Annotated in this window: 96 protein-coding genes and 1 other RNA gene (1 of these 97 running past the window's edge); 73 read left to right on the top strand and 24 right to left on the bottom strand. The window is 43.0% G+C overall.

Annotated elements, in window-relative coordinates; all coding sequences use genetic code 11:
* The 9 genes from hisG to EHO59_RS08155 form a co-directional block, all read left to right on the top strand.
* On the top strand, window positions 1–483 hold the 3' portion of the coding sequence (gene hisG / locus EHO59_RS08195) for an ATP phosphoribosyltransferase (protein ID WP_135586737.1). Its footprint begins 147 nt before the window's first position; the window shows 483 of its 630 coding nt (coding positions 148–630); its start codon lies beyond the left edge, outside the window; it ends in the stop codon at window positions 481–483.
* A 56-nt stretch (window positions 484–539) separates the two neighbouring features.
* Window positions 540–740, top strand: a complete 201-nt coding sequence (gene rpmF, locus EHO59_RS08190; protein ID WP_008593555.1) for a 50S ribosomal protein L32 — start codon at window positions 540–542, stop codon at window positions 738–740.
* A gap of 5 nt (window positions 741–745) precedes the next feature.
* A complete protein-coding gene (gene plsX / locus EHO59_RS08185) occupies window positions 746–1,750 on the top strand; it encodes a phosphate acyltransferase PlsX (RefSeq protein ID WP_135586735.1) in 1,005 nt (334 codons plus the stop codon).
* A gap of 69 nt (window positions 1,751–1,819) precedes the next feature.
* Window positions 1,820–2,584, top strand: coding sequence for a 3-oxoacyl-[acyl-carrier-protein] reductase (gene fabG / locus EHO59_RS08180; RefSeq protein WP_135586733.1), 765 nt, complete (start codon window positions 1,820–1,822; stop codon window positions 2,582–2,584).
* Window positions 2,585–3,099: 515 nt separating this feature from the next.
* A complete protein-coding gene (acpP, locus tag EHO59_RS08175) occupies window positions 3,100–3,333 on the top strand; it encodes an acyl carrier protein (protein WP_008594933.1) in 234 nt (77 codons plus the stop codon).
* Window positions 3,334–3,398: 65 nt separating this feature from the next.
* Window positions 3,399–4,136 (top strand): ribonuclease III, encoded by a 738-nt coding sequence (rnc, locus tag EHO59_RS08170; protein ID WP_167882086.1) that lies wholly within the window; start codon window positions 3,399–3,401, stop codon window positions 4,134–4,136.
* A gap of 13 nt (window positions 4,137–4,149) precedes the next feature.
* Window positions 4,150–4,611, top strand: coding sequence for an NUDIX domain-containing protein (locus tag EHO59_RS08165; protein WP_135586731.1), 462 nt, complete (start codon window positions 4,150–4,152; stop codon window positions 4,609–4,611).
* Window positions 4,608–5,702 carry a 3-dehydroquinate synthase gene (gene aroB / locus EHO59_RS08160; RefSeq protein ID WP_135586728.1) on the top strand — a complete coding sequence of 365 codons (1,095 nt, stop codon included), beginning with the start codon at window positions 4,608–4,610 and terminating at the stop codon, window positions 5,700–5,702. Before EHO59_RS08165 ends, aroB begins: the two co-directional genes overlap by 4 nt.
* A gap of 58 nt (window positions 5,703–5,760) precedes the next feature.
* A complete protein-coding gene (locus EHO59_RS08155; protein ID WP_135586726.1) occupies window positions 5,761–6,630 on the top strand; it encodes a mechanosensitive ion channel family protein in 870 nt (289 codons plus the stop codon).
* 33 nt (window positions 6,631–6,663) lie between these two features.
* On the opposite strand, the gene EHO59_RS08150 is transcribed toward EHO59_RS08155, so the two are convergent.
* Together EHO59_RS08150 and pyk are read right to left on the bottom strand one after the other, a co-directional pair.
* Window positions 6,664–7,095 (bottom strand): hypothetical protein, encoded by a 432-nt coding sequence (locus EHO59_RS08150; protein WP_135586724.1) that lies wholly within the window; start codon window positions 7,093–7,095, stop codon window positions 6,664–6,666.
* A gap of 32 nt (window positions 7,096–7,127) precedes the next feature.
* Window positions 7,128–8,552, bottom strand: coding sequence for a pyruvate kinase (gene pyk, locus EHO59_RS08145; protein WP_135586722.1), 1,425 nt, complete (start codon window positions 8,550–8,552; stop codon window positions 7,128–7,130).
* 101 nt (window positions 8,553–8,653) lie between these two features.
* Here pyk and EHO59_RS08140 point away from each other — a divergent pair, with 101 nt between their 5' ends.
* The 3 genes from EHO59_RS08140 to EHO59_RS08130 are packed head-to-tail and all read left to right on the top strand — an operon-like array spanning window position 8,654 to window position 11,484.
* Window positions 8,654–9,562 (top strand): histone deacetylase family protein, encoded by a 909-nt coding sequence (locus tag EHO59_RS08140; RefSeq protein ID WP_210413050.1) that lies wholly within the window; start codon window positions 8,654–8,656, stop codon window positions 9,560–9,562.
* A 2-nt stretch (window positions 9,563–9,564) separates the two neighbouring features.
* On the top strand, window positions 9,565–10,380 hold the full coding sequence (locus EHO59_RS08135; protein WP_135586718.1) for a hypothetical protein: 816 nt from the start codon (window positions 9,565–9,567) through the stop codon (window positions 10,378–10,380).
* On the top strand, window positions 10,381–11,484 hold the full coding sequence (locus EHO59_RS08130; RefSeq protein WP_135586716.1) for a SpoIIE family protein phosphatase: 1,104 nt from the start codon (window positions 10,381–10,383) through the stop codon (window positions 11,482–11,484). It begins immediately after the preceding gene.
* On the opposite strand, the gene EHO59_RS08125 is transcribed toward EHO59_RS08130, so the two are convergent.
* From EHO59_RS08125 to EHO59_RS08115, 3 genes are all read right to left on the bottom strand, one after another.
* Window positions 11,467–13,335, bottom strand: coding sequence for a hypothetical protein (locus tag EHO59_RS08125; RefSeq protein ID WP_135586714.1), 1,869 nt, complete (start codon window positions 13,333–13,335; stop codon window positions 11,467–11,469). The two genes, EHO59_RS08130 and EHO59_RS08125, sit on opposite strands and share 18 nt — an antisense overlap.
* Window position 13,336: 1 nt before the next feature.
* On the bottom strand, window positions 13,337–13,807 hold the full coding sequence (locus EHO59_RS08120) for a putative lipoprotein (protein WP_135586712.1): 471 nt from the start codon (window positions 13,805–13,807) through the stop codon (window positions 13,337–13,339).
* Between the two features lie 91 nt (window positions 13,808–13,898).
* On the bottom strand, window positions 13,899–15,824 hold the full coding sequence (locus tag EHO59_RS08115; protein ID WP_135586710.1) for a glycoside hydrolase family 36 protein: 1,926 nt from the start codon (window positions 15,822–15,824) through the stop codon (window positions 13,899–13,901).
* A 107-nt stretch (window positions 15,825–15,931) separates the two neighbouring features.
* On the opposite strand from EHO59_RS08115, the gene EHO59_RS08110 reads away from it, so the two are divergent.
* The 8 genes from EHO59_RS08110 (at window position 15,932) to greA (ending at window position 25,188) form a co-directional block, all read left to right on the top strand.
* A complete protein-coding gene (locus EHO59_RS08110) occupies window positions 15,932–16,570 on the top strand; it encodes a ribonuclease D (protein WP_135586708.1) in 639 nt (212 codons plus the stop codon).
* Window positions 16,567–17,937 carry a DNA repair protein RadA gene (gene radA / locus EHO59_RS08105; RefSeq protein WP_135586706.1) on the top strand — a complete coding sequence of 457 codons (1,371 nt, stop codon included), beginning with the start codon at window positions 16,567–16,569 and terminating at the stop codon, window positions 17,935–17,937. Before EHO59_RS08110 ends, radA begins: the two co-directional genes overlap by 4 nt.
* A gap of 10 nt (window positions 17,938–17,947) precedes the next feature.
* A complete protein-coding gene (locus EHO59_RS08100; protein WP_135586704.1) occupies window positions 17,948–19,048 on the top strand; it encodes an LIC10775 family protein in 1,101 nt (366 codons plus the stop codon).
* A 79-nt stretch (window positions 19,049–19,127) separates the two neighbouring features.
* Window positions 19,128–19,946 (top strand): hypothetical protein, encoded by an 819-nt coding sequence (locus tag EHO59_RS08095; protein ID WP_135586702.1) that lies wholly within the window; start codon window positions 19,128–19,130, stop codon window positions 19,944–19,946.
* A gap of 280 nt (window positions 19,947–20,226) precedes the next feature.
* A complete protein-coding gene (locus EHO59_RS08090; RefSeq protein ID WP_135586700.1) occupies window positions 20,227–20,466 on the top strand; it encodes a DNA-binding protein in 240 nt (79 codons plus the stop codon).
* Between the two features lie 35 nt (window positions 20,467–20,501).
* Complete coding sequence (gene flaA2, locus EHO59_RS08085) at window positions 20,502–21,218, top strand: flagellar filament outer layer protein FlaA2 (protein WP_135586698.1); 717 nt, start codon at window positions 20,502–20,504, stop codon at window positions 21,216–21,218.
* 21 nt (window positions 21,219–21,239) lie between these two features.
* Window positions 21,240–22,184 (top strand): flagellar filament outer layer protein FlaA1, encoded by a 945-nt coding sequence (gene flaA1 / locus EHO59_RS08080; RefSeq protein ID WP_135586696.1) that lies wholly within the window; start codon window positions 21,240–21,242, stop codon window positions 22,182–22,184.
* A gap of 226 nt (window positions 22,185–22,410) precedes the next feature.
* On the top strand, window positions 22,411–25,188 hold the full coding sequence (gene greA / locus EHO59_RS08075) for a transcription elongation factor GreA (protein ID WP_135586694.1): 2,778 nt from the start codon (window positions 22,411–22,413) through the stop codon (window positions 25,186–25,188).
* Between the two features lie 59 nt (window positions 25,189–25,247).
* Here the strand turns inward: greA and EHO59_RS08070 are convergent, their stop codons facing one another.
* The gene (locus tag EHO59_RS08070) at window positions 25,248–25,889 is read right to left on the bottom strand and encodes a TMEM175 family protein (RefSeq protein WP_135586692.1); all 642 of its coding nucleotides are present in this window, start codon (window positions 25,887–25,889) and stop codon (window positions 25,248–25,250) included.
* A 5-nt stretch (window positions 25,890–25,894) separates the two neighbouring features.
* Window positions 25,895–27,706 carry a M23 family metallopeptidase gene (locus EHO59_RS08065; RefSeq protein ID WP_167882084.1) on the bottom strand — a complete coding sequence of 604 codons (1,812 nt, stop codon included), beginning with the start codon at window positions 27,704–27,706 and terminating at the stop codon, window positions 25,895–25,897.
* A gap of 90 nt (window positions 27,707–27,796) precedes the next feature.
* On the opposite strand from EHO59_RS08065, the gene lptE reads away from it, so the two are divergent.
* The 13 genes from lptE to EHO59_RS08000 all read left to right on the top strand — a co-directional run bounded on the left by lptE (window position 27,797) and on the right by EHO59_RS08000 (window position 42,421).
* On the top strand, window positions 27,797–28,357 hold the full coding sequence (gene lptE, locus EHO59_RS08060) for an LPS assembly lipoprotein LptE (RefSeq protein WP_135586690.1): 561 nt from the start codon (window positions 27,797–27,799) through the stop codon (window positions 28,355–28,357).
* An 80-nt stretch (window positions 28,358–28,437) separates the two neighbouring features.
* Window positions 28,438–28,926, top strand: a complete 489-nt coding sequence (locus tag EHO59_RS08055; protein ID WP_135586688.1) for a Fur family transcriptional regulator — start codon at window positions 28,438–28,440, stop codon at window positions 28,924–28,926.
* The gene (tgt, locus tag EHO59_RS08050) at window positions 28,923–30,047 is read left to right on the top strand and encodes a tRNA guanosine(34) transglycosylase Tgt (protein WP_167882083.1); all 1,125 of its coding nucleotides are present in this window, start codon (window positions 28,923–28,925) and stop codon (window positions 30,045–30,047) included. The genes EHO59_RS08055 and tgt overlap by 4 nt, the downstream gene beginning before the upstream one ends.
* 69 nt (window positions 30,048–30,116) lie before the next feature.
* Entirely contained in the window at window positions 30,117–30,452 is a 336-nt protein-coding gene (locus tag EHO59_RS08045; protein WP_016544043.1) for an STAS domain-containing protein, read from the top strand.
* Between the two features lie 40 nt (window positions 30,453–30,492).
* The gene (locus tag EHO59_RS08040; RefSeq protein ID WP_135586684.1) at window positions 30,493–32,205 is read left to right on the top strand and encodes a lipoprotein LipL71; all 1,713 of its coding nucleotides are present in this window, start codon (window positions 30,493–30,495) and stop codon (window positions 32,203–32,205) included.
* Window positions 32,206–32,339: 134 nt separating this feature from the next.
* Entirely contained in the window at window positions 32,340–33,224 is an 885-nt protein-coding gene (nadC, locus tag EHO59_RS08035) for a carboxylating nicotinate-nucleotide diphosphorylase (protein WP_210413049.1), read from the top strand.
* On the top strand, window positions 33,224–35,257 hold the full coding sequence (locus tag EHO59_RS08030; protein WP_135586680.1) for a RelA/SpoT family protein: 2,034 nt from the start codon (window positions 33,224–33,226) through the stop codon (window positions 35,255–35,257). Before nadC ends, EHO59_RS08030 begins: the two co-directional genes overlap by 1 nt.
* Window positions 35,258–35,385: 128 nt before the next feature.
* Window positions 35,386–37,197 carry an extracellular solute-binding protein gene (locus tag EHO59_RS08025; RefSeq protein WP_167882094.1) on the top strand — a complete coding sequence of 604 codons (1,812 nt, stop codon included), beginning with the start codon at window positions 35,386–35,388 and terminating at the stop codon, window positions 37,195–37,197.
* An 8-nt stretch (window positions 37,198–37,205) separates the two neighbouring features.
* Window positions 37,206–38,273 carry a hypothetical protein gene (locus EHO59_RS08020; RefSeq protein WP_135586676.1) on the top strand — a complete coding sequence of 356 codons (1,068 nt, stop codon included), beginning with the start codon at window positions 37,206–37,208 and terminating at the stop codon, window positions 38,271–38,273.
* A gap of 77 nt (window positions 38,274–38,350) precedes the next feature.
* The gene (purB, locus tag EHO59_RS08015) at window positions 38,351–39,652 is read left to right on the top strand and encodes an adenylosuccinate lyase (protein ID WP_135586674.1); all 1,302 of its coding nucleotides are present in this window, start codon (window positions 38,351–38,353) and stop codon (window positions 39,650–39,652) included.
* Entirely contained in the window at window positions 39,652–40,416 is a 765-nt protein-coding gene (locus EHO59_RS08010) for a Rossmann-fold NAD(P)-binding domain-containing protein (RefSeq protein ID WP_135586672.1), read from the top strand. Before purB ends, EHO59_RS08010 begins: the two co-directional genes overlap by 1 nt.
* Window positions 40,413–41,516: a helix-turn-helix transcriptional regulator gene (locus EHO59_RS08005; RefSeq protein WP_135586670.1), complete on the top strand. Its 1,104-nt coding sequence runs from the start codon at window positions 40,413–40,415 to the stop codon at window positions 41,514–41,516. Before EHO59_RS08010 ends, EHO59_RS08005 begins: the two co-directional genes overlap by 4 nt.
* Window positions 41,517–41,590: 74 nt before the next feature.
* Window positions 41,591–42,421: a sterol desaturase family protein gene (locus EHO59_RS08000; protein WP_135586668.1), complete on the top strand. Its 831-nt coding sequence runs from the start codon at window positions 41,591–41,593 to the stop codon at window positions 42,419–42,421.
* A 21-nt stretch (window positions 42,422–42,442) separates the two neighbouring features.
* Here the strand turns inward: EHO59_RS08000 and EHO59_RS07995 are convergent, their stop codons facing one another.
* The 3 genes from EHO59_RS07995 to EHO59_RS07985 are packed head-to-tail and all read right to left on the bottom strand — an operon-like array spanning window position 42,443 to window position 47,424.
* Window positions 42,443–44,455 carry a PAS domain S-box protein gene (locus EHO59_RS07995; RefSeq protein WP_135586666.1) on the bottom strand — a complete coding sequence of 671 codons (2,013 nt, stop codon included), beginning with the start codon at window positions 44,453–44,455 and terminating at the stop codon, window positions 42,443–42,445.
* Window positions 44,456–44,506: 51 nt separating this feature from the next.
* Window positions 44,507–46,450, bottom strand: a complete 1,944-nt coding sequence (locus EHO59_RS07990; protein WP_135586664.1) for a hypothetical protein — start codon at window positions 46,448–46,450, stop codon at window positions 44,507–44,509.
* Window positions 46,447–47,424 (bottom strand): glycosyltransferase family 2 protein, encoded by a 978-nt coding sequence (locus EHO59_RS07985; RefSeq protein ID WP_135586662.1) that lies wholly within the window; start codon window positions 47,422–47,424, stop codon window positions 46,447–46,449. Before EHO59_RS07985 ends, EHO59_RS07990 begins: the two co-directional genes overlap by 4 nt.
* A 198-nt stretch (window positions 47,425–47,622) precedes the next feature.
* On the opposite strand from EHO59_RS07985, the gene EHO59_RS07980 reads away from it, so the two are divergent.
* From EHO59_RS07980 to EHO59_RS07965, 4 genes are read left to right on the top strand one after another with little or no spacing between them, the layout of a single operon-like run.
* Window positions 47,623–47,964: an STAS domain-containing protein gene (locus tag EHO59_RS07980; RefSeq protein ID WP_008594836.1), complete on the top strand. Its 342-nt coding sequence runs from the start codon at window positions 47,623–47,625 to the stop codon at window positions 47,962–47,964.
* A 15-nt stretch (window positions 47,965–47,979) separates the two neighbouring features.
* Complete coding sequence (locus EHO59_RS07975) at window positions 47,980–51,012, top strand: LIC_11026 family protein (RefSeq protein ID WP_135586660.1); 3,033 nt, start codon at window positions 47,980–47,982, stop codon at window positions 51,010–51,012.
* A gap of 3 nt (window positions 51,013–51,015) precedes the next feature.
* Window positions 51,016–51,633, top strand: a complete 618-nt coding sequence (locus EHO59_RS07970; protein WP_135586658.1) for a DUF1318 domain-containing protein — start codon at window positions 51,016–51,018, stop codon at window positions 51,631–51,633.
* Between the two features lie 6 nt (window positions 51,634–51,639).
* Window positions 51,640–59,259 (top strand): tetratricopeptide repeat protein, encoded by a 7,620-nt coding sequence (locus EHO59_RS07965; RefSeq protein ID WP_135586656.1) that lies wholly within the window; start codon window positions 51,640–51,642, stop codon window positions 59,257–59,259.
* A gap of 236 nt (window positions 59,260–59,495) precedes the next feature.
* Here the strand turns inward: EHO59_RS07965 and EHO59_RS07960 are convergent, their stop codons facing one another.
* Complete coding sequence (locus EHO59_RS07960; RefSeq protein WP_135586654.1) at window positions 59,496–60,578, bottom strand: aminopeptidase; 1,083 nt, start codon at window positions 60,576–60,578, stop codon at window positions 59,496–59,498.
* Here EHO59_RS07960 and EHO59_RS07955 point away from each other — a divergent pair.
* The 13 genes from EHO59_RS07955 (at window position 60,577) to EHO59_RS07895 (ending at window position 73,918) form a co-directional block, all read left to right on the top strand.
* A complete protein-coding gene (locus EHO59_RS07955) occupies window positions 60,577–61,677 on the top strand; it encodes a S1C family serine protease (protein ID WP_135586652.1) in 1,101 nt (366 codons plus the stop codon). The two genes, EHO59_RS07960 and EHO59_RS07955, sit on opposite strands and share 2 nt — an antisense overlap.
* Before the next feature lie 23 nt (window positions 61,678–61,700).
* Window positions 61,701–63,005: a pyridoxal phosphate-dependent aminotransferase gene (locus EHO59_RS07950; protein WP_135586650.1), complete on the top strand. Its 1,305-nt coding sequence runs from the start codon at window positions 61,701–61,703 to the stop codon at window positions 63,003–63,005.
* Between the two features lie 3 nt (window positions 63,006–63,008).
* Window positions 63,009–63,779, top strand: coding sequence for a glutamate racemase (gene murI / locus EHO59_RS07945; RefSeq protein ID WP_135586648.1), 771 nt, complete (start codon window positions 63,009–63,011; stop codon window positions 63,777–63,779).
* A gap of 91 nt (window positions 63,780–63,870) precedes the next feature.
* Complete coding sequence (lsa19, locus tag EHO59_RS07940) at window positions 63,871–64,482, top strand: adhesin Lsa19 (RefSeq protein WP_135586646.1); 612 nt, start codon at window positions 63,871–63,873, stop codon at window positions 64,480–64,482.
* 56 nt (window positions 64,483–64,538) lie between these two features.
* A complete protein-coding gene (purM, locus tag EHO59_RS07935; protein WP_135586644.1) occupies window positions 64,539–65,576 on the top strand; it encodes a phosphoribosylformylglycinamidine cyclo-ligase in 1,038 nt (345 codons plus the stop codon).
* Between the two features lie 20 nt (window positions 65,577–65,596).
* A complete protein-coding gene (locus EHO59_RS07930) occupies window positions 65,597–66,853 on the top strand; it encodes a chloride channel protein (RefSeq protein WP_135586642.1) in 1,257 nt (418 codons plus the stop codon).
* A gap of 62 nt (window positions 66,854–66,915) precedes the next feature.
* Window positions 66,916–68,964 (top strand): sensor histidine kinase, encoded by a 2,049-nt coding sequence (locus tag EHO59_RS07925; protein ID WP_246052753.1) that lies wholly within the window; start codon window positions 66,916–66,918, stop codon window positions 68,962–68,964.
* Between the two features lie 35 nt (window positions 68,965–68,999).
* Window positions 69,000–70,781, top strand: coding sequence for a DNA mismatch repair endonuclease MutL (gene mutL, locus EHO59_RS07920; RefSeq protein WP_135586640.1), 1,782 nt, complete (start codon window positions 69,000–69,002; stop codon window positions 70,779–70,781).
* Between the two features lie 47 nt (window positions 70,782–70,828).
* The gene (locus EHO59_RS07915) at window positions 70,829–71,383 is read left to right on the top strand and encodes a YqaA family protein (RefSeq protein ID WP_210413055.1); all 555 of its coding nucleotides are present in this window, start codon (window positions 70,829–70,831) and stop codon (window positions 71,381–71,383) included.
* 45 nt (window positions 71,384–71,428) lie between these two features.
* Entirely contained in the window at window positions 71,429–71,668 is a 240-nt protein-coding gene (locus EHO59_RS07910) for a hypothetical protein (protein WP_135586636.1), read from the top strand.
* Window positions 71,652–72,914 (top strand): replication-associated recombination protein A, encoded by a 1,263-nt coding sequence (locus EHO59_RS07905; RefSeq protein ID WP_135586634.1) that lies wholly within the window; start codon window positions 71,652–71,654, stop codon window positions 72,912–72,914. Before EHO59_RS07910 ends, EHO59_RS07905 begins: the two co-directional genes overlap by 17 nt.
* Window positions 72,915–73,049: 135 nt before the next feature.
* Entirely contained in the window at window positions 73,050–73,490 is a 441-nt protein-coding gene (locus EHO59_RS07900; protein WP_135586632.1) for an OsmC family protein, read from the top strand.
* A gap of 248 nt (window positions 73,491–73,738) precedes the next feature.
* Window positions 73,739–73,918 carry a hypothetical protein gene (locus EHO59_RS07895; protein ID WP_135586630.1) on the top strand — a complete coding sequence of 60 codons (180 nt, stop codon included), beginning with the start codon at window positions 73,739–73,741 and terminating at the stop codon, window positions 73,916–73,918.
* 57 nt (window positions 73,919–73,975) lie between these two features.
* On the opposite strand, the gene hisC is transcribed toward EHO59_RS07895, so the two are convergent.
* Together hisC and EHO59_RS07885 are read right to left on the bottom strand one after the other, a co-directional pair.
* Complete coding sequence (hisC, locus tag EHO59_RS07890; RefSeq protein ID WP_135586628.1) at window positions 73,976–75,073, bottom strand: histidinol-phosphate transaminase; 1,098 nt, start codon at window positions 75,071–75,073, stop codon at window positions 73,976–73,978.
* A 44-nt stretch (window positions 75,074–75,117) separates the two neighbouring features.
* Entirely contained in the window at window positions 75,118–76,725 is a 1,608-nt protein-coding gene (locus EHO59_RS07885) for a peroxidase family protein (protein WP_135586626.1), read from the bottom strand.
* A 184-nt stretch (window positions 76,726–76,909) separates the two neighbouring features.
* On the opposite strand from EHO59_RS07885, the gene EHO59_RS07880 reads away from it, so the two are divergent.
* The 4 genes from EHO59_RS07880 to EHO59_RS07865 all read left to right on the top strand — a co-directional run bounded on the left by EHO59_RS07880 (window position 76,910) and on the right by EHO59_RS07865 (window position 83,624).
* Window positions 76,910–78,634 (top strand): EAL domain-containing protein, encoded by a 1,725-nt coding sequence (locus tag EHO59_RS07880; protein WP_135586624.1) that lies wholly within the window; start codon window positions 76,910–76,912, stop codon window positions 78,632–78,634.
* Between the two features lie 256 nt (window positions 78,635–78,890).
* The gene (locus EHO59_RS07875) at window positions 78,891–79,277 is read left to right on the top strand and encodes a response regulator (RefSeq protein ID WP_008597002.1); all 387 of its coding nucleotides are present in this window, start codon (window positions 78,891–78,893) and stop codon (window positions 79,275–79,277) included.
* Window positions 79,278–79,292: 15 nt separating this feature from the next.
* Window positions 79,293–81,545 (top strand): ATP-binding protein, encoded by a 2,253-nt coding sequence (locus EHO59_RS07870; protein WP_135586622.1) that lies wholly within the window; start codon window positions 79,293–79,295, stop codon window positions 81,543–81,545.
* Between the two features lie 12 nt (window positions 81,546–81,557).
* Window positions 81,558–83,624, top strand: a complete 2,067-nt coding sequence (locus EHO59_RS07865) for a methyl-accepting chemotaxis protein (protein ID WP_135586620.1) — start codon at window positions 81,558–81,560, stop codon at window positions 83,622–83,624.
* Window positions 83,625–83,682: 58 nt separating this feature from the next.
* On the opposite strand, the gene EHO59_RS07860 is transcribed toward EHO59_RS07865, so the two are convergent.
* A complete protein-coding gene (locus EHO59_RS07860; protein WP_135586618.1) occupies window positions 83,683–88,518 on the bottom strand; it encodes a PAS domain-containing protein in 4,836 nt (1,611 codons plus the stop codon).
* Window positions 88,519–88,887: 369 nt separating this feature from the next.
* On the opposite strand from EHO59_RS07860, the gene EHO59_RS07855 reads away from it, so the two are divergent.
* Entirely contained in the window at window positions 88,888–90,465 is a 1,578-nt protein-coding gene (locus tag EHO59_RS07855) for an LA_0442/LA_0875 N-terminal domain-containing protein (RefSeq protein WP_135586616.1), read from the top strand.
* Between the two features lie 17 nt (window positions 90,466–90,482).
* Complete coding sequence (locus EHO59_RS07850; protein WP_135586614.1) at window positions 90,483–92,549, top strand: methyl-accepting chemotaxis protein; 2,067 nt, start codon at window positions 90,483–90,485, stop codon at window positions 92,547–92,549.
* Here EHO59_RS07850 and EHO59_RS07845 read toward each other — a convergent pair.
* Window positions 92,544–93,551, bottom strand: a complete 1,008-nt coding sequence (locus EHO59_RS07845; protein WP_246052751.1) for a hypothetical protein — start codon at window positions 93,549–93,551, stop codon at window positions 92,544–92,546. The genes EHO59_RS07850 and EHO59_RS07845 overlap by 6 nt on opposite strands.
* 169 nt (window positions 93,552–93,720) lie before the next feature.
* On the opposite strand from EHO59_RS07845, the gene EHO59_RS07840 reads away from it, so the two are divergent.
* Genes EHO59_RS07840 through EHO59_RS07825 form a run of 4 tightly spaced genes read left to right on the top strand, consistent with a single transcriptional unit; the run spans window position 93,721 to window position 96,744 of the window.
* A complete protein-coding gene (locus tag EHO59_RS07840) occupies window positions 93,721–94,137 on the top strand; it encodes a hypothetical protein (RefSeq protein ID WP_246052750.1) in 417 nt (138 codons plus the stop codon).
* The gene (locus EHO59_RS07835; RefSeq protein WP_135586610.1) at window positions 94,121–95,494 is read left to right on the top strand and encodes a PP2C family protein-serine/threonine phosphatase; all 1,374 of its coding nucleotides are present in this window, start codon (window positions 94,121–94,123) and stop codon (window positions 95,492–95,494) included. The genes EHO59_RS07840 and EHO59_RS07835 overlap by 17 nt, the downstream gene beginning before the upstream one ends.
* Before the next feature lie 9 nt (window positions 95,495–95,503).
* On the top strand, window positions 95,504–96,277 hold the full coding sequence (locus tag EHO59_RS07830) for an enoyl-CoA hydratase/isomerase family protein (RefSeq protein ID WP_135586608.1): 774 nt from the start codon (window positions 95,504–95,506) through the stop codon (window positions 96,275–96,277).
* Between the two features lie 8 nt (window positions 96,278–96,285).
* Window positions 96,286–96,744: a DUF192 domain-containing protein gene (locus EHO59_RS07825; protein WP_135586606.1), complete on the top strand. Its 459-nt coding sequence runs from the start codon at window positions 96,286–96,288 to the stop codon at window positions 96,742–96,744.
* 40 nt (window positions 96,745–96,784) lie between these two features.
* On the opposite strand, the gene EHO59_RS07820 is transcribed toward EHO59_RS07825, so the two are convergent.
* On the bottom strand, window positions 96,785–97,390 hold the full coding sequence (locus EHO59_RS07820) for a DUF3332 family protein (RefSeq protein ID WP_135586604.1): 606 nt from the start codon (window positions 97,388–97,390) through the stop codon (window positions 96,785–96,787).
* Between the two features lie 240 nt (window positions 97,391–97,630).
* On the opposite strand from EHO59_RS07820, the gene EHO59_RS07815 reads away from it, so the two are divergent.
* From EHO59_RS07815 to EHO59_RS07800, 4 genes are all read left to right on the top strand, one after another.
* Window positions 97,631–99,091: an MBOAT family O-acyltransferase gene (locus EHO59_RS07815; RefSeq protein WP_135586602.1), complete on the top strand. Its 1,461-nt coding sequence runs from the start codon at window positions 97,631–97,633 to the stop codon at window positions 99,089–99,091.
* A gap of 56 nt (window positions 99,092–99,147) precedes the next feature.
* Window positions 99,148–99,501: a PilZ domain-containing protein gene (locus EHO59_RS07810; RefSeq protein ID WP_135586600.1), complete on the top strand. Its 354-nt coding sequence runs from the start codon at window positions 99,148–99,150 to the stop codon at window positions 99,499–99,501.
* Between the two features lie 139 nt (window positions 99,502–99,640).
* Window positions 99,641–100,243: an RNA polymerase sigma factor gene (locus EHO59_RS07805; protein ID WP_135586598.1), complete on the top strand. Its 603-nt coding sequence runs from the start codon at window positions 99,641–99,643 to the stop codon at window positions 100,241–100,243.
* 7 nt (window positions 100,244–100,250) lie between these two features.
* A complete protein-coding gene (locus EHO59_RS07800; protein WP_135586596.1) occupies window positions 100,251–100,823 on the top strand; it encodes an LIMLP_12425 family protein in 573 nt (190 codons plus the stop codon).
* A 140-nt stretch (window positions 100,824–100,963) separates the two neighbouring features.
* On the opposite strand, the gene EHO59_RS07795 is transcribed toward EHO59_RS07800, so the two are convergent.
* From EHO59_RS07795 to EHO59_RS07780, 4 genes are all read right to left on the bottom strand, one after another.
* Window positions 100,964–101,896 (bottom strand): tetratricopeptide repeat protein, encoded by a 933-nt coding sequence (locus tag EHO59_RS07795; RefSeq protein WP_135586594.1) that lies wholly within the window; start codon window positions 101,894–101,896, stop codon window positions 100,964–100,966.
* Complete coding sequence (hpf, locus tag EHO59_RS07790) at window positions 101,896–102,183, bottom strand: ribosome hibernation-promoting factor, HPF/YfiA family (protein WP_135586592.1); 288 nt, start codon at window positions 102,181–102,183, stop codon at window positions 101,896–101,898. The genes EHO59_RS07795 and hpf overlap by 1 nt, the downstream gene beginning before the upstream one ends.
* Window positions 102,184–102,425: 242 nt before the next feature.
* Complete coding sequence (locus EHO59_RS07785) at window positions 102,426–102,887, bottom strand: tetratricopeptide repeat protein (protein ID WP_135586590.1); 462 nt, start codon at window positions 102,885–102,887, stop codon at window positions 102,426–102,428.
* Between the two features lie 257 nt (window positions 102,888–103,144).
* A complete protein-coding gene (locus EHO59_RS07780) occupies window positions 103,145–103,840 on the bottom strand; it encodes a lysophospholipid acyltransferase family protein (RefSeq protein WP_135586588.1) in 696 nt (231 codons plus the stop codon).
* Window positions 103,841–103,981: 141 nt separating this feature from the next.
* Here EHO59_RS07780 and rnpB point away from each other — a divergent pair.
* From rnpB to EHO59_RS07745, 7 genes are all read left to right on the top strand, one after another.
* Window positions 103,982–104,373: RNase P RNA component class A (rnpB, locus tag EHO59_RS07775), an RNA gene on the top strand.
* 89 nt (window positions 104,374–104,462) lie between these two features.
* Window positions 104,463–105,044, top strand: coding sequence for a hypothetical protein (locus EHO59_RS07770; RefSeq protein ID WP_135586586.1), 582 nt, complete (start codon window positions 104,463–104,465; stop codon window positions 105,042–105,044).
* A gap of 52 nt (window positions 105,045–105,096) precedes the next feature.
* Window positions 105,097–105,684, top strand: coding sequence for a hypothetical protein (locus EHO59_RS07765; protein ID WP_135586584.1), 588 nt, complete (start codon window positions 105,097–105,099; stop codon window positions 105,682–105,684).
* 125 nt (window positions 105,685–105,809) lie between these two features.
* Entirely contained in the window at window positions 105,810–106,241 is a 432-nt protein-coding gene (locus tag EHO59_RS07760) for an acyl-CoA thioesterase (RefSeq protein ID WP_135586582.1), read from the top strand.
* Window positions 106,195–107,526: a PP2C family protein-serine/threonine phosphatase gene (locus EHO59_RS07755; protein ID WP_135586580.1), complete on the top strand. Its 1,332-nt coding sequence runs from the start codon at window positions 106,195–106,197 to the stop codon at window positions 107,524–107,526. The genes EHO59_RS07760 and EHO59_RS07755 overlap by 47 nt, the downstream gene beginning before the upstream one ends.
* Window positions 107,527–107,574: 48 nt before the next feature.
* Window positions 107,575–109,023, top strand: a complete 1,449-nt coding sequence (locus EHO59_RS07750) for a peptidase C69 family protein (protein WP_135586578.1) — start codon at window positions 107,575–107,577, stop codon at window positions 109,021–109,023.
* Between the two features lie 107 nt (window positions 109,024–109,130).
* Entirely contained in the window at window positions 109,131–109,694 is a 564-nt protein-coding gene (locus tag EHO59_RS07745; RefSeq protein ID WP_135586576.1) for a SelL-related redox protein, read from the top strand.
* Between the two features lie 71 nt (window positions 109,695–109,765).
* Here EHO59_RS07745 and EHO59_RS07740 read toward each other — a convergent pair whose 3' ends face one another.
* The gene (locus EHO59_RS07740) at window positions 109,766–110,149 is read right to left on the bottom strand and encodes a hypothetical protein (RefSeq protein WP_135586573.1); all 384 of its coding nucleotides are present in this window, start codon (window positions 110,147–110,149) and stop codon (window positions 109,766–109,768) included.
* 254 nt (window positions 110,150–110,403) lie between these two features.
* Here EHO59_RS07740 and EHO59_RS07735 point away from each other — a divergent pair, with 254 nt between their 5' ends.
* Both EHO59_RS07735 and EHO59_RS07730 read left to right on the top strand, forming a co-directional pair.
* A complete protein-coding gene (locus tag EHO59_RS07735) occupies window positions 110,404–111,183 on the top strand; it encodes an intradiol ring-cleavage dioxygenase (RefSeq protein ID WP_167882082.1) in 780 nt (259 codons plus the stop codon).
* Between the two features lie 108 nt (window positions 111,184–111,291).
* Complete coding sequence (locus tag EHO59_RS07730) at window positions 111,292–112,134, top strand: RNA polymerase subunit sigma-70 (protein WP_135586569.1); 843 nt, start codon at window positions 111,292–111,294, stop codon at window positions 112,132–112,134.
* A gap of 9 nt (window positions 112,135–112,143) precedes the next feature.
* Here EHO59_RS07730 and EHO59_RS07725 read toward each other — a convergent pair whose 3' ends face one another.
* The 3 genes from EHO59_RS07725 to EHO59_RS07715 form a co-directional block, all read right to left on the bottom strand.
* On the bottom strand, window positions 112,144–113,148 hold the full coding sequence (locus tag EHO59_RS07725; protein ID WP_135586567.1) for a patatin-like phospholipase family protein: 1,005 nt from the start codon (window positions 113,146–113,148) through the stop codon (window positions 112,144–112,146).
* A 144-nt stretch (window positions 113,149–113,292) separates the two neighbouring features.
* Complete coding sequence (locus EHO59_RS07720; protein WP_135586565.1) at window positions 113,293–114,204, bottom strand: LLM class oxidoreductase; 912 nt, start codon at window positions 114,202–114,204, stop codon at window positions 113,293–113,295.
* A gap of 185 nt (window positions 114,205–114,389) precedes the next feature.
* Entirely contained in the window at window positions 114,390–114,695 is a 306-nt protein-coding gene (locus tag EHO59_RS07715; protein ID WP_135586563.1) for an ArsR/SmtB family transcription factor, read from the bottom strand.
* Window positions 114,696–115,343: the final 648 nt, after the last annotated feature.

The following is a 115,343-nucleotide window of genomic DNA, read 5'->3' as shown; positions in this document are numbered from 1 at the left end:
GTCCGTTCTCAAGATGTGGCGACTTACGTGGAACAGAATTCCGCAGACGCAGGCATTGTGGGATGGGACGTATTATTGGAAGGTGGATATGACCTTCTTCTTCCCTTGGACCTGGGAATCGGAAAATGCAGACTTTCTGTTGCCGCACCCAAGGGCTGGAGCCTGAGCTCAGGCGAAAGAAAGGTTCGTGTAGCGACAAAATATCCGAATATAGCCAAGGAATTCTTCCTAAAAAAAGGGATCAATTGCGAGGTGATCAAGCTCTACGGTAGTATAGAACTCGCTCCTTTGGTTGGATTATCCGATTGCATCGTGGATTTAGTCTCTACAGGAGCTACCTTAAAGGCAAATAATCTGGAAGAGATCGAGATTATCATGGAATCTACGGCTAGGCTGATCTTTAATCGTTCTTCCTTATATACCAAGAGAAAAGAAATCGGGGAGTTTCTGGATTCCTTCTCTGCACTTGAAAAACAGTTGTGAATTCCCCCTATAAAAAAAACATAGTCGTAAATCGACCTTATCTATAGAGAAAGACAATGGCAGTTCCTAAGAGACGAAAATCCAAATCCAAAGTAAGGATGAAACGGGCCCACCACGCGATCGGCAAACCCAATCTAGTCCCATGTCCGAACTGCAACTCCTTCAGACCTCCTCACAGGATTTGCCCAGTATGCGGTTTCTACAAAGACCGTGTGGTAGTTGAGCCGAAAGTCAGGAAGACTAGCGAAGAGAACTAAGCAATATGTGGGTCGCCGTCGATGCAATGAGCGGCGACTACGGTCCTGACAGGATCGTAGAAGGTGCAGTTACCGCAGTCAACCAAGACGGCAGAAACGTAATTCTCGTAGGCAAAGAAGAAGACCTAAGCGAGATCCTCCTCAAATACGAATATGATCCCGAAAAAATAAGGATAGTTCATGCCAGTGAGATCATAGGCATGAACGACTCTCCTTCCATCGCAGTTCGTGCCATGGAAGATTCTTCTATCGTGCAAGCGGCTCAGCTTGTGGCGAACAAAACCTGTGTCGGAATGTTCTCTCCCGGAAATACCGGAGCCACTATGGCAGCTGCCTTGTTGTATCTTGGTAGAATACCAGGAGTGCTTCGTCCTCCGATTGCGGCTCCCATTCCTAGAGAGAAGGGGGCACCTACTTTGCTTTTGGATGCAGGAGCGAATGTGGACTGTAAGCCTGAATATCTGGCACAGTTCGCGATCATGGGTTCTATCTATTCTAAATATATATTTAATATTCCTAAACCTAAAGTAGGAATCCTTTCTAACGGAGAAGAGGATAAGAAGGGAAACTCCGTCACATTAAAAGCATTCGAATACATTCGAAAACTTCCTGTCGACTTTGTAGGAAATGTGGAAGGTCGGGATCTATATGGAGGCGGAAGGAATGTGGATGTAGTAGTTTGCGACGGCTTCGTAGGAAATATAGTTCTTAAAGCGACAGAAGGCCTTTCTAAATCCATCTTCAGTGTCTTGAGAGAGAGCATTGCTCAGTCTAGCTTAGCCCAGACAGGTGCATTGCTCTTGAAGCCTACCTTTACTGCCATTAAGAAGAGACTCGATTATGCAGAATATGGTGGAGCTCTTCTATTAGGTGTGGATGGAACTTGTTTGATCGGTCATGGTTCTTCTAATTCTCATGCTGTGCGTAGTGCGATCCGTGTCTTGGTCGAGTGTGCCGAAAGAGATGTGAATCGTAGGATCAAAGAAGAGATAGAGAAAGCAAAGATCTGATTCCTAAACCACTTGACCCTGTGGAGAGCGAAAATACGCTAACCGCAGAATCTGGTAAGGAAAGAACCAATGATCGATTTGAAAGGCAAAAACGCCATTGTAACCGGGGCTGCCCGTGGAATCGGTAAAGCAACCGCATTAAAACTCGCACAAGCAGGTGCAAATGTTGTCATCGCCGACTTAAACGAAGAGGCAAGTAAGGCAACCGCAGACGAAATCGCAAAAGCAACCGGTGTAAAGACTCTAGGAGTCTCTGCGAACGTAGCAAATTCAGAGTCAGCTCATGCAGCTATCCAAGCGGTAGTAGATACATTCGGCTCTATCGATATTCTTGTGAACAACGCAGGTATCACTAAAGACACTCTCATGCTTAGAATGAAACAAGAGCAGTGGGATGCGGTAATCGCAGTGAACCTAACTGGAACTTTTAACTGTATCCAAGGAGCCATAAAATTTATGGCAAAGAATCCTAATGGTGGATCCATCATTAACCTTTCCTCTATCGCTGGAGTGAACGGAAATATCGGACAAACTAACTATTCAGCTTCTAAGGCTGGTGTGATCGGTTTGACCAAAGCAGTCGCTCTTGAAATGGCAGGTCGTAAGATCCGTTGTAATGCAATCGCTCCAGGATTCATCGCTACTGAGATGACAGACGCAATTCCTGAAAAGATCCGCACTGCAATGGTTGCGGCTATCCCTCTTAAGAGAGCTGGACAGCCAGAAGATATCGCGAATACGATCGCGTTCCTTGCTTCTGATATTTCTTCTTTCATTACAGGACAGATAATCGAAGTGAACGGCGGGGGCTTCCTTCCAGGAGCACAAGCTTAAGTTTCCGAGTCTCATTCGAGAATGGAATCCAAGAAAGCCCGGTTTTGCCGGGCTTTTTTATTACTTTGGAAAAAGGACTATCATTCATGGAATAGATTGTCTCTTATTCAAGGGACAAGGGGAATAAGAAGGAACTAAATTACAAAACCCGAACGCCGTTCGAAGCGAATCTTCTTTTATAATTTTAATTTCACATAACTAAAAAGGACGAACCTGCGTTCCGTATTCCGTAATACTCTAAAATTCGAATGTGACTTTTTGATTATTCATGTGCGGCAAACGAACGTTCTCGTATTTTTATCGCCTATTAAAATCCTGAATTTATAGAACGGCTTCTTTAGGAAAAACTTAGCAACATTCGATGTTGAAATATTCGGTTTTTTTCCTGTTTCTTTTCCGTTATCGCTTGCCAAAACTTTTCAGATAAAAATGTTTAAAAATCGGTGGATGAATTAATCCCCGATTCTAAACCTAACTAAAACTTACATACCACTCCTGTGGTACGGAGGAAACAAATGGCAGATTTCGAAAAGATTAAGTCTATTATCGTTGAGCAACTTGGAGTGGATGAGTCAGAAGTGACTCCTGAAGCACACTTTATTGATGACCTCGGTGCAGACTCTCTTGATACAGTTGAACTCGTTATGGCTCTTGAAGAAGAGTTTGGCGTTGAAATTTCCGATGAGGATGCTGAAAAGATCCAAACCGTCGGAGACGTAATTAAGTTCATCGACACTCTTAAGTCCTAATTGACTAGACCTCCGGGTTCTTACGGGAACTCGGAAGTCTCTTTCCTTCCTTTTATCAAAATCCTTTGATAAAAAAAAACCAAAAACCAGCTCAAACTCCGCCGGATCCCGAAAGATGGGATAGGCTCAATCATTTGATCTCAGATCTGGGCATCAAATTTCGGAATAAATCTTATTTAGAGATCGCATTCATTCATAGTTCTTTCAAGAACGAGAACCCAGAGTATAAAGAGCATAACGAAAGATTGGAATTCTTAGGTGATTCCGTTCTAGGTTTGGTGATCGCGAAGTATTTATTTAGAACGAACCCGAGTGCTTCCGAAGGGGAATTATCCAGACAAAAAGCCAAATTGGTTTCTACCACTGTTCTGAATGGACTGAGCGACAAACTCGGATTAATCGAATTCGTATTATTAGGCAGGGGAGAAGGCAAGGGTGATTCCCAAAAAAAACTAGGAGCGAATCTATTCGAGTCCTTGGTAGGTGCGATCTATTTAGATCAAGGAATGGAAACTGCCGAAGAATTCATTATAAAACATCTTGTCGGCTTCATTAAGGATTCGGACACCATTCGAGAGGCTACGGATTTCAAATCCATTCTGCAGGAGACCTGCCAGAAAAAATTTAAGCTTCTTCCTACCTATAGATTGATCAAAGAAACCGGTCCGGATCATGAAAAAACGTTTTATGTAAATGTATCGATCCGAGATAAATACTCCGCAGAAGGCCAAGGCCGAAATAAAAAGTTTGCGGAACAGGATGCGGCTAAACAAATGCTAAAGATCCTGAAAATTAAGTTTTAACGATATTATCCAAATGGAATTCTTTTTTAAAAAGAAAGGCTTAAGAGTGAGAGTTGCGGCTCTTATTCGGAATCGTAAGGGAGAGATCCTTCTTTTGCAGCAAAAGAAGAAGGACTCTTATTATTGGCTATTGCCCGGAGGGGGAATAGAATTCGGCGAGAATGCCGAATACGCTCTAAAGAGAGAATTGAAAGAGGAACTTTCTTTGGATGTTACGAGTGCGAATTTTCTTTTTCTAAATGAATCCATTGACCCGAAGGGAAATCGTCATCTTATTCAATTGGTTTTTTTGACTACCGTGAAGAAGCAAGACCCGACTGTGAACTTGAAAGAGAAGGCGATCACTGGCTTCGGATATTTTCCTTTGGGCGCAGTTTTGGAGATGGATATTCGTCCAGATATCAAGGAATATCTTTCTGCGGGAAAGTATAAGCCTTCTCCTTTTATTCGAAGCCAATGGGTATATGATAAATGAATCCGATCCAAGAAGTTAAGATACATGCGTTCTCTAAAGAATATAAGGTCAGCATTTATTCCGATTTTAGAGGATTGGGAGAAACGATTCGCAGGTTCTATCCGGTTTCTTCTATCTTCATTTTAACTGAGAGAAAGCTCTCTGGTCTCTTTTCAAAATTTTATAGTATGGAATTAGGTGGGCTGGGTGTTCCGGTTCATGAGATCTATATTAAAGGCGGAGAAAAGAACAAGCACATCAATCGAACTGCGGACGTATACAATCGGCTTATAGAACTGGGTGCCGATCGCAAGAGTTTGATCCTCGCTCTTGGAGGCGGAGTGGTCGGTGATTTTGCTGGTTTTATTGCTTCTACATTTCTGAGGGGAATTCGCTTTGCTCAGATCCCGACGAGCCTTCTTGCTTGTGTGGATTCTTCTGTGGGAGGAAAGGTGGCCGTGAATGCGGATCTTGGTAAGAACATGATCGGCTCCTTCTACCAACCTGAATTCGTATATGTGCCATTGATCGCGTTATCCACCTTACCGAAGAAGGAATGGAGATGCGGTATGGCGGAGATTGTGAAGCACGGTCTTCTTTCCGGCGGTGAATATTTAGAGAAAGTCCGCGCCAATAACAAAGAAGTGTATGATCATTCTTCTCCTGCTCTTTTGGAATTGATCGTCGGTTCTATTTTATATAAAGCGAATATAGTGAGTCAGGACGAAAGAGAGACCGGACTCAGAAAGGTATTGAACTTAGGGCATACGACTGCACATGCCATCGAGTCTCTTACGAATTATAAAAAATATTCACATGGAGAAGCTGTTGCAATAGGACTATTGACTGCGATCATTCTTTCTGTGCAGAAGCAAGGCTTGGATCAGAATTGGATCGAAGACTTAAGAAAGATACTGGCTCAATACGATCTTCCGTATCAGGATTCGAGCAAGTCCTCGCAAGTGGCCAAGCACACTCTTCACGATAAAAAGAATGTGGGGAGCTCTGTTCGGTTCGTTTTATTGCAATCTGCCGGTTCTCCGGTTTGGGACATTCCGGTCGAGTTGCCGGAGATCGTCCAGGCGTTTCGTTCTCAGAAGAAGATGAAGTAAAATCTAAGAATTGCCTTGATCTAGTTGAAATCAATCGCTAGTCTGGCTTCTCGCTAGTATGGAAGATATTATCCGATTACTGAATCCATTCTTCCTCCTTGGCTTAAAGGAGAGAACGATTTCTCAGGAACTGATCCTGGTCGTTTACTTCATTATAAGTTTAGTTATAGTCTACAAAACCTTTGTATTAGGCTTCGATCGCATTCGTCCTCCTGCGGACAATTCCGTTCGTTACAATAGAAGGAGAGTAACGCGTATCTTGTTCGTGCTCGTCGGAGCAGTTTCTCTTCTTCCGATCATATTCTCCGGTTTGTCTTACCTGCCTACTGTGATGGGTCTTGCCGGTGCCGGTATCGTGATCTCTCTGAAGGATATCACTTTGAATTATGTTGGCTGGCTCATGATACATGGGAGCAACGGTTTCGAAGTGGGTGATCGGATCGAGATCGATGGCATCCGAGGGGACGTGGTGAATATAGGTATTAACCGTTTCACTCTTCTGGAGATCAGCCAAGATCCTAAATCGGAACAGTCTACGAATCGTCTTGTGCATATTCCAAATCATTCAGTGATCCTTCATAAGGTTTATGTGGTGAAGGAAAAGTTCGGTTTTATTTGGGACGAGTTCAGATTGAAGCTTCCTCATGGCACCGATTGGGAGAGGGCAGAGCAATTATTAAACGGGATCCTACAAAATGGATCTATTATAGACCAACACAAGATCGATTCTACTGTGAGAGAGCTTTCTAAAAACTACTTGGTGCGTTTAGGAAAGATCACACCAATCGTCTATGTGAATGTAGAAGAAGGTGGGATCCTCTTCTCCTTACGTTATCTGACTCATATCAAGGAGAAGAGAAATCAGAGAGCCAGGATCTCCCGAGAAGTGTTGAAAGAGTTTGCAGAAGCAAATATCAGGATTTTGTAGGAACTTATAGGACGGAAAGAAATTCGGGGAATATTAATTATTCTCCGCTATTTTTCTCATGTCATGTGGTCCACCTATATTTTGGCGGATGAATTTTTGATTCCATTCTTCTTGAGAAAGCAAAGTTATATTAAAGTTTCGAGCGTCGGAGTTTAAGACTTTTATAATTTCCGAAATTAGATCCGGATGAATATCCGTTTCCGAACTTTCTAGGCAGATCGCAAATGCTTTATTGTCGCTGTGGATTACGGCGAGATATAATATATATTTAATATTCATATATATTATATCGATAACATATCCCCAATCAGTGGCCGAATCGGTTGTTGCACGAATTCCTATTTTGTATAGATTATCCCCAAGTTCCTTTCCCATCTCTTCTTCTTGGTCGCAATATCCATTCGTTATTTCGACTTGAATGAATCGGTTGGTTTGAAAGATTAAATATCGATAATACTTCTTCATAAATCATCCTCATATGTATTCAATATGAGGATCTACTTGATTTTATAAATCTGCAAGAAGTCCACGGATTTTGCCTCGCCTCCCGGCGCACCGGAAAGAATGACCACTATATCTCCTTGGACTAGCATCCCGTCTTCTGGAAGCTTGGTTTCCATATAACGGATCATGTCAAAGAAGGTTTCCATAAAGGGCATAACGTAAGGTTGCACTCCTCTATACAATTTCATCTTTCTGGCTGTCGCTAGGTATGGAGTGAAGGAAAGGATTGGAACCTTAGGCCTCATCTCGGACGTGACTAATGCAGAATAACCGCTTCGGGTGAAGTTGACGATTGCCTTGGCCTGGATGCTATGAGCAATCTCTCTTGCTGCGGAACCAAGGGCCGCTCTTTCGATCTCTAATTCGGATTTTTTAATATTCCAATGGATCTCATAGATGCGATCCAGGTTTTCCGTTTCCCTTAAGATCTTTGCCATCATCTCTGCGGATTCTACAGGATATTTTCCACTGGCGGACTCTCCCGAAAGCATGACTGCGTCGGTTCCATCCATAACTGCATTTGCTACATCGCTTGCTTCTGCTCTTGTAGGTCTCGGATTGTCCACCATGGACTCCAACATTTGAGTCGCTGTGATCACTGGCTTGCCAGCGCGATTCGCCTTGTATATAAGCTCTTTTTGAAGTACCGGAACTCTTTCCGTTTCTATTTCGACTCCCAAGTCGCCTCTTGCGATCATGATCCCATCTGCGGCATCTAAAATTTCGTCGATATTCCGGATCGCCTCCGGTCTTTCTATCTTGGCAATCAATCCTGTCTGATGCCCTCTCATGATCTCTCTGGCCATTTCTAGATCGGAGGCTCTTCGTACAAAACTCAATGCGACGTAATCTACTCCCAGGCTGAGAGCGAATTTCAGATCGAGAAGATCCTTTTCAGAAAGGGCAGGAGCGGAGATCGGGGTGCCCGGCAAATTAATTCCTTTGTTGCTTTTTAGAATTCCCCCGATTATAACTTTTAATACGGCTTCTTTGCTTGATTTGGATTCAACTTCTAGTACGAGTTTACCGTCATCGACTAAAAGTTTGTCTCCGGGACGAAGATCTTCGATCATAGCGGGATAGGTGGTTCCGATCGCTTCTGAATCACCTAAATATTCCGTGTCCGCTAAGAGTCTGATCTTATTCCCCTTTTCCAATTCGACTTGGGGAACTCGGAGTTTTCCTGTTCGGATCTTCGGACCTTGTAGATCCGCCATGATCCCTAAAGGGACTCCAGATTCGGATTCGCATTTGCGGAGTTTTTGGAAGACTTGCTTATGATCTTCGTGAGTTCCGTGGGAGAAATTCATCCTCGCGATGTCCATCCCGGCGCGGAGAAGTGCGGTGAGAATATTTTCATCTGAGGATGAGGGACCTATGGTACAGACCATTTTCGTTTTCTTTTCCGGGCTAAACATGTATGGGAACCTCCGAAAATTTGGACGTATTTAAGAATGCGATTTCGTTCTTTACGGGGCGAAACGGAAGGGTAAGCTTGGGAAAAAAAAGGCAATCGCCCTTGCGACAACAGTTAGAACGGCTCGCATTAATTTATCATCCGGAATACAATATGGATTTGGGTCCTCACGTATTCCCCGCACGTAAATACGCAATGATATACAATCAAGTCAAGGAAGATCCTAAACTTTCTTCTTTGCCTGCGCTTCAACCGGCTCCGGTTGGAGAAGAAGAACTGAGTCTAGTGCATACTCCCGAATTTATTTCGGATTTTATGAATCTCAGATACACGGACAGGACCATGTATTCGGAGCTTCCTCTCAACCAAGCCATCGTAAGAAGTTTTTGTTTGGGAGTAGGTGGAACCATTCTCGCGGCAGAAACGACTGAGAATTATAAATATGTGTATCATATTGGCGGTGGCTTCCATCATAGCATGCCGGACAGAGCGGAAGGCTTCTGCTATTTGAATGATGCTGCGATTGCGACGAAACTTTATCTGAAAAAATATCCGGAGAAGAAGGTTTTGTTCATAGATCTGGACCTTCACCAAGGAAACGGGAACGCTAGAATTTTCCAAGATGATGACTCCGTTTGGACTTTTTCGATGCACCAAGAGGATTTATATCCGAAGAAAGAAAAGTCGAATTTAGATATCCCCTTAGACAACGGCACTGGGGATAAACAATATATGTCCTATTTGGCGGAAGGTTTGGAGAAGATCCGAGCGGAATTTAAACCAGATCTGATCTTCTATTTTGCCGGGGCAGATCCTTTCGAAGACGATTCGTTAGGCGATCTGAAACTGACTTTCGAAGGATTAAAGAACAGAGACAAGATGGTGAAAGCATTTGCCGATTCCTTGGATGTTCCCGTGGTGATCATGCCGGCAGGCGGATACGCTCGCAACTTCCATGATACGGTCAGGATCCATTTCAATACGATCCGGGTTTTCGCCTCTTTAATTTAGTGATGAGTATATTTTCCGGTTCAGACAAGGCCCCCGCAGGCCAGAGCTATATCGATCCAGAGGCATTGGGTTTGATCGATGTAAATCGAGAATTCAAGACTCATTTAGGTATCGAGGATACTCTATTCAATCGCTTCTCCTCAAAAGAAGTGGAGGAGCTCCTACAAGAATCCGGCATGTTCGAGATGCTTTCTATGAGAGGGTTCCAAAAGACCCAAGTAGAGATCCATGGCATTTCGGAAGTGGACAATCGGATCTTTATCAAAACGGAAGAGAAAGAGATCCTGGTCCACATGCGTTTGAAATTCTCCGATTTTCTTTTTAAAAAGATCGGACAGTCTTTTCCGATGATCTATATAGATTGGCTTTTGAGCCAAAACGTTCGCTTGGGCAAGTTAGGCGATAAGAAGAAGTTATTCGAAGGCCAAGAATACCCTGGGCTGAACATTATGAATGAGATCACCCATTTCATTCGATTGCTTTCCGGAAAGATGGGAGCCGCAGGAGCCTTCAATATTCCGGAATATTTCCACGATGCAGTATTATTTCACAAAAATTTCAGATTCTTATCGGAAGAGAAAGAGGGAGAATTTAGAGCGATGCTCAGATGTTTTAAAAAAGAAAACCTTCGCTCTCTTTCCGGAGCGATCCACTCTGGAAAAATTCTAGATCGGGATTCTTCTCAGCCGTACACTTGGACCTACGGGGAAATGGTTTCCTGTACAAATTCGTACCTCGAAAAATCCTTGTTTGACGAACACTATGATTCTATGGTTGCCAGAATTTCCAAAACCAGGGAATTTTCTAGGATCGAGTAGATGACATCAATTACGATTAAGCCTGAAATTTTGATCATAGATGACGATCGGGATGTGGGAGAAGCTCTTGAAGTTTTGCTCTCTAAATTAGGTTATAATTCTACTTTTTTCGATTCAGTAGACAAGGGTAAGGAATATTTCGAAAAGGAATCCAATCCGATCGTATTTCTGGACATCCACATGCCTAGGACAAGCGGTCTGGATGTACTTCCTTATTTCAAAAATCTGAATCCAGCTACTCAGGTCATTATGATGACCGGAGAAAGGGATATCAATAATGTGGTGACCTCTCTCACTCATAAGGCTTCCGATTTCTTGCTTAAGCCGTTTTCATTGCAAACCGTTCGGATTGCAGTCCAGAGAGCCTTGGACTATTATACTTTGTTAAAAGAGAAAGAGGCGAGGGACGAAAGTATCCTAAGAGATCTAAGACTTGCCTCTAAGATCCAGAGAAAGATCCTCTCTGTTCCAGATCTTTCTCCTTTGGAAGTAGCCGTGGACAATATTCCTGCCTCCTTCGTGAGCGGGGATTTCTATGTTCTTTCCCGCGTTGGTGACAATTTGCTAGTGCTATTAGGAGATATAGAGGATCATGGCGTTACTTCCGGATTGATCGGACTCTTGATGACTAGCATTGCAAGAGAGGCTTATAAGGAACAAGCGGATCCTTCTCATATATTAAAAAGAATGAATATAGAATTGTCCCAGGAGATCGGAACCCATAGTTTGACTGCTGCTGTCGCAATCGTTCACTTGGACAAAAAAACTCTCACCTACGCAAGGGGAGGGCACCCATTCCCTGTGCTGTATCAATCTTCCGGCCAGTTGCTATTGAATGAAAAGTCGGGACAACTTTTAGGTATTATGGACTCCCTTGAATTTGAATCTCATGAGATCCCATACCAAGAAGGAGATATTCTTTTCCTATACAGCGACGGGTTATTGAATAATCTTTCCAGTCCACTCTTCGGAGAATTAGAAGAGATCCGAAAAAAAGGCCAGGGGATCCCGGAATTCCAAGATGCGATCCGTTCTTTTACGAAGGTGAGTCTACCTACTCGCGAATTCAGGGACGATTCCAGTTATCTATTGATCCGTCTTTAAATCTTTTTGAGCCTTTCGACTAGGTGCGTTCGGAAAGGAACCTTTTCGAATATTAAAAAATACTAATTCAGGCAAGGAGAAGAAGGCGGACTGAAGGCCGTTTTGGATCCTTTTGCCCTTGTCAAAGGGGAGAGTAAAGATACCTAAGATAGAATTTCCGAGACCCCATCCTAGATTCGCTACTCCATAAATAGGCCGCAGTAAGAAAAGATCATCCGTAAAAAATAGAAAAGAGGGATCATCCTCATTAGATCTATAAACGCTAGACGTAAGAGTATTGGATTCTCTAAAATAAACATACCACATATCGGAATTCGTACTATACATCTTTTTCAGTTCCGACTTCCGATAAGAAAACTCGGTCTCTAAATGTTTTACATGCCAATTTGTGAGAATAGTATCATAAGCTACAAAAGGAATGAAGGAAAAAGAACGATGAGGATTGATCCTTTCTCCTAAACTTTCTCTATATTCTTTTTCGTTTAGGGAGAAGTTGAGCACATCGAAAATCTCCGATGTGCAATTTCTACTAACCAATTTAAAGTTATAGAATAACTTCAAGGTATCGTAATATTCTCCTTCTTTTTTTTCTGCCTGAGAGATGAGCAGGTCTATATTCTCTTTTTCAGGAATTGGAAAAGAATACAGGAATGTTCCGCTCAGATCGGGGGATAATTTTTCAAAGGTATTTCGGATAGAAATTCCTCTTTGCATTCCCGTTCTGAGTTCCCAATCTCGATTCTCTAAGTCCTCCAGGATCTGATAATCCTCTTCGGAGATGGATTCGTTCTTGAAAATATCGTCCCTGAAATTCTTAGCAGCTTCCAAAAGGACCTTTTGACTTTGTTTTACAAATTCTTTATGTTCTTTGAATACTTCTGGAGAGATAGAGTCTGAAGTATCCGGAAAAGAAATGAGATAGTGAAGTTTTCCGGATTCTATACTCTTTTCTAAGACGAGCAACCTGGCAAGATTTACGATTGCAGGATGTCCCCAATCAGGCGCATCTTCTTCGAGTAGATCTACAACAGAGGCGAAAATAGAATCTTTTAAAACGGTTAATTTCAGTTTCTCTTCGGGAGATAGAGGATAAGATGCAGAGCTAAACACTGTATCTTGGTTTAATCGGAATTCTCCGTCCAAGATCTCTAATACGGAAAGTTTTTCCAATTTTGGGATGAACCAGGATGAAATTCCTCCCTTGTAAAAAGGATAGGTTCCTACTTCCACTTTGGGAAGAAGAGAAGAGATCTCGAATTTTTTCTCCAAAACGGAATTGGATAATTCCGATTTGAGTTCCGATCTGATCTTTCCTAACCATCCCTTTCCCTTTTTGCGATCCAATTCCTCTCTTAGTTTTAGTAAGATATCGGAGCGGTTTCCTTCTTGAAAGTAGCCGAGACTTTTGATGCGGATGCTTTTATTCGGTTCGGAGATCTCTTTTAAAAAGGAAAGATCTCTTCGAATAGATTCTAAATTTTTTAAGTGTTTGAATTGGATTACGGATACTTTTTCAAATCCGTCTCGGATTTTTTCCAATTCCGCTTCCGACATTTGGATCTTTGCGATCTTACTCGTTCGATTGGAATAAATATTATAAGAATAAGAAAATCGATCGTAGGATTCTTTTACGATTCTAAAAATCCCGTCCGGATAAAATTGAAAATGAAATACTGTATCTTCCATCCGGACTGCGGAATGTCCTCCGCTAGATTGTCCTGTATTCGCATCCACATAGATGAAATCGAAACTGGGATCTTGGGATAAAAGAGAAGAAAAAGGAAGAATGAAAGAGAATAGAATGCATACACGGCTTGGGAATCCAAGCCGTGAAAAAAAAGAACGTTTCAAATTAGAGAGAAAGATAACCTTTCTCTAATGCCTTTGCAAAAGAAGGGCGGGAATTTGCGATTGGTGCCGCGAAATTCTTGAACTGCTCGTCGCTGATCCCTGCTTTCTTAAGTCCTCTTCCGATAGAAACGTATGTGTCTTCGGAACTTCTCCAGTTGATGACTCCATTCTTAGCAGCGATTTCTGCTAGATCGGATCTGAATTCAGAAGAAGGTCCATTTTGAAGATGGAATAGTGTCAGAGTCTCCACTTCTTTTTGGTAAACTTTCTTCTGAGCCGCCTTGTCTGCCGAAGAAGAAGATACAGAAGATAGGACCGAAATAATGGATTTGGAAATGCTATCCAAGGAATCCGAAGATTTAGAAATCGATTGAGAAGTGGAAGTGATGATGTCTAAGATGAAACAGTTTTGAAACCCGACAAGGCCGAGTAAAAGCACGCTCACTCCTAGGACTTTTTGGAAATACTTCATTGATATACCTCTTGGCGGCCCTTTCTCGTTTTAAACAGAGAAGAATGTTTCAGGCACGCCGGGCCAATTTTGAAGTTAAATTCAAAGAGAGTCAACTTTGTTTTCCGGAATGAAGGGTCACCGTAGACCAAGGCTCTAGGGTAATTTGTAATAATTTTTTTCTAGAATCTATTTCCAGAGACTTCGGAGTTTCTCCAGTCCAGTAATCCACCGTATTTTTTTTATCCCAAGGAAAGAAGAGAGAAAGTTGGATCTCCTTCTTCTCATCGCTTGGATTCCAAATACCTAGGAATCCTGCAGGATTGTACATCGCATTCGGAAAAAACTCTGGACCCAAACCGATAGGAAGAGGGGTCTTAGTACGGCATTTTGCCTGCAAGTTCAAGGCCTTCTGCAGAAGGGCCTGTCTCTCCTTGCTCAGAAGTGCAAGCTCGTCGGATACGAATAGCATTCCTCCAGAAACGGACATGATATTCGCCATGATCTTGGTCTGGCCTTCGGTCATCTTATTCTTCTTTTGGCGGACCAATAAACAGTCCGGATCATTCAGCCAGAGAGTTCTGTGCATCGAAGAACGAGTGATATCGTTGATCAGTGCTCTTTCCGTGCAGAGTCCGTTCCTATCCTTGGCAAGGATCCTTACTTTTTCTCTATACCAGAAAGGCGCTACATCGCAGGAAATTCTCATCGCATCGAAGAGCCCGATAGAGGGAAGCATCGGCGCTCCGCAGCCAAGCAAAAATACATCCTTACCTGCCGCCTTTCGGATGAGACGAATTGCCTCCATGTAACGAGTATGAGGAGAAAGATCTCTATCGTAGGTCCAACCGGGAAGAAGAGCAGAATACAAGAAGTCCAATTTCAAATATTTGTATCCGTATTCTTTTACAAAGGTGCGGATCACATTCGTGAGAAATTCCTTAGAGGCAGGATGGGTCACATCTAAAGTGTAGGTATAGTCTGCTCCCCAAAGTGGATTCCAGAGTGCTGGGACTGGATTGCCATCTCTATCTTTCAAGACTGCTTCCGGGAATTTCTGAAAGAATTTGGATTTTTTGCGGACTAAGAAAGGAGCAAGCCAGATCCCAGGGATCAACTTTTCGGATTGGATCGCATCGGATAATAATCCCATCCCACCAGGAAAACGATCGTTTGTTTCCAACCAATCCCCGATCTCTTTTTGGTATCCGTCGTCGATCTGAAATACTTTCAGGCCGAGATTCTTGCTCCTAAGTTCTTTCAAATTTTGTAATATAATCTTTTCGGAAATCTTAGTATAATAGTGATACCAAGAGCACCAACCCGTGGGCACAGGTGTCTCCGGAAGTTTCACTTTTAGGTTTTTGCCTAGTTCAGCAAAATAGCTCTTTAAGAAGACAGCTTCTTCTCCAGTGAATCTGGAAACGCGGATTTGAGTGAGTGCGAGTTTATTTCCTTTAAAATCTTCAAAGCGAAAGAAATCATAAACTACTCTGATATCTCCCGTCAGAATTTCTGAGTTCGTTTTCTTGGAAGAAGGATTGGTGATAATCTTGAATTTGACTCCTTCTTCTCCTTTAGAGATCGCTCCCGCGAAATATTTGCTTCCTTCTTCTTTTGGAAGAAGTAGAACATAAGCCTCCGAGATCCAGTTGCCAGGTTCTGCTGCATGTTCCGAATAAATGTTTTCTTGGGAATATTGTAAGAAGGAAAGCTTAGGAGAAAAGTCCGGATCCTTCAGATCTTCGGAAGCGGAGAGACTCCAGGATTGGTATCCATGGCGAAAGATCCTTCCTTCCTTGATCTCGTGAGAGGGAAGTTCCCACTCTAAGGTCAAGAGTTCCAAGCCTGCTTGTGGTCTGCGCTCAGCGATCCATTCTAATACGGGAGAATACGTGGATTTTCCGGCAGATTTTACTAATTTAAAATAAAACTTATAGTTCCCACAATCGCTTAGGCTTTCGGATTTCCCGGGAGCAAATTGGAATTGTGATTTTCGTTCTTCTTCGTAGATACGAGTGCGGAGAATAGCTTTCATTTTATGACGATGGTTTCCATCTTCCAAAGATAGAAAAGGAAAAAAACCAGGAAGGAAAACGGACTTTTCTTGCGGACCGTAGATCCGATTCTCATTATTTTGGCTTTATGGCATCCAACAGACCGACTACAAAACCCGATCTATTTCCGGGAGATCTTTCTGAAGAAAGATTCAAGGAATATCTTGCAGACGATCATTTATCTGTGGATTGCGAAATGATGGGTTTGAATCCTAGAAGGGACCGTCTTTGCGTGGTCCAGATCTGTGATTCTAAGAATCGAGTGAGTCTTGTGCAGATCCTGCCTGACCAAAAGGATGCTCCTCGTCTCAAGCAATTATTCGAAAATCCGGAGATCGTGAAAGTATTCCATTTTGCTAGGATGGATACATTATTTTTACGTTATCGACTTGGAATTGCTACTAAGGGAGTCTTCTGTACAAAGATCGCTTCTAAATTGGCACGCACATATACTGATAGGCACGGACTCAAGGATCTGATCCGAGAATTCTTTGACGAAGTTTTGGATAAGAAAAACCAATCCTCGGATTGGGGAGCAAAGACTCTAACCAAGGATCAGGTTGATTATGCTTCCGGCGATGTTCTCTTTTTGATCTCCTTATCCCAGAAACTGACTCAGATCTTGATCCGAGAAGGAAGATACGAACTGGCTCAGGAGGCCTTCCTTTGCCTTCCCGTTTTCAACCAAATCGATTGGTTGGAAATGGAGACTCTCTTCGAGCATTGAAGAAGAAGCTCACAAAAGTTTTTCTGTGCCAGTCCTGCGGGCAGGAATATTCCCGTTGGGCAGGCAAATGCGATTCTTGCGGCAAGTGGAACACGATTGTAGAAGAATCGGGAGGGGATCGTTTCTCTTCCAGTTCCGCTTCTTCTTTTAAAAAGACTGCAAGCTATAAGGATCCTCTTCCTATAGATTCCATTCCTGCGGACAATACCAAGCGGCTATTAACGGGCCTATCCGAAATGGATCTGGTCTTAGGCGGAGGACTAGTCCCCGGAAGTTTGATCCTGATCGGAGGAGAACCAGGAGTAGGTAAGTCCACCTTGGTCTTAGAGATCAGCCGAAGTCTGATCTCTAACGGTTGCAAAATTCTTTATATATCTGGAGAGGAATCCTCCGCCCAAGTGGGACTTCGGGCGGCGAGAATGGGAGTCCTTTCTTCGGATCTGCTTCTTTCCTCCGAGACATACGCGGAGAATATTTCAGCGATGATCGAGGATGTTTCTCCCGATCTAGTCTTTGTGGATTCCATCCAAACCCTTACAAGAGAAGCTCTTCCGAACCAAGCAGGAACTGTTACTCAGTTGAGAGAATGCACCCAAGTTCTTTTAGAGACTGCAAAGCGTACTGGAATTCCAATCATCATGACCGGCCATATCACAAAGGATGGCGCTATTGCTGGTCCTAAGGTATTGGAACATTTGGTGGATACAGTTCTTTATTTCGAAGGGGACAAGCTAAATTATTTTCGCTTATTAAGAGCTGTTAAAAACAGATTTGGCGCCGTCGGAGATCTGGCTGTTTTTGAAATGCTGGAGTCCGGACTGAAGGAAGTAAAGGACAGGCAAAGAGTCTTTATCAGTTCACTGACTGAGGGAAAAAGCGGTTCAGTCATCAGTTCCGTTTTAGAAGGAAGCAGAGCTCTTAGTGTAGAAGTGCAAGCCTTAGTCAGCAGAACAAATTATTCCCAGGCTCGCAGAATGGCAGAAGGTCCGGACACCAGAAGATTGATCCTTCTTGCTGCAGTGATTGAAAAGTATCTAGGACATACATTATCAGAATGTGATATATTCGGAAATCTTGCAGGAGGACTGCAGATCGATGAACCCGCCTTGGATCTTGCGATCTGTGCCTCCATTCTTTCTAGTTATACGGAGAAACCGGTAAAGTCGGGATCTGCAGTTATTGGAGAAGTCGGTCTTTCTGGAGAAGTTCGATCTGTCGGGCAGGTTTCCATTCGTTTGAAGGAATTGAAAGGAGTCGGGATCGAAAGAGTGTTCCTTCCTAAAGGAAATCTTTCCGAACTCGAAAAGATCCCAGGACTGGAGATCATAGGCATCAGTTCTTTGCGGGAATTGGAAGGTCTTTTTTAAGATCCTATCTATGTGGCTTCTCCGATTTCTTTCTTCTCTTGAAAAACACCGGGCGATTCTATTTTCATTTTTTATCTTTCTATTGATTTCTAATGAGGCGATGGCTCAGGAGAAGGAAATTGATCCTCTTTTGCGCCAGCCTTGGTTTGCAGATCAGGATAAAAAAGAAGAACTGTTGCACAACAGGTTGCAAGGTGCATTCCGTCTGAGCGAACACTATGTTTGGAAGACAGACTCTCGTTCTCGAAATTACAGATTCTATAAAGACGGTCATGTGGAAATGATCCTAGATCGGCAATACAAGGAAGTGTTTCCGAGTAGATCCGAATTAGATCTACACTATAGTGAGGCGGAAGGTCTTCAGAAACATGGCAATCCTTACTCAGCAATCCGATTGCTCAAAGGTTCCATGTATTGTTACCGTCTTAGATATGGAAAGCTTGTGCCGGAAGCGTTTGAAAAAACTGCAAAGCTTCTTGGAAAATTTCTAAGTCAATACTCACACAAGGAAAAGGAACTCCAAAGACTGACAGATCCATTCGGTTGTTGGGATCCTTCCGTGTTAAAGATCAAGAGCAATGATTTCGCTTATTCATTCGATCTGAGTTCAGATTTTGCGTATTTATTTCCTGACCAGGACAAAGAATACTCTGGAGAAGATCCTGATTTTCTTTGGCAGGTCCATAGATTTCACAAAAGTTTTCCTGTAGAGAACGAACCGGATACTTGGGAAAAAGAATATAGAAAGAGTAGCGAAGGATTATTGTTCTTTCGACCGGATCGTATTGTGTTTACGATCGGAACCACATTGCATTATCATCCGCAAGCATTCGATGCACAAAGTTATTATAAGATCTGGGATTCTCTAAGAGGAATTAACCAAAGAACGATGAGGGAATTGAATTATCTGCGAAAGAAGGAAGGTGATTCCTATCGTACGGACTTTGATTATGTTTCCCCAGACGGAAGAAAGAGTAAAATCGTGGTCTTGGAAAGATTTTATTTAAGAGGCGGAAGAGGGATGCTTTTTTCTTTGGCCTATCCGCTTAGATTAGAATCCGAGGCTGCAAAAATCTGGAGTAGATTTTCTTCTTCAGTCGTCGTAGAATAAGAAAAACGACGAGGTCTTATCTGGGAATATTTTCGGTGAATGCCGACTCTCTGTAAGATCTTAGGTCGAGTGATAGAACATGCTCGCGTTAGTAAAAAATTGGGAAAACCAAAAGCCAAGGAGACCGGATCCTCCCTGGAAACTATTAGGGCTTGGCCTTCTATTTGTTAATGGAATGGCGGCTTTATTCCTTCCTGTAGGTTTATTCGGAACCGTGTTCTCGACGATTTCGTTTTTAGGACTTTTGTTTTTACCCTTATTCTTTCTGACTCTGAAGCTTACTAAGTTTTACGGAAATACGATCTTCTTCGCATTATTCTTGGGATTCTTATCCGGACCATTGTCTGCACTCTATTTAAGCCATGCATTCGGATTCTTCTTAGGATTGCAAACCCCGGAACAGACTATCTTGCAGGCAGATTCGGGGATCTTAAGTTCAAGGATCTTTCGATTCACAAATTCCAAGTTCTTATATAAGTATCAGCTTCTGAAGACGGCCATCCTGAAAACCAAGGCTCCCGGTTCTATTACGAAACCTTTATATTTTCATGTGGCTCCTTGGGTGGCGAATGACTGGAAAGAAGGAGAGCAAGTGCATGTCTGGGCTGCCTGTCCCCAGCTCTCAGAGAAAGTTTGCGATTGGGAGAAGCAGAATCCCAGGGTAGGAGAGTCTCTGTCCGCATCCGGATTGTATTCCTATTATTCGGAGGCGGTCCAGGATGCCGGGAAGAAATACGGATTTGCAGTTCCCCAGAGCCCAAAGATCCTACTTCCGATTTCAAATCCGGAAGGAGTTTTGGTAAATATGGGAATTTTAGGAATTTCCGGACTTCTCGTTCTGAATTATCTCTGGATCATCGGGGTGATTATCTGGAGAAGAAGACTGTCCAATTCCTAAATTCCTAGTTTTCCCCCGATTTATGTCCCAATTCGATTGTACAAGAGTTCCCACATTGAAGGTTGGGCCGAAAAAGACCTTGTCCAGAAGGGAATTTTGTGTTGGGTGAGTGAATTGCGCCCCGGAGCGGGGTACCACCACTCCGGCCCCCACCCAAAGCAGGGTGGGGAGAACAAAACTCGCGATTTTTTCTTTAACCGCGCAAAAAACTTTTTACTTGGCTAATTTTGGAACTTCGACTACCGATATTTAAACACAGAGACGGGAAGGAGAGATCTATTTGGACCCCGAGATCCTAACGGAGAAGGTCGCTACTCAGAACAAAAAATTTCTGGTCGATCTGAAACGGAACGAAAACGGATACTATTTAAAAGTTTCCGAATGGTCCAATAGCAAAAAATCCTCTATATTCATTCCAGCCGAAGGTGTTGGCAGAATGATTGAGGTTCTTCGCAAGTTCCAAGACCTGATTCAGGACGGAGAACTTACCGAGGCAGACTTTCCAACCTCTCGGAATTAGATAGGATTGCACTAAATCTTTTAGGAGATATTCTCATGGGGAAAAAGAAGTACTTTTTAGCTACCGTTCTCTTTTTCTTGGCTTTAGCCGGTACTTCTGGCCAGCAACAGCCTGCTGGAGGGAACCAAGGCGGCCAAGCGGGCCAAACTCAGGATCCCCTGGAGAAAATAATACTCGAGAACTTCGAAGAGTCTGAGGACTGGAGAGCCAGGTCTACGACTCCTCTGGGCGAGACAAAGACCCTCAAGATGGTCCAAAGAGGACTGATCAGAGACGTATTCGACGAGAATACTGTTCCTGATAACGGGGGAGATCAATTGGAGAAGAACCATATACTTGGTATCAAGACCTACTACACTGATAGAGGTTTTGACAGAGTAGAAGTTTTCCCTCCTCATGAATATGTGATCAAAGGAAAAGCTCGCCAAGTTTCCGTTTGGGCCTTGGGAAGAAAGTTCCGTCACACTCTTTTCGTGAAATTGAGAGACTATAGAGGAAAGACCCACAATATCAGAATGGGTCGCTTGGACTATTTCGGTTGGAGAAAACTGACTGCGACTGTTCCAGGATTCGTTCCTCAAAGCACTCGATTCGCATTATTAGACAAGAACCTTAGATTCGTATCCATGTTCGTAACGAGCGATGTTCACGAAGTGGGAGGAAGCTTCTACTTTTATGTGGATGATTTGGAAGTTCGCGCCGATAAATCTGATACGAAGTATCCTGGTTCTGAAATCAAGGACAACTGGTGATCTTTCGGTAGGGATTGACGTATGAAAAACCTCAGCAAAAAAATTAGAATTACCGCAGCACTAGCCTTGGGTGTTTCCACGATCCTTCTCTTGGGAACCGTTAGCGCTCAATTTATCAAAAAGAAAAAAGGCGGGATCGAATCTCCTACCGGTATCGACGTGAGTGGAATGGAGCTTCGTTCCATCACTGTCGAATCTTGGGACAATCCTCCTTCTTCTGCTCCTTACGGTTGGGAAATGACCACCGACAAGGATACTCTTGTTCCACAAGGACAGACTGCACAATACCAACCTGCCGCAGCTAACGCTCAGGCATTGAGAGAAGTGAAACTGATCCCTGGAAAACCGGGAGATATCAAGAACGTAGACGCAGGCACAGGAAAAGTATTAGGAGTGAAGTTTGCCTTCACCTTCCCAGGAGATAACTCTGTATCTCTTCGCCCTCCTCGCACTACTGAATACGAGATCACTCGTAAAATGGCGTACCTGGACGCGAATAACAAACGCAAAGAGTTCAAGATCTACGGGGTAGAATTCCCAGGGATCGTGAAAGCAGTATCTGTATGGGTTTGCGGACGCGGAAACGAGTACAACTTAGAAGGTTGGCTAGAAGACTGGAAAGGCGATTCTCATATCTTCCAATTCGGAGATCTGGACTTTATCGGATGGAGACCTCTGACTTTCGAGATCCCTCCTGGAGTTCCTCAGGACGTAAATTCCTTCCCGCAAGTGAAGACTCTCGTGTTCAAACAGTTCAAGATTCGTTCTCGTCCAGATACAAGTGGAGAGACCGTATACTTGTTCTTCGATGAGTTAAGAGTTCTTTCTGACGTATTTGAAGTTCACTTTGACGGAGCTTCCATCGATTTCGATGCGGATGACTGCCGTTCTAAACGTAAGCTTGACAAAATGTTAAAAGTCAAGGCTGAGAAAGAATGTGAGGGAGCAGGAAACGGTAACAAGTAATACCGAACATTCCCTTACTTTCGCTCTCAAAAACGCGGGTTTTCGCCCGCGTTTTTTATTTCTACCCTAAGTAATAAGAGAAATAACCCCTGGCTGAGTAAGCCCAAATTCTGGTTTACGGATAAGCCTACGCTGCTATAATTGATTTAGAAAGGGCTCCAAAAGACAAAAAACCGCCCATCCGAACCTATTTTTGAATGCCGAGCTCATCGGCGGAGTAATTCCTATGTCTAACGAAACTGCGACAACCGCGGAAACAAAGCCTGCCAGCGAACTGGACAAGCTGACTTCTCTTTTTAACGAGGAGATCTATGTACGCTCCGACGCAAATTCCATCCCCGCCTCAAAATTTAAAATATACGACGATCTCATCGATTCATTCAATTCCGCAGGACTTTCTGATTCGGCAAAAACTAAAATAGAAGAGCATCTAGCCGATCATCCGGAGAGCATTTCCGCTCGTTATATGTTAGGACTTCTCGGACTGCAGAAGGGAAGTATAGATGCAGCAAGTTATTTTAAAACTCTTTTGGATTCATTCAAGCAAGCTGCTAAATGGGTCATTATAGAACATATCACCGACAATATTCTTAAGTTCGGTGAAGATCGTTATGCTCTTCGTTTCAAGGCAGAAGCTCTTGAAAAACTCAAGAAAAACAAAGAACTCAAACCTATTCTCGAGAAACTTGCAAAGCAAGACAGAAAGAATCCTGAGATCGCAAAGAAATATGCGTTAGCTATCCTTGATGAGAACAAGGAAAAGGCAGTTACTTATCTTAAGCAAGCGCTAGAGACTTTTGCTAAGACCAAAGATTATGATCAGTTCGAAGAGATCTGGTCTATTTTCGTAACCAATAGCTATGACGATATTCAGTTCGTCGAAAAGATCGAACGTATTCTTCTAGGACATAGAGAAAAGACTCGTTTAGCTGGATATCTTTATCCGTTAGTCGAGCCTTTCAAGATCACAGAAGATTGGGACAGAGTGATCTATCTTCTGAAAAAAATCTTAGATCACGAGCCTGTTTCCAATAAGGCACGTAACGAACTCATCCGAGTTTATAAACTCAAGTATGCAAATCACAGCTTGCTTGAGGACTTCCTCAAGATGTCCGAGCTTGGAAATAACAGAAAGCCTGTTAAGGTCTGTATTTCCAACTTCGAAAGAAATATCGTATTCGATACAGGTAACTACGTTCTTCATAGAAATTGGGGAGTAGGTAAGATCGTATCTATTTCGCCTAACGGAGATTCTATCTTTGTAGACTTCAAAGATAAGAAGAACCATAAACTCTCTATCCAAATGGCTATCACCAGCCTTAAGCCTTTAAAAGGCGATCATATCTGGGTAAGATTCTACGAAGACAAAGGCTCCGTAGTGAGTCTCTTTGAAAATGATCTACCTGGCTTCTTTAAAGAATTATTAACTTCTTTCGAAAACCACATGCTGGTCGCAGAGATGAAGGCTGAGATCGCCGGCAAATTCATCCCTGCTGCTGACTGGTCCAAGTGGTGGAATAAAGCCAAGAATGTGATCAAGAAAGAGGACAACTTAGGCTTCAATCCTAAGAAGAAGGACGAACTCTGGTACAGAGAGAAGCCGATCACTTACGCAGAAGAATTAACTGAGAAATTCAACGCGAATACCGATCCTTCTAAACGTCTGGATATCGCTATCGAAGCGCTTCGCAACAAAGAAGAAGCAGAAAGTGCAATCGATACATTCGCTCATCATTATTTCGAAGAAGAGCAAACTCACGATTCTTTCCGTAAGATCGTTGCGTATCTGTATTTAGAAGAAGTCGCTTCCACTATGGAAGGAGAGGACGGAAGTCCTTACGATTTCCAAAGATTCCAGAAGCAAGACGATGTTTCTAAAATCGTAAAATCTCTGAAGAGAGAAGAGGTTTTGGAAGCTTCTGCAAAGATCACCAACTTGGATATCAAGAAGTCCTTCGTGGATCTGGTAAAAAAATCTCACTCAGATTGGGTGAATATCCTGGTTGGACTTCTCTTCGAGGTTCCTGTTAAGAATAACAAGTATGTCGTTTCCGTTCTGGAAGCTGACGGAAAATTTGCCGAACTGAACTTGTTCATTGAAACAGCTTCTACCCGCGCAAAAGAGAATCCTGAAGTGTTCCTCTGGGTCGCAAAATCCATTCTATCCAAAGCTTGGGAAGAAGAGTGGATGCACGTTTCTAGACAAGATATGATCTTGAGAGTGCTTCGTCTTCTCAAACCTCTAAACAAGATAGAGGAGAAGGGAACTAAACTGAAAAATACCTGCCAAGAGATCCTTTTCGGAAATGAGGCAGCGGTGATCAGCGAGGCGATCCAAAACGGAGACTCCGAATACATTCGCAAAGTATACGCTCTTTATAGAGAAGTACCTTATATCGAAGAAACCGAGAAGGACAAACTTCTCTCTTTGATCCAATCCTTGAAACCGGACCTTATCTGGGAAGAAGAGGATGATGATGAAGAAGAAGAGGATGTTCTTTCTAGAATTCCTGAGAACGCTGTGCTCGTTACTCGTCGTGCTCTGAACTCGAAAAAAGCCGAGTTCGATCATCTTGTAAACGTAGAGATGCTCGAAAACTCCAGAGATATCGGAGAGGCCCAAGAAAGAGGGGACTTAAGAGAGAACGCGGAATACAAGGCTGCAATGGAGCGTCAGGTTCAATTGCAGGCTCAGATCAAAAAACTCGAAGCGGAACTGAAAGCTGCCGTAGTTTTAGATCTTTCCAACGTGAAGACAGACCGAATCAATATCGGAACAACTATCAAGCTCAAGAACGAGACTAGCGGAGAGGAATTGACCTACTCCGTTCTCGGAGCTTGGGACGCCGATACGGAAAGAAATATCATTTCTTACCAGTCTCCTTTGGCAAAATCCCTTTTAGGAAAGAAAGTGGGAGAAACCGCTGCGTTGAATTTGGGAGGAGCAGAAACCAAGTTCAAGGTATTGCAGATTTCCCGTTACTCTTTGCAAAACCAAGACTAAGCTTAACTCGCTTAAGATACTTGAGAAAAAATCCCCGCTTTTCGCGGGGATTTTTTTGCCTATAGTTTCTTATTCTTAAATCTGGGAGCGATCGCATAATTTAATTGGATCGCAAAGGTAACCAAGACACTTAAATAATTATTAATAAAGCAGAGAGCTGCTGCAATCGCATACATTGTCTGTGCAGTAAGGATTCGACGGGTTTGGGCATGATTGACTTCTGCCTTGTTCGGGATTTCCGGATCGAGAAAATCCTTTTTATAAGCATATCTCCAATGCAGATAAACCGTAGCTCCTAACGCAAAAATATTTAGCCAATAGATCCCGATCGCCATTTTATAATGCATGTATTCGCTTAATAGAGAAGTGGAGAAGGGCAGCAAGGAAACGAATAATAAATACAGAATGGAAAGCCAGGTGAGATGCCGATCGCTTCTTACAATAAACGTGTACTGCACGGTATGAGCCATCCAGAAGATCCCAAGAGTCACGAAACTTAAGAGATAGGACAAAAATTTAGGTGCTAATGCAATCAGAGCAAAACATAGATCCGCTTCGGAGTGGATTGCTTCCTTTAATGGAACCCGTATGTCCAAGACCAAGAGAGTCAATGCAACTGCAAAGATTCCGTCGGCGATCGCTTCGCTTCTTTGGATCTTTTGTCCTGCGAGTTGGTTATAGTGAGTATGTTTTTGAAGCATTCTTCTTAAAAACGGATCAGGTCCGTAAACCAATCCGAAATATTTCCGGCTCTATCCTTGATCCTAATTTGTAGTAAAAGATTTCTTTTCCAAGAAGAGAACGTTTTAGGGATCTTTACGATAAGCATTTTTCTATCTGAATCAAATTCGCCAGGATAAGCTTCTCCTTCGAGCAATACTTCAGCTCCTCCTGCGTATCCCGAGCCGACATCAGTAAGAGAATATAATCTTTCTTCCCAACCTTCTTCTTCTGCGCCTTTGACTCTTCTATGTCTGGTGATTAGATACGGATGAGTGATCGTAGGACGAGCATCGTCTGTGAGTACTGCCAAGGCTCCCAGTCTAGTCAACATGGCTGACTGTCCCTTTTGCTTAAGTGCAGACCACCGTTTCGCAGCTCTGTCGTAAATATAGATCCCATCCTTTCTTCCCAAATTGATCCCTTTCCAAGTCAGTTCCGCTTCTCCCACCCAGGAAAGATCGGAGGATTCTAATTCGTAAATAGAGGACTTGGACTGCAACCCTTGTGGAAGCTTCAATTCTTCGGTTAATGCAGGAATCTTTTTGAAACTGAGGGCTCCTTGTCCGTAGGTAGTTTTTGCTGGAGTCTTGATCTTGAGAAGTCCATCCGGAGAAGTAAATTCAGTTTTTGTAATGGAGGATTTCTTTGTTCCCGGAGCTCCCACTTCTATCTCCAAGGGAAGAATGGACTGATTTCCTGCGTGATCGGATGCCTTGAGGGTTAGAGAGACTGTTGCCCCAACCGGATGTAATTTTAGATCTACGCTCGGTCCTTTGGGTGGAAAGAGATTGTAAACATAAACAGGAGGATTTAAAGAAGAGCGATTGGAATCGAATATATCTTGATGAGCTCTTGCTTCTTCGTAACTCATTCCTTGGAAAGACCTTTCATACAAAGAAGTATCTCCTTGGTAGAGTCCTGCAAAGAATAGATTATTTTTATTGCGGGACGTCATCTGGTCATAGGCACCGATCCTGAATCGAACTCCTCCTCCCAAATTCAGTTTCTGTCCTTCCGGAAGTCTATATTGACCTTCTGCCTTCTTCTCCAAAGGTAATCTAAGTTGGGTTCCGTCTTCAGAATCTACATAGAGCAGTAGTAACTCAGGCGGATACTGATCCTTCCCCCGTAAAGGAAGATAGGAAAGAGGATTCAAGGTCCCACTGGGAAGATGCAATTCGAAATGAAGATGGCTGACCCCAGTTCCTGATTCTCCTAATCTTGCAACAGCTTCTCCCTTAGGAATAGGATACTGGCTTCCTGCAAGTTTTACTTGAAATTCCCCGCCGCTCAAAAGAGCCAAGGCCTCTCTCAGTAATTCCAGATCCTTTCTATATCCTTTGAAGTCGAGCAGGTGAGCAAACTTTGCTTTCAGATTAGAAGAAGAAGACTTTAAAACGATATTTGTGCCGTAGCCTTTTGTGGACTGCCCGATAGAATCTACAAATCCACTTACGGGAGAGATCGCAGAGATCCCGTTTGCATGAAAAGTCTTGAAATCACAGCCCATATGCAAGTGATGCACTCTGTATTCCGCATAAGAACCGGAGATAGGAGTTTCTAATTCCATAGGAAATCCCAACTGATTCAGATCGTTCAGAACTTCCGGATTCAGATCATCCCATACATTCTTCTTGTTTGTAGGAACTCCAGTAGCGGAAGGAGGAGAGAGCGAGGAGAGTTTTGCTCCCGTTTCTCCTGTTCTTGCTTCCCTCAAAGGAAAGAAGATCGAAAGACCAAAGATCGAGAGGAGGAAAATTGAATGCCTGCCTTTCTGTTGGAAAGATTTTCCCATTTGCGAATTCAGATTCGGTTCCTCGAAAATGTAAAGCCCGAATCCTAGAAATTTTCTTGCAGCCGGGTCCTCTTGGAAGAGCCTGAAGATATGCGGTTTTTTTCCTGCCTTTTACTCGTCTTTTTCTTCGGCTGCACTTATTTTACCAGAGAGCCCGGGAACCCTCCTAAGATAAACGGGATCCCCATCCCTGACGAAAAGCGTACCGTTTATATTCAGAACTTTCGGAATAATTCCTACGGGATCGCTATGCATACCCAACTTTCGGATCTAGTAAAGCAAGAGATCAATTATCGGGGAAGATTCATCCAAACCAGGGAAAAGTCCCAGGCAGCATATCGCATTTATGGAGAGATCAGTCATTACCAACAAGTCGGTGCTCTTTTGGACCAAGGGGGGCAGCAGTTGAGTAGAGAAATGACTGTGATCTGCCGGGTTGAATTGCAGAAGGCTGGGGGAGAAAAAATTCCCTTAGAAAGAACTGAGATCCCTGCCAGAATCATCTATTCTGATCAGGTCGGTTATATAGAAACAGAAGGCCAGGCCCAGACCCGACTTCTTAAGATTTTAGCAGTTCGGGTCGCGGAAGAATTGGAAAGAGCCTGGTATTATTCCATTGCCGGTAAGGTAGATGGAGACGATGAGGACTGATCTCTATTTCAGTTTCTGAAATGTAAATTCCACTTGATAATTCTCACAACAGGATCTTAAATTGCGGAAAGACTTGGCGCATGAACAGAGATAGAGAAGCTGAAATTCTGAATACCGTAGACGATTCCATTCGAATGGAAATGAAGACTTTTTCGGATTATCTTCAGAAGAAGGGTCTGAAAATTACCAGCCAGAGGATGCTTGTCGCTGAGCGCATCTTTTCTCTTCACAATCACTTCACTGCAGAAGGTTTGCTCGAAGAATTTAAGGACCAAAGAGATAAGATCTCTAAGGCAACGATCTATCGGATCCTTTCTATCATGGTTGAGGCCAAGCTATTGCAAGAGCATAACTTCGGCCAAGATTATAAATACTACGAACATATCATAGGCCATACTCATCACGACCATATTATCTGCAGAGACTGCGGAAGGATTGTAGAATTTGTGGATGAGAGGATCGAACAATTGCAAGAGCAAGCTGCTGCGAGCAACGGTTTCAAGATCACCGGGCATAGCCTGAATATTTATGGCACCTGTTTGGATCCGAATTGTCCCAACAGAAAATGATTTTCCGTCCTGGAATTTCTGATCCAAATTCTCACGCAAGAACCGGAAGCTTAGATCTAAACGGAATCGAAATCCCGACACCGGTCTTTATGCCGGTAGGAACAAGAGGCGCTGTTAAGTCCCTGGATTCGGACGATCTGGACGAGTTAGGCTTCGAACTTATTCTCGGAAACACATACCATCTCTATCTTCGCCCCGGAATGGACGTGCTCCAAAAATTCGGCGGGCTCAAGAATTTCGTTTCTTACAACAAGGCTCTTCTCACAGACAGCGGAGGCTTTCAGGTATTCAGTCTGAATTCTCTCGTGAAATTCAAGAAGGAAGGTGTCGAGTTCAGATCCCATATTGATGGCAGTCCTCATTTTTTCACACCGGAGAAGGTGATCGATATCCAAAGAGCGATCGGTTCCGACATTATGATGGTGTTAGATGATTGCCCTCCGGGTGACGCGGACACCGCTCGGATCAAAGAATCTCTGGATCGCACTCATCGATGGGCGGAGGCGGCTGTTTCTTATTGGGAGAAGGATAAGGGAAAACAAAACTTATTCGGTATCTTCCAAGGTGGAACGAATTTGGATCTAAGATTGGAGAGTCTTTCTAAGATTGCCTCTCTTCCTTTTTCGGGAATTGCGATCGGTGGACTCTCAGTGGGAGAGCCTCGCCCTGATTTCATCCGCACCATGGAAGGAATTGCTCCTCACACCGACAAATCCAGACCACTTTATCTCATGGGAGTGGGAACCGTTCCTGATATTTTAGAAGGAGTTCGCAACGGAGTCGACATGTTTGACTGTGTTCTTCCGACGCGCAACGCTAGAAACGGTCAAGTCTTCACCTCGAGAGGAAAAATGAATCTCAGAAATGAGAAATGGAAGTTTTCCGACGAGCCGATGGACCCGGAATGCGAGTGCAGAGTGTGCAAAAGATACAGTGTTGGATATATTCGTCACCTGCATCATGTGAAAGAACTGAGTGCTTTCTCCTTGAGTACGTACCACAATCTGAGTTTTATGAAAAAGTTCATGAAAGAGTTAAGGCTTTCGATCGAAGTTGGAAAATTCAGCGAGTTTTTCTTTAAATGGAAAAATTTGTACGAAAGACCGGAAATTTCTCGTTGACTATATAGAGAATGACCCCCCTATTGTAGGATGGTTCAAATAGAGATATAAAGGAGTTGCTGATTTTTTATGGAAATCACCAGAAGGGAAAGCGGTAACATCGTAATTCTGGACATTAACGGGGAGATCGATTTATATAACGCCCCTGAAATTAAGGATGTGATCGCAAAGCTCATTGAAGAGCAGAAATATTACACGATTATTAACCTGGAAAAGGTTTCATACATTGACTCTTCCGGAATCGGAGCTTTGATTTCCAGCCTCTCTAATTTAAAGAAATATCAGGGTGGCCTTAAAATCATAAACGTTGCTGGTTCCGTAAGAAAGGTATTTGAATTAACCAAATTAACATCCTTCTTCGAGATCTTTGATAACGAGCCGGATGCTGTCGCTGCCTTTAAATAAAAGGCATTTCTAAACGATTCCTCATACTGGTGCAAAATAAATGAAAACTTTTCGAGCCTTATCGTTCTCTTCCGCCTTATTGGGAGTAGTCGGATTCCTCGTTGCTTGTGGATCCGAACTCCCCGTAAAAGAATTGGCGGAAGCTAAAACCGCTATCACTCGCGCTAAGGACGCAGGAGCAGAAAGATATGCTTCCGGCGAATTTGAGGAAGCTCGTAAGAGTCTATTGACGGCTCATGAAAAAGCCTCCAATGAAGACTTAGGCGAAACTAAAAAAAGCGCCGAGTACGCAAAAAGCAAAGCGTATGATGCATTAGAGAAATCTTATCCATCTTTGACGGATGATTCTAAGAAGCAGGCTGGTGCGGCAATCGACGAGGCTGACGAAGCGTATGCTTCTCAGTTAGCTGCCGAGCCATACAACAATGCTGTCGAGTTGAGAAAGGAAGGGGACACTCTTCGCGATAACGCGGATCGCACCTTGGAATCTTATCCAAAAGAATCCAATGACGATGCCAAACTCAAGACTCGCCTGGCTGCTTTTGATCAGTATGAGCAAAGCAATAAGAAATATTTAGATTCTAAGAAAGCGGCAACGGATGCTAAGGCACTTGCCCTTTCCCAAAAACAGCAATTACTCGATTCACTCGCTGATATCGATAAGAACCTGGACGACGCGGACAGATACGCTGGCGGACAGGATCCTGAGGTTGGCCAAACTAGAGATCGTTTGAATGCTGCTAAGGCAAAAATCGACGAAGGAAAGATCAAAGAAGGTTATTCCGAAGTTGATGATATCCGTAAAAAATCGGCAGAACTCGTAGCAAAAAACATCCAGTCTTATGCACTTAAGAAGAAGGCAGAAGCAAAGGATTCTATTGGAAAAGCTAAGGATAAGTTAGCTGGGATAGACCAGTCCAAGCTGAAATCCAGCAAAGACCTACAGACTTCTTACCAAAGAGCTGACGAAAATCTGAAGGCAGCAGATGAATCTTTGGTTGCTGCAGAGGATTTATTCTCTTCTGAAAAATACGAAGATTCTATCGGTAGATCCGAAGAAGCGATTCGCCTTTCCAGGATTGTTGTAGATCAGTCGGATGATATCGCTGAAAGAATTAAGAGCGGATCTTCCGTTGCAGGTCGTAGCGGAAAGGATTCTGATTCTGCAGATTCCAGCACCAGAAAGTCTAAAGATTCTGATTCTTCTGCATCTTCTTCTCACGGTTCCGGAGAATTGCCTGAAGGCTGGAAACGTTATGTAGTTCGCAAGAAAGTTCCTGCGGATTGCCTCTGGAGAATCTCCGCTTACAAGCAGCATTACGGTACTTCTAAACTGTGGAAACGTATCTATGATGCGAACCGCGGAAAGATCAAAAATCCTAATCTAATCTATCCTAAACAAGTTCTCTTGATTCCTCCTGCAAAAGGACCGACTAAATTCGATCCTAAAAAAGCAGGTAAGAAGAAGACAGGAAGCGAGAAGGTAGAAGCTACTACTGAGCCTAAGAAAGAGGAGCAGCCAGCTCCTCAGTCTTCCGAAAATGACGAAGAGGAAGAGCAACCTTCTCAGCCACAACCTGAGAATACTCAGCCTCCAGCGCAGGAGCAACAACAACCGGCGCCGTCTACTGAGGAGCACACTCAGCCTTCTACGGAAAACCAACCATCAACAGAAGAGCAACAACAAGCTCCTGCTGAGAACCAAACTCCTTCTGATTCCAATGAACAAGAATCGGAAGAGCAACCTAGATAATCGTTCTAAAGTTTTAGCAACTCAAACAATGAAAGGCCTGGGAGATCCGGGCCTTTCTTTTTTTGTAAAAACAAAAAAGGTGAATTCCGCTTGATCCCATTTTCTGATCAGAAACAGTTTTACTTAGCGGTGAAATGCAAGTGAAACGGGCTTATACTAAGCCTATCTCAGAAGTGAGTGAGGCGGATTATTTTCCTCTGGCAAAAATGGCCTGGGAAGAGGACTGCCCGGACCAAGATATAACTTCTGTATCTTTATTTTCTTCTAACCAAAAAGCGAGCGCCTTCTTAAACGCAAGAGAAGAAGGAATTCTCTGTGGCAGCGGAGTCGCTTCCGTTCTTTCCAAACTTTCCGGAGGAGATCTGCAGTTTACCTTCTTCTTTGAAGATGGACAAAGATTTGTTTCCGGTGATACACTCGCAAAAATAGAAGGAAGCCTTCTTTCTCTCTTGAGAGTGGAGAGGATCCTTTTGAATTTTCTGCAATATCTTTCCGGTATCTCCACTTCTACTCGCAAGATCGTAGATCAGTACGGGCCCAAGGGCATAATGATCTTGGATACTCGTAAGACTATACCTGGTTATCGCAAGCTCGCAAAATACGCAGTCTACTGTGGAGGAGGTTCTAATCATAGATTGGATCTTTCTGAAATGGGACTGATCAAGGATAATCATTTAGCTCTTTTCGATTCTGCGAAGATCCCTGTGGGAAAGATCCGTAGCAATTTTCCCGGTAGGCTCGTTGAATTGGAAATAGATTCCTTGGATCAATTGGATGATGCGCTCGAAGCGGAACCGGATGTTCTTATGTTAGATAATTTTAATATTCCGGACACTAAGATCGCGTATCAAAAGGCGAAATCCAAGAACCCGAATATTATGATTGAATGTTCCGGACGATTTACTCCGGAGAAATTGGAAGCTCTCAGCGAGTTTCCAGGCGTAGGAGTGAGCATGGGGTACGTAACTCATACGACTCGCTTCTTAGATTTGGGTCTGGATATACGGACTGATAGCTGATGGGATTTGTAAAGGCCCCCGCAACTAGGGAAATGCTGATCGAAGGAGTTCGAGAGACCATGGGTCCCGAGGCTCTAGAGATGATTGAGAGGGCGTATAAGGTTTCGGAAGATTCTCACCAGGGACAATTTCGTCTATCGGGTGAGCCTTATATCGTTCATCCTCTGCAGGTCGGTTTCATCTTATATGAATTAGGCCTGGATGAAAAGGTGATCGCCGCAGGCATTCTTCATGATGTGATCGAGGACACCAAATACACTCGCGAAGATATGGTCCGAGATTTCGGAACTGAGATCACCCAGCTCGTAGAAGGTGTGACCAAGATCTCTGAGATCAAGAGCCAATCCAGAGAGACAGAGGCTGCGGAGAATATCCGTAAGATCATCATTGCTACTATACAAGATATCCGTGTTATTCTGATCAAACTCGCGGATAAGACTCATAATATGAGGACTCTTTCCTTTCAACCTCCGGACAAACAGAGAAGGATCGCAAACGAAACTCTTTCTCTGTATGCTCCTATTGCGGGCCGCTTGGGTATCTATTCAGTCAAATCCGAACTGGAAGATCTCGCATTTCAGGTGATCTTTCCGGAAGAATACCAAGATATCAAAAAGAGGATCAGCGCTAAGAAGTCCGAGAGAGAAGAGTATATCGAAAAACTCCAGCTCATCTTGAAGCAGAGACTTGCGGAGATCCAGATCAACGCGGATGTCGAAGGTAGGGCCAAGCATTTCTTCTCTATTTATAGAAAGATGAAAACTAAGGAGAAAACCTTCGACGAGATTTTCGATTTGAGGGCGATCCGTATCGTAACGGACGAGATCAAAGACTGTTACGGTGTATTAGGAATTGTGCATACACTTTGGTCTCCTGTTCCCGGCCGATTTAAGGATTATATCGCTACTCCTAAGACCAATATGTATCAGTCCCTGCATACTACTGTGATCGGTCCGGATGGTAAACCCTTAGAAGTTCAGATCCGTACTGCGGAGATGAATGCGATTGCAGAATTCGGGATCGCAGCTCACTGGTTGTACAAAGAAGGTAAGACCCACGCAAATGAAAGACATCTAACCGTAAAATGGTTGGAGGTTCTTCAGACATGGCAGGACTCCGCTCTCGATCCGAAAGAATTCTTAGAAGAATTGAAGTATGATCTTCATGAGGATGAGGTATTCGTTTTCACTCCTAAAGGAGAGATCATTCAGCTTCCTAAGGGAGCAACCGTTCTCGATTTTGCATTCAGGATTCATACGGATGTAGGTCTTCATTGCAAAGGCGCAAAGATCAACGGAAGAATGATCCCTCTGCGAACAGAACTTAGAAGTGGAGATCAGGTAGAAGTTGTCGTAGATAAAAGATCTAAGCCTTCTCCTATTTGGCTTAGGATCGTTAAGACTCCTTCTGCTCGTCAAAAGTTAAGAGCGTATTTTAGAAAACTCAGAGAAGAAACGAGTAAGGATTTGGCTCAGGGTGCGGAAAGCGCTGCAGAACTTACCTTGAACGCAGAAGTTTTGGAAGAGCTCAAACGCAAACCTTCCGAAAAGACAAACAAACATTCCCAACAGCATGGACAGCCTGTAGGGGGAAAGATATTGGTTGCCGGTCTAAGAGATATTCCTGTTCGTCTTTCCGGTTGTTGTTCTCCTTTGCCTGGTGATCAGATCATAGGTTTCGTTACTAGAGGCCGAGGCGTTTCGGTTCATAAGAAAAATTGCAATGTTGCTCTGAAGCAAAGAGAAGAAGAACAACTTCGTCAGATCAGTGTGGATTGGGATTACGGACAGACAGAGCCTGTCCCGGTTCGGGTTGAGGTGAAAGCGAAGGATCGCCAAGGAATTTATCTGGAAATGGTGAAGAGTCTTTCAGGCACTCAGACCAATATTTTGGAAGCAGGGGCTTCTACAGTGCAGAAGGATACCTTGATGGCGAGATTCATGATAGAGGTAGAGCATTTGGATCAATTGAAGGAGATCCTTGGCAACTTGAAACGAATCCCGGATGTGGTGTTTGCGCACAGAGTAAAATAAAGATCCGCTTTCTCTTTTGGAGAAGATGCGTTTTAATCGAAAGATTTCAGATTCGGTTTGCCTGAATTCAGCCCTTCGGGAATGCTTTCGAACACAAGCCCATCGAGAGGTGTCCATTGAAAGATCCGATCCGAACGAATCGACCAACCTATTTTATATTTTTATTATTCGTAACTATACTATTTTCCTCTGTCTCTTGTGGAGATAAAGAAGAGGCAGATAACTCTCCTGCAGTAGTGGACCAACCTTGGACGGGGGATCCGAATAGTATTCCGGAAGCGATGAGAAAGCTGAACCCGGCAGCTTCTTCTCATGCGAAGAAAGGAGGCACCTTTCGTATTTATAGCAGCCAGTATCCTAAGTCTTTGAACGGATACTTGGAAAATTTCACTACGGTCTCCGAGATCTTCCAGCTTATGTTCGAACCTTTGATGAGAAGAAATCCGATCACATTAGATCCTCTTCCTAGGCTTGCAAGTTCTTGGAAGATCTCTCCTGATAAGAAACGTTTTACTTTTTCTCTCGATCGGAACGCGAAGTGGAGCGATGGACAGCCAGTTACCGCAAAAGACGTTTTATTTACCTACCAGACTTTAATGGATACGAAAAACAATACTGCGATCCACAGGATCTCTCTCTCCAGGTTCGAAGTTCCTAAGATCATTAATGAGTATGAGATTGAATTCACTCAGAAGAATATTCACTGGAGTAATTTCGAAGATATAGCTTACGGTCTTTTGATCTTACCGGAGCATCATTTCAAGAATAAGGATTTTAATAAGGAAAATTTCGAGTTTCCTGTGACCTCCGGTCCTTATGAATTGCAGTCCGCTAAGAAGGGACGCTATATCAAGATGAAGAGAAGAGCGGATTATTGGATGAGGGCCTATCCTTTTTATAAAGGAACGGACAATTTCGATACTCTACTGTTCAAAGTTTTTAGCGATGAGTCTCTCGCTTTCCAAGCATTCAAAAAAGGTGATATAGATCTTTTTCCGGTTTATAAGGCCTACACTTGGATCAAGGAAGCATTGGGCGAGCCATTCGATAAGAATTATATCATCAAGCAGAAGATCTATAATGAAAAGCCTATGGGTTTCCAAGGCTGGGCCTTCAATATGAGAAGAAAGCCTTTCGACGATGTGAAGGTCAGAAAGGCGATTGCTCACTTAGTGGATCGCAAGCTCATGGTAGAAAAACTCGCATTCAACGAATATGAACTTACGAATACGTATTTTTCTTCCGTTTGGGAAGGTTCTGCTCTTCCAAATCCTCCAATCGATTATGATCCTGTCGCTTCTCGTAAGCTTTTATCCGAAGCAGGATGGAAACCGAATGCAAAAGGTTTCTTAGAGAAGGACGGCAAACCCTTTGTGATCCACATCTTGGACCGGGACAAGAGTTCTGAAAAATATTTTACAGTCTTTATAGAAAGAGCAAAGGAAGTAGGGATCCAAGTCCAATTGGAGAGCACGGATCTTGCCAACTGGTCCGAGAGAATCGACAAGTATGATTTCGATCTTACTTGGGCCGCTTGGGGAGGAGGACTCTTCCCAGATCCGGAAGAACAATGGTTCTCCAAATATGCGGATGAGAACGGTCAGAATAATATCACCGGTTTCAAAAATGCAGAAGTGGATAAGCTCGTAGAACAACAAAGAACTGAGTTCGACGAGAAGAAGAGAGCAGAGATCGCACGTAAGATCGATAAGATCCTGACTAGAGAAGTTCCTTACGTTCTACTTTGGAATTTGAAACCTACTCGTCTTCTGTATTGGAATCGTTTCGGTTTTCCAGAAAATTCCTTAGCGAAGTATTGGGGAGAACAAGCTGCCAAAAATCTTTGGTGGGTTGATGAGGAAAAGACAAAGTCTTTAGAAGCGAATCGTAAGGCAAAGACTGCTCTTCCTGTATATTCGAAAGAAGTCCATTATAAATGATCTAAGTCATGGCTAAGAAGGGAAGATTCACCGAGTTCGGAGAAGCGATCCGAAATTTTTGGAACTCTCCTGGCATTCCTAGTTTTATTGAGATCCTGGAAAAGGGTCTCGATAAGGAATTATTCTTTGATCCGGACAAAACGGATTCTCAGATCCCGAAAGAGGATCTGCCTATCGACTTTCGTCTTAGGCAATCCGGCTTTCTCAGAAGATCTTATGAGAGAGTCTTTCCCGTATCCCATCTGTTTCGGATAACGCATCGATACGGAAGGGAATTCCTGGACAATTTCATGCCTCTCTCCGCCGAGAACTATATCGGAAGAGGTTCGTATAAATTCGTATACACTCTTCCTTGGAATCAGGTGGTTAAGATAGGTAAGTCAAAGCTTCCTTCCGATCCAATCTTCGGTTCCTTGTTTAAGGAAGTGCAGAATAATTTAGAGAGATATTTAAAGCCGGAAGAGATCGGCTTAATGCACCTTCTTCAGAAATCCTCTTGGACAGAATCCAAGAGAGATGAGATCCGATTCAAGTTTGCGCGTTTGGGTTTGGAGAGGCTACATTATTGGAAGCTGAAAAGCCTGATTCCTGATCTGGTTTTACCCACTCGATTCTTTATGGGTCTTCGTTTCAGAAGGAGTCCTTTCGGTATTCCAGTCATGACACTCACTCCTTGCGATAACCAGAACCTTCTTCCTGGAAAGCACTTGAAGGAGTTTATTCGTTTGAATGAGAAAGTCAGGCAGAACCCGATCCAAGATGCTCTCTTTCCCAAATGGAAACTGAACTTTGATACACATAGATTCGGGATCGTGAGCAAATCCAAGCTCAAGAAGATTGCATTGGATTTTCATAGAGTGATCGAGGTTACGAAATATTTGGCTGCCGAAGAGAAACTCATCTTCGATATCCATTCGGAAAACATTATTATTACGATACCTGATTTCGAACTTAAGATATTCGATTACCACGTATTCGATGAGCATCTCTATGAGCCAAGCAAGGAGAATCCTTCTCCTGAGGTAGATCATATCAATCTGATCCGGGAATTTGTGAGTTCCTTCGAACTGGGTTAAGCTCGGACAAAAACCGTTTACGGATCGGACCTGGGTAAAAATCCTATCTAAGGGGGATATTTCCCCGAGGACTTGGAATGATAGATCGTTATTCAAATCCGGAGATCGCAAAGATCTGGGAATTAGAGAACAAATTCGATATCTGGAAGGAGATCGAGATTCTCGCAACCGAAGCCAGAATGAAGAAGGGAGAAGTTCCCAAAGAGGATTTCGAAGAGATTCGTTCCAAGGCAAGGTTCAAAGTAGATGAGATCTTAGAGATCGAATCCAAGGTCCATCATGATGTGATCGCATTCCTCACCAACATGAATTCATATATCGGACCTGCGGGACGTCATGTGCATTACGGTCTGACTTCTTCCGACATTGGCGATACTGCTCTTTGTGTGCAGATGGTCCAGGCAATGGAGTTGATCCTGAAGAAGACGGATCAACTAATAGAAGCGATTAAAGAGAAGGCGATCGAATACAGAAACCTTCCTTGCATAGGAAGATCGCACGGGATCCACGCGGAGCCTATGACTCTCGGTTTGAAATTCGCATTATTTTATGAAGAAATGAAACGCAATCGAGTCAGAATGGCTCTTGCGAAAGAAGAGATCGCAGTAGGAAAACTTTCCGGCGCTGTGGGAACTTATTCCAATATAGAACCGGACATAGAAGAATACGTCTGCGAGAAGTTGGGGTTGAAGCCTGATCCGATCGCTACCCAAGTCGTTTCCAGAGATAGACACGCTTCTTATATGTCTGCGTTAGGCGTAACTGCAGCGAGTTTGGATAGGTTCGCAACTGAAGTCCGTCTCTTGCAAAAGACAGAAGGAAGAGAGGTAGAAGAGCCATTCTCCGCGGGACAAAAAGGATCTTCTGCAATGCCTCATAAGCGAAACCCGGTAATTTGCGAGAGGATCTCCGGGATTTCTAGAGTGATCCGTTCTAATGTTTCTACCGCTTTGCAAAACGTAGCTCTATGGCATGAGAGAGATATCTCTCATTCTTCTGCAGAACGTATCGTGGTTCCTGATTCTACAATCGCTTTGGAATACATTCTGGATAAGATGTTATTCGTAGTGAAAAATCTGCATGTGTATCCTGATGCGATCGAAAGAACATTGGGAGTGACTCGAGGATTGATCTTTTCTCAAAAGGTGCTTTTGTATCTGATCGAGAAAGGCGGGATCACTCGAGAAGACGCATATTCTATCGTACAAGGTCATGCAATGAATGTTTGGGCGGATCAATCCCAAAACTTAAAGCAAAGACTCTCCGAAGATCCAAAAGTGCAAAAAGTATTAAAACCGCAAGACTTGGATGAGATCTTTCAGATCTCTCCCTATCTGGAAAAGGTAGGATTGATCTATAAACGTCTCGGTCTGGAATAATGTCTAAGATCGCAGTTCTTGGTTTGGGGTATACCGGCTTACGTATTCTCCAAGCCTTGAAGAAAGAGAACGAAGTACTTGGGTTCTCAAGAAAGACGCAGGAAGAAGGCTCTATTCTTTTGGATCTCTCCGACCCCAAGGAAATCGATAGCTTTCGAGAAAAGTTCTCTGATCATCCGTTCGATCATTCTTTGATCACTTTTCCCCTTCATAAATTGGAAACGAGAGATTTGATCTTTCAAACCTTGTTCTCTGTTTCCAAGCAAGTCTGGCTCTTCGGGACGACTAGTATCTATATCAGAAATGGTTCCGAGATTACGGAAACTTCTCCCAAAGATAAGGAGCATGATCGGTATACCACAGAGTCTCTTTTCTTGGAGAAAGGGGGAAAGATTCTATATCTATCCGGGATCTATGGGCCGGGAAGAAATCCAGGAGATTGGATCAGAAAAGGGCTGATCCAGAAAACGAAGAGGCAACTGAATCTGATCCACGGAGAAGACGTGGCCGAAGCAATTCGTTTATTATTCTCTTACTCCGGCAAGGATCTTCCGTCCGAGCTTTTATTATCCGATCAACAATGGCATACCTGGTTCGAGGTGTTCCGACTCTTAGAAGAGCACGGAAAAATCGGGACCTTTCCGGATAAGGAAATGGATAGAGAAGACGGATTTGTGGATAGTTCGCTCATTCGGAAATTTCTTCCTAGTTTACAAACCAAGGACTTTTGGAGAGAGTTGGAAAAACTGGAAGAACTCACTTGATCTCCGAGATCACCGATATACTGCATTTATTCTGTCTCTCTAACTTGATCTTCATCATAGGGTTTCTAGGTTGGAAATACAATTATGATCTTAGGATCCGGATCGCCGGCGGATTCTCAGTCGGGATCATTTGCTATATTCTTCTTTGTCTGGATCCTGAGTTCAAGATCCCTTATTCAGTTCGTATCTTTTTATTCGCAGGTCTAATCAGCCTTCCTTTCTTTTTTTGGATGATCAGCCTTGCTATCTTCGAAGATCATTTCGAACCGAAGGCATGGCATTGGCTTCTTCTCATCGCTAAGGTGATCGCTTCTGCTTGGTTGGTGTATCCTGTTCTTGATCAGATCAATATGCGAGGTCCGATCGGCTCAGAGACTGTTCTTGCTCATATCATTATTCCAACTCTTCTTTCCTTAGGCTTTGTGGTCGCGGCAATCATTCGGATCTATTCGGGCAGAAAAGATGACCTGATCGAAACAAGAAGAAGATTACGAGAAGTTCATATTCTAATGACCGGAAGCGTGATCACTTTCAATATGTTCTCTCATTTGATTTTGCGGGGAAGGGTCTTGTCAGAGATCCTGGACCTAGCGAACGTGATCCTTGCTTGGGGTCTGATACTCGCATTCATGTATCTTGTCTTCGAGTTGAAAGAAGGGCTGGTAGACCCAAAACCGGAAGAGATCGAGGACAAGGAAGAGAAAGCAGTTTATGCAGATCCTGCCTTAAAGAAGAAATTAGTATCCGCATTTGAAGAAAGCAAATTGTATCGGAAGGAAGGCTTGACCATCGGCCAATTGGCCGAGGACCTTGAGGTCCAAGAATACAAGCTGCGCCGCTTGATTAACCAAGCCATGGGATTCAGGAATTTTCCTGATTTTCTGAATCGTTATAGAATACAAGAAGCCTGCGAGATCCTATTAGAACCGGAAAAGGATGAGATCCCGATCATCCGGATTGCGATGGATCTTGGTTACCAATCTCTTGGTCCTTTTAATCGTGCCTTTAAAGAACTGACGGGTGTCACTCCTACAGAATTTCGTAAGAACCGTGGCAGGGAAGAACTCTCAAAAAATACCGCCGATTTTGAAATCGGCTAGTTAATTTGCGGAACGGGGATGCCGAATCCCACTCTTATAGTGTAGAATAGTTCCCACACATAGAGGAGAATCGGATGAACGAAGTTCTGGATAAAATCGGATACACCGGATATTATCTTTTCACCCTGGCAACGCTTTGGGTCCGTTATATATTAATGGCCGGAGCGGCTTATTTATTTATTTGGATTTTATATAAAGAAAAGTTAAAGCATAAGATCATTCAGAAAAGACTTCCTGAAAAGGATAAGATCTTTCATGAATTGAAATATTCTGCGATCACTCTTGCGATCTTTGCGGCATCCGGTATTATGGTGCTGCTAATGAAACAAAGTGGGATTACGATGATCTATGATAGAGTAGAGGATTATGGAGTTCCTTATCTTGTCTTTAGCATCATAGCGATTATCTTTTTGCACGATACATACTTTTATTGGACACATAGATTGATGCATCATCCTCTTTTGTTTAAGAGGATGCATCTGGTTCATCACAAGTCCACGAACCCTTCTCCTTGGGCGGCGTTTTCTTTTCATCCGTATGAAGCTGTGGTCGAAGCAGGGATCGTTCCGTTGGTGATCTTATTTTTACCGATCCATACTGTGGCTCTCGTTGTGTTCTTCTTCTATAGTAATTTCTTGAATGTGCTCGGTCATCTTTCCTTCGAGTTATTTCCGAAAGGATTTATAGAGAACAAATTCTTAAGACTGCATAATTCTACGACCCATCATAATATGCATCATAAGTATTTTAACTGCAACTACGGTCTTTATTTCAATATATGGGATCGGATCATGGGAACGAATCACGAGAAATACTTTGATACTTTTAGAGAAGTTACTCATAGAGAGCCGGAACATTCTTCTCAAGGGCCAGTCGGGAATTCTCCCGAAATCCAGGGAGTCTGATCGGAGCTAGAGCAGATACGTTTATTTGAATGCAGGGAACTTGACCCTAGTCATGGTTCCCTGCTCAGTGGATAGATCCTGAACGGATCCTTTCAATTGCTTGGTAAGAAGATCCACTAATTCCAATCCCATCGAATCCTTGGACTGATAACCGATCGATTTTCCTCTACCGTTATCCGTAACATCTAAATGGATCCATCCACCATCTTGGTAGAAAGAGATCTTCAAGGTCTTCTCTTCGGATCTACGTTTTCCTAAAAATGCGTGCTTGAGTACGTTCGTCACTAATTCGTTGAGTATAAGACCGATCGGGATTGCGAAATTCTGTTTGATAGAAAGAGATTCACAGTTTACGAAAATTTGGATCTCTTCTCTGTTTTGACCAAAGGAACGAAGAAGGCTATCGACTAGCTTGCTTACGAACTCCGGAAAGAATTCATCACTGATCTGATGTTTTCCATACAAAGACTCGTGAACATACGCCATCGAAAGGATCCGGTTCTGAGATTCTACTAAGACCTGAGCAGGGTTGTTCTCCTCTATCTCTTCTTGCTGGATTGAAAGAAGGCTAGAAAGCACCTGTAGGTAATTCTTTACCCGATGATGCACTTCTTTTAGTAGAATATCTTTTTCTTGGAGGCTGTTCGCCATGATCTCTTCGGCGAGTTTCACCTGAGTGAAATCGCTGATAAAACCTTCGAGAGCTACGATCTCTCCCTTATCTCCTTTGACTGCAGAACCTTGTTCGAATACCCACTTAGTATTTCCGCTTCTGTGATGGATCCTATAAACAAGACGGTATGGAAGATTTTCTCGGATTGCATCGATCACGTCTCGATATACTTGCTCTCTATCTTCTTCGTGAATGACGTCTGCGAAAGAGATGGTACGGTTCGATACGAAATCGGAAGGAGAATATCCTGTCAGCTCGAAGCATCCATCGCTTATGAATTCCATCGTCCAATCTTGGTCTAAGGCGCATCGATAAGCAATTCCAGGAAGATTTCGGATCAGAGTGGAAAGCTGTCTTTCACTTTCCTTTAAAGCGCTTTCCGTCTTTTTGAAGGCAGTAATATCCGTACACATTGCCAGCGCGCCTTCGTAATTTCCCTGATAGTCGAAGAGAGGATTCGTGGACATGAGAAGCCAAACCAATTCTCCTTTCTTGTTTTTGAAATGAAAGTCGTGGATCTCTCCGGCTCCTCTCTTTCTTGCATCCAGTCTCTTATTTACAATATCATGAAGTTCGGAAGGAACAAAATCCAATAATGTCTTTCCGATGAATTCCTTTTCGCTGGTCCCTAAAAAGTCCGCCATGGTCTTATTTACATAGGTAGTCTTTCCGTCTTTGTCTATCAGCCAGATTCCTTCTAAGGTTGTCTCTACTATCTTCTTATAATTTCCTTCTGCTCTGAATAATCCAATCTTGGTTTCTTCGAAGTAAGCGACTATGATCGTAATTGCCGAGGAGAAACGAAAGAAACCGCCTAATAGAAAACCGAAATGTGCGAATTCTTGGAGAGGTTTAACGAAGAGATAACTAATGATATAGATTCCCCAAAGGATAAAGATCCAAGCGATGACTTTCTTTCCTGTATCGAATTGTTTGGTCTTTAAGAAGGCGATACCGGTATAAATCTGAGAAAGACCTATCAAAACATAGACTGGCCAAACCCAAAGCATGGAAGTGATCTTGAAATAGTCCGCAGTAATCGCACCCAAGCCGACGATTACAAAAGTCATTTGTATGGGAAGGGTGATTGGCTTTCTTAAGAACGAGAAGCAACCGTAGAACTGAAAGAATGCGCGTAGAAAATCCACGCTCAAGGTAGGAAAGTAAGAGTGAATATCTTGGTATTCTCCAACTTGAAGAATATTTCCAACATAGAATAGAAGATGAAAGAACCAGCCGAAGGTCCAGGCAAGCAATGCCTTGTTCCCTTCTTTGCTATATAAATAGAGATATACGCAGAATACGAAAACTGCAGAAGGAAGGGCTGCCAATAAACTGGGTAATAGCCACGGATGGGACACGAGACTCAGCTAAACTCCTTCCGTTCCGAATCGAATTCGAAAAGATCGAATTTATTTCTTTATGAGACGGAATTCTCTTAAACAATAATAACCGCTGGAATGTTTAATTTCCTTAGTCGGTTCCAAACCATAGCCTAGGCTTTGAACTCTTTCAATATATTTTTCAGGTAACTCGCAGGATGGACCGACGAACAATGCCTTATCGAATTCGTCCCAATTCTTCCATCTATACTTGCTATCGTTTCTGTATTTTCCGTTTGTGACCGTTTTTTGGCGGAAGAGAAGGTCGAACTCAGAAGCTAGGATCCTGCCTGGTATCTGAAAATTCTCTTCTTCATGGAATGCATTGAATGCGATGTATTTTCCGTTCGGATCTATTTCTTTTGCGAAGTCTCTAGCCGGTTGGAAGGTGGCGCTATCGAAACCCTTTAAGCAGAATTGATTCTCGGAGTAGTAAGTAGAGCTAAGTAGTCCACCTTCTTTGAAGAAGAGACTTCCCCCCCAAAAAAAGAAAAAGAGAGAAACTCCGACAGAAGCGATCTTCCAACGATTGTTGGAAAGTTGTATCAATCTATAAAACCAAAAGCTTAAGATCAATAGTAATGCAGGAAGAGGATAGAATACATGTCTAAGCTGCTTGTTTCCGGTACTTGCATCTATGACTATGTATTGCAAGAATACAATGACTGTGATCGCGAATAACGGATCTTTTGCGAAGCTCGGCCAAGACTTATTCTGTAATTTGGAAAGGGCTTTGTCTAAAAGGCTTGTTTCTGAGTCTTTATCGGAGATTGCTAAGTTTGTCTTTTCATTTCTCTTGGAATAGATCCAATAGAATAGGATCGCGATACTCAATGCAAAGAACAAACGGAAGATCCAAGGTTCTATGAATACGTGGCTTGCCGGGAATTTCTTTTCTGGAGATTCGAATAGGCTTAAGATAAAGCTTCTCACGAATTTGTTCACGATCATCTGAGCGTTCACAAGACTCATGACTCGGTCCAGATTAGTAAATAGCCAGAAGAAGCAAGGCAGGATCGCGTAAAGATATAGGACTCGGATGGAACTTGGAGCGATCGATCCGATCTCTTTTCTGGTCTTATATAAGAAATAGTTGAAGTCTAAGAACAGAAGGACAGTGAGAATATATAATACTTTCTTAAATGACTTTTGATCCAGGTTCCAGCTGGTCACCACTCTCAATACAGGAAGGGAAAGCACAAGCAATACCACTAAGATCAAGAATAACAATCGAAGGCCTTTGTAATGCTTTCGGATCGCAAATCGAACGAAACCGATCCATTCTGGAAAACGAGAAAGAACTTCGTAAATAAAGATGGAAATGAATAATAACAATCCGTACGGATACTTGGTAAAGAAAAGAAGAAGAAGGGTAACTGAAACTAATAAAGGAACCTTGGAACCTTTAGGAAGCGACTCTCCTTGTTTTAAGTCCTTTACGGAATCATAAAGTTTATATAATCCGAAATAAACCCAAAGTAAAGAAAGCATCCCTTGTGTCTCGAGCATAGAAGATAAACTATAGGCAGGTGTCTCGGAAGTATGAAGGCTCAATGCCAATATGAAAATTGATACGAGCCCGCTAAAAACATAAGAACCGGTGATCCTCGAAGCGATGAAGATGATGCTCGGAAAGCAGAGCGCATAAAATGCCAATCCTAAGAAAGAATCTTTCCAGGTGATTGGCCAGGAGCCTGGACTTGCTAAAAGTACTAGAGAAAAGATAGGACGCAGAGGAGGCCAGGTGGCAGCTTCTAAAAATGGAACGATCCCTCTCCAGATCTTTCCGTCTCTGAGATCTTGGAATTGATCATATACTGCGTTGAGCCGAATATTTTCGTCCCAGGTCAATAGATCTGTAATCGGACAGATCTGTAAAAAGGCCTGCCAATTCTTGGAGATCATGACCCCGGTGATGGCCAATGCCAAAACACCAATGAAGAAGCCTAGAATTCTATCCCAAGAGCGGTTCATTTTTTAGAATTTCGTTTAACAGAATAGATTTTCTCGATCACGTAAAGAGGGCGGTTCTTGGACTGATCGTTGACTCGACTCAGATATTCTCCGATCATTCCTAACGCAATGAGTTGAACCCCACCTAGTACCAAGGCCACAATCATTACCGATGTCCAGCCTTGTATCGTATCATGAGTGAATAATTTCAGATACAGAATATAGATCGTATACAATGCACCGAAGAATGCGGAGGTGAATCCAAGATAAGAAGAGAACTTCAAAGGTGCAGAAGAAAAGGAAGTAATCCCATCCAAAGCGAACCCCAGCATCTTGCTCACCGAAAATTTGGTCTCTCCATGAAAGCGCTCGTCCCTGTCATACTCGAGTCCAGTCTGTTTGAATCCGATCCAGGCGATCAGTCCTCGGATATAACGGTGTTCTTCTCTCATAGAAACGAGGACATCCGTTACTCTTCTACTCATGATCCTGAAATCTCCGGTATCGATCGGGATCTCGAATCTGGTCAGCTTCTTTAAGATGCGATAAAATACGTGAGCCGTGATGAGTTTAAAGAGAGATTCTCCTTCTCTCTTTCTGCGTCTTGCATAAACGACGTCGAAACCTTCGTCCATTTTTGAATACAGATCCGCAACGAATTCGGGAGGATCTTGCAAGTCTCCATCCATAACGGCAACCGCTCCACCTCTTGCTGTGTCTATTCCGGCGGTGATTGCCAATTGGTGGCCATAATTTCTGGAAAGATTCAAGAGAAAGAATCCAGGCTCGGACTCGCAGTATTTTTTCAATACATCGAAGGTAGAATCTCTGGAACCGTCGTTTACAAAGAGGATCTCTATATCTTCCTTTGAGAAACCGTTCTTCTCTTTCAAGATACGAATTAAGACATGCAGTCTTTTTACTAATTCAGGGATGGTTTTTTCCTCGTTATAAACGGGGATCACAACGGATAGAAGAGGAGGCTTGGAGGGCATTGTTGACCTTGGTACGATGTTTGGATTCGTTCAAAATGTCGACAATATTTCGGCTCTTGATTTCAACCGAGAAAAGTCCGAGAGCTTCCTTTTTTTGAGGGCTTTGACAGCTTCTCTTGGGCCAATTCCGCAAAAAAGCGCTTTACAAGGAGGCTGGAATGCCGATCTTATATAAGCACAAAAATCCAAGAAAGGGTTATGAAAATCAAAGTCACCACGAAAAACGACGTTCACATCATCAAGATCGAAGGTCCTATTAAAGCAGGAAACGAATTCGAACTTGGGCAAAAAATCGAGGAGTATATCTCGAAAGGTGACGTTCCAAAATTTATCATCGACTTGAAGAAAGTTCCTTTCATCAACTCCGCCGGCTTGGGAATGTTCCTGAACATCTACAAGCATATCGACGGTTTGAAAGGCCGGATGGTATTTACTAACTTGAATAATGATATCGAAAACTTGATGGAGATCACCAAGCTTGCGAGCATTTTCGAGATCTACAAAACGCTGGAAGAGGCTATCGAATCCTTCGAGTACTAGCCTAAACGATTTCGGTTGGCTTCCGATCTACTACAGTATTTGAAAAAGAAAAAGCTCCGCCTGTACATCCTAGCGGGGATTTTTCTCTTCTACCATCTTCTATTTAATTCTCTTACCGGACAAATCCTGCTCAACAAGATCTTGGCGAGTTCGCTTTCGACTCCTGCTAAGGTCCAGGTAGACGGTTTTTCTCCACTTTTCGGGTTTACCCTCTCCAATTTGGAAATATATCCTTCCAAAGAATGGGGAAACGAACCCTTCCTTCGTGTGAAGGAGCTCCAACTCTCTTATAATCTGCCTCTTCTTCTTTTGGGAAGGGCCAAAATTTCCAAGATCGCGATCCATAGCTTAAACTTGGATCTGAAACAAAAAGGAGAGGCTTGGAATTTCACTTCTGCCCTTCCCCCCAGCAAAAAGGATAAAGAAGAAATTGTTTCAGAGAAGAAGGAACCACTCACAAGTATCCGAACCTATTTGCCTCTCAGTGCGTATTTGTCCTTAGATTGCAAGGACATAGGAGTCCATGTCGATTCGGAGAATGGACCTAAATCGTACAAGGCAGCTCTCGAAGGCCTGGAGCTCGGATTAGAAGTGGATACGAACCGATTCACTCGGATCCCGTTGGATTTAAGCGCGTTAGATCTGATCGACGAATTCGAACTTCAGCTCAATCCTAAGAATCAGGTCAGAATCAAATTCCAGAATGCATCCGCAAGTATAGATCATCTTTTTCGTCTGACTTGGATTTGGGAAAGGCATCCTAAGGATAAGGATGTATTCCATTCTAAAATGGATCTGGGCTCGGAAGGAATTCCGATCCAGTTCCGAAATCATACAGGTTCCCCATTTGCATTTTCTTTAAAATACGATTTGGATCTTTCTACGGAGAAGAAGGAACTTCTTCTGAGAGGTCTGGAATGGAAAGTAGGAGAGGACATTTGGCTGGAGGGTGGAGGCAAGGTCTCCGGGATCCGAGAAAGATCCGCTCAAGTCAATCTTGCCATTCAGAAGTCCAGGATACGGCTTTCTCCATTTTCGGACTTCATACATAGTTTAGGTTTTTATGATATTTCTATGGCAGGAGAAGCGAGCTTGGCTCCTATTCTCGCCGACGGTTCTTCGGAAAATCTAAAGGTTATCGGAGAGATCAAAGGAAGCGGACTCGAGATCCGTTTAGGAAAGAAGAAGCATTCTATCCCGGTCCTCAATTTGGATTGGGATCTCGGGATCAAACCGATTACTGAGGAGCTCCCTAGTTCGGCCAAGCCCTTCCCTTGGATGGAATCTGCTATATGCAAAAATATTAAAATAGAATACAACGGAATGAGGGTCGCAGGTGATTTGCGTTATAACCAAGCCTCAGGCCCAGGCTTAGATCTTACTCTGGAAAATTTCAATCTGGGAGATTATCTTGCCGGTTACTCCGGAAAATTCTTCGCAGGCCTGCATGCTAAGGGACCTGACTTCTCACAGATAAGCGCGGATCTGAAATTAAAGGCGAATGGTTTTAGATTTCCGATGGCCAGAGGGAATTCCGGAAATATCAGCTTGGATGGCGCGCTTTCTTCTATATTATATTTTCCTAAAAAACCTTGGGGTCTGACGGATATCTCCGTTTCCGTATTAGATTTGGAGGTGGATTCTCCTGAGGGACAGGCAGCCGCTAGGCTGAATTCTTCCGGCAAGATAGGGCTCGGAGAAAATTTCATTTTGGATCTGAAAAAGACTCGTTTGGATGCGGATCTAGAGCATTTGATCCCACTTCTTCCCTTGTCCTTACGAGAGACTTTGATCCCAGTAAGAACTCAAATCGGGAACGGGATCGGGCTCTTAGGAGATTTTTATTTTTCCAGCGAATCTCGAGGGCAAGAGATCAAAGGAGGACTCGGTCTGGATCTTCCCGGGCTAGATCTGCGAGATGGAAAACTAAATCTGTCTCTACAAATATTAGGAAAGCCAAGCACTCAGATCAAGATAGAGAATTTCGAACTAACCGGATTCGCAGGAAAGCTGCGCTTTCTCACGAGCGGTATATTGACGAAGCCCGGTAAGTCGGATCCACCTCCTTCTATGGGAGAATTTTCTCCGGACCTAAAGGGAGGATTGCGCATCGCTGCCAAGGAAGACAGTTCTCTAGTTCGAGGGTTGCATTTTAGAGGGGACCTTGGATTGAATTTCAACTGGTTAGGCTCGGTCATCCAAGGAAATCTTATATCTAAAGATTCTAATATACTCATACAGAACTCCCACTGTCCCGGATACGATTGTAAGATGTATAGAATTGAGGGCCTGAGTTCCAATGTACCTTTCACTCACGATCTGGCGGTGAAAGAAACAAGGAATCTGATCGAAGGCAATAAGAGAAAATTCGTGATGAATTATGGACGCACTCCTTCTCCTAATTTTACGATTCGTCAGATCTTAGGCACTCATCCTTCTTTGAAAGGAACTCCATTTGAATATGTGAAGCCGAAATCCAATTCTCCCGGTCTTTCGGCCAATTTAGAATATTCAGAAAATTATTTACGAATGGATTATCTGAAGGTAAATACTCTGGATGGAGAGATCTGGGGAAAAGATCTGATAGTCAACGTAGGTTCTGGAGATCCGGAGAAGATGGAATATTCTGTTTCTCTAAGGGTGAAGGACATAGACTTGAAGCAACTTCTTCCTTCTCGAAGCCAATCCAAGATAGACGACGGTAAGGTTAAAGCGGATCTGAATCTTTGGGGAAGGAATTTGGGAGATCCAGTTCCTAATTTGAATTTGTTCTTTAGCGTGTATCAGATCGGGAATGATTTTGGAAAGAGCGCGATCAATATTTTCGCGCCTTCGAATCTGTTTACTGATTTTATTTACGGAAGCTACGCAGTGGACAAGATAGAATTAGAACTATCCAAGGGCTTGGTATACGCTGTGATCCTTTTTAAGAGATCGATACTGGGTACTTTTATTAATTTGGAAAACAATCAGGTTTCTCAGCAAAGAATGCCTTTGGCGAATTTCCTGAAACGGGCACAGAGCGAGATCGAAACATTTAATCAATAGACTATGTCGAATATTCTGAAAATATACATTATTCTTTTTGCATTTGTTTTTATTTCCTGCGTGATCAAGGCTCCTTTGATTACGTTTACCCAAACCCAGACCGCTTCTGAAAAGCAAATGCTTGGCGAAGATAGAAATCTGGAAAAGGACGGATGGCTGATCGCTTCTATCAAGACTTCTTCTTCCGGTTCGGAGATCTGGGAAAGAGATCTGGTAAAGGAAGAATTCGGCAATCCGGACGACAAGACATTGTATATCGCTCTTAGGACTCTTGCCTATCTGAGTAAGGAACTTAGAGAATATCGGACCCAAGGAATTCTTTCCGAAGGTTTGGATGGGAAGGTGAGATGGAATCCTAGGATCAAGGAGGCAGGAGCGGAGAAGGTTCGCCAAGATATTCCTACAAAGACTAGGATGGAAAATCTAATCAAGCTTGCCAATGATAGCAGGGATATAGTGGTCAGAGAAAAGATGAGAAAGGCGATCGCAAAATCTACTGTTCCTCTTACGGAAAAAGAAAAAAATTCGCTGAAAGAATCCATGATCTCCACTTGGATCCGAAGCGTAGAGGTGGGGGAGTATTATGAATCTTCTCCCAATGTCTGGAAAAAGAAGGAGTGATCCGCATTGTTTCTTTTTCGTATTCTACTTTTCTTATATATCATTCACTTCTGTGCTTGTTCGGTTTTTCAATCTGTGGAGAGAGTGAAGCCTATCGAATTCGATTACGGACCCATCTCCAAAAACTATTTTAATCCTGATAATGAGAAGCCGTTTCCTCTAACTGTCCAAAGGGGGAATAACTTATATAACTCTACAACCAAAGACGGAAGATATCTTTTCTATACGACAGGACAAAAAGGAAATTACGATATATGGTTCCGCGATCTCAGAAGCTCCATCGTGGTGCCTGTGACGGAACATCCTTCCGCAGAATATAAACCTGCTATTAGTCCTTCTGGAATGAAACTTGCCTTTGTTTCTGAGCAATTTGATTCGGCAGGAGATATTGTTCTATTAGAAATGGAACCTTCTCTTTGGGCCAAAAAGATCTTAGAGGGAAAAAGATTCCTAAATCAAGACTTTCAGTTTATTACAAATACCGAATATGATGTTCCGGGAAAGTCCGATAAATTCTCGGATTCCGATCCTGTTTGGGGACCGGATGATCGGCGAGTCATATTCTCTTCGGATCGCTTGAGTCCAGGAATACCGAATTTGATCCTATGGGATACCGAAGGCAAAGAGGCTCCTAAGCTCCTGACTAAGGAAGGTGCAACAAATCCATATTGGTCTAATGATGGAAGGACTGTGGTTTATCTTTCTTATGCGGATGCAAAGGAAGGAGAAATCTATTCCTTGGATCTAATATCTGGAAAGACTCGAAGACTTACGAGCGATTCGTATTTGGATTTTTCTCCTAGTCTGTCTTCTGATGGAAAATACCTCTTTTATACATCGATCAGAAATGACTCGGATGGAAATCGGAAGTTGGATGAGAGGGACAATAGCCTGATCGTTCGATTGGATCTTTCCGATTTAAAGGAGAGAAGGATTAGCTCCGGAAACTTCTCCTTATTCGATACAAAATACTCCAGCTTTAACGGAGGAAGTATTCTATTTACTGCATCGTATTATGGAACCTTAAACATCTATTTTCTTCCTTTGAGTGGTTCGGTTCCTAAAACCGTCGATATCAGTTCCCAATTCGAATTAGCGAAAGAGTATGGAAGGAAGCAGTCCTTTGAGGATTATTTGTTCGCTTTGGATTCGGTGGAATTGTACTTTAAAGAGGATCCTCTCTATCCGATCTTTTGGGCAAAGGTATTAAAAGAAAAATATCTGATCGCAAAGAAGTTCGGAAAACTTTCTCTTCTTCCGGGCTTGAAAAAGGATCTAGTTTCTTCTCGTTTGGATCCAAAGTTTGGCTTGGGTTACGCGTATTATTTAGAGATTGAGAATGGTCTTTCTTCTGCGATCCGAGACTATTTCTCCACATTAAAGAATGTGCCGAATCTGGATCCTCAGGTCCTTGCTGCGTTCTCGGAGGAATTAGGGAATTTAGAGGAAGGTTCCGGCAGAGCGGACCGGGCCCTCGCGCTTTGGGAAGATATCTTAGAGAGAAATCCTAAATATTATAATATTAGAGAAGTATTAAGAAGCATAGGCTCTTTGCAGCTGAAGAATGCGGATAAGAAAGGATGGCTTCTTTCCGAAACGCTGATCCAGGCTTCGAACCAGGCCCATCTAAAGACGGAGGACTTCCGGAACCTATATGAACTCTTTGAGAATCGGATCGTAACGGATGTTTCCGACTCCGACAAATTGAGCATCGCGGATAAGATAGAGTCCGTAAATTCAATCCAAACACGCGCTCCAGTATTGCATAGATTCTTAGTTTATGTGAAGGCTTCGGCCTATCAGAAGCAGGGATCTTTCCAAAAAAGCAATACTCTCCTCGATCCGATTATGAAGGAATTAAAGCCTGAGGATCCGATCTTTCTGAAGGCTCATTTGATCCGATCCGAAAACTTTAAAGGAATGGGAAATGTCAGAAATTCCCTAGAAGAATTTAAGGCCTTCTTGGAGAACTATGATCATACTTCCGGAGTAAAGATAGATGATAAGGAGATGGAAAGATTCTTTATCTATTTTGAGAATTTGGCAAGAAACTACGAGAACCGTTCCGATTTCTTGCAGGCTTCCTTGCATTATTTCTATAATACGGAGAATATGTTTCTTGCAAAGAGCAAGAATCTCTTTCTTGATACGATCTATAAAGACTACGCAATATATTATCAAAAACTAATGGTCGATACCTCTTTCAAACTTGCTAAATCAGTAAGTGAAAAGAGTGCTCTCGGCTTACTGAAAAATTTTAATCCATTGGATTACGATCCCTTGGATAAGAAAGAAGGTCTCTTCTATATCAATCAGTATTTCGAGAAGGAAAAGATTCTGCCTAGGGCTCGTACCTTTCTAGATTTGGCAACCTTGTACGGGTATGCATATTATCTCATCAATCGCTCCGTGATCCGGGAGACCTATTATTATTCCACGGGTACAATGGATGTGATCAAGAAGGAGGCTGCTCTTCGAGATTACAAGCAGGCCGAATATGAATTGAGATGGATCATCTTTGCGGATCCAACGTATCATGATGCGTATCAGCTCTTGGGTTGGCTCTATCAGTATGTGGACATTATTAAATCTAGAAGAGCGGGCGATCAGGGAGATACCGACGAAGATATTTATAAAAAGGAATATTCTAAGTATTTTCCCGAAAAGAATTTTGAGGAGAATATAGAATTATACAGCCAGATCCTGGAGTTATTGGGAGAAGGTTTCGCAAATAAAAAAGTACTCTCCGATCTAAGATTGAATTTGGGTAATAATTACTTCTTGTTGAAGAATTATCCTAAGGCAGATGAGCAATACTCCTTAGTCGAATCATATTCGAATTATATAATATCAAAGGCTCAGTTCGAGGATTATAGACAAAAGGCAGTCTTTTTATTTAACTCTGCTCGTTCTTCTATGTATATGGCCAATTATGCCGATGCAGCCAGAAAGCTTAAAGATGCGGATGAATTATATTCCAAGAACGAATTCATGCAGATTCATAGCGGCCCGAACTCTAATACGAATTTACAAAGTTATAGAGAGAAACTCGCGCTCATCCGTACTTTAATCGGTCTCTCTTATATGGAATTGGGAGAATATGCCAAGGCTATTCCTTATTATAAGGAAGCCTTAGAGCTAAATGAACCTTCCCGATTTGTAGACCCGATCAATCTTAGAAACGCATTAGCAATTTGTTATCAAAAGTTAGGTCATATATCACTTTCGGAAGAAAATCTGAAGGAAGCAGAGGGTCTTGCTTCTCAAAAAGGAATTCGTTGGTTTCCTAAAAAAGTAAATCCTAAGTTCTGGGATTATTTCTGGGACTTTGTGTTCGAAGCAGTCCTTCCTGATTCTACTCGGATTTCCGGGTCGGGAAGATTTCCGGAAGCGATTCCAGGCGCGTTCCAACCTCTTTTATCCTCGGGCATCCGGGTGAATAACCTAGTATTAGAACAAAATTATAGTTTAGCCGCAGAGGAAACCAATAAGCGACTGGACTATATTGGGAAAAAGGGACTTAAGAATACTTTGGCTGGACTTCTTGCGGAGTCTCAATCCTTGGGCGATCTAGGCTTTTACGACTATAGAAGAGGAGATTTTGAAACTGCTAAGAAAGATTTTAAAGCGGCAAGGGATTTCGAGAGAAAGAATTCCGAGGTATCCGGTAGATCTGCCTCTAGCTTTAAGAAATACTTATATTCATTATTCGCCCATATAGAATCTACCCATTCTTCTTTGGATTCTGGGTCGAAGGAAGATTTGGCCTTTGCTCTGGATGAGTTAGATTCCGTTAAAAGAAATTATTTGGAGCCTTGCGTTTCTCTTTGGGTGGACGATCCTCTTGAAGGTAGAAAACGCTGTGAAGAGTCCTTTTATAAGGATTATTATGATTTTGATATATTACGAGCAAATCTTCTTTTTTACTTGGGGGAAGAGGACTTTAGAAATAAAAATTGGGCCGAAGGTTTTGAAAAACTAGGCATCGCAGCTTCTCTTCTCGAATTGCCATCTAATCTTCCCAAAGAAATCATAGGACTCTCAAAAGATCCTTTCTCCAGAAAAGAAAGAGTCATGCATGCTATGAGTCGAGCAAGCATATATTATAGATTAGGCGATCTAGATAAAGCAAAGGAATGCTTAGGCTTTGCAGAAGAGATGGCTAACGAATTCTATCTGGGTGCCGAGATGATCCAGACTTGGGTCTTGCAGGCAAGATTGGATCTACTATCTTTTGCTCAGGACAAAGCCAAATCTAGATTAGCAAGGGCAGAAGAACTTCTTAAGAAACAATTTCATCTGATTTCGGATAACAAAGGATTTCTTTTGAGAGATCTTTATGAGACCAAGATCAGAGCGGATTTGGATTCCGGAAACCCTGCTCTTGCATTCCAAGATTGGGATCGATTGCAAAGATTGGTCTATTTTAGAAATTTCCAAAGAGGAAATTGGGAATTCCAAACCGCCCAAGGAGAATATATTAAATTCGAAACGGATTGGAAGGAACTTAAGCAGAGCTATCTGAAATATCAATTCGCACTCGAAACAAGAGGAGACATCAAAAAAGAAGAAGCCTCTTTGAGTCAGGCATCCAATACGGTTTCTGGTTCTCTTGCACTTTTAAGATCTAGATTGCCGGATCGAAATTCTTTTCTAGATCCGTTCGGTGCAATTGCAGAAGAAACTCTTTCTCCGAGAGAGTTGGGAATAGATCTATTAGAATCGAAAGCATCTGTACATGCAAAAATTCGCATAAACGGAGGAGTAAAATTCCTTACTTTTGAGAATGAAAGAAAGGCAATCGACGAACTGCCTCTTTTGCCAGAATGGAAGAATGCTAAGAATATAATATTCGATACGGGAAACACTTCTCTCGGGGATTATTTTTCAGGGAAGTTTCCCTCATTTAGATATAAGATGCCGGCGCTGACCCAAAAGCCGAAGGAAAGGTGGCTTCCAAAGACGGTTGCAAGCTTTCAGGATCTTCCCTTAGGGATTTCTTACAGAAAAGTAACTTTTGACACTTGGAAGGATATATTAGAAGATTCTGATATATTGATAAGCCCTTTTCCTGAGATTAAGGGAGATTCTTTTTTCGGGGAAAGGAAAAAAGATAGAATAGAGCTCAGGGATATTTTTACCAAGAATCATAGGCTGAATGCGGTAATTTTAACGTATGACCAAAAGCCAAGCTGGGCTCAGATCCGTAAGGCAAGTGTTTCTCTCTTAGGTTCGGGAGTGAAGGCAGTTTATCTCTGTTCACAAAGCGATTCTTGTGTCTCAGATATTCTGTCTGAGAGTCTGAATGGTAAGGAAGCGAAACTCGGGATGCGCTTCGGTTCTCTTTTTGACAAGGGAGGAGACAGAGATTCAGAATCGGAAAAATTGTTTGTAAAAGCAAGACAGGAAGAAAGAGCCGGAAAATTTTCCGAAAGATTTGCAGATCTGCATTCGGCTCGTTCTCTCGCTTCTCCTGGTTCATCTCTATCATTGAAGATCGAATCCGATCTACTTAGAACATATCGTAATTTGAAACCTGAGTTTAGTTTAGAGAAAACATACTCTCTTAAATACGAGAAGAGAACTCCGGATCAGGAAAGACAATTAGGCTTTACTCTATGCTTGGCGCGTCTCTTAGAAACGGAAGAAAAAGATTGTTCTAAGATACCGTTGCCTTCTTCCAAAGATGAGATACTGGATGCGATCGCTTCTCTCAAAATGGGAATAGATCCGGGAGACGCATTGGATCGCGCTGCTTCAGCGGAACAATACGACCCATTGCTATATCGTCTGAAGATAGTCGATCTTGCGATTGAATCTTATTTTCCAAGCCTTGCGCTTTCTCAATTGAATTTAGCTAAATCAAATATTTCTAATGAAGACGATTCTTCCCTTTGGCAGAAGAGTTTCAATCGGGTCCGAAAGCAGATCGCATTCTTGGAGGAGAAGGAAGAATGGATCGAGAAGGAAAATTCTCCTCTATGGGATCCGAGAGAAAGAGAAAGAAATTACGGATTGCATCTTCAGTTCTTGCAAAATCGAAAAAGATCCGGGTTTAGGATCTCTCCTGTTTCTTTATACTCCGAGATTCATAGTTCTCCTGTTTACCTATTCCAAACCCTAACTTCGGAAGAAAGATCCACAATACTGGATCTCTTACGATATTCTCTTCCGGAAGAAACGAACGGAGAAATGGCCGAGTTCATGGAAGGATTGATCGAATATGAGAAGTCCAAAGGAAATCTTCCTAGACAAACAAGGATAATGTTGGAATTCGCAAAGTCCTACTTTTCTCGTGGGGACTATGAGAGAGCTAAATTATGGATATCTAAAATAGATAAGGACTCAGTGGTTGGCCAAGGGCTGGAAATCAATTATCTTACATTTAAAATAGATGCTATGGAAGGAAGAGATTTGCAAATTTCTTCCTTTGGAGACTTTACTGAATTTGCAAATGCCTATAGAGATGCATTGGGAAAAAAATCCAAGGATCTCTTGGAATGTGCGAATTCTTGGGTTAGGCAACGTAAAAGACAGGAGCTGACTCCGAAACAAAGAAGGGAGTTGAGTGATTTTATCGGATATCTCCAGGTTCTTGCATTCCAACAAAATGATTCGGAAACATTCTTCGATCTTGCCTTAGCTAAAGAAAGAATTTCAGTCGCTCGAACCTTGGTCTTGGGAAGAAAGCCATCTTATTCGGATCTTCCCGTTTTTCGCTCCGTTTCTTTTGCTTTGGAAGAGAAGATCCCGGAAAATCAGGAGTTTCTTGCATTAGGAGATCTTGGATTAAGAACTTTTTATATTCGATTCTCCAAGGGAAAATCGAAGGGAGATCTAGTTTTCAAGGACAATCGCAAGATCAAGGCGGCGATAGCGAAATATAATGAAGAGGTGGAGAAGGGTGGTTCGGAAGTGTTGCTTCGGGAAGCCTTGGAGACAGAGTTACGCCAAGGAATGAAGTTTGCTAAGAACAAGACTACGTATTTGTATCTGACTTCTTCTTATTTTTTAGCGCCACTTCTTCCAAAATCAGAAGAAGAGATCTTTTATGTTACGGATCCGGAGTCGTTGATTCGAAATCCTATTCATAAGGAGAAGGAAGAGTTTCGGAACAATTTCGGAGTCGTAACTTGGGACGGAGCAGTTGCGCCACAATGGTATCAACAGCTCACTAAGTTGGAAGATATTGAATTGTATCCGCGAGGAAATGCTTCTATTTCTCCGTTTCATATTTTTAGAGACCCATTGTTTTTAGATCCAGATAAGGGAATCCAGTTTGGAAGTCGGTCCGTCTCGGATCCGAAAGCGGATCTAATCTCCGGAGTTTGGATGCTTTCTTCTTCCTTTTTAGATGAGCTTCGCAACGGCTCATTTAACTTAAAGGATTCTTTATATTATCTAACTAAGAATTGGAAAGGTCCTGGAGTGGTGAACCTGGGATTTCAAACCGACACTCATAATTCCAGATTTTTGAAGGAGATCAGCTCCAGAAAAGAAGATTCGCAAACTTCTCTCAGAAATCGTTTTCTAAAGACCATGGATGTGATGAAGGAATTGTATCCAACGGATAAATATTGGAATGGATATCGATTATTTACGAATTCGTTTATTACGAAAGATTGATGTAGGAACAAATAGTTCCCACGTAAAATTGGGGTAAAAATTCCGGTTGCAAGATCGAGGAATTTATGATATAGGGAGCGCGGCCCCTCCCACTGGGGACCCGCCTCCCCACCCGAGAAGGGTGGGGGCCAGGCTCATCACGCGCGACTTAAACTTTGCTTCACTCCGCTCAAGCAACCCTTCGGGAATCTCTCTCCCTACGGGTCGCTCGATTGGGTGGGGGCCAGGCTCGTCACTTAATCCTTCAGAAGAATCTTCCTTTCTTCCGGCGATAATGACTTCAACTTTCTCATCTCCTCATGAAATTTGGAGAAATTCTTTCCGACCTCTTCGAATTTTTTCTTAAAGAACCCACTTCCCGAATTATAGCGGAGCATTCCTACAAAGTCCTCGTTATTCCAATCTCTTTCGGAAAGACGTTTGCGATCGATTTTTGTCCAGTTCTGCTTGGTGAGTTCGATCTTAAAATTGTCGATGATCTCGGACTTTTTCTTTCTTAAGGATTCGTCCGTTCCGCCCTGCGTATATGCTCCCTTTAAGAGTTTTGCAGTAGATATCATGATTTCTTTATATTCTTTTCTTTCTTCTTCCGATTTTTTTCTTTCCGTAAGAAGTTTTTCTCCTCCGATGGAAAGAATGAATTCATCCGCACCTTCGTCCTCTACAAAGCTCGCATAACTTTCATTAAACAGACTGTCTCCCGGAAAATAAACAGTAGCATGTGCCATCTCATGCAATACTATAGAAGCAAGATCTCCCTTATCCTCATACAATTGTGTGGAGAAAAGAGGATCTTCAAACCAGCCAAGAGTCGAATACCCTGCAGTAATCCTGACTCTGGTATCCCAGCCTTCTTCTTTCAATTTTTGCTCTTCTTCTTTTGCTTTTTCCAGAGAGAAGTAGCCTTTATAAGGAACCGTTCCTGCGATCGGGAACCACCAAGTATGGGATTCGAATCTCAACGGATGACAGGCGCTTACATGCCATCCGATTGCTTGCCGATCCAATTGCACGAAGCTCTGAAACCCTCCTTTTTCAGAGAGGGAAAGTTCTTTGATTCCGAAGTTCCTGATCTTCTCGACCTCTCTTAATTTTTCCTTGGTCTTTTCGGAAACTTCCGGATCTTCTAAAACTTCGGAGATATTTCTTCTTTGAAGAAGGATCCGAGCCTGCTCTTTTCCTAGATGAAATAGATAGGGCACGCAGCCTTCGCTCGCAAAAAATAGAAAAAGGAAAAAGGGAAGTCTGAGAAAGGAGGAAAAGAATCCGAGTCGACTATTCTCCCGATTCGGCAGAGGATGGGTTGAGTTTGTCGGCATGAGATTTAAGCTTCCTCCTATAGTCCTCATAAACGCAGGACTTCTCGTTTTATTGGCCTTCGTCCTTATTCTTCCGGGAGAGGGAGGTTTGTCCTCCTTTTTCCGAGGAGGCAAGCCTCTCAGCTACAGCGATCAAAGAGCCGGGATCAATTTACAAAACGCGTTTCGGAACGTGTACAACTCCTCAAAGGATTCCGTTGTTTCCATTCGAACGAAAAAGACCGAAGCGATCACGAGCCCCTACCAATACTTTGATTATCGGACCGAAAGGCTTTCCTCTTTTGGGAGTGGGTTTTTGATCCATGAGAGAGGTTATGTAGTCACGAATTTTCACGTCATTAAGGACGCGGAAAGCATAGAAGTCATCGCCTCTGATGGTAGCGTATTCCCCGCAAAATTTGTAGGAAGTCATGAAAGAGCAGACATCGCACTCTTAAAGATTCGAGAAGGGACCGGATTGAAACCGGTTTCGTTTGGAGACTCAGACAAGATAGAGGTCGGTGATTGGGCGATCGCAATCGGATCTCCTTTCGGTCTGGAGAGATCCTTCTCCGTTGGAGTCGTTTCCGCAAAATACAGAGAAGATTTAGACGAAACTGGCCAAACGCATATCCAAACAGACAGCATGATCAATCCAGGATCGAGCGGAGGCCCCCTCTTAAATATTTACGGAGAAGTCATCGGTATCAACCGACTCATCCGAAGCGATTCAGGAAGGAACACGGGCATTGGTTTTGCCATTCCTATGAATTACGCGAAAAAGATCATCCAGCTCATCGAGGAAAACAAAGGCAGGATCATTCGACCTGCAACTCTGGGAGTGATGGCAACAGTTCCTCTTCCGGACCATAGAAAGACCTTGGGTATTCCGGATGACTGGACTGGCGTTCTTGTCTACGATATGGACGCTGGTTCTTCCGCAGAAGTTTCCGGTTTGAAGAGATATGACTTCATTATGGAAGCGAATGGCGTGAAGGTTAAAAATATTAATGATCTGCGAGAGCAGGTCGGAATAGTAGGACTAGGCGGTAGGCTCAAACTCCGTATTTATCGGGAGAAAAGTCTGGAAGATCTTACCGTCAGGCTTATACAAAAATAATTTTTCAGACTTTAGGCTAGCGCATGAGAAGAAATATCGTTCACAGCGGTGCGGACGCTCTAATTTACGAGATCCGCCAAATCGTAGGTGTGGCTAAGAAGCTCGAGGCTCTTGGAGTTCCCATCACCTATGAGAATATAGGTGATCCCATTCAAAAGGGAGAGAAGGTCGCGCCTTGGATGAAAAAGATCGTATCCGATCTTATCCTCGAAGACAAATCCTGGGCCTATACCGCCACCCAAGGTTACGAAAAAACAAGGACCTTTCTCGCAGGAAAAGTAAACGAGAGAAAGGGAGCGCAGATCAGCGCAGATGATATTTTATTCTTCAATGGACTTGGGGACGCAGTCGCCAAGATATTCGGATTCTTGAGAAGAGAGGCAAGAGTGCTCGGACCTAGCCCCGCGTATTCGACTTTATCTTCTGCGGAAGCTGCACATTCGGGTTACGAGCATATGACCTATAATCTTCTTCCGGAACAGGGATGGATGCCTGATCTAGCGGATATAGAGAACAAGGTCAAATACAACGATTCGATTGCAGGTATCCTTCTTATCAATCCGGACAATCCTACCGGTGCAGTATATGATAAAGATCTAATGCGTGAGATCGTAAAGATCGCAGAGAAATACGATGTAATGATCGTTTGCGACGAGACGTATGCTCATGTGAATTATTCAGAGACTGGAACTGTCCATCTTTCCGAAGTGATCGGGGATAAGGTTCCAGGAATGGCGCTTCGTTCGGTTTCTAAGGAATTTCCTTGGCCAGGTGGACGATGCGGATGGCTCGAGATCTTTAACAAAGACAAGGATCCTGTTTTTGCGCGTTATGTGAAATCTCTCTTGGATGCAAAAATGTTGGAAGTATGTTCCACTACTCTTCCTCAGATGTCTATTCCTGAAGTGTATTCACATCCTAATTTTCTTCCTCACTTGAAAGAAAGAAATGAGAAGTTCAAGAAAAGGGCAAAGCTTGCAACGGCAATCTTTGACGGACTAAAAGGAGTCACTGTGGTGGAACCGAAAGGTGCTTTCTATCTCACTGTGGCTTTTGATAAAGGAGTCTTGAACCAAAAGATGACTCTTCCTATCTCTAATCCGAAGGCTGAGGAATTCATTCGTCCTTTACTTGGAAATTGTGCTCCTGACAGAAGGTTTGTATACTATCTACTTGCTTCGACTGGAATTTGTGTGGTCCCTCTTACCTCTTTCTGCACAGATAGAGATGGATTCAGGGTCACTCTTCTCGAAGAAGATGAGGAGAAATTCCGCTGGATCTATGCGACTTTACGTAAGAGTATAGAAGATTATATTCGTTCTGCATAATATATGAAGGACTCTTCCCAAAGAATTCCTAAGATCGGGGTGATGGACTCCGGAATGGGAGGACTTTCCGTTCTTAGGGAACTCTTGGCTCTTCCCTACCAAGCGGAATTTCTGTATTATGGGGATCTTGCCAATTCTCCTTATGGGGAGAAGGACACTTCTCGCATCATAGAACTTACGAGAGCGGTTTGTCATTATTTTCTTTCCAAGGAAGTGGATGCAATTCTTCTCGCTTGCAATACGGCAACTTCTGCAGCCGCCTCAAAATTGAGAGAAGAGCTTTCCGTTCCTATTTTTGGAATGGAGCCTGCGATCAAGCCGGCCCTTCTTGCCCATGAGAATGAGAGAATCGCACTACTCGCGACTGCAGTCACTCATAGAGAAGAGAAATTACAAGGTCTGAAGGCCGATCTTGGGGCAAAGGAAAGGATCCTTCACCTAAATTGTGACGGTCTTGCTCATCTAGTAGACCAAGGAGATATTGAGGGAGCTCGCAAGCTTCTTCAAAACATATTAAAAATCCCGAAAGAAGAAGGGATCCGTGGCCTAGTCTTAGGATGCACGCATTACGTATTTTTGAAAAACGAAATCAAAGAGCTCTATCCAGAGGCGGTTCTGCATGACGGAAATGTCGGCACTGTCCGTCATTTAGTAAAATCAATACATCTGGATCAGGTCTCAGGCAAGCCTAGCTACCAACTTCATTTTTCTTCCGAAGAAAATCCGAATGGCATTCGCCAATTTGCCATCCAACTACTCGAACGAGGGCTTTGAAATAATTGTAAAAATAGGTAAGAATTTTTTTCCAAAGGCTTCGTTTTTTGGTTCCCGGTCTAACCCTTTTCCTTTAGGTTTAGGAATCCGTATGAACTTCCAATCCATTACAAAACTGATTCTAATCTCTTTCCTAATAGGAAGCTTTGCATTCTGTAAACCGAAGGAAGAGGAAACCACAGATGCAGTCGTGACTTTCCTGGTAGGAAAAGCGATCACTGAGAAAGCGCACGCAATATTAAAGATAAACGATAAGGTAAAAGAGGCAGAAACCGTAAAAACGGACAAGGACTCTACCTTGGATCTGACCACCACTTTAGGAACAGTTCGTTTGCTTGGAGGCACTGAGGCTTCCGTTGCTGCTTTAAGAGCCGATCAGAATTATATTAAAGTGAATGAAGGTAATATCTTGGTCAAGGTGGTTAAGTTGAACAAGAACGAGTCCATTTCGATCGATACTCCTACTGTAGTGGCGGCAGTTCGCGGGACTCAATTTTGGGGACAGGTCAATCGTGCGAACGAGACTGGGACCTTTGCGGTCCGCGAAGGAAGCGTCCAAATCACCAGAAAGGATGATGAGGCTCGAGTTCTTCTCAAGGCCGGAGAAGCTGTGGATCTAGGACCTGGGGTCAAGACCTTGAAAGTGAGAGAGGCTGCAAAGGCAGAACTCGCTGCAATGGAACAGATCGACCAAATGAAATAGGCTTTTTTTTCTGTGCACTAGACCCGATCCGGGAATTCTGTTCAAGAGCGGGTCCCATGGAAGATAATATCAGTTATAAGGCCGCCGGTGTAGACACCGAAGCCGGCCAAGAATTCGTCAAAAAGATCAAACAAAACGTAGAATCCACCCATGGGCCTAGGGTTTTAGGCGGACTGGGAGGATTCTCCGGCGCCTTCGACGTTTCCTTTCTTAAGAATTATAAAAATCCGATCCTTCTTAGCGGCACGGACGGTGTCGGTACTAAGGTGGAGCTCGCGCGTTTATTCGATATTCATGATACGATTGGAATCGATCTAGTGGCGATGTGTGTGAATGATATTCTAGTCTCCGGCGGAGAACCTCTCTTCTTTCTGGATTATATCGCCTGTGGAAAACTGAATCCTGCTAAGATGGAAAGGATCGTAGCCGGGATCGTAAAGGGCTGTAGACTCTCCGGAGCCGCTCTCCTTGGAGGAGAAACTGCGGAACATCCAGGCACAATGGAGCCTGATGAATATGATCTGGGTGGCTTCGTCGTAGGTGCGGTAGAAAAAGAAGATCTAATCGATGGTTCTAAGATCCTTCCCGGAGATATAGTGCTCGGTCTCGAATCTTCCGGTCCTCACAGCAACGGCTTTTCTCTCATCCGTAAATTGTACTTGGTAGAAGGGAGAAAACTTCCCGAGAAACAAGAGACAATCGATTTCTTAAGAGAATTTGCTCTTCGTCCAACTCGAATCTATGTGCAAAGCATTCTGAACCTTCTCAAAAAAGCAGAAGTGAAAGGAATGGTGCATGTCACCGGAGGAGGATTCTACGAAAATATTCCTAGAGTTTTGCCTGACTCTGCCGCGGTTGAATTGAAAAGAGACAGCCTTCCTGAAAATCCTTTCTTTGTGAGATTGAAAAAAGATTTCCCTTCTCTCTCTGAAACGGAACTCTATTCCACTTTCAATATGGGGATCGGGTATATCGTAGTAGTATCTCCCGAATTTGAATCGGAGGCGACCAAGGCATTGGAAGAAAAAGGGGAGTCCGTCCGCAAAATCGGCGTAATACGAGAAAGAAAAAAAGAGTCTGTTCTTTTTGTTTGATCGGAAAGATCGGATAGCTCATGGACCGGATCCAATCCTTCTTTAAGAATCCAATTTTCATTATCTCTAAGAGAAATCCTTTCATGCTTTCTCGTTGGAGTATTCTTTATGTACTCCTTGGGATCTTTGCGGGATTATTCTCCGCTTTATTTTGGAAATGCTTAGAGTATATCACCAAGCTTCTGTCCAATTTCGAAGGACAATCCATCATCTTAATCATGACTGCCTCCGGTCTGTTGATCGGGCTCATTATTTATTTTCTGGGAGAACCTGGAGAAATCTCATTAGTAATCGATAATATACGTTTCAGAGGTGGAAAGCTCGATCCCAAGAATAATCCTTCTATGGCTCTTTCTTCTCTCTTGAGTATTTCTTCCGGAGGAAGTGCCGGACCCGAGGCTCCTCTTGTTCAGATCACTGGTTCTTTTGGAAGTTGGTTTGCGGAGAAGATAGGTCTCGAAGGAGAGGAGCTTCGCTCCATGACGATTGCAGGAATGGCGGCAGGATTTACTTCCTTATTCGGATCTCCTTTGGGTGGGGCATTATTTGCTCTAGAAATCCTACAACATAGACATGTGGTGGAATATTACGAGGCATTGCTTCCCGCATTTCTTTCCAGTTGTAGCGCATACTTCGTATTCTTATTCATGACAGACATAGGCATAGGACCTACTTGGGAATTCCCCCAATACATTCCTGGAGGGATTGAGGATTTTCAATATGCGATCCTATTCGGGATTGCAGGCGCCCTAGTCGGTTGGGTCTTTTATGGAATATTCCAGATCACTAAATTTTCTTTTTCTAAAATTCGACTTCCTATCTTCGTAAAGACAACCATAGGCGGGCTTCTCTTAGGTTGTATCGCATATTACGAACCTTTGACCAGATATTTCGGTCATGATCAATTGAACGAGATCGTAGTTAGCAAAGGAAGTTGGATGTTTTTCGGGGTGCTTGCCCTTCTTAAGATCTTATCCATCAATATTACTGTATCCAGCGGATGGAGAGGAGGGATCATTATACCTCTCTTCTTCTTGGGAGCAGTGTCCGGAAGATTCTTCATGGACTTCTTCCCATCCGAAAACGAATCCTTTTTATTGATCTGTTTGATGGCTTCTGTGAACGCGTCAGTCACCAAGACTCCGATCAGCACAACGATCCTGTTGACTGGACTCACTGGGGTTTCGAATTTTACTCCGGTTCTATTCGCTTCTTTGACAGGTTATTTCCTTTCTCCTAAGGCTCCCTTTATTCGTTCTCAAGCAGATTCTGTTTAGCTTCTTCTTTTCAGAAGAAGGATCCGGATTCTCCTCGACGATTTCCTATAAAATGGCGGAAGATGCTTTCGATCCGAATGGGAAGCTTCTCTAAAATATCTCTCTTTGTCTGGAGTCTTTTGCTTTTCTGCGTCTCTTGTACTCCTTCTCCCGGTAGGGCCGGTTTAAAAAACGGCGCATTGGATTGGGAAGAGTTTCGCAGTAGAGGCGAATGCTTTCGTATGACTGGAGATTGGAAGTTTGCTTGGTTGGGAACTGAACCGGACACGAGCCTTCCTTTGGAGCCCAAAGAATTTTCTCTCCAAGAAGTTCCCGGTAGCTGGAACAAAAGCGAATGGACTGCGCCTGCTCCTTCCGAATATCCGAAGTATGGAAGAGCCTTATACAGAGTAGAACTTCATTCTGAAAAACCGGTGGAGAGCCTTCATCTGGTATCTTATGATCAAGGAACAAATTACAGGATTCTATTTAATGGAGTTCTAATGCACGAGGTGGGGAGAGTAGGAGATCCTTCTTTAGAAGCCTTAGAATTAAGGACAAGTTATGTGATCCTTCCCGCTTGGCAGGGAAAAGCGAATTTAGACTTCGAGGTCTCCAACTATCATTATAGAAAAGGAGGACTCTGGAAGCCTCCTATCTTCGGGACTTATTCCTGTATTAGTCGTTACTATATGGATCGCAGGGACTTGGAGAGTATTTTATGTGGAGGTATCTTCTTCTTAGGTCTTTTTCATATTTGCGTCGCCGCGTTTTATAAAAAGGATCCGTCTGCATTGATCCTTGGATTCTTTGCGATCCTTGTGGGACTTAGATTATATTCCACAGGAGTTCGTCTCATGCCAGAGCATCTTCTGGTGGGACCCAAGGTTTATCTCAGAACTGAATTCATCAGCTGGTTTCTGGGAATGCCACTGGCTCTCCATTTCTTGCGCACGGTTTTTCCTGTGGATTTCGGCAAAAGATCCTTGCAGATCAGCTATTGGGTAGCGGGGATTTTTACTGCGATCACTCTATTCACCGATCCTGAAATTTATTCTTATCTAATCACTCCTTCTTATGTAATGTACATTTTTGCCGGGCAGGCTTCTCTCACGATACTCGCACATGCTGTCCGCAAGAAGATGGTGGGAGCTCGTATCTATCTGATCGGTTTCATCATTCTACTCATCCTACTCGGGAGCGAGATCTTATTTCATGCGGAGGTCTTCGATTCTTGGGAGATCAGCGGGGTAGGAGTCGGGATTTTCATGCTCTCTAATTCGCTTTCTCTTTCGAGCAAGATGCTAAGCGGTTTCAGAGAAAGAGAGAAAGCCCAAGAAATGCTGAACACCAACTTAGAAGAATTGGTCACAAAGAGAACTAAACAGTTGGAATCCGCAAGAGACGAGGCCGAAGCAGCGAACAAAGCAAAGAGCGAATTTTTAATCAACGTAGATCACGAGGTCCGTACTCCGATGAACGGGATCATGGGCATCACCCAAATGCTCTTGGATTCTGATATCAATCCCGAGCATAAGGAAATGTTGGAGCTTCTTAAAAGAAGCGGGGACGCGATGATGGTGATCCTGGGTTCCATGCTGGATGCTTCCAGTTTGGAAAAGGGAACATTATATCTTTTGAATAAACGATTCAACTTGAGGGCCTCGGTTTATGAGGCTGCGATGAGAGTAGAAGATAAGATTCGCAGAAAAGGGCTCCAATTTTCAGTGGTCGTAAGCGATACTCTTCCCGAAGCAGTCGAAGGGGATGAGGAGAGATTTAAGGCAATGCTTCTCGTGCTCTTAGAAAATGCAGAAAAGTTCACGAGCCAAGGTTCCATTAAGCTTGTAGGTGAGTTGGTTACGGAGACAAAGTTCCAGTATAGGGTTCGATTCCAAGTTCAGGATACAGGCATAGGCATCCCTGCAGATAAACTCACTTCTATCTTTAATCCATTCCAGCAAGTGGATTCAGGGGTGACCAAACCATTCCAAGGAGCGGGCCTGGGTCTTTCCCTTTGCAAGGCACTCGCCGAGAAAATGGACGGAAGCATTTCCGTAGAAAGCAAGCCAGGTTTTGGCTCTGTCTTTACCCTAGAAATCGGCCTATCCAAACCCGAAATCCAATCTTGACATAAGACTTCCTCGGACCAATCTAGGTCCCATACATGGGAAGGATCCAGGAACTCAGTCCGGAACTCATCAATCAGATCGCCGCGGGAGAAGTCATCGAATCGGCTCATTCCGTTCTGAAAGAAATGATGGAGAACTCGGTGGATGCAGGCGCAGACACCATAGAAGTGGAGTCCAGGGATGGAGGTCTTACCTCTCTATTACTCTCTGACAATGGATCCGGCATCCAAGAAGAGGATATTCCTCTCGCACTCCAAAGACATGCTACGAGTAAGATCAAAACTCTGAGAGATCTAGAGTTAGTCGCTTCTTACGGATTTAGAGGAGAGGCACTGGCCTCTATCGCTTCCGTTTCCAAGCTTACCTTGGAGACAGGAACTGGGGAGACGACTGCTTGGAAAGTACATGCCGAGAAGGGACAGATCCAATCCAAGGAAGCTATCCCAGGTTTCAAAGGAACAAAGATCTTAGTAGAAGATCTTTTCTATAATACTCCAGTTCGTAGGAAATTCCTCAAGTCTGTTCGTTCTGAAGATAAGAAGATCAGAGATCGGGTTACAGTACAGGCTCTTTCGAGAGAAGATATTCGATTTAGATTCGTTCAGGACGGAAAGGAAATCTTTCGTCTTTCTCCCAAAGATAAGAGGGAAAGGATCATAGATCTATTTGGAGAGAATTTCAGAGACCATTTATTGGAAGTTCAACTAGAACGCAAGGGCTGGAAGGCAAAAGGATATATAAGCGATCCGGATTTCTATAAATCCAACCGAACAGGACAATTCATCTTTGTGAATGGTCGTCCTGTAGAGATTAAATACTCTTCTCATCTATTAAAAAAATGTTATGATGAATTATTGCCTCCGAACGCGCATCCGTATTGTTTCTTATTCTTCGAAGTAGATCCGGAAGCGATAGATGTGAACGTTCATCCTGCCAAGAAAGAGATCCGTTTCTTGGATGAGGAAGGTTTCAATACGTTCTTTTTACAGCTGATCCAAAAAGAGCTGAGATCCAGCACTCCTGTGCGCTTTTTAGAACTGAAGAATCGTTTGCTTCGTCCAGAGCCGAAGAGAATGGAAAGCACTCTCTATTCTTATTCCCAACATACTGGGGGAATGGAACAGCAATTGTTAGGTTCTACACTTTATGAAGAAGTCAAACATTCTCCTTCGTTTCCCGTGGAAGATGTGGGTCCTGGATCTAGGTTAGAAGATCTGACCGACATTCCTATCAAGCATTCCGAGTTTATTCCAAAAAAACATTTCGGTCTTTTGTTCGAGACATTCATTCTTGCGGAAGGCGAGGACGGTTTCTATATCATAGACCAACATACCGCTCACGAAAGAATCCGCTACGAAGAAGTTCTTCGCAAATTAAAGAAGAAAAATTACGGTATCCAACCTCTTCTCACTCCGATCCGGATCCCTGTTTCGAAGCAAGAGGCAGAGGATATCAAGGATAGATTGCCCGAATACCAAGAAGTCGGACTGCAATTGGAATCTCTGGGAGAAGATAGCATGGTGCTCCGAGAAGTGCCTGGCTATTTTTTGCCGGGACATGAAAAGGAAATCGTATTAGATTTTCTGAATCGAACCGGTGGCAAGGAAGTCCCCGAACCTGAGCTCTATGATCTGATGGCTAAATGCGTTGCCTGCAGATCCGCAGTCAAAAAAGGAGATCAACTCTCCGATCATCTGATTGCGGAGATGTTAAACAGACTCAGTTATTGTGAGAATCCTTCCCGTTGTCCTCATGGGCGCCCGACTCTTGTGAAACTAACTCGTGAAGATCTAGAAAGAATGTTCCATCGCAGGTAGATGATTTGAAAACAGGATCCGCAGAAACCAAAAACTCCACAGACAAAATGCTCTCTCAGCTATTGAAGCAGACTCTGATCGCCAGTGTGCTTCTATTCTTAGGAGTCATATTTCTAGCTAGATTCTTTAGCGAAGAAGTGAAACTGGTAGCCGAATCCTTTCTAAGCTATACCGGAGTTCCTGGAGTCGGATTGGCTATCTTGATCGCCGATTCGGTGCATGTGTTTCTTCCTCCTGATACGTTCCTGATTTTGGCGGTTGCTGCAAAGATGCCTGATTTCTGGGTAATCTTCTTCGCATCTTTTGGGTCTTTGATTGCAGGCGCCTGTTCGTATGCACAGGGAAAGTATCTTCTTCCTAAGCTGGATACATTCACTAAATTCATGAGAAAGCATGAAGAGAAATTAGAAGTGTATGTAAAGAGATTCGGGTTTTGGGCCGTGGTCTTAGGAGCCTTGACTCCACTTCCTTATTCTTGGACATCAGTGGCAGCAGGTGCAATGGGAATGAAATTCAGACTTTATATGCTTGCCGCACTTTTTAGGATCCCCCGTTTCTTTCTCTACTACTATCTAATCAAAGGTGGATGGATTGCGATCTGAACATTCGGATTGACGGAGCCTAAGATCGGATTTATGAAAGGTTAGATGATGGACGACTCTCCTCGCTTAATACCAAAGACCCGCAGGGAATTAATCTTAGAAAATCTAGATTGGTTTAGTCTACCTGTGCGCATCGCCGAGTTGGTGGAGAATGTTTTGGACGGAAAGATCAGAGAGCAATCTTTGGTTTGCTGTCATAGCGCCTGCGATGTTTGCAATGCAACGATTCGTTCCTGCGTGCGCAAGGTCCAAAGGGAATTGGAAGAACTTGGGCAGTCTATTTGAAAAAGCTCCTCTGCCTCATAGGATCAGGCCTTCTGCATTTGCTCAAGTGATCGGGCAAGAAAAGGCCAAACAACAATTACAAAAATTTAAAGAACCTGTCAGCATTCTTCTCTACGGACCACCTGGAACGGGAAAGTCCACGATCGCAAAGATACTCGGAAATACCTGGAAGCTTCCCTTTGTGGAATACAACGCGGTTACTACCGGGGTAGCGGATATAAAGAAGCTGTTAGAAAGATCCGAAAAAGAGGGAAGCATCCTTCTATTCTTGGATGAGATCCATAGATTCAGTTCTTCTCAGCAAGACAGTCTCTTAAAGGGAGTCGAGACGGGAAGTCTTGTGCTCATCGGTGCTACTACGGAAAGTCCTTCCTTTCGTATTACAAAACCATTATTATCCAGATGCCAGGTGCTTCGTTTAGAACCACTCGGAGAAAAGGAATTATTCGAGATCCTCTCTCGGGGAATAGACTCCTTGGATCCTAAACCGGATCTAACGGAAGAGGCTTGTTCATTGCTCGTTCGATATTCAGGAGGGGATGCAAGAAAACTTCTATCCAATTTAGAAGGTCTTTCTCTTTCTTTCGATGCAGGTGCTAATATCCAAGCGAGTGATGTGAATACTTTCTTAGAGAGCCGAGTCATCGAATATGATCAGAGTGGGGAGAGCCATTACGATGTGATCTCTGCATTCATCAAATCGGTACGAGGAAGTGATCCTGACGCTGCCTTATTCTACCTTGCTCTGATGTTAGAAGGAGGAGAGGATCCTCTTTTTATCGCAAGACGTTTGATCATTCTGGCCTCGGAGGATATAGGGAATGCGTCCGTCCACGGACTTCCTCTCGCCATTGCCGGTCTCCAGGCTTTAGAGACGATTGGAATGCCAGAAGGAAGGATCGTTCTAGGGCAAGTGACTTCTTTTCTCGCATCCTGTCCTAAATCCAATGCTTCTTACTTGGGGATCAATTCCGCTCTTTCTTTTGTGAAGGAAAGAGGACCTAGTTTAAAAATTCCTAATAGACTTAGGAATGCTCCGACTGCCTTGCATAAAAAAGAAGGAGCGAGCCAGGGCTATAAGTATCCTCATGATTTCGGAGGATTTGTGCCGTTTTCTTATTTTCCGGACGATCTCTCCGAGAATCCACCTCAGTTCTATAAGCCTACCCGCAACGGAATGGAAGCAAAGATCCGAGAACATCTTTCGAACATTTGGAAGAAGTTTAGAGGAAAGGATTACGACTGATCTTCCCCGCTAAACGTTTGGGCATCGGACTAATTTACTGTTCATTAAAGCGAACAAATCATCTGCAATAACATGTAATGTGATTCCCTTTGAGAAAAAACAAAGCAAGGTCCTCTCATATTTGGGAGGACCGGCATGGCGAATACGGTATTTGAAAGTAAGGCATCTTGGGCGGGAGGATTGAAATTAAATCTCCAATCCAGGAATCATAAATGGGTCGTGGATGAGCCTGAGATCTTAGGTGGAACGGATCAGGGACCGAATCCCGTAGAACTAGTGTTAGGTGGTCTGGCGAGTTGCGTAGGAGTTCTTGTTTCTCTTTATGCTCCTGCTCATAAAGTCGAATTGAAGGATTTCCAAGTGCATGTAGAAGGTGATTTGGATCTAGACGGATTCCAGGAGCTTGCTCAGGTGCGTCCTGGATTTTCAGAAATCCGGTACAAAGTGGAGATCCAATCCGATTCTCCTAACGAGAATATTGACTCTCTTCTTAGGCATATCAATCGGATCTGCCCTGTAAAAGATACCTTGAGTGGGGTCGATGTTCTCTCTCAAAACTCTCTAGTGGCAAAGTGATCTAGATCTTCTCCGAGTCTTTTGAAGAAAGCCTTGTCACTCAGGCCTTCGAAAGACTCCAAGCTCCCTTCCTAAAAAGAAACACCTACTTGTAATATTTCAGTCATCCGCTTGTTGTAGATAAGGACTAAAGTTTAATACAGCGAAAATTTTTTGACATAATGCGGTAATGAAAAACCGGCTTTCCGTCGAAACTAAAAGGGAAGCTTAGAGGTCTTACCGTCCAAGACGAAAAATGGAGGTTTCGAATGTTTCAATCCGAGCGTGATAAGCAGGAAAAAGGTGCTCATCTTTCTTCCTCTCCGATTCCGGTACGAAGAGAATTCTTTCGTTCCGAATTAGGAAGTAATTCTGCTAAGAGTAAAAAAGCGGAATCCAAAAGAGACGAAAAGGTAGTTCGCCTCAGACCTGATCTTTACGAAAAATAAGAATAACGGCCGCTTCTAAACGAGACGAACCTCGGTGAGGCCGTTATCTAAAACTTATTATAAAAGTTTTTCCAATCTATCCAAAACAATATCGTTTTGTTCCGGTTTTCCGATCGTAATACGGATCGCATTCAGACCGTAACTCTTTAAATTCCTGAGAATAATCCCTTCTTTCAAGAGTGTTTCGAATAGTTGAGTCGACGTTAGGCGAGCTTTGTCCAGTTCTATCGTGATGAAATTTGTATAAGATTCAAAGTAGGAGAGTCCCTTTGTCCTAGCAAATTCCTCGTATCTTAACAATTCTTTCAAATTGGATCTCAAATAATCATCTACGAACTTTCTATCTTCTAAGGCTACTGTTGCCGCAAGCTGAGACAATTGAGAAACATTAAAAGGAGCTCTGAGCTTGTAAAAGGCTCGGATGAGTTCCTCGTTTCCGATCCCATAACCGATTCTCATTCCACCGAGACCATAGATTTTGGAGAATGTATTCGTATACAATACATTCGGAAATTTAGAGATAAGCTCGGATGCTTGCACTTCCTTCTTAGGATCTCTGGTCTTTCCGAATTCCATATAAGCCGCATCTACGACTACCATGGTTTCAGGAGAGATCTTTTCCAAGAATGAGAATAAATCGTCCTTGTTTAGGGCGTCTCCGATAGGATTGCAAGGAGTACAGATAAAGATGATCTTAGGAGAATTCTTCTTATAAGAATCCAAAAAGAGATCCAGATTGTGCAGAACTGAGTCTACGGAAATCGTTTCCGCTCCGCATTGCCCTGCATATATGGAATACATGGAGAAGGTCTTGCCATTCTGTAGGATCTTGTCTCCTGGATTCAGGACGGACCGGGTGGCAAAATCGAAGATCTGATCGCTACCATTTCCTTGTATTACGTTTTTTGCATCAACTCCATGAGTCTTTGCTAAAGCTTCCTTCAGATTTCGATAAGAATCATCCGGATAAAGTGGCATTTTATACACGGCTTCCCGAATCGCATTCTCGACCTTTGGAGAGGCTCCGTAGGGATTTTCGTTGGAAGCAAGTTTAATTACCTTTTCCGGAGAGATCCCATATTCTCTGACTACGAGTTCTATCGGTTTACCGGCTTCATAAACCGGGATCTTGTCTAGTGCAGGTTGAAAGCGCATCTGACTTCCAGAAAAAATTGCGCCTGAGATTCTTCCAATCGTTTTTAACCGACTACTTTGCAATACGCAGCGGAGAAATCCTTGAAGAATAACTTCTCATCCAATGCGTATTGAAGGACCATTCTTTTAGTCTCTTCGGATCCGAGTAAGGAACGATCGCAGGCAAGCATCTTGTTTCCTCCGTCCGTGAGTAGATCCTTGTAATAGTCATTATTGAATTCATTTGGAGTATCGGTAAAGGAACCTCGCATATGCCAGCCTAGAGTGTGAGTGCCGAGCAATGCCACCATTTCCTGAGTGGAGAATCCCATTCTCGCAAAATACGCTTGAGCGTCCTTTACGTCGGGAGAATCCACAGGCATTTCCATTCTTCCCTGAGGATACGGTGAGTCCTCTCTTCCAGGTTGGAGCTGGATCCTAGGTCCTCCCGCTTTTTCCAATGCGATTGCGCCGCTTAATGCGATCAGATCGGAGAAAGAAGGTAGATTGTCTCTTCCTTCTTCTTTCGCTTTCTGAAGAAGGGACATTAGAATTTCTGCATGCTTTCTAACTCCTCTGTTATCATCTTCCCCTAAAATAGAAGGAAAACGAAACGAACCCTCGAGTCCAAGCCAGCTTCCATCGGAGGAAAAGATTGCTGCGGCATGAAACACTAGACGGACCCAAGAGCCTGCTTCTTTTACGTCTACCTTGTCCCAGAGTCTATATCGAATCTCTTCCCAGGAGCTTTCCTCACAATTGTTTTCTGTATCTAAGATTTCGTGGATCCTATGGCTTCCCACTTTGCCTTTCAATTTTGTCTGGAAACTTCTTCCCTTGATCACTCTATCTTTTACCGCCTCATAAACGGTGTCGGAGATAAGAAGTCTTGCCTTTGCCTTCTTCGTTGTAGATTCTATTCTACTCGCCGAATTCACCGTGTCTCCGATCGCAGTAAATGTCATGCTGAGAGGATGTCCTAACTTTCCTAAGATTGCTGTGCCGTAATTGATCCCTATCCCGATCTCGAATTGAGCACCTAAATGATTTTTTAAATAAGAGTTTAAGGCTTCCAACTCCTTGCCCATTTCCAGTCCGGCTCGGATTGCAGCAAGGTTCGTGCGACGCGGATCCGATTCTTCCAATCCGAAAATCGCCATGAGTCCATCACCGATGTACTTATCGATGGAGCCTCCGAATTTTAGCACCTTCTCTCCCATTCTATAGAAGTAGCGGTTTAGAATATGGATCACGTCATACGGCAAATGAGATTCGGAGAATCCGGTGAAATTTCGGATATCGCTGAATAGGATTGCTACCGGTTTTTCCATGCCGGAAACTTCGTCCGAAAATGTTGCCGCGAGAGTTTGATCCTCTTCGTCGATGACTAATCGTCGAACAGTAACGTCTCCGTTTAATTTGGTTTGGCAGGCGAGCCGTATATTCTGTGGAAATCCTTTTCTCCCCGAAAGTGCGATCTCTTTTTCGTTTCGAGGAAGAAGATGCTCTTCTCCTTTTTGGACAAGCACCCTGCATGTCGAGCAACGTGCGTTTCCTCCGCAAGCATGAGTATGGGGAATACCCGCGTCTAAGGAGATCTGGAGCAGGGTTTTTGAACTTTCTGATTCTTGTATCTCTACTTCTTTGTCGTTCTCGAAAATAATTTTAATCATACGAAATACTGCGATCGGTTTAGTCTTCTGATCCTTGTTGATCTTCTCGGATCGTTTTCAATTTATCATTGAACGTTGTTTGGACTATCCCATACTATCCACGGAATTAGAATAAAATTATTTTGCGCGGAAGCTCGGTCATCCTTTTTTGCGTCTAATACCGGAGTCCGTCAGAGAACAACTCGTGAAAACCGACGAAAATGGATCCACAGATAAAGAGTCCCGTCAGCGCTCCGTAATCTTATGCGTAGATGATGAACTTATCATCCTTCGAGGATTAAAAGAACAATTAAAAACGGCGTTTGGGAAAGAATACCAGATCGAGGCTGCGGACAGTGCCGAGCTTGCCTTGCAGATCGTAGAAGAATGCAATCAAGCAGGCATTCATATTCCCGCAATTTTAAGCGACCAGGTGATGCCGGGGATTCGGGGGGACGAATTCCTGATCAAGGTCCAAGAAACCAACCCGAATACACGCAAGATCATGCTTACCGGCCAGGCTACTGCAGAGTCGGTGGGAAATGCATTGAACCGCGCCAATCTGTATCGCTATCTTTCCAAGCCTTGGGACTCGAACGACCTTCTTATGACTGTGAAAGAAGCAGTTCGCTCCTATGAATCGGATCTTTCTCTCTCCGAATTGAACCAGAAATTAGAAGAGGCGCTTCTTTATAATAGAGACTCGGGTCTTCCTAATTTAGAATCCTTACGCAGAAAATTGGATCATAGCATGGAACAAAAAGAGGACGCTCTTCTTGCACTCATTCGGATCGAATCCACTTCGCTTACCACTAGAGATTTTGGGGTTGGACTCTATAAGGACCTAATGAAGAAGTTTCTGGATTCTCTCAAATCCATTCTGGGAAATTACGGAGAGGTCTTTCACGTATATGAGGATGAGGTGGCGATTCTAGCGAAAGTGCCTGAGGAGGAGTTCCTTCCTCATTTGATCGCTTTTCGAATCCTTTTGCGTTCCGATTATTTCACCACTGCGGGAATTTCATTTCGTATCAATGCGACGATTGCGACTGCAAGCGGCAAGAAGGACTTATATTACAAGGCAAGACTCGCCTTAGTCAAGGCAAGCCAAGAGCCTGAATTTGACTCCGAGTCGGGCATTTATTCTTACTCTGAGAAGATGGACGACCAGGATCTTTACAAGATCAATATGGATCTTGGCAAACGTTTGAATCAGGCGATTCACTCCGGGAATGTGGTCCCTTATTTCCAAGGGATCATGGACAATAAAACGGGTAAGGTGGAGAAATTCGAATGCCTCGCTCGGATTGTGGAGGACGGCAAGGTTTATGCGCCTGCGAGCTTTCTGTATCTGGCAAAGTCTACCGGATTGCTTCGAAGGATCAGTCCGATTCTTTTAGAAAAGGCCCTACGCAAGTTTGCGGATTCTCCTTATTCTTTCTCTATCAATCTATCCGAAACTGAATTAGAGAGTCCTAGTTTTCCGAAATGGGCAGCTTCTAGAATGGAATATTACGGAATAGATCCTGCTCGCATAACATTCGAGATCTTGGAGACAGCAAGCTTTCATGGAAATCCAGAAAGATTGAAGGTCATTGCGGGCCTAAAAGAGTTAGGGTCTCAAATTGCAATCGACGATTTCGGAGTGGAGCATTCTAATTTTTCTCGTTTGCTTGAGATCCAACCCGACTTCATTAAGATAGATGGAAAATTCATCCAATCCTTAGAAAGAAATAGGACAGCATTCATTCTTACTTCTGCAATTACCGAACTTGCTCATAGAATAGGCGCCAAGGTAGTGGCAGAATTCGTGTCTACTCCGGAGGAATTGGAAGTAGTTCGTTCTCTGGGAATAGAATATTCGCAAGGATACCTGATCATGCAGCCTTCTCCGGATATCACTCCCACTTCGATAAAAATTATTGAGTAAAATTTAGACCATTTGCCGCCTATCTATGTCTTTCTTGCACTGCGAAAGAAATTGATCTACTTCCTCTTTTAGCCACTAGATACTTTGGTCTATTTTTTTGCTCGATCGTTGGGATTTGAAACCTTTCTAATTCTATATCCGAAAATGAGTTGCAAACTTGATTCATTGAGTAACTATCCTTCTTTTGCTTCGAATTTTCGTCGGGGCATTTCGTTTATTTTGTTCGTCTAAATTGTAAGTAGGAACCGGGGGAGCGGTGGAAAAAGCGATTCTTTTTGTCGATGATGAGGCGCTCATATTAATGAGTATGAAATCCCAGGTGAAACGTCATTTGGGAGATACATACCGCTATGAAACTGCGCTTGATGCTTCCGAGGCGATGCAAATCATCGAGGAACTCGTTACCGAAGGAGTCAAAATCCTGATCGTAATCTCCGATTGGTTAATGCCGAATATTAAGGGGGACGAGTTCCTTAGGATCGTTCACCAAAGATATCCTGAAATACAAAAGATCATTATCACCGGTCATGCGGATATCGCATCGGTGGAAGCTCTGAAAAAAGAAATCAATCTTTACAGCTATTTGAAGAAACCCTGGGACGAAAAAGAACTCGTAACCACAATCACTTCTGCTTTAAAATAATAAGGTCGGCTTTGCATGAGCCTACGGACTCGCTTCTCTCTTTATTGCGCGGCGGTTCTTGTAACATTCTCCGTCATTCTCACTCTTCTCGTCGTGGTCTCCGCATATTATGATGCGAGAGTATCTTCTCAGGAAGCAGCCTTAGCTAAGGCAGAAAGCGCCTCCTACGAGATCAGAAAACTTTTTTCGGATGGAATGTTCAAGTTGGGAGAGCTCAAGACCAGGTGGGAGCTTTCCAAACCCATTCGGACGTTTGCAGAGCAAGAGCTTGTCGATTCCTTCATTCAAGACAAGAGATTCTTAGGAGCCTGGGCCATCTTCGAGCCGAATGAATTTGATGGCCAGGATCGTGTCTACGCAACTCGTAAAGGTTCCCGCCCCAACGGTAGGTTTATACCTTACTTCTATCGTAATTTAAAGAATCCTGATATTATCAATACAATAGAATGCATGTTCTATGATAATACGGATGGCTCTGGTGACTTCTATCAGGTTCCCAAACGAACTCTAAACGATTTTCTGGGAGAGCCGTATTTGTATCCGATAGACGGAGAGAAAGTCTTCATGATATCTCTGGCCCGTCCTGTTATTCGAGCAGGAAAATTCGTAGGAGTGGTCGGGCTAGATCTAAAGATCTCAGACATTGAGCAGGAATTATTTTCGAATTGGCCTTTTGAAAGCGGGTATATCGCACTTCTTTCTCCGAGAGGGATCTACGCGGCTCATAGTAAGAAGGGGATTCTACAAGGTAAGAATGCTGGCCCTATCAGCGTAAGGGACTCCATTCTAAAATCCTTATCTACCGGTCAGCCTTTCTTTCATGAGACGGCAGAGGGTAGATCCTACGTATTTCCTTTTCATGTTGGAAATTACGGACAGAATTGGGCGATAGAAGTACATGTTCCTGATTCGATACTTTGGAATGATCTAGGTCCGATTATTCTTCGCTCTCTTCTTATTACATTTACTCTTTTGCCGGTTTGTCTTTTCTTTATAGATCGCTTCTTTTGCAAGTATGTGTCGGAAGGAATTTCCTCTGCTTCTATGTTTGCGGATTCTTTAGGAGGAGGAAATTATTCGGTCCAGATTCCGGATCGGGAATTTAAGGATGAGATCTTTCATCTATTCTCCGCATTAGAGAATATGAAAGAGAAATTACTGAGAGCGATAGACCAACAAATTCGCTCCGAGAAGATCTTACAAGAGTCGGCGGAGATCGTAGCTAGAAACGAGATCATCCGATTGCAAAAAGAAGAATTAGAAAATACTCTGGGAGAATTGAGAACTGCCCAAGAGACCTTGCTCAGAAACGAAAGGCTCGCGGCGATCGGTCGGATTTCAGGTGCGGTAAGTCATCAGATCAATAATCCTTTGGGTGCGATGAATGCTGCCAGGGAAAATATTTCATTCTATACTCTTAGAATCGTTTCTCTTCTTCCTATCTTGGTAGAATATTTAGCGAGTGCTGATCCAGAAGAAAAATACGCATTCGATACTACATTCCAAGCTATATTAGAAAATACGAAAGAAACTATAGGTAAGAAATTTAGAGAGACCAGGCGTGCAATCGAAGCCTTCTTAAGAGAAGAAGAAGTAGAGGAAGCAGGGGACAAGGCCGCGGTGATCGCAGAGCTTGGCTTCTTGGATTGTCCTAAACTAGTATTGCATTTATGTTCTTCTCCTGAATGGGAAAGGATCTCAGAGTTCTTTATGGCGGTCAGAGGTCTATGTGTTTCGGAAGAAGTCATACATAGATCCACAGACAGAATGTATAAGATCGTCTCTGCCTTGGAGACGTATTCCGGTATCACAAGAGAAGGTGCCGAAAGACTAGTGAAGATCTCCGATACTGTGGAAGCTGTATTAGGAGTTTATGAAGGAGCCGGAGGAAACCGGGTTACTGTAGAGAGAAATTATATCTCAGACGCAATGATGAGATGTGTGCCTGAGGATTTGGTAAGGCTCTGGACCCAGGTCGTGGACAATGCGTACCAAGCCATGTCCGGAGAAGGAAAACTAAGAATCCATATCTTTAATATCGGGACCGATGTCACATGCGAAGTAGAAGATAGCGGGCCTGGGATCCCCAAGAGCATCAGAGAAAAGGTCGGAGAAGTACTTTCTTCCGGCAAGATGGAAGGAGTAGGGGCCGGTATAGGTCTCGCAGTAGCAGCTTCCATTTCAAAAAAATACGGAGGAAGTTGGGATTGGGAAAGCGAGCCTGGACGTACTGTCTTTCGTTTTACCTTTCCTAGAATTTCCCAATAAGGAAATCAATCAATGAGCATTCGTTATCGGATCTCTCTTTACTTAAGTCTTGTTCTTCTTACTGGCTCTTTAGTATTAGCCGGTATTAATTCATTTACTTCTTATTTTAGTTTGAAAGCCCAGGTGGAGTCCGGCTCCAATATGGCGGGCAAAAGATACGAATATGAAATTTCAAACTTTCTGAATTTGGTATTAGGATCTTTGAGAGGATTCCAATTTACTTTAGAATCTTCTAAACTAACTCGACCGGAAGTGGTGAATGCTCTTAAGAAACTTGCCGATACAGACACTCATTTTTTCGGAACTTGGGTATTGTATGAGCCGAATGGATTCGATGGACAAGATGCAAAATTCAAGAACACTCCGTATCATGATGCAACCGGAAGATTTATCCCGTATTGGAATCGCGCAAGCGGAGAATTACAGATCACATTTGCGGAATCCTATGATGTGGATGATGTAATCAGTTTCTTCTATCGAATTCCCAAGAAAACACGCAAAGATTTTATTTCAGACCCATACGTATATTCCGTTGGAGGAAAGGACGTACTCATGATCTCAGTGGTAAAACCTCTTCTTAAGGGAGGGAATTTTATCGGAACTGTGGGAACTGATATAGCCATGCAGAATCTACAGGAACAGTTGGGATCCATTCGTCCGTTTCGAGGAGAAGGTTATCTTACTTTGGTTTCTCCTGATGGAATCTATGCTGCGAACGGTGGGAACCCTTCTCTCGTAGGAAAGCCCATTCCCGATGAGTCGGTTCGAGAAAAAGTAAAAGAGTTAAACGCAAAAGGGGCAGATTTTAGCATCCACCAGGGCGGCTCCACTCACTATTTCTTTCCTTTCGTATTAGGAAATTATGATAAATCTTGGGCAGTAGAAGTGTCGATCCCGGACTCTATCTTCTGGTCGGATCTAAGAGGAGTGATCCTGCAGACGATTCTTTCTTCTCTTGTAATCATGGTGATGATCCTTGTGATCTTGAATTTGATCTTCAATCGTTTGATTACTTCAGGACTACTAGAGGCGATCGGTTTCTCGGAAAAAATAGCAGATGGAGACTTGACAGCTTCTGCTGAGATCAAGAGAGAAGATGAGATAGGTAAACTGCTAAAGTCCATGGATACGATGAAGGAAAATCTTTCCAAGATCATCCTGGATATCAAGACATCCTCTACGAAACTCAACCAAACCTCTGATAAGATGGCGGATTCGTCTCGTAACTTCTCAGACGTAGCCCAAACCCAGGCTTCCGCTGCAGAAGAATCTTCTGCCGCAGTCGAAGAGCTTGCAGCTTCTGCAGATAATGTTCGTCATTCCATGGAGAAGGCGATCGAGAACATGAAGGAGATCGATTCAAATGTGGTTCTCCTACGAGAACAGATTGGAACGATCAATAGTGAGATGCAGACCTTATCTAAAGTGGCTTCCGAATCACAAGAGAGAGCGATCACTGGTGAGAATGCTATGGGTGCGACGAACCAGGCTATGGATGAGATAGGGGAGAGTGCGAGTCGTATCAACGAGATCCTTTCGATCATCACGGAGATCTCTGAAAAGACAAACTTACTCGCATTGAATGCAGCGATTGAGGCAGCTAGGGCTGGAGAGGCTGGTAAAGGCTTTGCGGTAGTAGCAGAAGAGATTGGTAAACTTGCCTCTCAGACCTCGAGCTCAGTGCAGGAGATTGGAGAGTTAGTAGATTCAACGAATAATGCAGTTCATAACGGAAATACGAAAGTGAAAGAGGCGAGTGAGATCCTTCGTAAGCTTAGGACAAGTGTAGATTCATTCGGTTTATCAGCGAAGAAGGTATTGGACTCAGTTAGCACTCAGGAGAAGAACACTCAAGACATCCATCAATCTGCAACTTTCTTAATGAACTTCAGTTTGCAGATAGAAGAGGCAGTCCAGGAACAGAAGAGGGCAACAGACGAGATCACGAAGACAATCCTTTCGATTTCTGAGGGAACCCAGGAAGTTGCTTCTGGAGCAGATGATCTTACTTCTTATTCCGGAGAGATGCACGGACAGTCGGAAGGACTTCTGAGATCTGTAGATAAGTTCAAACTCTAGGTCAGAAATTTGCATATAGTTTCTTACAAGTAGTCAAATGAGCAAGAAACTATACTATTTAAGGTATATCTAATATTCCTATATGTTTCGCTCTTAGGATCGGAAGAAGGATCCGAAATGTAGTCGCTCCCGGAGCGGTTTCTACCTCTATCTTGCCTTCGTGTTTCTCTACGATCTTTTTAACTATATCTAATCCGAGTCCGCTCCCTTCTCCCGGGAGCTTGGTAGTAAAGAATGGCTGAAAGATCTTATCTAAAATCGCTTCGGGAATCCCCGGTCCATTGTCGCTGATCTCAACCGCAATACAGTCCGATTTTTTGTATGCCTTGATCTTAATATTGCCTCTGAAATCCATTGCTTGCAAGGAGTTGTAGATCAAATTTGTCCACACGTGCATTAGATCGTCCGGATAACATAAGATTTTCGGAATATCTCCGTATTCCTTTGTGACATTGATCCCTTTCTTGAGTTGGTTCTGATAGATAGTGAGTACGGTCTCTATATTCTCCGGAATCGAAGCCAGCATCTTTTCCGAAGTCGTATCGAAATGGGAGAAGTTCTTGAGAGCGTATAAGATCTTGGAGACCCGATCCACTGCCATCTGTATCGTATTCGTATTCGAGAAGAAGAACGCCTCTAAAGTGGAATATTCTAAGAGTACATTTGCTCGGTCGCAACGTAAAAACGGAATAGCAACCTTGGGCAATTCTTTGAATCCCATATCCACAAGTGCTTCTGCAAATGCGTAATGATTTGGAATATGCAATTCTTGTAATTGAGATATGATCGCTTTCTTTGCATTCCTTTCCTCCATCCCAGCTAACTGTTCTTTGGACTGTCTCACCAATCCTAAGAATACTTTGAAAGATTCCACTTGCTCTGGAGTCATTGCCGCTAAAACTGTCTGTACGTCCGGTAGGATTGTTTGGAAACGAATTAGGCTTTCTTGTAGATTCTGGTTGGAAGCTTGTACCGCTCCGATCGGGTTATTGATCTCATGAGCGACACCGGCGATCAATTGTCCTAATGCCGCCATTTTTTCGGATTGGATGAGTTGAGCCTGTGCTTTAGTAAGATTTTCTAATGTTTCTTGGAGCTCATTCTTTTGCATTTCAATGAGGCGATTTCGAACCGTGATCTCATCATTGATCACTTTTAATTCGCGTACTTCTTGCAGAGCAGAGGTATCGGAAATACTGATAGCAGCCACATAAGAATCTCTCTCCGTATAGAAATGCACGCTTCCTATCGCAGAGAAAATTTGTCCATTCCAGCGTACCGCTTGCAGTTCTAAATTCTCTGAGCTTTCAAAAGAACGTATCCTCGCATGAAGAGTTGCCCAGGAATCCGGAGTAAATAGAGAAACCGGAGAGATGGAATATAGATCCTTTTGAGAGAATCCGAAGATACGTAGAAAAGCCGGATTGATATCCAGGATCTTCTCCGTCCTTGGATGAAGGAAGATGATCGCCTCATTCGCAAAACGATAAAAGGTTTGGAAACGAGCTTCGCTTGCCTTTAATTTCTCTTCCGATTTTTTTCTGTCAGTAATATCCATGATGATGCCGGCCATTCGGATCGGCATCTTTCCGGATTTTCTGTAAACCTGTCCTCTCGCTTCCAGCCAATGCACGGTTCCATCAGGATGGAACATTCGATATTCTAGATGTACATCCGAAGATCCTCCTCGGATGCTTGAGCGTATGGATCTTTGGATCCTTTCCCTATCATCCGGATGCGCAAGATCCATGAAATAACCTGGTTTTCCTTGGTTACTGTCCACAGTTTGCAACCCGAAGATTGCAGCCGTATCGGAAGACCAATATACGGAACCATCAACTAAGTTCCAGCTCCAGGTTCCCATCTTGGAAGCGTTCAATGCTAGACGGAGTCTCTCTTCGGATTCCATGAGATCGTTTTGGGCCTGTCTTCTTTCGGTGATATCGGCCATTGCACCTAAAAGTCGATTGGTCTCGAACTTTGAGTTTGTAACGAAGACTCCTTTGTCTTCTACAATGATATAATTTCCGTCTTTTCTCAAGAATCGATACTCTGCAGTAAAATGTCCTCCATTCTCTCTCGCATAACTTACGGAACGGAGGACTCTGGTTCTATCTTCAGGATGAATGAATTCGGTTCTTAATGTTTCGTCTACATGTTGGAATTCTTGGAAATTATATCCGGTAATCTTTTCGACCGCTCCCGCCCATGTTATTTTTCCCGAAGGGAGATCCTGATCGTATACGAGCTGGCCTGTTTGTTCTGCCACCCTTCTGTATCTGTCCTCGTTCTGCTTTAAGGCTTTTTCCGCCAATAATGATTCAGTAATATCTAATATTAGAAAAACTAGATTTGTTATATTTCCTTCCGAGTCCTTGATCGGAGCTCCGTTGATAGATAGGAATTTTTTCCTTCCCTGATCGTCTTCGATCGCATGTCTTACATCGTAAACCGGCTGTCCGGATTTCATGACTCGGACGAAGGGTTGGTCCTCCATAGTCCATTCCCCGCCGTCTATAGAAGTTGCCTTCCATTCCGGAGCGTTGTACTTTCTGCTTTGGATCTTGTCCAAGGTCAGTCCTAAAACCCTTTCTGCGGATGAGTTTGCATAGAGTATGGAGCCGTCCGGACTAAGCACAGTGATCGCAGCAACGGACGTCTTCATGATTTCGGATAATAGATCTCGTTCTGCGACTAACTCTGCATGCTTTCTCTTTCTTTCTAAAGCGTTGGTTAATAATTCTCCGATCGCTTTCAAGCCGGAGAGTTCAAAGTCTGTGAATTGATGCTCTCTTTCTTTTAAGGTCTTCTCCGAATTGATGCCTAAGCCTCCTACGATCTTTCCTTCGAAAGTAAGAGGAACAGCCACGAGAGATTTTATCGTCAAGGCCTGGATAGGCATCTTTATCTCTTTGTCTAAAGAAACCACTCCTTCTACGTCTGTAACCACCATGGAACCACCGAGAAGAGTCCTACTCAAAGGATGTTCCGGATTGATCGTAGTTTCCTTTTGCCAGGTTTGGGTTTGGTTCTTTGCATTCGGATGAATATATTCACACACGAGAGTGCGTATCATCCGATCCAGATCATAGGTAACTAGATTTCCTCGATCCATATTAAAGAAATGTGTTACTTTCTTGATGGTATTATAAATCGCCTCTTCAATCTCTAAAATCGGCTGATTGATGAGTTCTGTAGAAATAGAGGAAGTTAATCTTTCGAGATCTCTTTTTCTTTCTTCTTCTTTTTCCTTTTTTCTCTGTAAGGAAATGTCCTGGATCGTTCCGAGTAATTTTTGAACTCTTGCTTCTGGATCTCGGATAAAGTCTGTTCGATTGAGTAGGATTTTTTCCGTTCCGGAAGGAGTAAGAGATCTATATTCTATTTCCTCAGCGATTCCTTCTTGGACGGATCTAAGGAAATGCTCGGAAACCCTTTCCCTATCGTCGGGATGGATACTTGATAGCATGCTCGGGTCTTCTAGATCAGTGGTCTCTAAAATCTGATACAACTCTTCTGAGGCTTTCAGTTTTCCACTAGCGATATCATATTCCCAACTTCCTACTTTCGCCGTTTTTTGTGCACGATCCAAGAAGAGTTTCGTTTCGAGTAACTCATCTTCCGTTTGCTTTTGTTCGGAGATATCGATATGGATCCCAATCATTCGGATCGGATTTCCTTGGGAGTCCCTTTCTGCGATCTTGCCTCTGGTTAGGATCCATTTGTAGGAACCATCTTTGCATTTCAGACGAAATGCGGTAGAATAGGCCTCCACTTCTCCTTTTACATAACTCTGCCAAGCCTCGTTCGTTTTGTTTCTGTCGTCAGGATGTAGATTATCATTCCAAAATTCGTATGTAGGATTTATATCTCCCGGTTTGTAGCCGATCATTTTCAGCCAATTCTCATCTACATGATGTTCGTTGGTGAGTATGTCGAAGTCCCAGATACCCAAATTGGCGCCTTGCACAGCCAGATCTAAGGTTCTTTCTTTTTCTGCTAAGATCTTTTCCGTTTCCTTGGATTCATTGATATCTAGATGGATACCCAAGGCTCGGATCGGCTTTCCTTTCTTATCTCTTTCCCAAACCTTTCCTCTAGAACGGATCCATTTCCAAGATCCGTCCTTGCATTTCATTCTAAAATCAGCATCAAAAAGTTCTAATTCACCTTTTAGGTGGCGATCCAATTGATCTACAGTTTTTCGATAATCTTCAGGATGAACCGAGGATTCCCAAAACTTGTAATTCGGTTCCAATTCCGAAAGAGTATAACCAAGAAGAGAAGCCCATTTCTCGTTTGGCATAATACTTCCATCTACTATATTCCAATCCCAGAAACCAAGATCAGCACTCTTGATCACTAGATCTAATCTTTCTTCTTTACTTTTAAGTAATGCTTCTGCAGCAAGTTCGGATCTTAAGTCTATTATATTTCCGCGAACTAGATTGGAGGTGCCAGGGATCAATACTAGATGGATCTCACATGGTATAACAGTTCCATCTCTATGCGCATGATTCCATCTAAAGACTGGCGTCTCACCTCTTAGTGCAAGACCGACCTTTTCCATCGCGAAACTTTTAGAATCTCGCCCGTTCGGTTGGAATGGAGGTGAGATATCACTCGGACCCATAGCGAGAAATTCTTCGCGAGTGTATCCGAATAGGATCTCTGCAGTGGAATTGATTTCTTCGAATACACCAGTCTCGGTATTTAGAATCGTTATTACGGAAGGGGAATAGTCGACTAATGTGCGTAGTAATTTGGAATTCAATTCCGAAGCGGAAAGAGTTTTGATCTTCTTTTCCAGCTCTGCGATCTTTTCGTTCGCAGCTTGTAGCTCGGTCTCGCTAGTTCTTTTATTAGCCGGCGGTTTTATTTTTTTAGAGTCCACTTATGATTTAGTAGAAAGCGAAAAATCTAATTTGAAAACAAAAAATAGACGAGTAGGAAAGGATTTCATACTAGCTTTGTTTCTATATTGTGGAAGGTTTATGCCTAAGTATGGGAAGATTGCGGCAAAAAATTCTGACTCTTAATTATAGCGATCGTTCTTCATTGTAACGATTTTGAGATTGGTTTTAAATTGAAAATAAATCCGATCGAGCCTGATAAATCTCAAATTTTTGCGTGACCTAATAGAAGTAAAATCCCATGCTGCTCGTCTTTCTATAGGATTCATTTGCTCTAATGATCGCTTATACAGATAAATTAAACGAATCGGGAGCAGGGGTACCGCCCTTTTAATACTGGAGTAACGATTATGTTCCCTCGAGATTGGCCGAAGCGAGTCTCCGTTCTTTTGATCGGATTTACGATTCTCTTTTTTTGCGATGAAATCTTCGCGTTAGACTTTGTTCGCTTAAAGAACGGACAGATCATACGCGGAAAGATCGTATTAGAAGATGATGAAAAAGTTTTAATCGCAGAAAACGAAGACTTTGTTCGCTTTCTAGATAAGGAATTCGTAGCTCAGGTGAGCTACGAAAAAGGAAAGCCTGCTCCTGCAGCTGTCCCTTCTCCTTTAGCGGAGAAGAAAACCACCCCTCCAGTACGGGTTTCTGATATTCCTCAATCTCATGTGGAGACAGCTCCTCCGAATATGTATGGACCAAGTGGAGGATCGAGTAACGGTAACGGAGCTGCCGATACGAATATCGAAGTGATCCACGAGGTGGTGACGGACTTTATTTGGCGGGGACTCAGTTTCTCCGGAGAGATCGCAAACAGAAGAGATAACGAAAGCTATCGAGCTATGACCTTCGTTCCTTCTTATCAACCTACGGTTACCTTCAACACTCCTTTGAAAGGTTTGCAAGTACAGTTTTGGGGAAATTTTCAATTAACGGAAAGGAACGATAGGGACAACGACGGAAGATTCCAACAATATCCTGGTGGTCCTGGTCCTGCTTATCCGGGACAAGGTTCTGCAGGTTCGATCAGTCCTTTTTCTGCGCCAAGCCCTGACACGTTAAACGCAGCTTGTCCTTATGATACCCAAAACAATTTGATGACAGGAGTCCACAGTCTCGGCTCTACTTGCGGGGGAAACACTCCCGGATTTAAGAAAGAACAAAACGGTATGAAACGATCGGACGGTTTGTTCTACGCATTCTACTATAATTTCGATAAGACTAGTTGGGGAACTTTTACTGCGGGGATTTGGTTTTATAATACATTCCAAAAAAGTACTGCATATCTTTCTCCTCCTTTGGGAGCATTTAATTCCCAAGCTGAACAAGGAATTGCTGGAGCCAATAACCCTTCTACTCAGATCACTCGACTCGCTTGGCAAGAATACTTCTTCTTTTGGAAGCTTCCATTTCTGCAGTGGGCAAATCCTACGGTTTCCTTCTATACCCAATTCTCCCAAGAGAATGCAGGTTTGATGGCGGGAAAAAATTATCTATCCTTAACGATTGGTCACGAGTTCTTCGAGGATAAGTTCTTCCGAATCCTTCCTCAGATTAACATAGGTTATGCGATGAGTAATAATATCGTGGATAATAGGAACGGGATCCAGGATATAACCTCCACTTTGACATTCTTCTTTGGAAAATTCTTCTTCAAGGCCGCCAATATTTGGAGACCGAATCTTTACATGTATGATACGGACAATTATTACGGAGCAACTGGCGGATACGTGAATGCAAATAATCGGGATGGAAAGATCGTAAACCCTGGCAAGGTAAATGGTCCTGCAAATCAGATTGTATTGGATTATATCAACGGCTCCTCTCTTTCGGATGCATTGAAGCAATCCGTCAGAGACTCTTACTTATTGCAGAAGATCCCTGCTCACCTTTTCTGGTTTAGTATTGGGTTCAGCCAGAGCTTTTAAGCATACAGGTTAAGAGAATGAGTATCCGATTTAGAATTTCACTGTACCTTTCTGTCGTATTAATATCCGGATCTTTGATCTTAACCGCGATTAATTCTATCGGATCCTATTTCGGTCTCAAGTCCCAAGTAGAGACTGGATCCAGGATGGCAGGAGAAAGATACGCTTACGAAGTTAAGGATTTCTTAAATCTAGCGCTTGGGTCTTTGCGAGGATTGCAATATCTTTTGGAGACTTCCAAGCCTGGCAGAGATGAAGCAGTAGAAGCGCTGAAAAAACTCGCCGATGCAAACAAATACTATTTCGGGACTTGGGTAGTTTTCGAATCGAATGCTTTCGATGGACAGGATGCGAAGTTCAAGAGTAAAACATATCATGACGCAACCGGAAGATTCGTACCGTATGCGAATAAGTCCAAAGGGGCAGTTACTTTGGAGCCTGTCATCTATTATGAGAACTTGGATGAATCAGGAGCATTTTATAATATTCCTAAAAAGACCCAGAAAGATTTTATAGCAGACCCATTCGATTATCCGGTCGGTGGAAAGCATGTGCTCATGGTTTCTCTCGTAAAACCGGTATTGAGAGGAGGAACATTTTCCGGAGTCGTGGGAATGGACCTCGCGATGGAAAATTTGCAGGAGTTACTCGGACCCATTCGCCCATTCAGAGGAGAAGGTTACTTAACTCTTATCTCTCCGAATGGTACCTACGCTGCAAATGGAAAGGATCCTTCCTTAGTGGGAAAAGTAATCCCAGATAAGGAATGGTTGAAAGAAGTAACAGAAGGAATGTCTAAAGGAGTTCCTTTCTCCTTGAGATCAAGAGGAGAAGGACATCATTTCTTTCCGTTTGTATTAGGAAATTATGATAAATCTTGGGCAGTAGAAGTGTCGATTCCGGATTCCATCTTCTGGTCGGATCTAAGAGGAGTGATCCTGCAGACGATCCTTTCTTCTCTTGTAATCATGGTGATGATCCTTGTGATCTTGAATTTGATCTTCAATCGTTTGATTACTTCCGGGTTATTAGAAGCGATCGGTTTCTCGGAAAAAATAGCAGATGGAGACCTGACAGCTTCTGCTGAGATCAAGAGAGAAGATGAGATAGGTAAACTCCTAAAGTCCATGGATACGATGAAGGAAAATCTTTCCAAGATCATCCTGGATATCAAGACATCCTCTACGAAACTCAACCAAACCTCGGATAAGATGGCAGATTCGTCTCGTAACTTCTCCGACGTAGCCCAAACCCAGGCTTCAGCTGCAGAAGAATCTTCTGCTGCAGTCGAAGAGCTTGCAGCTTCTGCAGATAATGTTCGTCATTCCATGGAGAAGGCGATAGAGAACATGAAGGAGATCGATTCAAATGTGGTTCTCCTACGAGAACAGATTGGAACGATCAATAGTGAGATGCAGACCTTATCCAAGGTTGCTTCAGAATCGCAAGAGAGAGCGATCACTGGTGAGAATGCGATGGGAGCGACAAACCAGGCTATGGATGAGATAGGGGAGAGTGCGAGTCGTATCAACGAGATCCTTTCGATCATCACTGAGATCTCTGAAAAGACTAACTTACTCGCATTGAATGCGGCGATTGAGGCAGCTAGGGCTGGAGAGGCTGGTAAAGGCTTTGCAGTAGTAGCAGAAGAGATTGGTAAACTTGCCTCTCAGACTTCGAGCTCAGTGCAAGAGATTGGAGAGTTAGTAGATTCAACGAATAATGCAGTTCATAACGGAAATACGAAAGTGAAAGAAGCGAGTGAGATCCTTCGTAAGCTTAGGACGAGTGTGGATTCATTCGGTTTATCAGCGAAGAAAGTATTGGACTCGGTTAGCACTCAGGAGAAGAACACTCAAGACATTCATCAATCTGCAACTTTCTTAATGAACTTTAGTCTGCAGATAGAAGAAGCAGTCCAGGAACAGAAGAGAGCAACAGACGAGATCACAAAGACAATCCTTTCGATCTCAGAGGGAACCCAGGAAGTTGCTTCTGGAGCAGATGACCTTACTTCTTATTCCGGAGAGATGCACGGACAGTCAGAAGGACTTCTGAGATCTGTAGATAAGTTCAAACTATAGTTTAAACAATATCTTTCGGATAATCTCTCTTTGTTTTTCTAGAGAAGGTTTTGTAATCCCATTCTCCATTTGGTACAATACCTTCTCGCCATCCTTGATCTCTAAAACCCAAGGACGCTTCTCTAAGATTACATGTACATAAGACACGAAACTTTCCGCAAAGAAATCATCTGCATTTGTCGCGGAGTATAAAGTAGGAAAGGGAGATTTTTCTAGAACTGGATAGATCTTCTCCCATTCCTCATCTAAAGAAACGGATCCAGAGTAAAAATGGATCTTGCTACGGATCGGAAAGAAGGAAGTATCCATGGACGCAATCTTTTCCGATTTCCAAATTCCGGAGAAGAATGGAAAGCGTAGATAGGATCGAAATGCATCAAAAAAGCTTGGACCTATCTTTTGCGTTCCGGAAAGGATATGGCCGAACTCATGCAATAGAATATAACGTAGAGCATTATTCTTTGTATTTGCTTCGTCAGGTTCGATCCTGACATTCACCGCAAGTCTTCCCTTCGTATAGATTGAGTTTTCTTTATAAGTGATCCATTCGTTTGCTTTTCTATCCAAGACTTTCGCATCCAAGAGGACGAAACCGCCTTTGGTATTTCCATTTTCTTGAATAAACCCGCTAATTGCAGATCCGCCTAAATCTTCGCAAACATAGATCCTAAATAATTTATCTTTTAAGAGAGACTGGATCGGTTCCGGTTCAGCTTCCAAAGTTTTGATGACTTCTTTTTTAAAAGACGGAAAGTTTCGAGCTTCGACAGGGGACTCATCAAAGCCGTCTATTTTGTTTAGGCCTAGGACATAGTCTTTGGCAGGCGTATCTAAATTGTAGATCCTGGAGCCCCAATCGGAACCCAAGCCGACATAGTTTTCCATTTTAGAAAGAGAGGAATGAGCGAACAGGTCAGCGTAAGGATTCGGATCTCCTTTTTGAGCTTTGCAATGATTAGAAAAGGAGAAGGCGAGTATAAAGACGCCAAACAATCGACACATTTTCAACTTTGAATGTGAATAGCGTTCGAAAAACATGAAGCACCATATCTTCCAAACTTGAGCGTGAAACGAAAGTATTTTTCTTTGCATCGCAAAAAACGAAAGAAGGAAGATCGGGGTTATTGATTTGCTTTTCACACGGCTCTTGTAAGATTTGTGCCTGTTTCTTATGAAGACAGGGATTTATTCTCCGAGCCACCAGGCAAAGAAAGAAAGTCTGAGTTTGATCAACTTATGCCTCTCTACGGGGCTTTTGCTTTTCAATCCTCCTTCTATTCTCTCCGACGTGACGAATCCTTGGAGTCTTCATAACGACGAGAGGATCATCAATCGAAAGCATGTTTCTCAGATCGTTTTAGAGACCCGATCGAATGGATTTCGCTTAACTTTGCTTGTTAATGAAAGATTTCCGTACAACTACAAGTCCAAGTCATTCGCTCTTTATTATTCCAATATAAAGAATGCGAAGGAAGGATTGGAGTTTGCTGAGAAATTGGATCGGTATTTGAATTCTGGTCATAATATGAAAATCCGGATCAACGGATCCGAAATTATTGAAATTATCTTAGATGAATCTATCCGCTAAAAAAGCAACAGGCATCCTTAACCCGCTCGCTTTCCTCGAAAGAGAGTTTAATTACAGGGAAGTCAGCGCGTGGAAGGACTTTGTAAGAATAGATCAGTCTTTCATTCGATTGGCATTCTTCCTTCATTTCCTTGTTTATTTCCTATTACTCATCCCTGAGATAAGGGATTCTCCGAGAGGAGGCATTTACTTCGGCTTTATCTTAAGCCTAAACATACTCAGTTTAGTCTTATCTTTTCAAAGAAAGTATCTTCCGGCTGTCATTCATGGAACGAACTGCACCATTACCTTTTTAGTGATGATGGTATTGAACGAATCGTTCTATTCCTTTGACGATCTGCATAGTTTACAATTATATAATAACTACTTCTTACTGGTCGGATTTTTGGTACTGTTCCAAATGTTCCGCCTAAAAGTAAAGGGTTGCTTGTTGACTGCGCTTTATTCGGTAGTGCTTCACCTCGGATTCACTTACTTCAAGCTGAAGGATGGTACGATCCCTGGCTTTCCATTAGTCTTACTCGTTCCGGATGTGGTTTATTTGATCATGAGTCTGATCGGGATCACTATAGTAGTCATAGTGAGAAGACTAGTCCATATATCTTCAGAACTCGATTCGGATTATAGATTCTTGCAACATGAATTGCAAATCGCAAGAAAAGTACAGGAGACTCTATTTCCGGAAGATATCAGCATCAAGGGATTTAAATACGAAGTATACCGTTCCACTCCGAACGAGATCGGAGGAGATTTCTATGATTTCATTCAATTGAGGGAAGGAAACACAGGAGTATTTCTTACGGACATCGCTGGACACGGGATCGCTTCCGCGTTAGTCGCGTCTTTCATTAAGATCATGGTGGCAACCATGCCGTATCGATTGAAACTGCATCCTGTCAGACTTCTGGAATATTTGGATGAGACTCTTCTTCGGCAATTCAAATCACATCATGCTTCTGCAGTGTATATCTTCTTCGATTTTATTTCTAAGGAGATCCATTTTGCAAACGGTGGCCATCCATATTTAATGCATTCCCAAAGTGGAAGCGAGTTTAGAGAAATTGAAACTACCGGAAGTATATTGGGCTTCGGCATCAAGAGACCGATAGCGGAACTTGTTTCCCTGCCTATCCTTTCTGGAGAAAGACTTTTCTTATATACCGACGGACTGATCGAGAATCGAAATCCGCAAGGAAAACAGCTTGGAAGCGAAGGCCTTTTGGAAATCCTGAACAGAAATAGCAGTCTTACGGACCTAAGACAATTTAAGGATGTTGTCCAAGCAGAACTTTTCGGCTTCTTCGGAGACGCAGAGTTCGAGGACGACACTCTCTTCCTAATCATAGAGATGGAGTAAGAAAAAGAAATGAGCGAATCATTAATACAAATTAAGAAAGAAGGCGCAATCGCCATTCTGGAAATCAACAGACCTTCCGCATTAAACGCACTCAACGAAGAAGTGTTGAAGGAATTGAAATCTTCCTTCGAATCTCTGGAAAAGGAAGAAGCAATTCGAGTAGTCATCGTCACCGGACAAGGAAAAGCATTCGTGGCCGGAGCGGATATAGCTAAGATGAAGGAACTGGACGCTTCCGGAGCGGAGAAGTTTGCTTCTTTAGGCCAAGGCGCTTTCGACACCATTCAAAAAAGCCGTTTAGTGTCCATTGCTGCAGTGAACGGATTTGCATTAGGAGGAGGATTGGAACTTTCTCTTGCCTGCGATATCAGAGTTGGATCAGAAAAAGCTAAATTAGGATTACCTGAAGTATCTCTCGGACTGATCCCAGGATTCGGTGGAACTCAAAGACTTTCCCGCCTTGTAGGATACGGAAGAGCAGTTGAACTTATCTTCACCGGAGATATGATCTCTGCAGAGGAAGCGTATCGGATCGGAATACTGAACAAATTGGTAAAAGAAGGAGAGGACCTTCTCGGAGTCGCTAAATCTATCGCAGAATCCATTTTGAAAAAGGGACCGAAAGCGGTTCAGATCGCTAAGAGAGTCGTATTAGAAGGATTGGATACTCAATTCTCGAAAGGACAAGACTTAGAGAAGAAAGAATTCTCCAACTTATTCTCCGGAACAGAATCCAAGGAAGGAATGGGAGCCTTCTTGGAAAAAAGACCTCCTAAATTCTAAAGTTCGCAATGAAATCCCTGAGACTCTCTCTTCTTCTTGCATTCTTTCTGTTGCCTTGGGCCGGATGGGGAGAATACAATTCTCCTCTTTATTTGGATAAGACCACCATTTATGTGGGAGAACATCCTCTGTATGTCGAGGTTGCGAACACGGAGGAAAGTAGACAGAGAGGACTTATGTTTCGTAAGAAGCTAGGTGAGAATGAAGGAATGCTCTTTATCTTTCCGAGCGAAGATCATCTTACATTTTGGATGAAGAATACTCTGATCCCTCTTAGCATAGGCTACTTCAATAAAGACAAGAGGATGACGGATACTTTCGAGATGCTTCCGAATCAGACAAAGACATTATATCATTCGAGTGAAAGAGTGATGTATGCTGTCGAAGCGAATAAAGGTTGGTTCGCGAAGCATAATCTAGGTAAATTTGCGGTTCTGAAGGTAGAAAGTCGTTTTGTAGGAAAGTAGAAAATTCGCCCCGGTATATTCCGAGGCGAATGGAAGGGAATTAAAGAGTTCCCGCAGCTTTCAATTCTAGATCTTCGAGTGTTTTAGCTTCCACTACTTTAGAAGATTTTAATTTACCTTGTTCGGTCAATTTCAGGATCACCTGAGAACCTACAGTCTGAGAAGTCACAGCGACTTCGGATAATTTTCCTTCTTTTTCAACGAAGAATTTTCCTGGCTGAGCGCGGAACGCAGTCAAGGTCTCGGACTTTCCTTCTTTGGAAACTGCAGTCAGATCCAATCTTGCTCCGAAGTTAGAATAAACCAGAGTCAGTTTTTCTCCCTCTTGCTCGAAGGATTTCGCAAATCTTCCTTCTTGGTCGTACTCGTTCAATCCAACTGGATTGCTTCCGGACCAGAACTCGATCAGGTTGAATAGAATTAGATCGATAAAACCTCCGATCGCCATTAGGAAACCGAAAGGAATATAGAAGAGGATAGTTTTCACGATCTTAGCGAGAAGTCCGCCGCCTACGTTGATCCCATCGTTCGCGTTGTAGAATACTCTAACTAGAGCGAATTTACCGAAGCAGTTTGCCAAGGAACCGAAAGTGATCCCTACTAGCATCACGGAGAGGACGATTTTTTTTAGGACATTTTTAGCCATTGAGAACAGAACTCCTTATCGATGAATCGAATGCGAAACTATGAATATAAGAAGGAAAAAAACTTGCAAGAGAATTCCTTTTTGTCCTCTTGCAGGCTTCCAAAATCTTGACCGAAGGGCAAAAATCTAGACGCGAGAATCCCTTGACCTAGTTCCAGTCCCGGGATTTTTGGATCGAAAGGTCGATTTAAAAATAAGATCGATCTTAGGACCAAGAGCCTTACCGAAGGGAACATACAATTGATCTTTCCCACACTGGAATTCTTCCTCTTCTTCTCCTTTGTCTTTTTAGCCAATTGGTATATATTACCTTTTCTCTTTCCGAAGCACGAAATTCGTAAGAAAGTCATTCATATATTCCTGCTCGTGATGAGCTATATCTTCTACATGAGCTGGAACTGGAAGTTTGGCGGACTCATTCTTCTTTCCACAATCATAGACTTTGTGTTGGCGGATCTGATCCACGAGTCCAAGAACCAAAGTGCCAGAAAGTGGATGATAGTGACGAGTTTAGTATTGAACCTCGTCTTCATTTTAGGCTTCTTCAAATATTATGATTTTCTAAGTCATAATCTAAATTCTCTTCTGCAATACATAGGACTGCCCGGATTATTTCCTATACTTAAGATCGTTCTGCCGGTAGGAGTTTCCTTCTATACCTTCCAGAGTTTGAGTTATACGATCGATGTATATAGAGGAGTTATTCCCTCCGAAAAGAATTTCATTCGATTTGCACTCTTCGTTTCTTTCTTTCCTCAGTTGGTTGCGGGTCCGATCGTAACTGCGAAAAGTTTCCTTCCTCAATTGCAAACGGAAAAGAGGTTAGAAGATATTCCTTTTAGAAAGGCGATACGTTATTTTCTCTTGGGGTATTTTAAGAAGGTCGTACTTTCCGACAATATTTCTCCCATTTCAGATCTGATCTTTAAGGATCCGGGCAATTATTCCACGGAGGCTCTTTGGCTTGCCGCGCTTCTCTTTTGGGTGCAAGTGTATTGTGATTTTAGTGGATACACGGATATGGCTTACTCCGCAGCATTGCTCTTAGGATACGAACTTCCTGAAAACTTCAGAATGCCTTATATCTCTCAATCGGTCACCGAGCATTGGAGAAGGTGGCATATCACTCTTTCTTCTTGGCTGAGAGACTACGTCTATATCTCCTTAGGCGGGAATCGAGCGGGCAAGTTCCGGCACAGATTCAATGTTTGGTTTACTATGTTTGTGGCCGGGATCTGGCATGGAGCCAACTGGACCTTCTTTGTTTGGGGTTCCATCCAAGGTGGATTCTTAATGGTGGAATCCATGATAAAGGAATGGAAGGCACAATTCTTTCCGGACCTCAAACCTTCTCCTTTCTGGGAAAAACTACTTACTCCGACTCGTATCTTGTATGCCAGCATCGTCTGTATCACGTTTGGCGTTATCTTTCGAGCAGCCAATCTGGACATGGCCTTTCAATTCATTCATGGAATGTATTCCTACCAAGCAGGCGAGCTTAGACCTTATATGTTGAAGCAGGGAGTTCCTGCGATCCTTGCTGTGATCGTCGGACACTACTTGGGATGGTTGATCTTCGAGAAGGGAAAAGAGTTCAGAATACCTGCTTGGCTTGAGTTTACCCTCTATCCGATACTTGTCTTTGTGCTCGCCATACTCAGTCCGGACGGAGAGATCCCTTTCATCTACTTTGATTTCTAAAAAGGGAAAAAGCTGGACACTTGCAGAATTCGATTCAACTTTGATTCCCTAAATTCATGAGTGAGTTCGAACACAAACCTAGAAGCCCTAGATTCTATCCTAGGGATTTCGACGATTATATTGTGCAAGTGGATTCAGGACTCATCACTCTGGAAGGAAAGCTCGGGAATATTTCTGAATCCGGGATCTGTGTGCTTATGAGTGGAGAAGATCTCACCGGTTCCATGGCAATCGAAGGTTCTGTGATCGAAAGAAAGACCGGCAAGAGATTGGAATTCTTGGGCGACGTTGTATGGAAGGTCCCAAAGAATATAGAGACCAAGAAAAAGTTCCTCTATGGAATCCGATTTCGAAACCAACTTGAACTCACAGAGTCCCTGATCCTGATCAATCTCTCTCTCGAAGGTTAAGCGAACTGACCAAGTCGCTTGTCTTTGGTGATCCAAATCCATTTCGAGGATCGTTTCCACGCTTCCTTCTCGCGCCTCAGAAGGGTATTTTTATTGCAAAGACTGCCAAAACTCCGTCCTATGTCGTTAAAGGGTTCTAATGATAGAAACTGACAACCCACATCGCAAACAAACTGTCCGAGATAAAGAGATCCAACTCCTAAAACAGATCAAGGAAGGGGATGATAAGGCTTATATAGAGCTTACAGGGCCGTACAGAGAGAGATTGTATCGTAAGGCAGTCTCCATGGTAAAAGACGGGGATGATGCCGAGGATATCGTCCAGGATGCCCTTATTTCAGGTTATAGATCCATCCGTAATTTTAGAGCAGAATCAGGCGTATATACCTGGCTGTACCGGATCGTGGTGAATAAATCCAAGGACCTTCTGGCCAAGAGAAAAAGAGCCAGAGAGAACTCCATGGACGATTCTGAGTTCCAGGTCACGGATGATCGGATGAGCTTCGAAAAAAAAGTAGAACTTTCCGACGAGAGTAACTATCTAATCAACAAAATCAACGAACTCGAGGATATATACAAAGAAGTCATCGAGCTCCGGTATTTCGAGGAAATGTCCTACTCACAGATAGCGGACATCCTCGGAACGAATATCGGAACGGTTAAGAGCCGGCTCTTCAAGGCTAAGGAATTTCTGAAGCACCTCATCATGAAAGATGGGAAGGGCGAAGGCTTTTTTAGGTAAGTAAGGTATGGAAAAACAAGTTAGCAAGCAACCACGCGTAGGCGCAAAATTCGGGATCAGTTCCCTCTTCCAAAAAGAAGATCCTGATCATGTAAAACTCGAAAACTCTCTCATTCGCGCAGTCTCCGAATTCAGATCTAAGGAAATGCAAAGCGTTCGCCTTTCTTCCGATTTTGATCTCCGTCTTCAAAACCTTCTCAAAGATATAAGCTTAGAAGAAGAAACAGCTCTGTCTAGACTTTCCCGTAATTTTATATGGAATCGCAACTTCCAATATTCTTTGAGCGCGGCGCTCGCGGTCCTCGTTCTCGCGGTAACCGTAGGACGCTTCTCCTCATCGAATGAGACGGGTGTCGCGGAAAGATCCGGAACTCTCTCCCTCGGAACGGATAAGGAGTTCATCGATCTTCCTTCCTCCGCTCGAGTAGACGCCGACCTCAATTCTCCTTACCTCTCCGAAATCTCCAAAAACCCCCAAGCAAAGAAAACACTCTCCTCACTGGAGCAGTATTTTATGGAAAAAGGAGATTACAGAACAGCTCAGGAGATCCGTCAGGTTTTGGATTCTTCCAACAAATAAGATCTTTTAAGATCGGTTTGAGTAAAACTCGAAAGAAGAAGCCCTGCAACTGCAGGGCTTTTTTATTTTATAGAGATAGGCAAGTTGGCGTTTGTTAAGAAGGAAGGGAGAGAAGCCTAATTTTGCTTTTATGTAAAAGCCTAAACTTTCAATCGTTTGTGATATAAGCTTGGATCTAAAGAATCCAGGATCCGTTTGGCTTCCTGTGCCACTTCTCCATAGATCATAGAAGCTCTGGAATCTAAGAGAGCACAGCAAAGTTGGATCATTCTGCATTTGACTTTAAACTCGCTTCCTCCCTTTCTTAAGCCTAAAGAGTCCCGCAAACGGAATAGTTCTGCGCGGATCTCCTCTAATTCCTTTTCGCTCATTTTGCGGATTTCTTTTAAGACTCCTCTTTCCAGAAGAAGGACTGGCAATGCCTCTTTTAATTCCGCTTCTTCTTTGAACTCGGAACTTAAGGTTTGGATCCCGGAGAGGATGGGCTCAGAACGCACACAGTCCAATCGGATGGCGCTTGGTTCCTTTAGGAATGCCTCTCTATAGAGTAGAAGGCCATGAGATTGATTCCCGCTCATATACGCGCATTCGGCTCGAAAGAAGATGAGTTCAGGAGAGAATTTTTCGAGCCCAGAAGAGTCTCTTAATACTTCGGATGCAAGATCTGTGTCTTCTGCCAGAAGAAGTCTATATGCAAGTTCCGCAATTAAACTGGGAGAAAGAGATTGTATTCCTTCTTTGCGAAGTGCGATCCGAACCTGATCCGTGGTTTCTTGTAAGATGGAATTGATTGCAGAATGATAGGATAATTCTTTCGGAAAAGATTTTTGACGGTAAACGGATTCAAAGTCTTTCAGGAATTCCAATAGGATCCCTGTTCTTTCTCTACCTTCTTTCGTTAAATGAATCCTCTCAATTCTGTGATCCCAGAAAGAGGATATATAAAACCCCGAGGCATACTCGGGGTTTTCGGGATCTGCTTCGAGCAAGGAGTCGAATTCCTTCTTTGCGAGTTCGAATTCTCCTTCCGATAGATATCTGATGGCTTCTTCGTACTTTCGGTCTTCGTCCATCAATGAGCGGCTTTTTTATCGTGATGCTTGCTGACCTGCTTCACGATCTTATCTTCGAGACCGTCTATGCAGGAATAAATGTCCTTATCTTCGTGTTGTGCGTTGAATTTGCTTCCGTCTGCTGCGAGGTTCAGGTTTGCGCTAATCAAACCGTGGACTTGCTCGAAGGAAATCTCCATGGAAACCAATTTCTGAATATATTTGGAGACCCTTTCCAATTTCTTACTAGCATAGTCTTCCGCAGTGCCGGAATGATCTAAATTCTTCCAATTAAACACGATTTTCATGTAATCCTCCGCTATCTTTCTTTGGTTTCTGAAGCGTTTCGGGACAGCCGACAAGGGGTCCTGAAATAAGCCGAGAAACGAATCTTTTGGACGGGAAAAGGAGGGAAATTCATCCCAACCCAGGAACTTCCTGTAAGGTTAGGATGGAAAAAACTAGAGTCAAATCAAAAAAAGCGCCCGCCCCGAGAGGGGCGGACCAGGGAAGTTAGAACTAGAGATGGGATGATTTCCTGTTTTGTTTCTCAGTCCTTATTCAGAGTCAAGCTTGGCTGTTTAGCGAAAGCCAGGCTACATGCTTCCTGGTATTTTTTCAGACCTTCTTCTTCCGCGTGAAGAGCGGAATCAAGGTCACCAATCTTTTGGTATACTTGGATAACTTCTTTAATGTTCTCTAAGGCTTGGCAGGATTTACCAAGGCGGAACTCAGAGATCGATTTTAGGTAAAGGACCAGGGCGTATCCTTGGCTTTCTTTATCTCCCATTTTCGATCTGACCGCTAAGGACTGGTCGTAAAAATTGATTGCACCTTCATAGTCCCGGGTTTTTTGTTTTAAGCTTCCCAAGGCGGTTAGCTTATTTGCTAGCTGGATTTCCGATTCCGGTGTATAGTTTGTAAGCGAAGTTTCAATCGCGTTGGTATCGGTTTCTGCGTAAATCGCAGTGGAGATGCTTAAAACTAAGGCAATTTTAATTAATTTGTTCATCTTTTTATCTCCCAGCCGGGGCTTTGTATATAATAATGCAAGCGCCGTGCCAACTTCTAGAAATCTTCTTCGATTTTTTATCTAAAAATTAGAAAAAATTTCAGAGAGAACTCCTCTTGGCACAGAGGATAGCCGAACAACAGGGGATTGTATATAGGAAGGGGCGTAAGGAGTTCTTAGCGCCCCGTTAGGAAGGTATTAAGGAGTTTTGCGGATACGTAAAGCTTCAGAGGCGATCAGCCGAGTCACTTAAGCGACTAGCTAATAATTTCTTCTAACTCTGGATCTGCTGATTTTTTGGCCTGTTCGAAAGGGTATTTGAGATTTGTCAGGCTTGCGATCTCGTGCATGCAATCATGTAGGAAGTCTTCTGGATCCATATCGGCTGTCAGGTATCTGAGCTTTCCGGCTCGGACAATGAGACTAGTCCTACGCAAGAATCCTCTAGGTTTATATTCCAGTCCCAGACAGAGAACTGCCAGTGGTTCTTCCGGTTTGCCTACGATAAATCTAAATCCACCGGGACGACCTTTTCCCATTTTGTAAGGAACTGTGGTTTGTTCCGGAAAGATCACGAGCATATTGCCTTCGCCTAGAACTTTTTTTGCAAATAGTAAGTCGTTTTTGCTCTTTCTGGGTTCTTTTCTATTGAGAGGGATCCCTCCGCATTTTAGAAAATAATCCATATAGATAGGCGAAGCGAGAGAATCTTTCATGATCGCCCAAATATCCATTCTTCTATGATATAATGCTTTAGAAAGTCCAAGGGGAATATCGTCGTTCCTTTGGTGCTTGGACAGGACTAGGACTTTTCCGGTTTCAGGTACATTTTCTAGTCCGTAAACTTCTGTTTTATAGAATAAGGATCCGTAGAGTCTTCCGAACCAACGCAGAGCTTTTCTCGCTCTTTCGGAACTTCCTGGATGGGGCTTTTGTATATTCTTGGATGACATTGTTCAATAAGAGAGTCGTTCGCAGAGAAGGTTGCAAAATAGAGCGCGGGAAATCTTACATTTCTATTTCTTTGCGGCTTTGTGTGAAACCACTCTAAAAACGAATAGCATTTGCATGGATTTTTTCTACACTCGTTTTGGAAGGTCTGCCGGATGGTCGCGCTTTCTTCTCTGATCGAGCGGGTTCTCCCTCATTCGGAAAGTTTGTGAGGAAAGTCCGGACACCATAGAACCACGGGACCGGGTAATTCCCGGAGTCTGGAATCGTGAGAAACCAGATATGGAAAGTGCAGCAGAAAATATACCGCTAGTATTTCTAGTAAGGGTGAAATGGTGGGGTAAGAGCCCACCGCCATATTTGCGAAAATGTGGGCAATGTAAACCCTCCCGGGTGCAATCTCGAATAGGCGGCCATCGTTGGTTCTACAGGGCCGTGGGTAGAGAGCAAAGAGTCTTTTCGGTAACTAAAAGACCAAGATAAATGATCATCACTTGCAAGAGTACAAAATCCGGCTTATAGTCAGGCCTTCCACTTGGCATTATGAATAAAACGAGGATCAGCCTGGCTTCAGGAGCGAAAGCGACTATAGTCAGGCCTTCCACTTGACATCATAGGAATTTTATGAATACGGAATGGTTCACAAAAGAAGCGATCTTGGTCCTACTACTTGGATCTGTGTTTGCTTTTTCTCTCACGTATACGTTCGAATATTTTATTAAGCATACGGACGAGCTGCAAAAAAATACCAAACGATATTTAAGGCTGCCCGTATTTTATCGATTTGCAGGCTTCTTTCTAATCTCCTTAGTCCCGGTTGTTCTTTTCGGAGATACGTACTTTGCTTTTCATAAGAATCAGGTTTTGAGTCTTCCCGATCCAATTTTGTGTTTGGTTTCCTTTCTATTATTCTTGGTAGGAGCCTTACTTATACTCTACTGTAAGAATTATAAAATCGTATTAGAACAAGATGCGATCTTATCAAACGGAGTTTTCCGAAAAAATAAACGGATGCTTTGGAAGGATATAGAATCGGTTCGATTCGAAAGATCAGCTTTCTTTCTTAAAGATAGTAAGGATCAGATTGAAGTAGTTACTCTCTTGTCAGGTTTCGAAGTCTTTGTTTCTGCTCTCGAAGAATCCGTGGCATCCGATCTGTATAAAGAAGCGTTTCAGGAATATGAGCAGTTCTTAAAGAAACCATGATATACACACCAAGTTCGTGGATTAAACATATTGGCAAGATGGAACAGTTGAAGTGATTCTTTTGGAATGGGATAAAATTTGGGAACAGGTTCAGGCGGAAGTGATCGCGTTTATAATCGGCGGGATCGTTACTTATATCATATATTTTCTAGCGAAGCAAGCCAAACCAAATCTGATCCGAGAAAAGATTGTATTAAGATTGCCAACGGTGTATTGGTATCTTGCGATTATTCTACTCTTTGCACTTCCGATCATTTTGCTCGCAGACTCTTACTCTTTATTTAAGCAGAGCGGCAAATTCATTTTACCTAATCAGATGATGTTTTATATAATCATTCCTTTAATGTTCGTGGCATTGTTCTTAATTTTCTATTGTAAAAATCACGAAATCATTCTTGATAAAGATTCTATTGTTTCGTATGGGCTTACACGAAATAGAAAAGAGATCCAATGGAAAAGTATTTCGAAAGTTCAATTTCAACAAGGCTCGTTTCGTATATATGAACTGAAGAAACATATTGAAATTACTTCTTATTTAGCAGGGTTTGCAATATTTTTGGAGCATTTGAAAAAATACGTTTCTAAGGACCTCAGTGAAGAAGCATTTCTGAAATACGAAAAGTTTTTAAAAAACTCTTAAGTTCAATTTGGATTTTTTCCAGATGCAGACGATAGAGATCTTTTTTACTTTTATATAAAAATAAATCAATAGAGGGTGACCATTCTTTCCTTTCCAAAATTCATTCCTTTCATTTTTTTAGCAGTATGTCTAAGCCGGAAAGATACCCGTACAGTGTTCAACAAAAAGTAGCTTGGGGAGATATGGATGCCTTTGGCCATGTGAATAATGTGGTCTATGCAAGATATTTCGAAACTGCGAGGGCTTCTTTCTTCGATGATATGGGACTTTGGGAATCTCCTCAAAAGCCTATGGAAGGCGGACCGGTTCTCACGCATATTGAAATGGATTATAGAAAGCAGGTTCGATTTCCGGAAACGATTGATATTTCCGTAAAATTAGAATCCGTTAAGAATAGATCCTTTTCGGTCGTTTGTTCCATGTGGAATCAGGCAGGGGAATGCGTGTTGACTGGAAAAGCTGAATTGTTATGGTTTAATTTTTCTACGGGGAAACCTGCGGCGATTCCAGATGTCTACAGGGAACAATTTTTCCAACTATCCTCCGAATCCGACTGAGCCCTCATTCGCGAGCTTAAAACAATTCTTGGCCGAGGAGTCTCTTTCTCGGTTTAGATTCGCGATGTTCCTTTTCGTTTTCTTTGCAGGCTTCGGATTATTATTCGGAGATCCTGCAGAAGTAGGACTCTACGATCCTAGATGGATCCGAGTCACTCATGTTATTCTGATTCTTATCTCACTTACCTTAAGCTTTAAATTAAAGAGTTTTAAACAATACACGGATCCTGTGCTTCTCTTTCATTTCGCGATCATGAGCGTGCATTCTTTTTATCTGTTGTACGCCAACGGTTTGTACTTAGGTTATCTATTCGGTTTGATTCTAGTCGTTTTCAGTACCGGAGTTTCTATCAATAATAGAAGGGTTCTCATTCCAGTACTTCTTATCTTCATCGCGATCGCGTTCTTTGTAGGAATCAATGTAAAGAATCCAAGAATAGAAGTGGGCATGTACTATTTCGGTCTTATCTCTTCTTCCGTTCTTTCCGTCTTGGTGATCGGATTTCGAATGAAGACCTTCGAGACCTTATTGCAAGCGGACGTGCAATTGGAAAAATTCCAGGCCAATATCGAAGAAGAGTTGGAGCTTGCTCAAACCACTCAGAAGAGCTTAGTGGATCTTGAATTTCCTGAGTCCGGCAATTTTAGGATCTATTCTTACTTCAAGCCTTTGGAGAGTGTGGGTGGAGATCTGATCAAAACAGATATGGCTAAGCAAGGAGAATTGGACTTCTTCTTTGCAGATGCCGCAGGTCATGGAATTTCTGCTGCGATGGTTTCTTCAATGGCGGTGATGGCTTTCAAGATGAATGCTCCTATCGCAGAGACTCCGGCGAGAGGATTGACTCTTATTCATGAATCCTTAATGGGAATGATCGGCGGTTTCTTTATTACTGCAGTGTATATGAGATTGGATCAGAAGAAAAGAATGCTCACATATTCGTATGCAGGCCATCATCCCGCAGTGATCATTCGTCCTGACGGTTCCGTGAATACCTTGGATGGAAGAGGGACTGTGCTTCTTGCTCTTCCGAAACTATTTAACAAGGATTATACGATTGAATTGTTTCCTGGGGATAAGGTACTTCTTTTCTCCGATGGACTATTTGAGTTTTACGGAGAGGATAAGGAATTCTTCGGTTATGATTCTTTTGTGAACCTTCTCAGGGAACACACTTCCGAATCCGGGCAGGAATTCTTGGAATCGGTAGGTAAGTCCGTTCTAAATCTGCATCGTTCTCATTTAAAAGATGATATGACCATGCTTCTTCTAGAAGTTTTGTGATATAAAAACCTCTTGCTCTTCTGGGGAAAGCTTGTAGCATTCCCGCCTATGTGTGATACCTTTGTCGCCACTCCTGATTTCACTTCTTCCGGAAGAATGATCTTCGGCAAAAATTCGGATCGAGAGCCGAACGAGGCTCAATGTCTGGTCCGACTTCCCGAAAGAAATCATAAGGAAGATCTTTTAAGAGCTACATTTATCGATATTCCCCAAGCCAAGAAATCCAGAGAGATATTGATCTCTCGTCCTTTTCACATGTGGGGAGCTGAGATGGGAGCGAATTCAAAAGGAGTTACAATAGGTAACGAAGCAGTATTCACTCGCATTCCTATCGAAAAGAAGAACAACGGATTAACCGGGATGGATCTTCTTCGGATCGCATTGGAAAGATCCGACTCCGCTTCCGAAGCAAGGGATTGTATCATAGAGTATCTGGAAAGATTCGGACAAGATGCTTGCGGTGGATATTCAAATCGAAACTTCTTCTATCATAATAGTTTTCTCATAGCGGACGCAAAGGATGCGTTCGTATTAGAAACTGCCGACAAGTTCTGGGCCTGGAAGAAGATCCAAGGTTTCTATTCCATTTCAAATGGTCTCACATTGGAATCGAATTACGACGGATTGCATTCAGGTGCGATCGATTTTGCAAGAGCGAAAGGTTGGCTTAAAAAAGGAGAAACATTCTCTTTTAAAGGAGTCTTCTCCGATTCGCTTTACACTACATTCAGTAAATGTAAAATACGTAGAGAGATCACTTCTAAAGCAGGAGAATTTTTCCGATCCGGATTTGGGATCACCGAGGCGATGCAGATCCTTAGATTGGAGGGAAGGGGACCAGGAAGTTCTCCTATGAAACTGACTCTCGGCGGATTTCCTTCTAAGGATCCAAGATTTTCTCCGAGCGAGGCAGGAATGGGTTCCGTTTGTTTGCATGCAGGAGGTCCTTTTTCTCCGAATGAAACAACTGCGTCTTTTTTGGCGGAACTGGATCCAAACCCTTCCTTCTCACAATTTTGGGCGACTGGTGCTTCTATTCCTTCTATTTCGATTTTTATTCCATTCTCCATTCCGGGCAAGGCGATGACGGAGGGAAAAATCGTGCAACCGGGAGCGACTCCGGATGCTTCGATTTGGTGGAATCATGAAATATTGTACAGACTTTGTCTTAGAAATTATGCAAAGTCGGTTCCTATCTTTAGCGCTGAGTTGAAGGAAATACAGGAAAAATATATTCAAAAAGTAGAATGGACTCTTTCTCAGCCTCGAAATCATTCCTTGGATCCTGTTTCGGAAGAAGCCTTAGCAGATGCCTCCAGACTGTATTCGAAATGGAGAGGGCAGGTGGCAGAATTAGCTGCAAAAGGAAATTTATTTCCCTCCGTCTGGGGTTCTCCTGTTTATCGAGCGAGCTGGGCAATTTGGAATCGAAAAGCGAGGATCAATTCCAGAGTACTAATAGGAACGGATCTTCCTTACGAGCCTGCTTTTTTTTGAACAAAGAAAATGTCTTGATGAATCGTCGATTTGTTGGAAAAGAAAACACTTAGAAAGTGGGAGAAGGCGGATTTTTAGATCTGTCTAATGAATAGATTCCAACTCAGATGAAATTTCTACCGAAAGAAGTCTTGGAATATCCGATCAAAGGCAGAAGGCTAGTCGGAACGGTTTTGGGAGATAATATTCCCCAGAAGCCTAGCTTACTTATCTATCTGAGACATTTAGGATGTATTTTTTGTAGAGAGACAGTTGAGGATCTGAGACTGATTAGTTCTGAGATGCGTGCCTTTCCTCCTATATTATTTATTTATCCGGATACTCCAAGAGAAGGTGAGGAATTCTTTACCAGATTCTGGCCGGAAGCGAGTGCTATTTCAGATCCAAACGCGACTCTCTATGAAGGACTAAAAATTGCAGAAGGCAATCTGATAGAGTTGGCGGGACCAGAGGTTTGGGTGAGTGCTTTAAGAGCTCTTGCAAAAGGAAATTTTTATGGAGCGCAAGGGCGGAATATTCTTAGGATGCCGGGAGCTTTTCTGGTCTTGAAGGATAGGATCCTGTGGAGCCATACCTATAGACATATAGGAGATGAGCCGGATTGGACGAAACTCCCCGGCTGCACTCCTATTCCTTCAGACGAATATGATCCTGGGATCTTACCCGCCTAGCTGTAAAAGCAGTTCAAATTGGAAATGAAAACCCCGATTTAAGATCGGGGCATTCGCACAAACCTGATAGTTTATCTGCGATCCGGTGGAGGTGGAGGAAGCGCCGCTTTGCAGGAAGCGGATAATTTGCTTTCGTTCTCTCTTAGGCATCTCATATGAGCCGGTCCATGTTCCACGTTCTTGCAGTATTTGGCCTCATCTTCCGCACAGGCAGCCTTAAACTTTTCATGTCTTTCTTTCATCTCTGCAAGGTGAGCCTTGCAAGTTGCAGATAGCTTAGATGCATTATCATTCAAACATTGATGAAGTTCAGGACCAGGTCTTATTCCTTTACAATAGGTTTCTCTTTCTGTGCGGCATTTATCTTCTCCCGGTGGTGGGCCGCCAGCAGGTTGTGCCCAAACCGATCCGGCAAATAATAAAGTAATTGCCGAATATCTAATGAATAGATTCATAATGTTCCCCTCTTTGCGAAAAGAGTATGCTTCTCTCCTTCGCATATTTGAATACTCAGACCTAATCATATCGATTTTGGTTTCAATTTCAATCGATCCTTATTTTTACTTTTCTCAGCTATCGCACTTCGCGGAAATTTTTTATCGGAGTTTTTCATTTTTCGGGAACATTCGGGATCCATCGGGTTTAGATCATCGTAAGGAATATCTAAAGAAGTCGCTCCATTACAAGGTTGCGGCTTGAGGGGTCTATATTGAAACGAGCGGATTTTTTAAAGAAGGTTTTTTTCTCGGGGGCTTTGGCTTCCGGTATCGCTATCGCCTGCAAAAAGGAAAGTGAAAATAAGATCGGAATCCTTGGGCCTTTAGGTCCTTTGGAGGGAATTATCGGAGGCACCTGCAATTCTGCAGACGTCACTTCTGCACCGGCTTGCGCGCTTATTCCAGAAGAAACGAAAGGACCATATCCATTGGATCTGAGTTCGAATTCTTCCTACTTTCGGCAAGATATCACAGAGGGAAAAACGGGGATCCCTCTTACATTAGTGCTCACGATAGAGAATGTGAACAACAGTTGTAGCCCGATTACAAATGCAAGAGTGGATGTTTGGCATTGTGATAAGGATGGCTATTATTCCGGTTATAAGGAGACAGGATACTTAGGAACCAAGGATTATGCAGCAGATACCTTTTGCAGAGGAATACAACTTACTGATAGTGCGGGAATGGTGACCTTTACTACGATATATCCCGGCTGGTATTCCGGTAGGATCACTCATATTCATTTTCAAGTCTATTTGAATAACGGACTCGTGGCTACTTCTCAAATAGCTTTTCCAGAAGATATTACGAAAACAGTATATACTACTTCTCTTTATTCTACCCACGGACAAAATACTTCCGTGTCCGGAAATTGTGCGGATTCGATCCTTGGAAATTCGGCTGCCGACTTGAGTCAGGAACTTTGCACTGTCATTGAAGATACGAGCAACGGAGGATATATAGCTTCCTTGTATGTGGGAATTGCGAATTGATCAAAAATGCAAAATGATTACGCCTTACCTTAAGGTTATAGGGATAATGCGCCTCATTCCGATTTAATAGTACTCGTGACGTAGGAACTCTATTTTTTAATCCGGCTTATGTATAAAAACCCGGACCGAGACGAGAGACTGATTTCCTCCTTAGAGATCTATTTTAGGAATGGGGACTCGGATCTTTTTTTGAAAGAAGCCTCCGGACTCGCTTGGACTCTCTCTCAAAAAAAATATCATCTAGACGATGATTCCTGCGCTGAGATCGTTTTGAAGTTGGTCCATGATGTGGAGCATATCATGAAAGTCTATCAAGAGGGAAAGTATTGTAACTTTCCGGCATTCTTAACGGCATATATTAAACATTTAATATTGAATCAAAGGAAAAAGAACGTAATCCGAGCAAGAATGGAGATAGTAACCGATGAGTTTTATACAGATCGATTTCCGAGAGCCAGCGATTACGATTTCACGACAGATATACTGAACGAATCGGACGAAATTTCCAGTATGGTAAGAGATGCGCTGAATCGATTGGATCCTTTGTCTTCTCTCATTATCAAGATGAAGCATAGAATCCCTCCGAACTTACGCGAATTCAGAATATTAAGCCAACGATTGAAACCGTTGGAATTGAACATTAAACAATATTTTCGCTTAGATCAGGAAGAAGAGACCATAAATCGGATCAAAAAAAGAAAGGCAGAAGACCAGCTCAAAAAACTGTTCCAGTCTTTACATACTTCTCAACCAAAGGATAGAAGTAGATGGCAGGGAGCCAGACAGAATTGGTTCCATCGACATTCCACGGTTCCTGAAGAAAAAAGCTTTAGAAAAATTGCATATTATTTGGGAATGAGCCAGCATAAGGTGCGTTCCTCGTACTATTCTACCATCGCAAATCTTAAAAAGAATCGCTGGGAGAAAGTTGGATGGAAAGAAGCAGCTTAAGTCGTTTCTTTATTTTTTCTCCGGACGAATGACAGGAACGAAGAGTTTCTTGAGCAGTTTAGATTTGTTTTTCAACCCGGACATTTCTCCGAGTAGGTTCGCTACTAATCTTTGGCCGGCTTCCATTCCTTTAGTCACGGAGCGATTCAGCAATCGTGCACTTGTTGTCACCATGCTTAGTTCCGATTCATCAGGAGAAATGACTCGGATCTTCACACCCTTTGGCGGGGAATGTAGAATATGCACCGCGCGATTGTACATGGTATGATGCACTTTGGTGATCATGTGAGAGAGCTTTTTGTCGGAAGGATAAGAGAGCCATCCTTGAAATCTGGGGATTGGATCGGAGAACTCGTCTTCCGGACTATTTAAGACAACGGTAATATCTTTGTAGCCTGCTTGGATAACAGATTCCACAGGGATTGGATCCGAGATCCCTCCGTCTCCATAGTATTGACCGTCCAATTTCCATTTTCCTCTGGTCGCGATCGGAAGAGAGGTAGCGGCCTTAAGCAGATTTAATACGTTAGACGCTGTCGCCTTTACGTATTCTGCGCGTGCCTTGGCAAGGTTTGTAACCACCACATACAAGGGAGAAGTTTCTTTTTTTTCCAAATACTCCGAAGGAAGTCTGTATTTGGTCCCAAACAAATAATCGATCAAATACTCTTGGTCTAGAAAAGTTTTGCCTCTAAAAGGATTCAAAAAAGAGATCAGCTGATTACCGGTGAGCTCCTTTCTCCAAATATCCAAGATCCTTAATCCTTCTTCGTGACTCGCTTCGTAGCCGGTAGTATAGTAGGCCGCCGCACAAGAGCCGGAAGAAACACCTAAGATCAGATCAAAAAAAGTAGAAGGGACAGCCTGGTTAATCGCATACAATGCGCCACCTGCAAAAGAACCTTTCATTCCACCGCCAGCTACTACCAAGGCTTTTGCGCCTTTCTTTGCTTTAGGTAGGCTCGGAAAGTTTGAGCTTTGCTCCGACTTGCCCGGAGAAAAATACGAACTCATGTAATTCTATGATATTGAATCTGATTTCCTTGGCAAGAACGATGAAAAAGTAGGAAGAGAAATCCGGATCCAAATTTCGATCCGGCTTGATCCTTTTTTGCAACATTTAGTTGTACTTTGTATTTTCCTAAAATGGATGTTCGTCTACAGACCGAGTTCTGGGAGCACGAACTGAATTAATTCTTCTAAAACTTCTGAAGCCGGTCGTCTGCCGTATTTTAAATTTAATACAACGTGATTGACTCCAATATCTTTCAAAATGATCAAAACTTCGGTAAGAAATTTTCTACCGGAACTAAAGCCAAGATGAATATTTTTAGGAGGAGCATCCGGTTGGCTTTGCAAGTCGATATACAAAGACTGAGCAAAGGGAAGAAATCGATCTCCCCAAACTTCTTCGACAGTATCTCTCCAGCTTGAAACGATCTTCAGCTGCTGATCAAGCGATCTAGGATAAGAAATCCAGCCGTCCGCATTCTCCGCGATCCATTTCAGAGACTGTTGACTGAACCCTGTAACTAAAGTTGGAATGCCTTTTGCAAAAGGCTTCGGCACTAAATCGACACTTGCTATTGTGCCGTATTCCGTTTGAATTTCCGGAAATTCATTCTCCAAATACTTTCTAAAATCACCTAAATGATTTCTGAATATCTCGCCTCTTTTTTCAAAATTGAGACCGAGAAGTGGATATTCTACAGGTCTGTCTCCAGAAGCGATTCCTAAAACTAATCTTCCTTGGCTGAGCTGATCGACCGAAGCGGCCGCCTTTGCAGTATGAATTGGATGTCTGATCGGCAATATGATCGAACCTGTTGCGAGTGCGATGGACTCAGTTTGAGCGGCGATATATCCTAAATATACAAAAGGATCAAAAACCTGTCCTATATCACCGAATGTAGGATCCAATAAAGGAACATCCCTAAACCATAAAGCGGAGAATCCTCCTTGTTCAGCCCTTTGCGCTAATTCAATTTGCTTCGACATCGTAGGCCTTGCGCCTTCAAAAGCCTCTATCGGAAAAAAAACACCTACGGTCAGTTTTCCTTTTTGAAACATGGAAGAGTATCCTCTGTTTTTTTCCCTATCGCCTGTTTTTACAGTAAGCATCCTATATCCTCAATTCTAATATTTAGATATCTAGAAAAGTCGATATGTTCACTGCTAAAATATTTTTCTGAATAGGGGATTGGCTCGGTATTTGGAAATGGAATACCTGCACCTGTGAAACAGGCCTGATATTATTATCTGATTTTTTGTTTCAAGGATTCCAAATAGGCTCGAATCGTTTCTTCATTTCGTTTATAAAAAGTCCATTGGCCGATTCGCTTGGCTTTTAGAAGATTCGCCCCCAAAAGAATCGAAAGATAATGGGAGATAGTAGATTGCCCTAGCTCTGTCTTTTCCTGGATGAGAGTCACGCAAACTCCATCCTTTTGAAAATCTCCAATTTCCTGTTCTCCAAAGTTCGATTCCGGGCTCTTTAGCCATTCAAGAATATTCAAACGAGTCTCATTGCCGATCGCCTTTGTTATTTTGAGAATATCCATTTTACTTATTGAAAATCGATATATCGAGATTTATCAATCTAAAAAGCGGGACTAAATTTAAATTTCACTCGGAACTTCTATGGTTCTATCAATCTTAAGGGGAAGACTGGGCGGCTCTTCGCTTCGCTCAGAACGAGCTACTTCGGGTTCGCGCAGCCGCGCTCATCCTGGCCTCGCCAGGACTAAAGCCCTTCGTATCTCTGCCGCAACGAACCGCTTGCAGCGAAACTTTTAATGCGGAATTGGATTATCGTCTTGTTCCATTTACTACATGAGGATGTATGATTTTGATCTGATCATGAGAGGAAGAAGAGGACCCGGATCCATTTGGGAAAAGTAAAGGTCCGTTTCCCGAACCTGGAGAGCAGTTTACGAATAAGCCGATTGAAATGAGATGAATATATATTATTATTTTATAATGTATTTTGTGCATGTATTTTTGTTCTCCGTTCTATGAACAGGGCTCTTATTGAATATAGGCGTTGGCTTTGGAATTCGGACATATCGAAGAAAAGAAGAGCAGAGGATCATAAAAAACCGGCAGAACGGAAGCCTTGGCGAGCAAACTCGGCGTAAAAATTGTTAAAAAAAGTGGATCAAATAATACAAAAGAGATTTGACGGGTTGGGCGACGTAATTAATATGGTT

It is taken from the genome of Leptospira semungkisensis, from assembly GCF_004770055.1.
Lineage (GTDB): Bacteria > Spirochaetota > Leptospiria > Leptospirales > Leptospiraceae > Leptospira_B > Leptospira_B semungkisensis.
The sequence above is the reverse complement of the archived record's forward strand: the minus strand, read 5'-3'. Positions and strand labels throughout refer to the sequence as shown.

Excerpts from the sequence above, each read along its gene's own strand:
- rpmF (WP_008593555.1), top strand. The coding sequence starts at position 540 with ATGGCAGTTCCTAAGAGACGAAAATCCAAATCCAAAGTAAGGATGAAA.
- plsX (WP_135586735.1), top strand. The coding sequence starts at position 746 with ATGTGGGTCGCCGTCGATGCAATGAGCGGCGACTACGGTCCTGACAGG.
- fabG (WP_135586733.1), top strand. The coding sequence starts at position 1,820 with ATGATCGATTTGAAAGGCAAAAACGCCATTGTAACCGGGGCTGCCCGT.
- acpP (WP_008594933.1), top strand. The coding sequence starts at position 3,100 with ATGGCAGATTTCGAAAAGATTAAGTCTATTATCGTTGAGCAACTTGGA.
- EHO59_RS08165 (WP_135586731.1), top strand. The coding sequence starts at position 4,150 with ATGGAATTCTTTTTTAAAAAGAAAGGCTTAAGAGTGAGAGTTGCGGCT.
- aroB (WP_135586728.1), top strand. The coding sequence starts at position 4,608 with ATGAATCCGATCCAAGAAGTTAAGATACATGCGTTCTCTAAAGAATAT.
- EHO59_RS08155 (WP_135586726.1), top strand. The coding sequence starts at position 5,761 with ATGGAAGATATTATCCGATTACTGAATCCATTCTTCCTCCTTGGCTTA.
- EHO59_RS08150 (WP_135586724.1), bottom strand. The coding sequence starts at position 7,095 with ATGAAGAAGTATTATCGATATTTAATCTTTCAAACCAACCGATTCATT.
- pyk (WP_135586722.1), bottom strand. The coding sequence starts at position 8,552 with ATGTTTAGCCCGGAAAAGAAAACGAAAATGGTCTGTACCATAGGTCCC.
- EHO59_RS08135 (WP_135586718.1), top strand. The coding sequence starts at position 9,565 with ATGAGTATATTTTCCGGTTCAGACAAGGCCCCCGCAGGCCAGAGCTAT.
- EHO59_RS08130 (WP_135586716.1), top strand. The coding sequence starts at position 10,381 with ATGACATCAATTACGATTAAGCCTGAAATTTTGATCATAGATGACGAT.
- EHO59_RS08120 (WP_135586712.1), bottom strand. The coding sequence starts at position 13,807 with ATGAAGTATTTCCAAAAAGTCCTAGGAGTGAGCGTGCTTTTACTCGGC.
- EHO59_RS08115 (WP_135586710.1), bottom strand. The coding sequence starts at position 15,824 with ATGAAAGCTATTCTCCGCACTCGTATCTACGAAGAAGAACGAAAATCA.
- EHO59_RS08110 (WP_135586708.1), top strand. The coding sequence starts at position 15,932 with ATGGCATCCAACAGACCGACTACAAAACCCGATCTATTTCCGGGAGAT.
- EHO59_RS08100 (WP_135586704.1), top strand. The coding sequence starts at position 17,948 with ATGTGGCTTCTCCGATTTCTTTCTTCTCTTGAAAAACACCGGGCGATT.
- EHO59_RS08095 (WP_135586702.1), top strand. The coding sequence starts at position 19,128 with ATGCTCGCGTTAGTAAAAAATTGGGAAAACCAAAAGCCAAGGAGACCG.
- flaA2 (WP_135586698.1), top strand. The coding sequence starts at position 20,502 with ATGGGGAAAAAGAAGTACTTTTTAGCTACCGTTCTCTTTTTCTTGGCT.
- flaA1 (WP_135586696.1), top strand. The coding sequence starts at position 21,240 with ATGAAAAACCTCAGCAAAAAAATTAGAATTACCGCAGCACTAGCCTTG.
- greA (WP_135586694.1), top strand. The coding sequence starts at position 22,411 with ATGTCTAACGAAACTGCGACAACCGCGGAAACAAAGCCTGCCAGCGAA.
- EHO59_RS08070 (WP_135586692.1), bottom strand. The coding sequence starts at position 25,889 with ATGCTTCAAAAACATACTCACTATAACCAACTCGCAGGACAAAAGATC.
- EHO59_RS08065 (WP_167882084.1), bottom strand. The coding sequence starts at position 27,706 with ATGGGAAAATCTTTCCAACAGAAAGGCAGGCATTCAATTTTCCTCCTC.
- lptE (WP_135586690.1), top strand. The coding sequence starts at position 27,797 with ATGCGGTTTTTTTCCTGCCTTTTACTCGTCTTTTTCTTCGGCTGCACT.
- EHO59_RS08055 (WP_135586688.1), top strand. The coding sequence starts at position 28,438 with ATGAACAGAGATAGAGAAGCTGAAATTCTGAATACCGTAGACGATTCC.
- tgt (WP_167882083.1), top strand. The coding sequence starts at position 28,923 with ATGATTTTCCGTCCTGGAATTTCTGATCCAAATTCTCACGCAAGAACC.
- EHO59_RS08045 (WP_016544043.1), top strand. The coding sequence starts at position 30,117 with ATGGAAATCACCAGAAGGGAAAGCGGTAACATCGTAATTCTGGACATT.
- EHO59_RS08040 (WP_135586684.1), top strand. The coding sequence starts at position 30,493 with ATGAAAACTTTTCGAGCCTTATCGTTCTCTTCCGCCTTATTGGGAGTA.
- nadC (WP_210413049.1), top strand. The coding sequence starts at position 32,340 with ATGCAAGTGAAACGGGCTTATACTAAGCCTATCTCAGAAGTGAGTGAG.
- EHO59_RS08030 (WP_135586680.1), top strand. The coding sequence starts at position 33,224 with ATGGGATTTGTAAAGGCCCCCGCAACTAGGGAAATGCTGATCGAAGGA.
- EHO59_RS08020 (WP_135586676.1), top strand. The coding sequence starts at position 37,206 with ATGGCTAAGAAGGGAAGATTCACCGAGTTCGGAGAAGCGATCCGAAAT.
- purB (WP_135586674.1), top strand. The coding sequence starts at position 38,351 with ATGATAGATCGTTATTCAAATCCGGAGATCGCAAAGATCTGGGAATTA.
- EHO59_RS08010 (WP_135586672.1), top strand. The coding sequence starts at position 39,652 with ATGTCTAAGATCGCAGTTCTTGGTTTGGGGTATACCGGCTTACGTATT.
- EHO59_RS08000 (WP_135586668.1), top strand. The coding sequence starts at position 41,591 with ATGAACGAAGTTCTGGATAAAATCGGATACACCGGATATTATCTTTTC.
- EHO59_RS07990 (WP_135586664.1), bottom strand. The coding sequence starts at position 46,450 with ATGAACCGCTCTTGGGATAGAATTCTAGGCTTCTTCATTGGTGTTTTG.
- EHO59_RS07985 (WP_135586662.1), bottom strand. The coding sequence starts at position 47,424 with ATGCCCTCCAAGCCTCCTCTTCTATCCGTTGTGATCCCCGTTTATAAC.
- EHO59_RS07980 (WP_008594836.1), top strand. The coding sequence starts at position 47,623 with ATGAAAATCAAAGTCACCACGAAAAACGACGTTCACATCATCAAGATC.
- EHO59_RS07970 (WP_135586658.1), top strand. The coding sequence starts at position 51,016 with ATGTCGAATATTCTGAAAATATACATTATTCTTTTTGCATTTGTTTTT.
- EHO59_RS07955 (WP_135586652.1), top strand. The coding sequence starts at position 60,577 with ATGAGATTTAAGCTTCCTCCTATAGTCCTCATAAACGCAGGACTTCTC.
- EHO59_RS07960 (WP_135586654.1), bottom strand. The coding sequence starts at position 60,578 with ATGCCGACAAACTCAACCCATCCTCTGCCGAATCGGGAGAATAGTCGA.
- EHO59_RS07950 (WP_135586650.1), top strand. The coding sequence starts at position 61,701 with ATGAGAAGAAATATCGTTCACAGCGGTGCGGACGCTCTAATTTACGAG.
- murI (WP_135586648.1), top strand. The coding sequence starts at position 63,009 with ATGAAGGACTCTTCCCAAAGAATTCCTAAGATCGGGGTGATGGACTCC.
- lsa19 (WP_135586646.1), top strand. The coding sequence starts at position 63,871 with ATGAACTTCCAATCCATTACAAAACTGATTCTAATCTCTTTCCTAATA.
- purM (WP_135586644.1), top strand. The coding sequence starts at position 64,539 with ATGGAAGATAATATCAGTTATAAGGCCGCCGGTGTAGACACCGAAGCC.
- EHO59_RS07930 (WP_135586642.1), top strand. The coding sequence starts at position 65,597 with ATGGACCGGATCCAATCCTTCTTTAAGAATCCAATTTTCATTATCTCT.
- EHO59_RS07925 (WP_246052753.1), top strand. The coding sequence starts at position 66,916 with ATGCTTTCGATCCGAATGGGAAGCTTCTCTAAAATATCTCTCTTTGTC.
- mutL (WP_135586640.1), top strand. The coding sequence starts at position 69,000 with ATGGGAAGGATCCAGGAACTCAGTCCGGAACTCATCAATCAGATCGCC.
- EHO59_RS07915 (WP_210413055.1), top strand. The coding sequence starts at position 70,829 with ATGCTCTCTCAGCTATTGAAGCAGACTCTGATCGCCAGTGTGCTTCTA.
- EHO59_RS07910 (WP_135586636.1), top strand. The coding sequence starts at position 71,429 with ATGATGGACGACTCTCCTCGCTTAATACCAAAGACCCGCAGGGAATTA.
- EHO59_RS07900 (WP_135586632.1), top strand. The coding sequence starts at position 73,050 with ATGGCGAATACGGTATTTGAAAGTAAGGCATCTTGGGCGGGAGGATTG.
- EHO59_RS07895 (WP_135586630.1), top strand. The coding sequence starts at position 73,739 with ATGTTTCAATCCGAGCGTGATAAGCAGGAAAAAGGTGCTCATCTTTCT.
- hisC (WP_135586628.1), bottom strand. The coding sequence starts at position 75,073 with ATGCGCTTTCAACCTGCACTAGACAAGATCCCGGTTTATGAAGCCGGT.
- EHO59_RS07885 (WP_135586626.1), bottom strand. The coding sequence starts at position 76,725 with ATGATTAAAATTATTTTCGAGAACGACAAAGAAGTAGAGATACAAGAA.
- EHO59_RS07870 (WP_135586622.1), top strand. The coding sequence starts at position 79,293 with ATGAGCCTACGGACTCGCTTCTCTCTTTATTGCGCGGCGGTTCTTGTA.
- EHO59_RS07865 (WP_135586620.1), top strand. The coding sequence starts at position 81,558 with ATGAGCATTCGTTATCGGATCTCTCTTTACTTAAGTCTTGTTCTTCTT.
- EHO59_RS07855 (WP_135586616.1), top strand. The coding sequence starts at position 88,888 with ATGTTCCCTCGAGATTGGCCGAAGCGAGTCTCCGTTCTTTTGATCGGA.
- EHO59_RS07850 (WP_135586614.1), top strand. The coding sequence starts at position 90,483 with ATGAGTATCCGATTTAGAATTTCACTGTACCTTTCTGTCGTATTAATA.
- EHO59_RS07845 (WP_246052751.1), bottom strand. The coding sequence starts at position 93,551 with ATGTGTCGATTGTTTGGCGTCTTTATACTCGCCTTCTCCTTTTCTAAT.
- EHO59_RS07840 (WP_246052750.1), top strand. The coding sequence starts at position 93,721 with ATGAAGACAGGGATTTATTCTCCGAGCCACCAGGCAAAGAAAGAAAGT.
- EHO59_RS07835 (WP_135586610.1), top strand. The coding sequence starts at position 94,121 with ATGAATCTATCCGCTAAAAAAGCAACAGGCATCCTTAACCCGCTCGCT.
- EHO59_RS07830 (WP_135586608.1), top strand. The coding sequence starts at position 95,504 with ATGAGCGAATCATTAATACAAATTAAGAAAGAAGGCGCAATCGCCATT.
- EHO59_RS07825 (WP_135586606.1), top strand. The coding sequence starts at position 96,286 with ATGAAATCCCTGAGACTCTCTCTTCTTCTTGCATTCTTTCTGTTGCCT.
- EHO59_RS07820 (WP_135586604.1), bottom strand. The coding sequence starts at position 97,390 with ATGGCTAAAAATGTCCTAAAAAAAATCGTCCTCTCCGTGATGCTAGTA.
- EHO59_RS07810 (WP_135586600.1), top strand. The coding sequence starts at position 99,148 with ATGAGTGAGTTCGAACACAAACCTAGAAGCCCTAGATTCTATCCTAGG.
- EHO59_RS07805 (WP_135586598.1), top strand. The coding sequence starts at position 99,641 with ATGATAGAAACTGACAACCCACATCGCAAACAAACTGTCCGAGATAAA.
- EHO59_RS07800 (WP_135586596.1), top strand. The coding sequence starts at position 100,251 with ATGGAAAAACAAGTTAGCAAGCAACCACGCGTAGGCGCAAAATTCGGG.
- EHO59_RS07795 (WP_135586594.1), bottom strand. The coding sequence starts at position 101,896 with ATGGACGAAGACCGAAAGTACGAAGAAGCCATCAGATATCTATCGGAA.
- hpf (WP_135586592.1), bottom strand. The coding sequence starts at position 102,183 with ATGAAAATCGTGTTTAATTGGAAGAATTTAGATCATTCCGGCACTGCG.
- EHO59_RS07785 (WP_135586590.1), bottom strand. The coding sequence starts at position 102,887 with ATGAACAAATTAATTAAAATTGCCTTAGTTTTAAGCATCTCCACTGCG.
- EHO59_RS07780 (WP_135586588.1), bottom strand. The coding sequence starts at position 103,840 with ATGTCATCCAAGAATATACAAAAGCCCCATCCAGGAAGTTCCGAAAGA.
- EHO59_RS07770 (WP_135586586.1), top strand. The coding sequence starts at position 104,463 with ATGAATACGGAATGGTTCACAAAAGAAGCGATCTTGGTCCTACTACTT.
- EHO59_RS07760 (WP_135586582.1), top strand. The coding sequence starts at position 105,810 with ATGTCTAAGCCGGAAAGATACCCGTACAGTGTTCAACAAAAAGTAGCT.
- EHO59_RS07755 (WP_135586580.1), top strand. The coding sequence starts at position 106,195 with ATGTCTACAGGGAACAATTTTTCCAACTATCCTCCGAATCCGACTGAG.
- EHO59_RS07750 (WP_135586578.1), top strand. The coding sequence starts at position 107,575 with ATGTGTGATACCTTTGTCGCCACTCCTGATTTCACTTCTTCCGGAAGA.
- EHO59_RS07745 (WP_135586576.1), top strand. The coding sequence starts at position 109,131 with ATGAAATTTCTACCGAAAGAAGTCTTGGAATATCCGATCAAAGGCAGA.
- EHO59_RS07740 (WP_135586573.1), bottom strand. The coding sequence starts at position 110,149 with ATGAATCTATTCATTAGATATTCGGCAATTACTTTATTATTTGCCGGA.
- EHO59_RS07730 (WP_135586569.1), top strand. The coding sequence starts at position 111,292 with ATGTATAAAAACCCGGACCGAGACGAGAGACTGATTTCCTCCTTAGAG.
- EHO59_RS07725 (WP_135586567.1), bottom strand. The coding sequence starts at position 113,148 with ATGAGTTCGTATTTTTCTCCGGGCAAGTCGGAGCAAAGCTCAAACTTT.
- EHO59_RS07720 (WP_135586565.1), bottom strand. The coding sequence starts at position 114,204 with ATGTTTCAAAAAGGAAAACTGACCGTAGGTGTTTTTTTTCCGATAGAG.
- EHO59_RS07715 (WP_135586563.1), bottom strand. The coding sequence starts at position 114,695 with ATGGATATTCTCAAAATAACAAAGGCGATCGGCAATGAGACTCGTTTG.